The 85335-nt window shown below is 29.4% G+C and carries 102 protein-coding genes and 1 other annotated feature; of the genes, 85 read left to right on the top strand and 17 right to left on the bottom strand.

What is annotated here, in order from left to right; all coding sequences use genetic code 11:
- The 5 genes from metK to BUA92_RS20320 all read left to right on the top strand — a co-directional run.
- The coding region (gene metK / locus BUA92_RS20340; protein ID WP_073022490.1) for a methionine adenosyltransferase at nt 1-933 on the top strand (933 nt) is incomplete at its 5' end.
- A gap of 247 nt (nt 934-1180) precedes the next feature.
- On the top strand, nt 1181-1660 hold the full coding sequence (locus tag BUA92_RS20335) for an S-ribosylhomocysteine lyase (protein WP_073022489.1): 480 nt from the start codon (nt 1181-1183) through the stop codon (nt 1658-1660).
- A 244-nt stretch (nt 1661-1904) separates the two neighbouring features.
- Complete coding sequence (locus BUA92_RS20330; RefSeq protein ID WP_073022488.1) at nt 1905-2465, top strand: class I SAM-dependent methyltransferase; 561 nt, start codon at nt 1905-1907, stop codon at nt 2463-2465.
- A gap of 17 nt (nt 2466-2482) precedes the next feature.
- Nucleotides 2483-3169, top strand: a complete 687-nt coding sequence (locus tag BUA92_RS20325; RefSeq protein WP_073022487.1) for a response regulator transcription factor — start codon at nt 2483-2485, stop codon at nt 3167-3169.
- Nucleotides 3166-4239, top strand: coding sequence for a HAMP domain-containing sensor histidine kinase (locus BUA92_RS20320; protein ID WP_073022486.1), 1074 nt, complete (start codon nt 3166-3168; stop codon nt 4237-4239). Before BUA92_RS20325 ends, BUA92_RS20320 begins: the two co-directional genes overlap by 4 nt.
- Nucleotides 4240-4323: 84 nt before the next feature.
- Here BUA92_RS20320 and BUA92_RS20315 read toward each other — a convergent pair whose 3' ends face one another.
- The 3 genes from BUA92_RS20315 to BUA92_RS20305 all read right to left on the bottom strand — a co-directional run bounded on the left by BUA92_RS20315 (nt 4324) and on the right by BUA92_RS20305 (nt 5950).
- Nucleotides 4324-5343 carry a sugar ABC transporter substrate-binding protein gene (locus tag BUA92_RS20315; protein ID WP_073022485.1) on the bottom strand — a complete coding sequence of 340 codons (1020 nt, stop codon included), beginning with the start codon at nt 5341-5343 and terminating at the stop codon, nt 4324-4326.
- Between the two features lie 119 nt (nt 5344-5462).
- A complete protein-coding gene (locus BUA92_RS20310) occupies nt 5463-5690 on the bottom strand; it encodes a DUF2922 domain-containing protein (RefSeq protein WP_073022484.1) in 228 nt (75 codons plus the stop codon).
- Between the two features lie 35 nt (nt 5691-5725).
- A complete protein-coding gene (locus BUA92_RS20305) occupies nt 5726-5950 on the bottom strand; it encodes a DUF1659 domain-containing protein (RefSeq protein ID WP_021801143.1) in 225 nt (74 codons plus the stop codon).
- A gap of 301 nt (nt 5951-6251) precedes the next feature.
- Between BUA92_RS20305 and BUA92_RS20300 the strand changes: the two genes are divergently transcribed.
- Nucleotides 6252-6662, top strand: coding sequence for a hypothetical protein (locus BUA92_RS20300; protein ID WP_073022483.1), 411 nt, complete (start codon nt 6252-6254; stop codon nt 6660-6662).
- Between the two features lie 102 nt (nt 6663-6764).
- The gene (locus tag BUA92_RS20295; RefSeq protein WP_073022482.1) at nt 6765-7418 is read left to right on the top strand and encodes an HAD family hydrolase; all 654 of its coding nucleotides are present in this window, start codon (nt 6765-6767) and stop codon (nt 7416-7418) included.
- On the opposite strand, the gene BUA92_RS20290 is transcribed toward BUA92_RS20295, so the two are convergent.
- Nucleotides 7413-7838: an Lrp/AsnC family transcriptional regulator gene (locus BUA92_RS20290; RefSeq protein WP_073022481.1), complete on the bottom strand. Its 426-nt coding sequence runs from the start codon at nt 7836-7838 to the stop codon at nt 7413-7415. The genes BUA92_RS20295 and BUA92_RS20290 overlap by 6 nt on opposite strands.
- A gap of 125 nt (nt 7839-7963) precedes the next feature.
- Here BUA92_RS20290 and BUA92_RS20285 point away from each other — a divergent pair, with 125 nt between their 5' ends.
- Together BUA92_RS20285 and BUA92_RS20280 are read left to right on the top strand one after the other, a co-directional pair.
- Nucleotides 7964-8512 (top strand): cysteine hydrolase family protein, encoded by a 549-nt coding sequence (locus tag BUA92_RS20285; protein ID WP_073022480.1) that lies wholly within the window; start codon nt 7964-7966, stop codon nt 8510-8512.
- Nucleotides 8513-8607: 95 nt separating this feature from the next.
- Nucleotides 8608-9018: a nuclear transport factor 2 family protein gene (locus BUA92_RS20280; RefSeq protein ID WP_073022479.1), complete on the top strand. Its 411-nt coding sequence runs from the start codon at nt 8608-8610 to the stop codon at nt 9016-9018.
- A gap of 41 nt (nt 9019-9059) precedes the next feature.
- Here the strand turns inward: BUA92_RS20280 and BUA92_RS20275 are convergent, their stop codons facing one another.
- Nucleotides 9060-9299, bottom strand: coding sequence for a hypothetical protein (locus BUA92_RS20275; RefSeq protein ID WP_073022478.1), 240 nt, complete (start codon nt 9297-9299; stop codon nt 9060-9062).
- A gap of 115 nt (nt 9300-9414) precedes the next feature.
- Between BUA92_RS20275 and BUA92_RS20270 the strand changes: the two genes are divergently transcribed.
- The 5 genes from BUA92_RS20270 (at nt 9415) to BUA92_RS20250 (ending at nt 11913) form a co-directional block, all read left to right on the top strand.
- On the top strand, nt 9415-9963 hold the full coding sequence (locus tag BUA92_RS20270; RefSeq protein ID WP_073022477.1) for a GNAT family N-acetyltransferase: 549 nt from the start codon (nt 9415-9417) through the stop codon (nt 9961-9963).
- A gap of 49 nt (nt 9964-10012) precedes the next feature.
- Nucleotides 10013-10525 carry a P-loop NTPase family protein gene (locus BUA92_RS20265; protein WP_073022476.1) on the top strand — a complete coding sequence of 171 codons (513 nt, stop codon included), beginning with the start codon at nt 10013-10015 and terminating at the stop codon, nt 10523-10525.
- A gap of 29 nt (nt 10526-10554) precedes the next feature.
- On the top strand, nt 10555-11088 hold the full coding sequence (locus BUA92_RS20260) for a MaoC family dehydratase (protein WP_021801153.1): 534 nt from the start codon (nt 10555-10557) through the stop codon (nt 11086-11088).
- Nucleotides 11089-11254: 166 nt separating this feature from the next.
- The gene (locus BUA92_RS20255) at nt 11255-11452 is read left to right on the top strand and encodes a helix-turn-helix transcriptional regulator (RefSeq protein WP_073022475.1); all 198 of its coding nucleotides are present in this window, start codon (nt 11255-11257) and stop codon (nt 11450-11452) included.
- Nucleotides 11452-11913, top strand: a complete 462-nt coding sequence (locus BUA92_RS20250; protein WP_073022474.1) for a DUF6773 family protein — start codon at nt 11452-11454, stop codon at nt 11911-11913. Before BUA92_RS20255 ends, BUA92_RS20250 begins: the two co-directional genes overlap by 1 nt.
- A gap of 72 nt (nt 11914-11985) precedes the next feature.
- Here BUA92_RS20250 and BUA92_RS20245 read toward each other — a convergent pair whose 3' ends face one another.
- Nucleotides 11986-12333 (bottom strand): winged helix-turn-helix transcriptional regulator, encoded by a 348-nt coding sequence (locus tag BUA92_RS20245; protein WP_242950217.1) that lies wholly within the window; start codon nt 12331-12333, stop codon nt 11986-11988.
- A 117-nt stretch (nt 12334-12450) separates the two neighbouring features.
- Here BUA92_RS20245 and BUA92_RS20240 point away from each other — a divergent pair, with 117 nt between their 5' ends.
- The 26 genes from BUA92_RS20240 (at nt 12451) to BUA92_RS20110 (ending at nt 30785) form a co-directional block, all read left to right on the top strand.
- Nucleotides 12451-13164: a nitroreductase family protein gene (locus tag BUA92_RS20240; RefSeq protein ID WP_073022473.1), complete on the top strand. Its 714-nt coding sequence runs from the start codon at nt 12451-12453 to the stop codon at nt 13162-13164.
- A gap of 111 nt (nt 13165-13275) precedes the next feature.
- Nucleotides 13276-13476 (top strand): hypothetical protein, encoded by a 201-nt coding sequence (locus BUA92_RS20235; RefSeq protein ID WP_073022472.1) that lies wholly within the window; start codon nt 13276-13278, stop codon nt 13474-13476.
- Between the two features lie 179 nt (nt 13477-13655).
- Nucleotides 13656-13895: a hypothetical protein gene (locus BUA92_RS20230; protein ID WP_073022471.1), complete on the top strand. Its 240-nt coding sequence runs from the start codon at nt 13656-13658 to the stop codon at nt 13893-13895.
- A complete protein-coding gene (locus tag BUA92_RS20225; RefSeq protein WP_073022470.1) occupies nt 13892-14230 on the top strand; it encodes a hypothetical protein in 339 nt (112 codons plus the stop codon). Before BUA92_RS20230 ends, BUA92_RS20225 begins: the two co-directional genes overlap by 4 nt.
- Before the next feature lie 37 nt (nt 14231-14267).
- Nucleotides 14268-15032, top strand: a complete 765-nt coding sequence (locus BUA92_RS20220; RefSeq protein ID WP_073022469.1) for a GNAT family N-acetyltransferase — start codon at nt 14268-14270, stop codon at nt 15030-15032.
- A gap of 23 nt (nt 15033-15055) precedes the next feature.
- Nucleotides 15056-15352, top strand: a complete 297-nt coding sequence (locus BUA92_RS20215; RefSeq protein WP_073022468.1) for a hypothetical protein — start codon at nt 15056-15058, stop codon at nt 15350-15352.
- A 375-nt stretch (nt 15353-15727) separates the two neighbouring features.
- Nucleotides 15728-16564 carry a class I SAM-dependent methyltransferase gene (locus BUA92_RS20210; protein ID WP_073022467.1) on the top strand — a complete coding sequence of 279 codons (837 nt, stop codon included), beginning with the start codon at nt 15728-15730 and terminating at the stop codon, nt 16562-16564.
- A gap of 128 nt (nt 16565-16692) precedes the next feature.
- Nucleotides 16693-17757, top strand: a complete 1065-nt coding sequence (locus BUA92_RS23645) for a GNAT family N-acetyltransferase (RefSeq protein ID WP_242950215.1) — start codon at nt 16693-16695, stop codon at nt 17755-17757.
- 3 nt (nt 17758-17760) lie between these two features.
- Nucleotides 17761-18165 carry a DUF4362 domain-containing protein gene (locus BUA92_RS20195; protein WP_073022466.1) on the top strand — a complete coding sequence of 135 codons (405 nt, stop codon included), beginning with the start codon at nt 17761-17763 and terminating at the stop codon, nt 18163-18165.
- 103 nt (nt 18166-18268) lie between these two features.
- Nucleotides 18269-18697, top strand: coding sequence for a GNAT family N-acetyltransferase (locus BUA92_RS20190; RefSeq protein ID WP_175550938.1), 429 nt, complete (start codon nt 18269-18271; stop codon nt 18695-18697).
- A 17-nt stretch (nt 18698-18714) separates the two neighbouring features.
- Nucleotides 18715-19206: a GNAT family N-acetyltransferase gene (locus BUA92_RS20185; RefSeq protein ID WP_073022495.1), complete on the top strand. Its 492-nt coding sequence runs from the start codon at nt 18715-18717 to the stop codon at nt 19204-19206.
- Nucleotides 19207-19374: 168 nt separating this feature from the next.
- On the top strand, nt 19375-19905 hold the full coding sequence (locus BUA92_RS20180) for a GNAT family N-acetyltransferase (protein WP_073022465.1): 531 nt from the start codon (nt 19375-19377) through the stop codon (nt 19903-19905).
- 24 nt (nt 19906-19929) lie between these two features.
- The gene (locus BUA92_RS20175; protein WP_073022464.1) at nt 19930-20448 is read left to right on the top strand and encodes a 2'-5' RNA ligase family protein; all 519 of its coding nucleotides are present in this window, start codon (nt 19930-19932) and stop codon (nt 20446-20448) included.
- Between the two features lie 112 nt (nt 20449-20560).
- Nucleotides 20561-21286: an AraC family transcriptional regulator gene (locus BUA92_RS20170; protein WP_073022494.1), complete on the top strand. Its 726-nt coding sequence runs from the start codon at nt 20561-20563 to the stop codon at nt 21284-21286.
- A 138-nt stretch (nt 21287-21424) separates the two neighbouring features.
- Nucleotides 21425-21754, top strand: a complete 330-nt coding sequence (locus tag BUA92_RS20165; RefSeq protein WP_073022463.1) for a tRNA-binding protein — start codon at nt 21425-21427, stop codon at nt 21752-21754.
- Nucleotides 21755-22087: 333 nt separating this feature from the next.
- Complete coding sequence (locus tag BUA92_RS20160; protein ID WP_021801173.1) at nt 22088-22453, top strand: ArsR/SmtB family transcription factor; 366 nt, start codon at nt 22088-22090, stop codon at nt 22451-22453.
- 24 nt (nt 22454-22477) lie between these two features.
- Nucleotides 22478-24739 (top strand): heavy metal translocating P-type ATPase, encoded by a 2262-nt coding sequence (locus tag BUA92_RS20155; protein ID WP_073022462.1) that lies wholly within the window; start codon nt 22478-22480, stop codon nt 24737-24739.
- A 51-nt stretch (nt 24740-24790) separates the two neighbouring features.
- A complete protein-coding gene (locus BUA92_RS20150) occupies nt 24791-25405 on the top strand; it encodes a class I SAM-dependent methyltransferase (protein WP_073022461.1) in 615 nt (204 codons plus the stop codon).
- A 276-nt stretch (nt 25406-25681) separates the two neighbouring features.
- Nucleotides 25682-26884: a C40 family peptidase gene (locus BUA92_RS20145; protein WP_073022493.1), complete on the top strand. Its 1203-nt coding sequence runs from the start codon at nt 25682-25684 to the stop codon at nt 26882-26884.
- Nucleotides 26885-27029: 145 nt separating this feature from the next.
- Nucleotides 27030-27542, top strand: a complete 513-nt coding sequence (locus BUA92_RS20140) for a GNAT family N-acetyltransferase (protein WP_073022460.1) — start codon at nt 27030-27032, stop codon at nt 27540-27542.
- Between the two features lie 90 nt (nt 27543-27632).
- Nucleotides 27633-27854, top strand: a complete 222-nt coding sequence (locus tag BUA92_RS20135; protein ID WP_073022459.1) for a DUF1659 domain-containing protein — start codon at nt 27633-27635, stop codon at nt 27852-27854.
- Between the two features lie 206 nt (nt 27855-28060).
- Nucleotides 28061-28660 carry a sigma-70 family RNA polymerase sigma factor gene (locus BUA92_RS20130; RefSeq protein WP_073022458.1) on the top strand — a complete coding sequence of 200 codons (600 nt, stop codon included), beginning with the start codon at nt 28061-28063 and terminating at the stop codon, nt 28658-28660.
- A gap of 99 nt (nt 28661-28759) precedes the next feature.
- The gene (locus BUA92_RS20125) at nt 28760-29089 is read left to right on the top strand and encodes a hypothetical protein (protein WP_073022457.1); all 330 of its coding nucleotides are present in this window, start codon (nt 28760-28762) and stop codon (nt 29087-29089) included.
- Nucleotides 29090-29101: 12 nt separating this feature from the next.
- Nucleotides 29102-29443: a hypothetical protein gene (locus tag BUA92_RS20120; protein WP_073022456.1), complete on the top strand. Its 342-nt coding sequence runs from the start codon at nt 29102-29104 to the stop codon at nt 29441-29443.
- Nucleotides 29444-29567: 124 nt separating this feature from the next.
- Nucleotides 29568-30248 carry a hypothetical protein gene (locus tag BUA92_RS20115; RefSeq protein ID WP_073022455.1) on the top strand — a complete coding sequence of 227 codons (681 nt, stop codon included), beginning with the start codon at nt 29568-29570 and terminating at the stop codon, nt 30246-30248.
- A gap of 12 nt (nt 30249-30260) precedes the next feature.
- A complete protein-coding gene (locus BUA92_RS20110) occupies nt 30261-30785 on the top strand; it encodes a nitroreductase family protein (protein ID WP_073022454.1) in 525 nt (174 codons plus the stop codon).
- Nucleotides 30786-30948: 163 nt separating this feature from the next.
- Here BUA92_RS20110 and BUA92_RS20105 read toward each other — a convergent pair whose 3' ends face one another.
- The gene (locus BUA92_RS20105) at nt 30949-33402 is read right to left on the bottom strand and encodes a GxGYxYP domain-containing protein (RefSeq protein WP_073022453.1); all 2454 of its coding nucleotides are present in this window, start codon (nt 33400-33402) and stop codon (nt 30949-30951) included.
- 134 nt (nt 33403-33536) lie between these two features.
- Between BUA92_RS20105 and BUA92_RS20100 the strand changes: the two genes are divergently transcribed.
- The 8 genes from BUA92_RS20100 to BUA92_RS20070 all read left to right on the top strand — a co-directional run bounded on the left by BUA92_RS20100 (nt 33537) and on the right by BUA92_RS20070 (nt 44430).
- Entirely contained in the window at nt 33537-34205 is a 669-nt protein-coding gene (locus BUA92_RS20100) for a cadmium resistance transporter (protein WP_073022452.1), read from the top strand.
- A gap of 184 nt (nt 34206-34389) precedes the next feature.
- The gene (locus BUA92_RS20095; protein WP_073022451.1) at nt 34390-35211 is read left to right on the top strand and encodes a VanW family protein; all 822 of its coding nucleotides are present in this window, start codon (nt 34390-34392) and stop codon (nt 35209-35211) included.
- A 711-nt stretch (nt 35212-35922) separates the two neighbouring features.
- A complete protein-coding gene (locus BUA92_RS20090) occupies nt 35923-39351 on the top strand; it encodes a pyruvate carboxylase (RefSeq protein ID WP_073022450.1) in 3429 nt (1142 codons plus the stop codon).
- 471 nt (nt 39352-39822) lie between these two features.
- The gene (locus BUA92_RS20085) at nt 39823-41064 is read left to right on the top strand and encodes an MFS transporter (RefSeq protein ID WP_073022449.1); all 1242 of its coding nucleotides are present in this window, start codon (nt 39823-39825) and stop codon (nt 41062-41064) included.
- Between the two features lie 169 nt (nt 41065-41233).
- Entirely contained in the window at nt 41234-41992 is a 759-nt protein-coding gene (locus BUA92_RS20080; RefSeq protein ID WP_139259392.1) for a hypothetical protein, read from the top strand.
- A 5-nt stretch (nt 41993-41997) separates the two neighbouring features.
- On the top strand, nt 41998-42186 hold the full coding sequence (locus BUA92_RS20075) for a hypothetical protein (RefSeq protein ID WP_021801192.1): 189 nt from the start codon (nt 41998-42000) through the stop codon (nt 42184-42186).
- A 367-nt stretch (nt 42187-42553) separates the two neighbouring features.
- Nucleotides 42554-42715: a hypothetical protein gene (locus BUA92_RS23415; RefSeq protein WP_156337821.1), complete on the top strand. Its 162-nt coding sequence runs from the start codon at nt 42554-42556 to the stop codon at nt 42713-42715.
- Between the two features lie 20 nt (nt 42716-42735).
- Nucleotides 42736-44430 carry a sensor domain-containing protein gene (locus tag BUA92_RS20070; protein ID WP_073022447.1) on the top strand — a complete coding sequence of 565 codons (1695 nt, stop codon included), beginning with the start codon at nt 42736-42738 and terminating at the stop codon, nt 44428-44430.
- Between the two features lie 75 nt (nt 44431-44505).
- On the opposite strand, the gene cls is transcribed toward BUA92_RS20070, so the two are convergent.
- Nucleotides 44506-46041, bottom strand: a complete 1536-nt coding sequence (cls, locus tag BUA92_RS20065; protein ID WP_073022446.1) for a cardiolipin synthase — start codon at nt 46039-46041, stop codon at nt 44506-44508.
- Between the two features lie 157 nt (nt 46042-46198).
- Here cls and BUA92_RS20060 point away from each other — a divergent pair, with 157 nt between their 5' ends.
- The 7 genes from BUA92_RS20060 to BUA92_RS20030 all read left to right on the top strand — a co-directional run bounded on the left by BUA92_RS20060 (nt 46199) and on the right by BUA92_RS20030 (nt 52475).
- A complete protein-coding gene (locus BUA92_RS20060; RefSeq protein ID WP_073022445.1) occupies nt 46199-47014 on the top strand; it encodes an alpha/beta fold hydrolase in 816 nt (271 codons plus the stop codon).
- Nucleotides 47015-47168: 154 nt separating this feature from the next.
- Nucleotides 47169-47642, top strand: coding sequence for a helix-turn-helix domain-containing protein (locus BUA92_RS20055; RefSeq protein ID WP_073022444.1), 474 nt, complete (start codon nt 47169-47171; stop codon nt 47640-47642).
- 19 nt (nt 47643-47661) lie between these two features.
- Complete coding sequence (locus BUA92_RS20050; protein ID WP_073022443.1) at nt 47662-48030, top strand: DUF4180 domain-containing protein; 369 nt, start codon at nt 47662-47664, stop codon at nt 48028-48030.
- 194 nt (nt 48031-48224) lie between these two features.
- A complete protein-coding gene (locus BUA92_RS20045; protein ID WP_139259391.1) occupies nt 48225-49349 on the top strand; it encodes a GGDEF domain-containing protein in 1125 nt (374 codons plus the stop codon).
- Between the two features lie 135 nt (nt 49350-49484).
- Nucleotides 49485-50036, top strand: a complete 552-nt coding sequence (locus BUA92_RS20040) for a hypothetical protein (protein WP_073022441.1) — start codon at nt 49485-49487, stop codon at nt 50034-50036.
- Between the two features lie 39 nt (nt 50037-50075).
- Nucleotides 50076-50337 (top strand) — a binding site (T-box leader).
- A gap of 57 nt (nt 50338-50394) precedes the next feature.
- The gene (metG, locus tag BUA92_RS20035; protein ID WP_073022440.1) at nt 50395-52023 is read left to right on the top strand and encodes a methionine--tRNA ligase; all 1629 of its coding nucleotides are present in this window, start codon (nt 50395-50397) and stop codon (nt 52021-52023) included.
- A 155-nt stretch (nt 52024-52178) separates the two neighbouring features.
- Nucleotides 52179-52475, top strand: coding sequence for a hypothetical protein (locus tag BUA92_RS20030; RefSeq protein ID WP_073022439.1), 297 nt, complete (start codon nt 52179-52181; stop codon nt 52473-52475).
- A 43-nt stretch (nt 52476-52518) separates the two neighbouring features.
- Here BUA92_RS20030 and BUA92_RS20025 read toward each other — a convergent pair whose 3' ends face one another.
- The 5 genes from BUA92_RS20025 to BUA92_RS20005 form a co-directional block, all read right to left on the bottom strand.
- Nucleotides 52519-53613, bottom strand: coding sequence for a GerAB/ArcD/ProY family transporter (locus BUA92_RS20025; RefSeq protein WP_073022438.1), 1095 nt, complete (start codon nt 53611-53613; stop codon nt 52519-52521).
- Nucleotides 53614-53615: 2 nt separating this feature from the next.
- Entirely contained in the window at nt 53616-53828 is a 213-nt protein-coding gene (locus tag BUA92_RS20020; RefSeq protein ID WP_073022437.1) for a hypothetical protein, read from the bottom strand.
- Nucleotides 53829-54983, bottom strand: coding sequence for a Ger(x)C family spore germination protein (locus BUA92_RS20015; protein WP_083553610.1), 1155 nt, complete (start codon nt 54981-54983; stop codon nt 53829-53831).
- Entirely contained in the window at nt 54964-56460 is a 1497-nt protein-coding gene (locus BUA92_RS20010) for a spore germination protein (RefSeq protein WP_073022436.1), read from the bottom strand. Before BUA92_RS20010 ends, BUA92_RS20015 begins: the two co-directional genes overlap by 20 nt.
- 564 nt (nt 56461-57024) lie before the next feature.
- Nucleotides 57025-57393, bottom strand: coding sequence for an HsmA family protein (locus tag BUA92_RS20005; protein WP_073022435.1), 369 nt, complete (start codon nt 57391-57393; stop codon nt 57025-57027).
- Between the two features lie 230 nt (nt 57394-57623).
- On the opposite strand from BUA92_RS20005, the gene BUA92_RS20000 reads away from it, so the two are divergent.
- The 13 genes from BUA92_RS20000 to BUA92_RS19940 all read left to right on the top strand — a co-directional run bounded on the left by BUA92_RS20000 (nt 57624) and on the right by BUA92_RS19940 (nt 69655).
- Nucleotides 57624-58241 carry an NUDIX hydrolase N-terminal domain-containing protein gene (locus BUA92_RS20000; RefSeq protein ID WP_073022434.1) on the top strand — a complete coding sequence of 206 codons (618 nt, stop codon included), beginning with the start codon at nt 57624-57626 and terminating at the stop codon, nt 58239-58241.
- 17 nt (nt 58242-58258) lie between these two features.
- Nucleotides 58259-58777 (top strand): GNAT family N-acetyltransferase, encoded by a 519-nt coding sequence (locus BUA92_RS19995; RefSeq protein ID WP_073022433.1) that lies wholly within the window; start codon nt 58259-58261, stop codon nt 58775-58777.
- 11 nt (nt 58778-58788) lie between these two features.
- Nucleotides 58789-59241: a GNAT family N-acetyltransferase gene (locus BUA92_RS19990; RefSeq protein WP_073022432.1), complete on the top strand. Its 453-nt coding sequence runs from the start codon at nt 58789-58791 to the stop codon at nt 59239-59241.
- A 17-nt stretch (nt 59242-59258) separates the two neighbouring features.
- Nucleotides 59259-60179: an aminoglycoside phosphotransferase family protein gene (locus BUA92_RS19985; RefSeq protein ID WP_073022431.1), complete on the top strand. Its 921-nt coding sequence runs from the start codon at nt 59259-59261 to the stop codon at nt 60177-60179.
- Nucleotides 60180-60287: 108 nt separating this feature from the next.
- Entirely contained in the window at nt 60288-60698 is a 411-nt protein-coding gene (locus tag BUA92_RS19980) for a hypothetical protein (RefSeq protein WP_073022430.1), read from the top strand.
- A 20-nt stretch (nt 60699-60718) separates the two neighbouring features.
- Nucleotides 60719-61156 (top strand): NUDIX hydrolase, encoded by a 438-nt coding sequence (locus BUA92_RS19975; RefSeq protein ID WP_139259390.1) that lies wholly within the window; start codon nt 60719-60721, stop codon nt 61154-61156.
- A complete protein-coding gene (locus tag BUA92_RS19970) occupies nt 61153-61698 on the top strand; it encodes a GNAT family N-acetyltransferase (RefSeq protein ID WP_073022429.1) in 546 nt (181 codons plus the stop codon). The genes BUA92_RS19975 and BUA92_RS19970 overlap by 4 nt, the downstream gene beginning before the upstream one ends.
- 7 nt (nt 61699-61705) lie before the next feature.
- Complete coding sequence (locus tag BUA92_RS19965) at nt 61706-62020, top strand: DUF3795 domain-containing protein (protein ID WP_073022428.1); 315 nt, start codon at nt 61706-61708, stop codon at nt 62018-62020.
- A 12-nt stretch (nt 62021-62032) separates the two neighbouring features.
- Nucleotides 62033-63982, top strand: coding sequence for a GTP-binding protein (locus BUA92_RS19960; protein ID WP_073022427.1), 1950 nt, complete (start codon nt 62033-62035; stop codon nt 63980-63982).
- A 19-nt stretch (nt 63983-64001) separates the two neighbouring features.
- Complete coding sequence (locus BUA92_RS19955) at nt 64002-64406, top strand: NUDIX hydrolase (protein WP_073022426.1); 405 nt, start codon at nt 64002-64004, stop codon at nt 64404-64406.
- Nucleotides 64407-64594: 188 nt separating this feature from the next.
- Entirely contained in the window at nt 64595-67768 is a 3174-nt protein-coding gene (locus BUA92_RS19950; RefSeq protein ID WP_073022425.1) for a response regulator, read from the top strand.
- On the top strand, nt 67765-68628 hold the full coding sequence (locus BUA92_RS19945) for a CheR family methyltransferase (protein WP_073022424.1): 864 nt from the start codon (nt 67765-67767) through the stop codon (nt 68626-68628). The genes BUA92_RS19950 and BUA92_RS19945 overlap by 4 nt, the downstream gene beginning before the upstream one ends.
- A gap of 31 nt (nt 68629-68659) precedes the next feature.
- Nucleotides 68660-69655: a diguanylate cyclase domain-containing protein gene (locus tag BUA92_RS19940; RefSeq protein WP_073022423.1), complete on the top strand. Its 996-nt coding sequence runs from the start codon at nt 68660-68662 to the stop codon at nt 69653-69655.
- 19 nt (nt 69656-69674) lie between these two features.
- On the opposite strand, the gene nudC is transcribed toward BUA92_RS19940, so the two are convergent.
- On the bottom strand, nt 69675-70508 hold the full coding sequence (nudC, locus tag BUA92_RS19935) for an NAD(+) diphosphatase (protein ID WP_073022422.1): 834 nt from the start codon (nt 70506-70508) through the stop codon (nt 69675-69677).
- Nucleotides 70509-70664: 156 nt separating this feature from the next.
- On the opposite strand from nudC, the gene BUA92_RS19930 reads away from it, so the two are divergent.
- From BUA92_RS19930 to BUA92_RS19900, 7 genes are all read left to right on the top strand, one after another.
- On the top strand, nt 70665-71126 hold the full coding sequence (locus tag BUA92_RS19930; protein WP_073022421.1) for a GNAT family N-acetyltransferase: 462 nt from the start codon (nt 70665-70667) through the stop codon (nt 71124-71126).
- An 18-nt stretch (nt 71127-71144) separates the two neighbouring features.
- Nucleotides 71145-71600: a GNAT family N-acetyltransferase gene (locus tag BUA92_RS19925; RefSeq protein WP_073022420.1), complete on the top strand. Its 456-nt coding sequence runs from the start codon at nt 71145-71147 to the stop codon at nt 71598-71600.
- Between the two features lie 13 nt (nt 71601-71613).
- Entirely contained in the window at nt 71614-71901 is a 288-nt protein-coding gene (locus tag BUA92_RS19920) for a putative quinol monooxygenase (RefSeq protein ID WP_073022419.1), read from the top strand.
- A 122-nt stretch (nt 71902-72023) separates the two neighbouring features.
- The gene (locus BUA92_RS19915) at nt 72024-72620 is read left to right on the top strand and encodes a TetR/AcrR family transcriptional regulator (RefSeq protein ID WP_073022418.1); all 597 of its coding nucleotides are present in this window, start codon (nt 72024-72026) and stop codon (nt 72618-72620) included.
- A gap of 2 nt (nt 72621-72622) precedes the next feature.
- Nucleotides 72623-73246 carry a DNA alkylation repair protein gene (locus BUA92_RS19910; RefSeq protein WP_073022417.1) on the top strand — a complete coding sequence of 208 codons (624 nt, stop codon included), beginning with the start codon at nt 72623-72625 and terminating at the stop codon, nt 73244-73246.
- A 1-nt stretch (nt 73247) separates the two neighbouring features.
- Nucleotides 73248-73607, top strand: coding sequence for a VOC family protein (locus tag BUA92_RS19905; protein WP_073022416.1), 360 nt, complete (start codon nt 73248-73250; stop codon nt 73605-73607).
- A 12-nt stretch (nt 73608-73619) separates the two neighbouring features.
- Entirely contained in the window at nt 73620-73859 is a 240-nt protein-coding gene (locus BUA92_RS19900) for a zinc ribbon domain-containing protein (protein ID WP_073022415.1), read from the top strand.
- A gap of 43 nt (nt 73860-73902) precedes the next feature.
- Here BUA92_RS19900 and BUA92_RS19895 read toward each other — a convergent pair whose 3' ends face one another.
- Complete coding sequence (locus tag BUA92_RS19895; protein WP_073022414.1) at nt 73903-74322, bottom strand: pyridoxamine 5'-phosphate oxidase family protein; 420 nt, start codon at nt 74320-74322, stop codon at nt 73903-73905.
- A 90-nt stretch (nt 74323-74412) separates the two neighbouring features.
- Between BUA92_RS19895 and BUA92_RS19890 the strand changes: the two genes are divergently transcribed.
- Nucleotides 74413-75363 carry a helix-turn-helix transcriptional regulator gene (locus BUA92_RS19890; RefSeq protein WP_073022413.1) on the top strand — a complete coding sequence of 317 codons (951 nt, stop codon included), beginning with the start codon at nt 74413-74415 and terminating at the stop codon, nt 75361-75363.
- Between the two features lie 18 nt (nt 75364-75381).
- On the opposite strand, the gene BUA92_RS19885 is transcribed toward BUA92_RS19890, so the two are convergent.
- A complete protein-coding gene (locus tag BUA92_RS19885; RefSeq protein WP_073022412.1) occupies nt 75382-75903 on the bottom strand; it encodes a nitroreductase family protein in 522 nt (173 codons plus the stop codon).
- Between the two features lie 43 nt (nt 75904-75946).
- Nucleotides 75947-76768, bottom strand: a complete 822-nt coding sequence (locus BUA92_RS19880; RefSeq protein WP_073022411.1) for a nitroreductase family protein — start codon at nt 76766-76768, stop codon at nt 75947-75949.
- Between the two features lie 158 nt (nt 76769-76926).
- Between BUA92_RS19880 and BUA92_RS19875 the strand changes: the two genes are divergently transcribed.
- From BUA92_RS19875 to BUA92_RS19835, 9 genes are all read left to right on the top strand, one after another.
- A complete protein-coding gene (locus BUA92_RS19875; protein ID WP_073022410.1) occupies nt 76927-77775 on the top strand; it encodes a helix-turn-helix domain-containing protein in 849 nt (282 codons plus the stop codon).
- Nucleotides 77762-78679, top strand: a complete 918-nt coding sequence (locus BUA92_RS19870) for a DMT family transporter (RefSeq protein ID WP_073022409.1) — start codon at nt 77762-77764, stop codon at nt 78677-78679. The genes BUA92_RS19875 and BUA92_RS19870 overlap by 14 nt, the downstream gene beginning before the upstream one ends.
- A gap of 94 nt (nt 78680-78773) precedes the next feature.
- Entirely contained in the window at nt 78774-79499 is a 726-nt protein-coding gene (locus tag BUA92_RS19865; protein ID WP_073022408.1) for a MurR/RpiR family transcriptional regulator, read from the top strand.
- Nucleotides 79500-79695: 196 nt separating this feature from the next.
- Complete coding sequence (locus BUA92_RS19860; RefSeq protein ID WP_073022407.1) at nt 79696-81285, top strand: PTS transporter subunit EIIC; 1590 nt, start codon at nt 79696-79698, stop codon at nt 81283-81285.
- Between the two features lie 20 nt (nt 81286-81305).
- Nucleotides 81306-82634: a 6-phospho-alpha-glucosidase gene (locus tag BUA92_RS19855; RefSeq protein WP_073022406.1), complete on the top strand. Its 1329-nt coding sequence runs from the start codon at nt 81306-81308 to the stop codon at nt 82632-82634.
- A gap of 13 nt (nt 82635-82647) precedes the next feature.
- Nucleotides 82648-83133, top strand: a complete 486-nt coding sequence (locus tag BUA92_RS19850) for a PTS sugar transporter subunit IIA (protein ID WP_073022405.1) — start codon at nt 82648-82650, stop codon at nt 83131-83133.
- A gap of 182 nt (nt 83134-83315) precedes the next feature.
- Nucleotides 83316-83930: a bifunctional 4-hydroxy-2-oxoglutarate aldolase/2-dehydro-3-deoxy-phosphogluconate aldolase gene (locus tag BUA92_RS19845; RefSeq protein WP_073022404.1), complete on the top strand. Its 615-nt coding sequence runs from the start codon at nt 83316-83318 to the stop codon at nt 83928-83930.
- Nucleotide 83931: 1 nt separating this feature from the next.
- On the top strand, nt 83932-84936 hold the full coding sequence (locus BUA92_RS19840; protein ID WP_073022403.1) for a sugar kinase: 1005 nt from the start codon (nt 83932-83934) through the stop codon (nt 84934-84936).
- A gap of 10 nt (nt 84937-84946) precedes the next feature.
- On the top strand, nt 84947-85335 hold a 389-nt coding region (locus tag BUA92_RS19835), incomplete at its 3' end, for a dihydroxy-acid dehydratase domain-containing protein (protein WP_175550891.1).

Raw genomic sequence — 85335 nt, 5'->3', positions numbered from 1 at the left:
TATGGATTTGACTGTGATACTTGTGCGGTATTAACTACTATAGATGAGCAATCATCAGACATAGCTCAAGGAGTAGATGAAGCTTTAGAATCTAGAGAAGGCGAAATGGATAAAATCGATGCAGTTGGAGCTGGAGATCAAGGAATGATGTTTGGTTTTGCAACTAATGAAACTCCAGAATTAATGCCAGCACCTATAGCTATGGCGCATAGACTTTCAAGAAGATTATCTGAAGTAAGAAAAAATGGAACTTTAGAGTATTTAAGACCAGATGGAAAAACTCAAGTTACAGTAGAATATGATGATAACAAAGTAAAAAGAATTGATGCTATAGTAGTGTCAACTCAACATGGCCCAGAGGTATCACAAGAACAAATAAAAAGTGATATTTTAGAACATGTAATAAAGGCTGTTATACCAGCTGAATTATTAGATGAAAATACTAAATATTATATAAATCCAACTGGAAGATTTGTTATAGGGGGACCACAAGGAGATGCTGGTTTAACTGGTAGAAAAATAATTGTTGATACCTATGGCGGATATGGTAGACATGGTGGCGGAGCTTTCTCAGGAAAAGATCCAACTAAGGTAGATAGAAGTGCAGCTTATGCAGCTAGATGGGTTGCAAAAAACCTTGTAGCAGCTGGTGTTGCTGATAAATTAGAGATAGAAGTTGCTTATGCTATAGGAGTTGCTAAACCAGTGTCAATAGAAGTAGATACATTTGGAACTGCTAAAATAGCTGATGATAAAATAATCGATATAATAAATAAGGTATTTGATTTAAGACCAGGAGCTATTATAAGAGACTTAGATTTAAGAAGACCTATATATAAGAAGACAGCAGCTTATGGACATTTTGGAAGAACAGATGTAGAACTTCCTTGGGAACAACTAACAAGAGTTGAAGAAATAAAGAAATACTTATAAGAATATAAAAATAAGACATATAGAATCAATAAGAGTACTATATGTCTATTTTGGTTAGCAATAATATTTGTATTTTTAAGTATCAATTATACAATAAATCGTCTGTATACGTGCTTAGGAATTAGTAGTAAGCATTCCATATCTGTATTTATAGGGACTGCTGTTGTTGTAGTTATAATTAGCTACTTTAATTATAGAGATTGGAAGAACAAAATTAAGTCATAAGAAGAAAAGGAGAAAATATTAAGTGAAAAAAATAGAGAGTTTTACAATTAATCATTTAGAATTATATCCTGGTATATATATTTCGAGAAAAGACAGTGTAGGTAAGAGTACTGTTACAACATTTGACATAAGGATGACAAGACCTAATTTTGAACCGGTTATGAATACTGCAGAAATGCATGCTATTGAGCATTTAGCAGCAACATATTTAAGAAATCATAATAATTTTGGATCAAAAATAATTTACTTTGGGCCTATGGGATGTAGAACTGGTTTTTATTTATTATTAAATGGAAATTATATTTCAAAAGATATAGTCGAGCTATTAACTGGTTTATATAAATTTATTGCAGACTTCGAAGGTGAAATTCCAGGAGCATCTGCAAAAGATTGTGGAAACTATCTTGATATGAATCTTCCTATGGCTAAATATTTAGCAGAAAGGTTTCTTAATGATGTTCTACTAAATATTAATGAAACCAATTTAAATTATCCAGAATAATAGAGTTTTAAGAAGCTGAATTTAATCAATAAGCTAATAATATAATTATTAAAAATAAAGGATCTTATATGTCGAGATTCTTTATTTTTGTTAAAAGTTAATCTGTGTTTATGAATCCTTAAGGAACCTTAAGATATTTCAAAATAAAAAGTTAATGTTTCATATTTATACTAAGTTCATAAAGTAACTACTAAAAATCGAGCAGATATAAATTCGATTTTAAAAATTAGGGAGTGAATTATTTATGAATATTATGAAATTCTTAGTAGAATATGTTAGATCACCGAGAACTGTAGGAGCAGTAGCCCCAAGTTCAAAAAAACTTGCTAAAAAAATGATTCAGGATATAGATTTTACAAATGCTAAGTGTATAGTCGAATACGGGCCTGGTACAGGTGTTTTCACGGATGAACTTATTGAAAGAAAAAATAAAGATACTTTATTAATTCTATTAGAATATAATAAAGATTTTTGTGAAAAGTTAAAAGAGAGATATAATGAAGATGAGAGTATTATAGTAATAAATGATTCAGCGGAACTTGTGGATATGTATTTAAGGAAATATGATATTGAGAATGTGGACTATATTGTTTCAGGATTACCTTTCGCTAGTTTACCTAAAGAAATGTCGAACAAAATTTTGAAAAAGACTAAAAATATATTAAAAAAAGACGGATTGTTTATAACTTTTCAATATACTCTTTTAAAGAAAGATTTTATTGCTGGCTATTTTAAAAAAATAGATTTAGAAAGAGTTTTATTTAATGTACCACCAGCTTATGTCTTGAAATGTAAAAATCCTTAAAACGAAGGAGCAGATTTATGCAAAATAAAATTTTAATTGTTGATGACGATGAAGAGATAAGAAAAGTAGTAGGCATATATTTAAAAAATGAAGGCTATGAAATTCTTAAAGCTGAAAATGGAGAAGAAGCGTTAAAACTGATAAATAAAAATGAAGTTGCACTTGTACTTTTAGATATTATGATGCCAGGCATGAATGGTACAGAAGTATGTATGAAAATTAGAGAAGATAGGGTTATGCCTATAATTTTTCTATCTGCAAAATCAGAGGACTTAGATAAGATTCAAGGACTAGCTTCTGGAGCTGATGACTATATAACAAAACCCTTTAATGCTATGGAGCTAATTGCAAGAGTTAAATCTCAGATAAGAAGATATACCCGTTACGCAGCTGAATCCCAAATATCTAAAAGTATAATTGAAATTGGTAATTTAACCATAAATACTGATACAAGAGAGGTTTTTGTAGGAAATAAAGATGTGAGGCTTACTCCAAAAGAATTTGATATACTAGAACTTCTTGCAAGAAATAAAGGAATGGTATTTAGCATAGAAAAGATATATGAACGAGTATGGGGAGAAGATTTCTATAAAGCTGATAGTACTATAATGGTTCACATAACTAGAATAAGAGAAAAGATAGAAGAGGACCCTAAGAAACCTATATATATTAAAACAATATGGGGAGTTGGATATAAGATATGAAACTTAGAATGAGTTTGAAATTAAAACTCTTAATTGAAACGGTATTAAGTTTTATATTAACGTTGACGTATTTATATGTTTTGACAATTTATGTTTTTGCTCCATATATTACTAAGAATCAATATATATTAGAGACATATAGGGTATATTACATTTTAGGTATATATGTAATAACATCAATAGGGGCTTTCATTCTATTTTTCTTATTATTATCAAATAGACATATAAAATACATAAAGTATATGGCTAAAGAAATAAAAACCATAGCTAGTGGAAATTTAGGACAGCAGCTAGAAGTTAAAGGTAAAGATGAACTTGCAGAGTTATGTGTAAATATAAACTTCATGTCTAAAGAATTAAAAGATAAATTTGAATATGAAAGAGAGTTAGAAAAAAATAAAGCAGAACTTATAACAAATATTTCTCATGATTTAAGAACTCCTCTTACACCAATCATTGCATATTTAGATATTTTAAAAAACGAAAAATTTACTACTAAAGAGGAAGTAAAGGATTATATAAATTCATCCTACAATCTTTCTATAAAATTAAAAACATTAATAGATGAGCTTTTTGAATATACAAAACTTTCAAGTAGAGAAATTAATTTAGAATTAGTAGAGGTAGATATATGCCCCATTATTAATCAAATAATAGGTGAGTATTCTCCTATGCTTGAAAATAAGGGCTTAAAAATTATACCACGAAGTTTTGATGAAGAGATGTTTGTAAAGATAGATATAGAAAAAATAGTTAGAGTTTTTGAGAATCTTTTAAGTAATGCTGAAAAATACAGTTTTAAACCATCAGATATACTGATTAATTTGGGCAGAGATAAAGACAACATTTTATTATCTATATCAAATAAAGGTGAGCATCTAAATCAAGATGAATTAGATAAAATGTTTGAAAAGTTTTACAGAATTGATGTTTCAAGATCAAGTAAAATTAATGGCTCAGGATTAGGGTTAGCAATTTCTAAAAAAATTGTTGAACTTCATGGTGGGGAAATATGGGCAGAATGTAAAGAAGATATAATAACAGTATTTATTAAGTTACCTACTATTTAACTTAAAATAAATTCAAAGTAATTGATACATCTTCACTTTATATATTTTTCATAATAGTAAAAGGCTAAGTTGAATTAAACCTATTCAATTTAGCCTTTTAAAGATTTCATCTTTTTTATAAATACCAGTAGCAACAAGAGTTTTATCTATATTACTTTTATCAACAGCTATTGGATTAACTAGGATTGAGGGAACATCCTTTAAACCATTATTAATATCATTATTTACATCAATTACACTTCCATTAACTAATTTTATAGCAGTATCCACAGCTGTTTTAGCAAGTTCTCTACTGTCCTTAAATACAGTCATCAATTGAGTACCCTCAACTATTCTTTTAACTGCAGCTAAGTCAGCATCTTGACCAGTTACAGCCGTTTTACCAGCTAAACCATGTTCACTTAAAGCAGATATTACTGCTCCAGCAGTTGCATCATTTGGAGCTAAAACACCATCTATTTTATCGGTAACATTGTTTAGAATATCAGATACAATTGTGTATGCATTTATAGGAATCCATCCTTCAATTACCTTATCTGCTATTATTTTTACTGATCTATTTATAACTAAAGGGGTTATATATTCCATTGCTCCTTCTTTAAACTGTTCTCCTTTAGGGGAACCTGATAAAAGAATGTAGTTTCCTTTTGGAACATATGAGGTAAGGTATCTTCCTTGAAGTTCTCCCACTCTTATATTGTTAAAACCTATAAAAAAGTCTATATCTGAATTTTTTGCAATTACTTCATAGGAAATCATTTTTATACCTACAACATGAGCATCTTCCACTAGTTTTTTAGTGCTTTCTTCATCTATTGATGCAATGATTATTATATTGACCTTTTCTTTTATCATTTCAGCTACTTGTTCAGCTTGTTTTACTGGATCGAATTCGAAATATTCTATTTTTAAAGTAGCTCCCTGAGCATCAGCTTCTTTTTTCATGGCATCAGCATCTCTAATCCATCTATCTTCTCTTTGATTAGGAAGGGAAACTCCTATTAATATTTGCCTAGGGCTGTTTTGATTAGGGTTAAATAGATTTTTATTATTTAGTGAATGTCTAACAGGAACATAAAAAACATCTGGAATTGATACATACATGCGGTTCACCTATTATGTTTAATATACTAATAGTTTATTGCTGTTATTTTATTATAGTTCAATAAAATAGAAATATTATAAAAAAGGTGGTTGAATAAAATCCAACCACCTTAAATATATTACTTGTTTTTCTTAAAATCGATCTTCTGAGTCTCTTTAGTAGTTATTTTTGCACTATAACTATCTATAAATAACCCATTTTTACTCAAGAAAACTTTTCTCTCTACGATTGTATCCATTAATGAAAGTATCTCTTCATCACTTAGGTTATCCTTAATACCTGCAATTGTTAAAGTTGATTTATCGCCATTTTCGTTAAGGAAAGTTAGCGTTAGGGCTCTATCCATAATATTGCCTCCTCTTGTTAATAAATTTTACTTTTTTAAACTTCAATTAATTCTGATAGATCACTTTCAAGAAATCTACCTGTATTATCAGCTAAAACAGCCTTTATAGCTTTTGCTACAACAAGAAGATCCTCAGGTGTAGCATTAGGATTTAATCCAGAAAAGGTCTTTTTTCTATAGAGTATTTCTCCAGAACTTTTTGTTCCATTTTCAATTTCTAATATTAGTGATTTAGAAACTAAACTTGTTTCTGCAGGCATTTACATCACCTCCTCAGAAATTACTATCAATATAAAATACGCACAATTAAGACATTTTAACAAAGTACAAGTATAAAATTTGAACGAAAAATGTTTAAAGATATATTAAATTGTCTAATAGGAATTAGAAATACAGTTGTACAAACGTACAGCTGTACAACTGTACAATTGTACAGAAATACAAAAAATAAACTGTACAATATTACAAGAATCAAACTGTACAGATGTACAAGTGTACAAATGTACAAAAATTCTTTTAAAAGCATATAGTATTATATAAATATTTTATAGGAGGCTTAAAATGAGTAGAGAAAATGATTTAGAACCAAAAGTTGAAGATGAAAATTTATTAGAAGAAGATATAATAGAAGATTGGGCGGAAATGCAACCATATGATAACATTGAAAGAGAAATTTTTCATAGCAGCATAAATAAAACTGCTAATATAATAAGTAGTGAAACAAAGTTAGAAAAAGAAAATATAGATAAAACTGAGATAGTAAATAATATTGAAAAAATGAGAAAGGTGTCTTTCAAAAATGATGTTGAGGTAAGGAGAGCCTTTTCTATTAGAAGTTCATCCTATAGAAAGATGAATGAGCTTAAGAATATACATCCAGATATAAACATTTCATTAAATAGAATAGTGGATGCTGCTTTTAATCATTATTATGAATATATAAAAGGCGGAGGAGAATTTGAGGATTATTAAAGGGATACGTTATTTTTAGTATCCTTTTTAAAATTGATTTTCTAAAATTTGTATTCATTTTAAGGTAATGTTAAAATTAATTTATGAAAGGGGAGATTGTAAATGGATTATAAATACATACTATTTGACTTAGACGGAACAATAACAGACTCAGGAGTTGGAATAATAAATTCAATTGTATATGCCCTTAAGAAATACGGTATTGAAGTCGAGGACAAGAGCCAATTAAATAAATTCGTAGGGCCTCCTTTAAGTGATTCTTTTGAAAAATACTACGGATTCTCAAAAGAGAAAGCTATAGAAGCAGTAGACTATTATCGTGAATATTATAGAGATAAGGGATTATTTGAGAACTTAATTTATGATAGATTTGAGGATTTGGTGAAAGCACTAAAAGGTAATAATAAAGAGTTAGTTGTAGCAACTTCTAAACCAGAAATATTTGCAAAACAGATATTAGAACATTTTAACTTATCTAAGTATTTTACATATATAGCAGGCAGCACCCTAGATGGGACAAGGTCAAAAAAGGGGGATGTTATTAGACATGCCTTAGAGAGCTGTGAGATAAAGGATCTATCACAAGTAATTATGATAGGGGACAGGGAACATGATGTTATAGGTGCAAAACAAGTAGGTATAAAATCCATAGGGGTTTTATATGGATATGGAGATAGGGAAGAACTTGAGGGCGCAGGAGCTGATTTTATAGCTGAAAATGTTATGGATATATTAGATGTCCTTAAGGTATCATAAATTACTCTCCTTTATTGAAGAGGTGGACAAATTTAACCTATAGGTACCATATTCCATAAGTTTATCGAGTAGTAGGTTGATTTCATCCATATTAGAGCAGACAACCTTAAGTAAATAACAGCCATCACCACTTATTCTATGGGCTTCAGTTATAAGAGGATTTGTTTTTAAAGACTTTATAAGCTCAGTATGTTTTGTAGTTTTCATAAAAATAGTGATAAAGGCAGTGATATTGTTGCCTAAAAGAGCATTATTAGTACATATGGTGTACTGAGTTATAACGCCTAAATCCTGAAGTCTTATAATTCTGTTAGATACCCCTTGAGGAGTTAAGTGAACTTTTTCACCAATCTCTTTAAGTGGGGTTTTGGAGTTGATTTTTAAGATGTCTATGATTTTCAAATCTATTTCATCAAACATAAAGCTTAAAATCCTTTCATTTTTAAAGTGAAACTAAGGAATTCCTTTCACATTTCAACCTTGATTTAAGATAACATTAGTATAACAAATCTAATAGGATAATTAAATGTAAAGGTGGAGTGAATATGAAAAAAGCATTATTAGTGATCGATGTGCAAAATGAATATTTTACAGGTAAATTAAAGGTTACTTATCCTCATAACAGTCTTAAAAATATATTAAAGGTTATGGATTATGCTAAAGCTAATAATATTCTTGTTATAGGTGTTCAGCATACCTCTCTTTATGGAGATACCTTTATTAAAAATACAAATGAGTGGGAGATACACCCTAAGGTTCTTGAGAAGTCTTTTGATTATATTATTGAAAAAAACAAACCAAGTAGTTTTCATGAAACCAATTTAGAAGAGATTCTTAAAAAAGAAAATGTAACTGAGGTTATTATTTCAGGATATATGACTCAGATGTGCTGTGATACAACGGCAAGGGAAGCCTTTCACAAAGGATACAAGGTTGATTTTTTATCAGATGCTACTGGAACTATAGATGTAAAAAACAAGGTTGGAAGTATAAGTAGTAAAGACCTTCATAAGGCAACTCTAATTACTCAAAGCTTAAGATTTAGTAATGTAATAAGCAGTGAAGAGTGGGTGAGGGAGAATTTTATTAATTAAATACTTTTTTAGGAAAATAAATATATATGCATGTAAATTAGCAGGAAATAAATTTACAATAATAGGTAAATAATTTTTATTGTGGGGTGAAACTTATGCAGATCAAAAATAATGAGCAAAAAGTATTTATCGATTTTCTGAATTCTTATAATGAGTGTTTTTATAGTAAAGATATTGAAAAATTAAAAAGGTTTTATGATTATGAAAATAACATATTAATTTATTTTGATAATCATAATAATAATGATACCTATGATTTAGAACAACATTTAAAATTACTTGTAGACTTTTTTGAAAATGGAAAAACAACAGAATCAGGAAGTGTTGAGCCATTATTAATGGAAAACTTAGATATTTTCCATAAAGAAAAAACTGCCTGCCTATGTTTCATATCAAAATATAAGAGTTTTCCAGAACCTGTAGTAAGATGTACATTATATTTAGAACTGCTAGCAGATGAATGGAAAATAATACATGCACATTATTCTTTTCAACCAGACAAATAGGAATAGTGCATGGAATGATTGAATTTTGATATATTTCTTATTTAAATTAAAGGATTTAAGGTAAAGGAATACCCCTCAAGTATAAATGAAAAATAATAAGGAGATTGTCTTGTACAACCTCCTTTAAATTTCTCTTTTCTACTATAAGAGCCTTTGCCTTTTTTAGCTTTTTGAACTCCAGTGCCTCTTGATACTTCTTTATTGTGAGCATGGATATCTTCAATTGGGGTTTTTACATAACCACCTTTTATTACTATTTTTTCTGGTTTTTTATTTTTCATAACTTATCACCTCAATATAATTATTACACTAATAGTTTATATTATGCAATACAAGTGTGATAATATAATTAGCATATAAAGACAATTTTACATAAAGCATAAGGAGAGAGAAGTAATGAATATTAAGGAAATAGATATTTTAACAGAGAGATTAGAACTAAGAGGTATTAAGCCATTGGATGCTAAAGCAATTTTTAAATATCGTTCAGATCCAAAGGTAAGTAAATTTCAAACATGGCAACCCAAAGAACTTAGAGAAGTGGAGGAATTTATTTTAGAAAAAACAGCTAAAATTCCTAACATACCAGATACTTGGTATCAACTTGGGATCATAATTAGAGAAAGTAATGAATTTATAGGAGATATTGGGATTCATTTTTGTGATGAAGAAAATTTACAAGTTGAAATTGGATATACATTATCTGAAAAACATCAAGGTAAAGGATATGCTACAGAAGCCGTAAAAGGAGTTATAGATTATTTATTTAATACTTTAAATAAACACAGAATAACTGCATCTGTTGACCCGAGAAATACTAAATCAGTTGCTTTGCTTGAAAGACTTAAAATGAGAAAAGAAGCCCACTTTAAGAAAAGCTTTTGGTTTAATAATGAATGGACAGATGATGTAGTATATGCCATTTTAAAAGAGGAGTGGGAATGATATAATTAATTCTCAATTGTAATTTATTATTTATATGGAGGAAAATAAAATGCAGAGAATATGGATAACTGGTTCTTCAGGGTCTGGTAAAACTACTTTGGCGAATATTATCGGAAGTAAACTTAATATACCAGTTTATCATAACGATAAAATTTTCTGGTTAGATAATTGGCAGCAACGTCCAGTAAGTGAACAGATAAATATAGCTAAAGGTATATCAGAAAAAGATATGTGGATATATGAAGGTAATAGGTTTAATTATTACAAAAAAGATGGTAGGTATAATAGATGTGATACAATTATTTTCCTAGAAATAAATAGATTCACGTGTTTGTATAGATTTGTGAGAAGATATTTAAAGTATCGAGGTACTCAACGTCCTGATATTACGGAAGGTTGTATAGAAAAAATTGATGTTGATATTGTGAAGTATATCTTATTTGATTATCCAAAGAGGAAAAACGAAAGGCAAAAGTTATTCAATGAGGCTAAAAAAGATAAAAAAAATGTGGTTATTTTAAGTGGGAAAAAAAGTATAAATAAGTGGCTAAAAACATTATAAATAAATGGTTATTTAAAAGGAGAAATATAATGATTGATTTGTTTAGAGCATTCACTACAAAGGAAGACTTTTTTTATGAGGGGGCATTTATTGCTAAAATAAAATATCAACAGTTTCAACCAAAATCAGATAGAGAAACCTATGAAAATGAAATTGTAAAAGGTAATAGTAGGCTTTGTGTAATTAATTGTAATGGATACATTGATAGTGAAATTGCAGAAACATTGACAGTTTATTTGATGATGAATGTAACAGTTAAAGACTCTGCTCAAGCTGAAATTGTAGAAGATACGGGAACTTTATGGCGTAATTTTTCAAAAGAAGAAATTGCAGATTTTAGCCATCTAGTAGGGGATACAAATTCTATTCATCTTACAGAAAATCCAGTTGTACAAGGAATGTTTATTCTAAAAGAACTTTGTGACACAACTAAAGCTAATGAAATAGAAGTTAAATATATTCATCCTGTATATGGAGATACCCCTGTTTATATAAAGCATGAAGGGAATCTTATTAAGGGCTATAGTAATGGTAGACTATGTTTCCAAGCAACTCTGCTTTAAAATATAAATGAGGTGAAGTATAAAATCGATTCTATTGAAAACTAATAAACTTACTATAATATAAGAAGAGTGGGAGAAATCTTGCTTTTTTTATATTGAATAATGCAATATATATTTGACATTAAGAAATATATAATGTATTATATGGAATATAAGGAGTGTTTGTATGAAGAATAAAAAGATGAAAATAGCTCGTATAGAATGTGATATGAAACAAGATGATTTAGCTAAAGCTGTTGGAGTTACAAGGCAAACAATAGGATTAATAGAAGCAGGTAATTATAATCCATCATTAAATCTTTGTATTGCTATCTGTAAAGTATTAGGGAAAACATTAAATGATTTATTTTGGGAGGAGCTGTAATGAAAAGTTTAAAAAATCAAGATGAGAGAATTTTAATCTCAAAGAGAAAAATCCAAAGCGATGCTTTTCAACTATTAATAGGATATTTATTAATAGCAATTATGATTAAGAAATTTCTTTTTAATGGTTCATTTTATCAAATTGGAGTTGAATTAGCAGGGGTTATAGGTGCTGTCTTTTTTGTGAGAACTAGTAATATATTTTTAGGAAATGATATTTATCCTAAAGGGAATAATACTTGGAAAAATATAATTATAAGTGATATTACATCAGGTTTATTTAGTTGCATTATACTTTTTGTATTAGCAGGTATAACTGATATAGCAAAGGTTGCATATATCTTTATAGGTACCACTATTTGTTTTTTAGTTATTTCATTTCTGTCTTATTATTTAAATAAAAGGAAGCAAGAAGAAATTGAAAAGGAATTAGATAGAGAAGATGAGGATATTTTTAAATAATTAAAATCAATTAGTAGAATTGACTAACAATATAGTTAGAAAAAGGAGTAGCATACAGAATCAATCTGTATGCTACTCATTCTCTTCTCCCCACTCGTACAAGGTCTTTAAAACTGAGCGTAAAGACCAACCTTTTTCAGAAAGGCTGTATTCAACTTTTGGGGGAATTTGATTGTATTGTGTTCTTATAATCACCTTATGATACTCCAATTCTTTAAGTCTCATAGACAACATCTTATGTGTAATTCCATTTATACTTTTTTTTAGTTCCCCATACCTCATGACCTTATTAACAGACAGCCAATATATAATCAGAAGCTTCCACTGTCCACCTATTACGGATAGTGTATATTCAATAGGATGGGAACCCTCAATATTCTTGCAAGTCTTTATTTTATCCATTTCTTCTTTTTCAACCATTTTCTTTTACTCTCCTTTTTGATAGTATCACACAAATAAGTGCATACTTGATGACATATATCATTTGAATTATACTCTCTATATAATGAACTTGCAAAGTAATTGGAGGAATCAAAAATGGATTATTTAAAAGCAATTGAACAAAGAGTATCTACGCGCAGTTATTTAGAAACTGTCATTGAGAAAGAAAAAATATCCTTACTTATAAACGAGATAGAGGAGGGGAACCAAAAATATGGCCTTTCAAATTCTTTTCTTGAGGATGGCAGCAGTGCTTTCAATAGTTTTGGCAAAAGCTATGGGATGTTCAAGGGAGTACGTTCACTTATAGTTATGAAGGGACCCGAAAATGATATTCACTTAAAAGAGAAGTTAGGTTATGTAGGAGAAAAAGTTATTTTGAGGGCTACATCATTAGGATTAGCCACATGTTGGGTAGGTGGTTCATTTGAACGTGAAAACCCGATTTTTAATGTTTCAGAAGGTGAAGAATTCGTTTGTGTAATTACTGTAGGTATTGCGGCTGATAAAAAATCTTTAATTGGAAGTTTAGTAAATAAAATTAAACGTACAAAGGATATAGAAGCATTCTATACGGCTGATAGTGTTGTTCCTGATTGGTTTGTTACTGGAATTACCGCTGTGCAGAAAGCCCCTTCAGCCAAAAATAGTCAAAAAGTACACTTTACGTATAATGATGGCATTGTGAGAGCTAAAATTCCTGATAGTTATAGATTTGACTTAATAGATTTGGGAATCGCTAAACTGCACTTTGAGCTTGCCACTGGAGGTAGCTTTGGTTTAGGCAATAATAGTGAGTTTCAAAAATAGGTATGTATAGTAAATTAAGAAATGTTTTTCTGATAATTAAGTAATTCCATAAAAACATGTTATAATTTATCTACAGTAAAGATTAAATTATAGTTTTGAAGGAGAATAATTATGGGAATTAAAGTTTGTTCAAAGTGTCAGATGTATCCTGTACTTGAGAACGATGAACTTGGAATGAAATATTGGTATGAGTGTCCTGAATGTGGTGAAAAAACAATTAAGGTAACTAGTAGAACCTCAACTGTTAGAAGGCCTAGAATTGATGAAGAAGCAAAAGATAAATTAAGTGATGAGTGGAATTCTAAAAATTAATACTTATAGTATAAATTGACGAATTAAAAGTTTTTCAAATAGAAGAAATAAATAAAAATGAGCTCCGTTATAGAAATTAAGTCTATTACGGGGCTTGTTTTTTTAATTATTGTGATATAATTATCCTATAATTGTAAAATATAGTTATAAAACCGTATTTTACTATAAGGCTTAGTTTTATGATAGATTTTAGAAGGATTATAGATAAAAGAAAAGAGGGATTATTTATGAAGGTTAGTCAAAAAGTATTGTTTATAGTATCAATTATATCTGCCATCATAACAATTAGTTTAGCAATATTACATTTCTTTGATTTTTTTAATGGAAATATTGATATTATGATGTTATCCTTAGTAATTACATTGCTACTTAATGCATTAAATCAAGTTAATAATTATATGGAGAAAAAGAAAATATGATAGAAAGAGAGCTACTTGAGAATATTTTTACCTGTTATAAAGAACTACTGAAGATATTTTACACAGATGGTGATTCAAGAAGTATGTATGCAGAGAGGATATTTAGAATAGATACTAAACTTATAGAAGAAGTCCTTATTAGAAGTGATGATAAAGATATTCAAGAGCTGCTTGGTGTTGTAAAAAAACACTATAATGGTCATCTTAGTGTGCCCAGAGATGGATTTAGTGAATTCCATATTTATAGAGAGAATTTTGAGGAAATGCGTGAAGCTAATTTAAAACTTGAAAAAATAAAGAATGAACTTGAAAAATATTTTGATAGTGTTAAGTAAGCTTTTATGAAATTATAGTCTAGATAGGGGGAAATCTATGAAATTTAATAGGTCTGAAATATTTGAGATTGTGAAAAAACAATTAGCAATTGATATGAACTGCAATATTGAGGATCTTGATAAAGATGGGTTAGTGTTTTGTGAAGCAAAATTAAATGAAGGAAGAAGAAGGTTTAATAGACAATCTCCTTTTCTTGAAATCGCAACTATGGGAAAAGGTATAGTTGTTTCAGGGGACATTGATGTTTTAGAAAAGGTAAAACCATTGTTAGAAAATAGAACAAGAGAAGATATATTTGCAGCACCATTTATCTATGGACACAGCATTTATTATACACCTGATTTTGATAAAATAAAGAAACAACCTTTCATAGATGGTTTTGATTTTTACATAAAAGAGGGAAAAGAAATTCATGAATTATATAAGATTTCAGGATTTGAGAATGCTCTTCAATATGATATAAATGATCCTCGTTCAGATGCAATTGCAATATACGCAATGAAGGGTAATGAAATTGTGGGAATGGCTGGGGCATCTTCTGACAGTAATTTAATGTGGCAAATAGGAGTAGATGTATTACCTAAGTTTAGAAACAAGGGACTTGCTACATGTTTAGTAACAAACCTTGCTATGAGTATTATGGAAAAAGGGATTGTACCGTATTATGGAAGTGCTTCATCTAATATAGCTTCACAATCTGTTGCATATAAAAGTGGATTTATTCCAACTTGGATGTGCTCCTATAAAAATGTTTTTGATGGAGAAGCTCCTTATGAGAAGGAGATAAAAATCATTTTCTAAGTTTATAAAGTGGGTGAGAGTATATGGAAAGAAGATCATATAAGAATATTGGTAGATTCATTTTAGCTTTTTCGATTATATATTCAATTTTTATGGCTTTTATAAGTTTTCGTAATGGCGACTTTAAAGAAAACTTAAGTAATGGAAGCTTATTTAGTACGTTGATTTTTAGCTTAACATGCATTGTACTTATATTAAGTGGCTTGAGGATGAAAATTAAATATCCAGATTATTATTTATACCAAGTTATAGGAGCAATAATTTTATTATTAATGGTTTTGATAGTAGATGTTATTCCTAGAGTAATTTATTTAATCTAAATTAATTTTCGTAAATTTAAACTAAAGATATTTTAATTAATAAAAAAATTTCACATTATAGCACAAAATTGGTATAATATTAGGTGTAATAGTATAAATATGAAAGGTGGTAATTTATTCGGCTAACTTAGTGTTGTGTAATCAAAAAACATAAGTGGTACGGAGACGTGAAATAAAATCTATATTTAAATATTTTGGTATAGACTATTTTTATCAATAGTTTAGTTGGTTTGCCAATTTATTATTATAGAATTTTATTTTACTCTCACTACAATAAATCCATCATTTTGATGAAGCTGTAGAGTAAAATCTACAGCTTTTATTATTTTTGAATATTCTACTATTACAAATATATAATTGAGGAGTTAAGAGAAGATGATAAATGAAAATATTATTAATGAGGTATTTGAAGCTAATAAAAGACCAAACTTATTTGAAAAAGGTACAGGTTCTATCTGGACAGAGGCGCACATATCAAAACAAATGCTTAAAGCACATTTAGATTATAAAAGTGATGGAGCATCAAGAAATATTGAAAGTATTAATAAAACAATAGATTTTTTAGAAAGAATTATTAAAGATAGGAAAGAGATATTAGATTTAGGATGTGGTCCAGGATTATATGCTGAAAAATTATGCATGATTGGAAAAAAAGTAACTGGAATAGATTTTTCAGAAGGCTCCATTAAGTATGCTAAAAATATAGCAAACCAGAAAAAACTTTCTATAGAATATATATGTCAAGACATGTTTATCCTTAATTATAACGGACAATATGATGTTGTTTTGCAAATTTATGGTGAAGTAAATACTTTTTCAGATGAAGAAAGAAATAGATTATTTGATGTAGTAAAAAAATCTTTAAAGCATGGAGGTTTGTTTATTTTCGATGTTTCTACACCACTCTGGAGAATGAAAAATAGAGTAAATAAAAATTGGTATGTTAGTGAAGGAGGCTTTTGGAGGGAAGAAAAACACCTGGTTTTGGAAAATGGATTTGAATACAACAATGATATTTGGCTTGATCAATATGTGGTTATAGACAAGAATAATTTAAAAGTTTATAGGAATTGGTTTCATGACTATACTGAAGATGTTATTAAACAAGTTGTATTAAATAGTGGGTTTAGTAAAGTTGAAGTCATAAAAGGCTTATATGAGCAAGATGTCTTGGAAGAAATCGACTGGCTTACAGTTATAGCAGAAAAATAGTGTAAGATGTATTTAAGAATTATATTTAGATTTACGTGTAATATTTTACTTATAATGTACAATATTCCTATGATATAATCATAATAATTTAAATTTAGTTAGGGCTATTATAAAATTGGGGGTACAAAATGTTAAGACACACTGGAACTGTTCAAATAGAATCAGAAAGACTAACACTTCGTAGATTTATATACGATGATATACCACATATGATAAAAAATTGGATTGCAAATCCTAAAGTGCAAAATGAATATGGTGAACCTGTCTATAAAACTGTTGAGGAGGTTCGCGAATTATTAAATAAATGGATTCAAAGTTATGATAGGGATGATTTCTACAGATGGGCTATAATCCTTAAGGAAAATAATGAAAACATAGGACAAATTGCTTTTTGTAGGGTGTACAGTGACATTGGAACCTCAGAAATTGAGTATTGTATAGGTGAAGGTTATACTGGACAAGGTTATGCTACAGAGGCATTAAATGCTGTTATTGATTTCTCATTTAAACAGCCCAAGTTTTATAAGCTGGAGGCATATCATAGAGCAGCTAATCCTAGATCAGGGAGGGTTTTGGAAAAGACCTTAATGAAAAGAGTAGAAAATGTAAGACGGTTTGAAATGGAAAATATAAAGCCTGAGGGGGAAGTTTGTTACGGACTAACTATTGACGAGCATAATAAATATATTAAAGTGGAATCTAACTCCATAATAATAAAAAATACAAAAGAGTGCGACCTAGACTTTGTAGTTAAATGCGAAAGAGAACCTAATAATGCTCAGTATGTTGGACAATGGACAAAGGAACAACATAGAAATGCATTAGTTCAAGAGGATATTCTTCATCTAATAGTAGAAGATAAGACTGCAAAGAAAAATGTTGGATATATAATTATAGCAGGATTAACAAATTCAAATAGAAATATTGAATTTAGAAGATTTGTGATATCAAGTAAAGGGAAAGGCTTTGGAAGAGAATCATTAAAGTTGATTAAAATGATTGCTTTTGAAGAGTTAAAAGCGCATAGATTATGGCTTGATGTGAGAGAAAAAAACGAAAGAGCGCAAAATCTATATAAATCCGAGGGCTTTATAGAAGAAGGGATTTTGAGAGAGTGTATTTTACATGAAGGAGTTTATGAGTCTTTAATTATGATGTCAATTTTAGAGAGTGAATATATCAAGGGGAGATAAGAGATGAAAAGGCTAAAATTTATATTTATTATGTTTTTAATACTTTCTTTGACCTCGTGTAAGTCAGCTTCGTATAATATGGAATCAGATATTAATAAAGGCTATGCAGTTTCTGGGATTTCTAATAAGCATAATGTTGAAAAACTTGATGAGTTTTTATTTAAGGTAGATCAAGGCGAAAGTAGTGATTTAACTATTGTACAGCTCACTAAGGAAGGTGATCCTATTTACTTTAGTTTATCGTATAGTGGTGATTTCATAATGTATAAATATGATAACTCAAAAGACAAATATGGAAAGTCTGATATGACAGAAGAGAAGGTTAATAAAAGTGATTTTTATAAAAATGAAAATAGGTATTACATTAAGACTTCTGAAGGAGAAGTAGTACTTTTTGATTTAGAGTAGAAAATATTTTAACCTATGAAAATTATATATTGAAAATTTAGAGAAATAAGCAATATAATATTTATAAACTAATAGATAAATAGAAAGCTATGGAGGGCAATAGATGAATATACAAGTTGTATATGGAGCCCCATCGGCTGAGGATTATGTGAGTCTTAGACTACGTTCTGGCATGGGGAATAAAGATTTGAAAAGAAGTGAAATTGCTTTAAACAACTCTTTGTTCATAGTAGCTCTATATGATGAAGAAAAATTAATTGGCTTTGGTAGAGTAGTTGGTGATGGTGGAATAACCTATGTTGTGAGTGATATTATGGTGGACAAGGATTATCAAAGAAGAGGTTTAGCAGAACAAATTATGAAGGCTATTGATGGTTATTTTGAAGAAAATACATATGAAGATAGTTATATCTGCTTGATAGCAAATCACCCAGCAGACTTACTGTATAATAAACACAAGTTTGAGTATTTACCTGAAAACAAGTATGGAATGCTTAGAAATCAAAACAATGATAATAAAAAAATTAAATAGCGAAGGAATTAATGGATATGATAATAAGAAAAGCTGAAATAACAGATTTAAAAGAACTACTAGAAATTTATAATTATGAAGTAAAAAACGGAGTTGCTACTTTAGATTTAGAACCAAGAACCTTGGAGCAAAGAGAAGAATGGTTTTATAAGCACAACATACACAACCATCCATTATTTGTTGCGGAGATAGATAATTGTGTTGCAGGTTATGCTAGTTTATCTTCCTATAGAGAAAAAGAAGCTTATAAAAGTACAGTAGAGTTATCAATATATATAGGAGCTGATTACAGAAAAAAAGGAGTTGCATCCAAGCTTATGGAATTCACTTTAGATGAAGCTAAAAAAGACGAAAGAACTCATACTGTAGTTTCTGTTATAACAGCAGGAAATGAAGCTAGTAGAAAACTTCATGAGAAATTTGGGTTTGAGTTTTGTGGAACAATAAAAGAAGTTGGAATGAAGTTCGGAGAATATAGAGATATTGAAAATTATAGATTAGGTGTATAGAAATATTAAGAAGTCGCAATATTCATAGATTGAATTTGCGGCTTTTTTACACTTAAATGCCTATATGATGTAAATCTTGTCCAATTATATACCATGATATGATATAATTGGAATAAATTAATGGGGGATTGTATTTAACTGGAGAAAATAAGATGGAAGGTAGAAAAAATGGAGTTAGTATATAGAAAGCTATCATTAGAAGAATGTGAATGTATAAAGGAAATAGATCCATCTAAATATATAGGAAAGGCATGGAGAGAAATAGAAGGAAACCGTCAACTAGTAGAAATAAACTACCAAGACGAGGATTGGCCTAATGGGTATGAATATCACATAAGTCATTTAAGAGAAACTATCTTAAATGGGGGAAGTGCAATAGGTGCTTTTAATCTAGATAATAAGTTGTTAGGGTTTGCTACAGTTAATCCACAGGTTTTTGGAGAAAAGTATAAGTATGTTTTATTAGATCAATTATTTATAACTTTAGATTATAGAAATAAAGGAATAGGTAAAAAGTTATTTATATTATCTACATATGAGGCCAGAAAATGGGATGTGGATAAGATCTATATCTGTGCTGGTTCAGCTGAAGAAACTATTGCCTTTTATTTTAAATTAGGCTGTAAAGCAGTTGAGGAAATAGATAAAGACCTATATGAAATTGATAGGAGAGATTATCAACTAGAGTTCTCCTTATAAATAAGTTAGTAAAGGAGTGATATTATGAATACAAGAGTTATAATGATTTTTCCTAAGTTTGAAAACATGCACATTATAAATAATATAAGAAAGAAATATGATCCATTATCAAATTTTGTAGAGCCTCATATTACATTGGTTTTTCCTTTTGAGGATGAGTTAAGTAATGAGGAGCTTAGCCTATATTTAAAAGAGGCTTTAAAAGATATAAAGCCATTTGAGATTGAATTACAAGGTTTTAGAAAACAGGTAGACAAGTATGGAAACTACTTATTTTTAAATGTAGTACAAGGTATAGAGGTAATTAAAGAGATTCATGATATTTTATATAAAGACAAATTAAAGAAATTTGATTTAGGGTATGAATATATTCCACATATGACAGTTGGAAAGCTGCCCTCTATTGAATTACTTGATAAAGCTTTTGAGGATGTACAGAAGCATAATGATAAATTTAACACTGAAGTAAGAAAAATATCTGTTGAAATGATTGGTGAAGTTGAGGAATCAATTATATTAATAGAGCAGGAATTAGGTTCATAGAAAAAATTACCGGTTTGATTTAATAAGGTATATATGAAAGAAATAATATGCTAGACTTATCTACAGAGTATTTTGATAAAGTAAAGGAATTAAGGAAATAGTAATGACTAAAATGAATGGAATTTTAAGCGAAGTAAGAGTATATAAAGATATAGTAACCACGCATTTTCATAAGTATGGACAACTTATACTACCAATCATGGGTAGGTTAGATATTAAAACTAAACATAAAGAGCTTGAACTTGATGAAAAGCATTTGTTTTATTTACCTCCAAGTAGTATCCATACATTTAAATCAGAAAGGCAAAATGAGTTTTTGGTTTTAGATATACCTGAATATATTATTAATGAAAATAGTATGGCTAAATTGCAGGAGGAAGTTGAATTATCCTTAGATGATAAATGGAAAGCAATTAGATTTCTAATCTTAAATGAGCTTAAAGATGGTTATTATAGCAGTGAAAAAATATCAAAGTTATATCATTACTTTAGTTCTTTTATATTTGAAAAGAGGACTGAGGATTCCATTAAATATGTTCATGAAAACTATAATGAGGATATTAATTTAAAGACTTTGGCGGATATTGAACATTATAATTCAACTTATTATAGTGAATGGTTTAAAAAGAAAACAGGGTTTTATCTTACTGAATATATACAGAAATTAAGAATACAAAGGGCAAAAGAACTTTTAAGAGATACTGACTTAAACCTAATGCAAATTGCAAATGAAGTTGGATATAATTATAACTCATCACTTACAAAAGTATTTAAGATACATGAGAAAATTACTCCCGTAGAGTATAGAAAAAGAATCAGAAGAATGAATAAGAAATAACTTGATTTAGGATAAGAAAATTGTTTTATTTAACATATAATAAGTTAATAGTATAGAAAAAGAGAGCTATTTAAGACAATAGTTCTTTATTTTTATATATTATTTTAAAACTAAAGAGTTATATAGGAGAGTGTTATAATGGCAACTTTTGAAGATCTTATGAAGTTAGATATTAGAGTGGGAGAAATAATTAAAGTAGAATTTTTTGAAAAAGCAAAAAAGCCTGCTTATAAATTATGGATCGATTTTGGTGATGAAATTGGAATAAAGAAATCAAGTGCTCAGATTACTAAATGCTATAACAAAGAGGAGCTTATAAACAAACAGATTCTGGGTGTAGTAAATTTCCCAGAAAGACAGATAGCTGATTTTATGTCAGAAGTATTAGTGCTTGGAATTTATGCTGAGCAGGGAGTCGTATTAATTCAACCAGAGCAGGGCGTTAAGAAAGGTGATAAGTTAGGATGATAAAATGATCTATGATATAAGAAAAGCCCCTGCAAAGGGCTTTTACTTATATAAAAAATAGGTTAGGAGAATCGGTTATGAACAAAAAACTATTAACTATAATACATCATATGAATATATACAAGTGTTGTTACACATTTTGTTAAAGGCTAGAGGATAACACATTTTTCAGAAATGAAAGATGTGTTTTTTTATATGTTGATAAGGATATCTTAAAACGAACTCAAAAAATATCAAATTATTTTCTGAGTTTTGTTGACATTAATTTCATAGTTGCATATAATGAACATATGAACAAGTATTCATATGATTGTAGATGAGGGAGAAGATTTTATGGAAGAAAAAGAAGTTATTCAAAGCTGTAATTGTACAGTAATTCATGAAGATATAGTTACTAGAGTTAAGGATTGTATACCTAAAGAAGAGGTTCTATACGATTTAGCTGATTTATTTAAGATATTTGGTGATACAACAAGAATAAAAATATTATGTGCTTTATTTCAAGCAGAGATGTGTGTGTGTGATATAGCAGCATTACTTGGTATGACTCAATCTGCTATTTCTCATCAATTAAGAGTTTTAAAACAATCTAGACTTGTAAGATACAGAAAAGAAGGAAAGGTAGTCTATTATTCCTTAGATGACGAACATGTTAAAGGAATATTTAATCTTGGATTAACTCACATAGAAGAGAAGTAATTATTTATATTAGGAGGAGATTCCATGGATAAAGTAGTTGAGAAAAACATTAAAAGTGATTTTAAAGTAGTTAACAAAGGTGTAGAAAAACAAGATGATAAACTAATAAAAAAAGAATTTATCCTTAATGGTCTAGATTGTGCAAATTGTGCAGCTAAGATAGAAGATAAGGTATCAAAAATAGCTGGAATTGATTCAGCTTACGTAAATTTTTTGACTAAGACTCTAACAGTAGAAATAAATGAAGGAGATAGAGCTAAGGAATTAGTTTCAGAAATTAAAGAATTAGTTCCTAAAGTAGAATCTCATGTAAAAGTTGTCGAAGTTGGAAGTAAGAAGAAGGCAACAACAAGTCATTCTCATCATCATGAACATGGAGAGGAGCATGACCATGAACACGACCATGATCATGATGGACATGACCACGAACATGGAGAGGGAAGTAAAAAAGAAATAATTAAGTTTATTGTAGGAGCTGCGATATTTGGTGTTGCAAGTATAGCAAAGTTTCCTCCTATTACTGAATTAATATTATATGTTATAAGTTATATTATTGTAGGTGGAGAGATTGTTTTAAGAGCTCTAAAGAATATACGTAGAGGGCAAGTATTTGATGAAAACTTTCTTATGAGTATTGCAACTATTGGAGCTTTTGCAATAGGTCAATATCCAGAGGGTGTAGCAGTTATGTTATTCTATCAAATAGGAGAGATATTCCAAGGTATAGCTGTTAATCGCTCAAGAAAGTCTATTACTTCACTTATGGATATAAGACCTGATTTTGCTAATATTATTGTAGGAGATGAACTAAAGAAGGTGTCTCCAGAAGAAGTTCGTATAGGTGATATCATAGTTGTAAAACCAGGTGAAAAAGTACCTTTAGATGGAAAGGTGATTAAAGGTACTTCTATGGTTGATACTTCAGCATTAACTGGGGAATCAGTTCCTAGAGAAGTAGAAGCAGGAGATAGTGTTTTAGGTGGGATAATTAATAAAAATGGTCTTTTAACTATTGAAGTTGAAAAAGAGTTTGGAGATTCTACTGTAGCTAAAATATTGGATTTAGTTCAAAATGCAAGTAGTAAGAAAGCACCAACAGAGAAGTTTATAACAAAGTTCTCTAGATATTACACTCCAGCTGTAGTTTTTGCAGCAGTGGCATTAGCTATAATTCCACCACTTGTAATTGAAGGTGCAACTTTTTCAGATTGGCTTTATAGAGCATTAGCATTTTTAGTTGTATCTTGTCCTTGTGCCTTAGTAGTATCTATTCCACTTGGTTTCTTTGGAGGAATAGGCGGGGCTTCAAAGAACGGTATACTTGTTAAAGGTGGAAACTATCTTGAAGCTCTTAACGATGTAGAAATTGTTGTATTTGATAAAACAGGAACACTTACTAAAGGCGTATTTAAAGTAACTGAAGTTAAACCTCAAGAAAATACCACAAATGATGAATTGATGTATTATGCGGCTCATGCTGAAAGTTATTCAAATCATCCAATAGCTACTTCAATATTAAATGCTTATGGAAAAGATATAGAAAAAGAAGTTGTTGAAAATTATGAAGAGGTATCTGGACATGGTGTTAAGGTAAGCATTAAAGGAAAAGAAGTTTTAGCTGGTAATTATAAGCTTATGTATAAAGAAGGTATAAACTACAATGAAGTAGAGACAATAGGGACTGTAGTTCATGTAGCTATAGATAAAGAATATTATGGATATATAGTAATATCTGATGAAGTTAAAGATGATTCAGCCAAAGCGATAAGTGATTTAAAAGCTTTAGGCGTAAAGAAAACAGTAATGCTTACAGGAGATAATAAAGCAGTAGGAAATAAGGTTTCTAAGGACTTAGGACTTGATGAAGTTCATGCTGAACTTTTACCTGATCAAAAGGTTGAAAAGTTAGAATTATTAGATAAACAAAAATCCTCTAAAGGAAAGCTAGTATTTGTAGGAGACGGAATAAACGATGCTCCAGTTTTAGCTAGAGCAGATATAGGTATAGCAATGGGTGGTGTTGGATCAGATGCTGCTATAGAAGCTGCTGATGTTGTTATAATGACAGACGAACCATCAAAAATTGCAGAAGCAATAAAAATAGCAAAGAAAACAAGAACTATAGTAATGCAAAACATTATATTTGCTCTGGCAGTTAAAGCAATTTTATTAGTACTTGTAGCTATAGGATTAGGAACTATGTGGGAAGCTGTATTTGGAGATGTAGGAGTAACTCTTCTTGCAGTATTAAACTCTATGAGAGCCATGAAAATTGAAAAGAAATAGTTATATAAATGCAGTCATTTAAATAGTGGCTGCATTTTTTAGGAGGTATACATGAATAACATAGATAACATTAAGATATATAAGAGATGGGTGGGGCTGTATGATTTATTATTTGGAAGTAAATATATCAGTAAACAAAGAAAAGCTGAGATATCAATGCTTAATTTGAAGGAGGAGGATAATATATTATTTGTAGGAATTGGAACAGGTGAGGATTTAAGATTTATACCAAAAGGAATTAATGTGACTGGTGTAGACATTACTAATGAAATGCTCGATATAGCTAGGAAAAAAGTAGATGAATTAGGATTAGAAAAAGCTAACATAATTAATATGGATGGTCAAAACCTAGAGTTTGAGCAAAATCACTTTGATTATGTGGTATTAAATCTAATTTTATCAGTAATACCTGATGGGAATAAGGCCTTAAAGGAAGCTTATAGAGTTTTAAAACCAGGAGGGAAAATTGCTATATTTGATAAATTTATTGAAGATGAAAAAAGTCCTAATATTATGAGATTATTATTAAATAGAATAACTAAATCATTAGGTACAGATATAAATAGAAAGTTTTCTAAGATAATAGAGAATGTGAACTTAAAAGTACAAGAAGAAAAGAAAAGCATTTTAGGTGGTATGTACAGAATTATTATTCTAGAAAAATAGAAAGGGTACCCCGTTATTCAGATAAATTTATTAATAAACAAATAAGCTTGTTCACAAAAAATTAATATTTATAAAATATTAAGAAAAATGTAAGAATTACATCCGCCAACTTTCGCAGTATATAAGGAGTGGTGGCATTTTTAAGAAATTGTAAAGGATTATTAATGGAACGATTTGACATTGGCTATTATAGGGACAAGTGTTATTATGATATTAGTTTACTGATAATCGAAAGGGGAAAGTGTTACTTATTAAGATAGTAATGCTGGTATGAAAATGAAAAAGAGAGTAATATCTGGTTTAATTACGACATCATTAATATTAGGAATAGGAACACAAGCGTGGGCAGAGCCTATAACGCAAGAACAGCAACAAGAGATTAATGCAAAAAGTGAAAAGGCTGATATAGCTAAAAGCAAATATGCTGAATTAAAAAACAAAGTTGATGAATTGGATGCACAAATACAACCAATAGCAATCGCATTAAACGACAATAATACTAAAATTAGTAATACAAATAGAGAAATCGATAATACTAAAAAAGACATTGAAAAAAGTAAAAAAGAATTGGCAGAAAAAGAAGAGGCTTTTGGAACTAGAATGAGAGCTCTATACAAGTCAGGTGGACAAGAAAGCTATATAGGAGTTCTATTAAGCGCTAACAGCTTAGGAGACTTCATATCTAAAGCTCAAGCAGTTGGTAAGATAATGAGTTTAGATAAACAAATTATAGACGAGCTTGAAGCTAAGCAAAAAGAATATGATGATCATATTGCAACACTTAAAACTAAGATTCAAGAACTTGAAGACTTAAATAAAGATAATAAAGTAAAACTAGACGAGCTAAATGTTAAAAAAGCAGAACAACAAGTGTATGTTGATCAAGCTAAAGTAGAATATGATAAAATAGCTGGTGATTTAGCTACTACTGAAAGAAACTTATATAGACCATTTGCTAACATAGTAAATAATTCAAGTAGTACAGTTGATGATTTAAACAATGCTATAACTACTCTAAGAGCATTAAGAAAGAGTGTTAAAAGCTCTACTGTTGATAATGAACTAGTTGACTTAATAGAAAAAGCTAAAAGCCTAGTTTCACAAAAAACAGCACCTACTATGAGTAGAGGTGGAAATGGTAATGTATCAGGATCATCATTACTTTCAGTTGCATATAGTAAATTAGGAGCTACATATGTTTATGGAGCTACAGGTCCTAACGTGTTTGACTGCTCTGGATTTACACAATATGTATTTAGACAAGTTGGTGTATCTCTATCAAGAACAACATTTACTCAAGTTAATGATGGTGTACCAGTAAGCTACTCTAACCTTCAAGTAGGAGACTTAGTATTTACAAGTCCTGGACATGTAGGTATATATGTAGGTAACGGACAAATGATTCATTCCCCTCAAACTGGAGATGTAGTTAAGGTATCTAATATTTGGTCCTTCTACGCTGCAAGAAGAGTAATGTAATAAAAATGAATAATGTGGTTTTGGAATGAGATTCAAAACTGTTAAAGCTGATAAGGTTGAGGTTTATAACTTCAACCTTATTTTTGTATATGCTAGAATATTAATAAAAGTGATTTGAAATATATTAGAAAGAGAAGTGAATATTATGAATAACAATTTTGAAATAATAGAAATAAAAGAACTTACAAGTGAAACTCTAGAAGAACTTTCATTATTATTAATGGATGTAGTTAATTCAGGAGCTTCAGTTGGATTTTTAGCGCCATTAAGTTTAGAGGATGCAAAAGAGTTTTGGAGCAAGGTTTTACATGATGGAGTTATACTTTTTGTTGTAAAAGTTGATGGAAGGATAATTGGAACTATACAGCTACATTTATGCATGAAGCAGAATGGAAAACATAGAGCAGAAATAGCTAAACTTTTAGTACAGCCTAATTCTAGAAGAAGGGGAGTTGGAAAAGCTCTTATGGAAGCGGCAGAAAAAAGAGCAGTTGAAGAAAAAAGAAGCCTTATAATATTAGATACAAGAGCAGGTGAAGTTTCTAATTTATTATATAAATCTAAGGGTTATATTGAAGCAGGAAGAATACCTAAATATGCAGAATCTACTGAAGGTGGGTTACATGACACAGTTATTTATTATAAGATTATAGAATAATTGCATTATATATAGAAAAGATATGGTAAAAAGATTATAAACTCCGTACTTGATTATATAGAAAGTATTATAATTAAGGGGGGAATAATCATGGTTGAAGCTATAGAGACGTCTTTATATTTAATAGTTAAATATAAAGCTGGACTAGATAAGGAAGGAAAGGATATTTTTAGAAACTTAGTTTTTAGAAATATTAATCCAGATTCTTCATATGAGGACTTATATGCTGTAGGAGATAAAATAGGAAGAGCTTTAGGAACTCAGATATATAGCATTTCTAAAGAAACCACTCATGAATTAATAAATATTTAAAAATTTATAAAAAGCAAAAAGCTTGAAATGTAGTGATGGCCTAGTTTAGGAATCACTACATTTTTTATTTACCTATATTTACCACGCAACATTGTAGGTTTTTGCATATATATAGAATTATACAGAGAAAAATGTATTAATTCTTATATTTAAGGAGAAAAATATGATTCTAATTATAAAAAAAACAAACAAAGAGATATTAAGTTATGGATCGTTATATTTATATTGATGATCTTGTATGCCGTTGTAAATCTGGAGACAAAGAAGCTAAAAATATATTAGCTGAGGAATACTATGATATGGCAAAAAACTTGACTAACCAATATGTAAGAAAAAATACAATCAAGGAATATGAAGTAGATGAAATAATAAATCAATGCCTATTTAAAGTAATTAGATCTGTTGATAAGTATAGATTAGGAGAAAAAACTTTCACTGCTTATGCAGAAAAAGTCATAAGGAATTGTCTCGAAGATATAGGTAGAAATGTTGGAACCTTGGCGAAAACTAATGGTCATCAAAGCTTAATCATGGATGATATATTTGTAAGAACCTTATCAAATAAAATTGATTCTATTGAAGATAAAATTTATAAAAAAGATATTTATAAAGCTTTAGAAATAGTTTTAAAAAGATTAACTGAAGAAGAATCAGAGTTAATAGATTTTATATTCTTCAAAGATAAAACAGTAAAAGCCTATTCAGATTATAAAAATGTTCCTTATATGCACGCAATAAGATATAGAGATAAGACTCTTTATAAATTAAAAGTTCTATTACAAGAAGAAGGTTATACAGAAATTTGAGTAAGGTAAAAGAGAGATAGCTATGGATTTTATAGCTATCTCTTTTTATGAATATTATTATATTTAATACGTAAAATAAAAACGAAAGGTGTGTGAAAAATGAGAAGATTTATTAAGGTATTTCTAATTATTTTATGTTTATCTTTTAATATAGTTACAAGCAAATCTGCTTTTGCAGTTAGTAATGTATTTAAACAAGGGATTTATACTTTATCAGATCTTAATATATCAAAGTCTGGTGTATTCACTATTCAAAACGTTTCAACAGCAGATAAAATGTACTTATATATATTGGATGAAAATTTAGTTATAGTAGAATCTATACGTCTTTTGCCAACTATACAAAAGCTTGATACAGTACCATTAAAATCTAGTTATACTATTTTGGTTGTTGGCAAAGGGCAGGTATATCTAAGTCCTAAAGAATAAAGGAGTAATACAATGAAGAAGTGTATCGTTTTATTTTTAATTTTTTTATGTCTATTTTTTAAGACAAATCCTTCAAAGACTGTATTTGCAGTTGAAGCAAGTTATAAAGAAGGAATATATAATTTAGCTGATTTTAATATTTCAGAAGGCAACATATACTCAGTAAATAACATTTCAAAAACTGACCCAGTTCTTGTACTAATTTTTGATAAGGAATATATTCCGATTCAACATATAGAACTTGACCCTAATTCAACTAAAATAGATACAATCCCTATGAAACCAGAATATTTACTTGTGGTAACAGGTAAAGGAGAAGTAACAATTACACCAAAACAAACCCAAACAAATTAGTCACTAAATAGAAATATCCTAAAACTCAGAACTGAATTTTAGGATATTTTTTCTTTATTTAATATGAATAAATTGGAATGTGGTATAATTAGGATAATTAAATAAGTAAAAGAGGGGGTTTAGTATGGATTTTAAAACTTGGAATAAACATTTAAAAGAATTGAGGGAAATAATTCTAAAAAAAGATAAAGTTGAGGAAAGTAAGGCTTTAGCTAGGATGGTACATTCTATGGTACACTCATCTTATGTATCAGAAACTGATGAGAAAACTTTTGAAGATGAACTTTTAGAAGACTTAGAGGATGAAATATTTAGAACTTCAATTAATGAAAAAGGACGTACTATAGCATATGGAATATGGCACTCTAGCAGAATTGAAGACATAACAATGAATTTATTAGTTGCAGGAGATGAGCAAGTATTTAATTCTGGAAATTGGAAAGAAAAAATAAATACTGAAATTATTGACACTGGAAATGCTTTAAGTTCTGAAGAGATATTAGAATTTAGCAAAAATATAAATATACAAGAGCTAAAAAACTATAGAATAGCTGTAGGTAAAAAAACAAGGACAATCATAGGAAACTTAAGCAATGAAGATATGAAAAGAAAGTTCGATAAAGAAAAATTACAAAGGATTATAGATGAAGGAGCGGTTCTAGATGTGGAAGCTTCAAATTGGCTCATAGATTTCTGGGGAAGAAAAAATGTGGCGGGTATCATATTAATGCCAGCAACAAGACATAATATGGTACATATAAACGAATCTTTAAGTGCCAAAAGAAAAAGCATTTCTAAAAGATAAAGGAGGATTAACATGAATCAAACAATTAAAGATTTACTAGAAAGAAGAAGTATAAGAAAATACAAATCTGAACAGATTTCAAGTGAAGAGTTAGATATAATTCTTAAAGCAGGTAGCTATGCTCCAAGTTCTATGGGAAAGCAAAGTGCCATACTAATTGCAGTTCAAGATAAAGAGACTATTGAAGAGTTAGAAAAGTTAAATGCAAGCTTTAGCCCAAATCCTAAGAGCAAGCCTTTTTATGGAGCTCCTACTGTTGTTCTTGTACTAGGGGATAAAAACAATAAAAATAATATAAAAGATGGAAGTTTGTGCATGGGTAATATGATGAATGCTGCACATTCACTAAATATAGGTTCTTGTTGGATTAACCGTGTTTATGAGACATTTGAATCAGAAGAAGGAAAAGCTTTGTTAAAAAAATGGGGAGTTGATGGGGAGTATAGTGGAGTTGGAGCTTGTATTCTTGGTTATCCAGACTGTGAACTGCCTAATCCTGCGGTTAGAAAAGAAAACTATATATACTATATTAAATAAAAAGCATTAAAGAAGACAGAAAACTAAAAGAACCTCTATACAATAGTATAGGGGTTCTAAGCATTAGAGGAGATGGTATTTTTATTATAAACTTTAGTTTTAATATATTATATGTGAATAAATGGATGACGTTACCATTAAAATAAAATATAAATGCTGAAGATTAATGGAGGACGTTATGCTTAATTAATTCCATAAAGCTTTTGGGAGTGACTACCCTTATTTTAGGATTTTCATTCAATTTATTAATTACTTTTTCAACATCTTCTAAGTTTTTACTCCATGCATGGACATAAACAAAGGTATAACTTTCGGGAGTGGAGATGTTTGTTTGACCTAAAGTATTAACCATATAATTAATTTTTTCAATTAAGTCATCCTCTTCCTCTAGGTTTTTCCAAAGTATATCTCTACAAGATACTATAGGTTTATTATTAGACCACAAAATCTTTCCTTGATAGTTATCATGTTTATGATAATCTAAATAAAATAACCCTTGAATATTATCTTTATAAGTAAACTTGTTCCAAAGTTCAGTATCGTAAAATGAGGAATCATCGATTATTGATACATATTTCTGATTCACATTATCCATGTAATTATTTAATTCATCTATATAAGGAATTAAACTTTTTGTATCAAATTTACTAGGATACATATATCCATTTCCAGAAGGAGAAACGATAAAATAATCATTATAATTGCTTGAGTTTGCACTTTTATAATACATATTAAGAACAGTTGGGGCTAAATAATATATAGAAGGAGTAATGGACCAACCCATATTGAAAGAACCTCTCAAACTTGATCCATACCAGTCTTTAGAGCTATAGTTGTTTCCAAGAATCCACTGCTGATTATCACCATCAGACATTACAAAGGTAACGTAATGGACATTTTTTTCTTCTAAAAACTCTGGGGAAGATTTTTGGTTTATAGGAGTTGATTTAAAAGCACTAAGTACGCTTAAGTTATATGACCAGTCCGAAGCTACAATACTCACTCCATATTTTGAAGCAGTACTTACATTAATAAATTCATCTGGTCCCCAACCTAAACAGGTGGAATTTTTATTAGCATTAGATAATATTTTATCCATTAGAGTAGTATTAGTAACATCTTCTTCATAGAAAACTAAAGCTTTGGAAAGTATAGCATAATCTCTTAAGGCAGAATCTTTGTCAGGTGATAATTGAATTAAAAGAGAATGGTTTAAGCCTTTATCCCACAAGTTATCATATGCCCAGGTGTTATCAGTGTTTCTACAATCACCAATTAGATTAGTAATTCCGTGTAGATTTACTTCATTTTCAATATCTTCATTAATGACTATAGAATTTTTTAATGCTGCAAGAGAGCAGGCGTTATTTATTGAGGGGTCTTTAGGGTTTTTATAACTAAACAATATATAACCATCTACATACTTTTTAAATTTATCTACTAATATCCAAGGGTCAGAAATAATTTCGTAGTTAACATTATAATTACTTTTCAAGTCATCTAGCCAGATTTGATAATCTGGCTCATTAGAATTTAAAGTGTATATTTGAGAAGAAGATTTATTGTTGACTAACCCTTGAAGAGAGGCAATCATAGTTTTTTCGCTAGGGGACAATTTATCTAAAGAAATAACATATAAAAGCTTAGGAATCTCAGAGTTCTTTATGTAGTTTGAGTTTAGTGTATTTTTAGAGTAAGTTTTAATAGAGTGACTAAAAGAAATAGTTTTTATAAAGTCACTCCATTTTGAATTAAAGCTATCATTATTGGTTTTACAGTACTCATAAAAATTCAGCATAAACCTATCTCTTTCAGGATTATGAAAACTATTGATAACATTAGTATTGAACTTGGCTAAAGACAATTGACGGTTTATTATATCAGAGCTGGAAACATTTTTTGCATTTTTAAACATGTCATACATAATCATAAAGGTGGTTGTTCTTCCTTCACCAGCTTTACAATGAAAGTGAAGCCAAGAGTTTTTATTAATATTTTTAAAAAAATCTACTGTGTAGTCAACCATATAATCTGAAGGGATTTTGCCATCTGTAACGGGTATTCTCATGTAAGATACGTTCTTCGAACTAACTAGTGCATCTTCATTTTCAACTTTAGTTACATTAAGTGATTTTGTAGTAGGTTTTTGAAAAGCAATAGTTGAATTTAACTCTATATTTTCTAGTTGATTACTTTCCTTTAATATAACTTCTTCTTTATTTAAGTCTTTGTTTGCATCATTTTTTAAATTAGCCCAGCTAACAGGATATCCATTTATAAAACCATGAGATTCTTGTCTTAAATCTACTATAGTTATAGGAAGGGATGTGTCTAAATAATCTAGCATTAATGGTAGGTTTTGCTCAGAAAATTGTTGGCTTCCTGAGATATTTAACGAAGCTAATCCAGTAAGGTTTAATGATTTATTACTGGACAGATAAGAGATATCAGAAGTTTTACGTAAATTTCTTGGCACAGTTGTTGTATTTAAAGAATCAAGAACCAGTTGTACATCGTTACTATCAATGTTAGGTTGAGCTTGAGTACATATAGTAAGTAAGAAGGAGCAAAGAAAAATTAATAGTAAAACTATGTGATGTTTAATAAATCTTTTCATTTTGTATCACCTCTTTTTATAATTAATTATTTTATCTTAAGATAATTTGCATCAATAAAGGCGATTATATACTGGGATTAATATAGTATAATTTAAATAGATTAGCTGATATTTAATTGTGTGGAGGATTATAAGTGATTAGTACAATAATAACTGCTCTAGTTTCATTTTTTAGCACTAATATTGATGATATTTTTATTTTAATGCTGTTTTTCTCTCAAGTTAATAAAGATATAAAAGTTAAGCATATTGTCATTGGTCAATATTTAGGAATTGGTGCTTTAACAGCAATAAGTATTGCAGGGGCCTTAGGAATATCGATAATTCCACAGGAATATGTTGGGTTACTCGGTATAGTACCTATATATCTAGGGATAAAGGAATATATTGAGTATAAAAAAGAAATCAAGAATAACGTTGAAGAAGAGGTTCAAGATACTGAAGAGAATATACAAGAACAAGTAGTTTTGAATCAAGAAAATAAAACCTTAGTATTTATTAGGAAGTTTATTAGTCCAAGTATACTAAAGGTAGCAGGAGTAACCATTGCGAATGGTGGAGACAACATTGGTATTTATATACCAGTGTTCTCAAGTATGAAATTATATTCTATATTAATACCAGTTATAGTTTTTTTATTACTTACAGGTATATGGTGTTTTATTGGTTTTAAATTAGCTGAACATCCTTTTGTTAATAAAAATATTGAGAGGTATAAGCATATTTTTGTTCCAATAATATTTATAGTATTGGGAGTTTTAATTATATTGGAAGGTGGAACTTTAAGTTTATTTATTAAATAAACCTCATTTACTATGTAAAAATGAAATTTTATTTAGGGAAGATTTAAGATGGTATCATGAGCTTGTATGGGAAAAGTAAATAAATTATTGTATAGAGTTTGTAATCAATATATTTGAATTAAATGGTATAATTACCAGTAATAAATCTTGAGTATCTTACTTAACAAAAAAGGTGGAGGGTTTTATGAGCTATATTGAGAGGAAGCCTATTAAGAGATCAAAACTTAGATTGTTTTTAGGGAAATTATACTATTCGATGAAAAGGTACAAGCAGTGGTATTTAAGTGGGAAAAAGTATTCAAAAAATATTGTTAGTGAGAAATCACCTTATGTTATTTTTGAACATAAGACACCGTTATTAAGAAAACTTAAAAATGTAGATATGAAACTTCAACATAATAAGATAACAAATCTTAGGCTTGCGATTGAGAAACTTAATGGAATAGTAATAAAACCTGGAGAGACATTTTCTTATTGGAAGCTTATAGGAAAGGCATCTTATAAAAAGGGATATTTAGATGGACTCATGCTATGTGCAGATGGTAGCTTTAAAGCTGGAGTTGGTGGGGGGCTTTGTCAGCTTTCAAATCTAATATATTGGATGACATTACATACGTCACTAACAGTAACTGAAAGATATAGACATAGTCATGATGTATTTCCAGATAGTAATAGAACTCAGCCTTTTGGTACCGGGGCAACCTGCGCTTATAATTTTTTAGATTTACAAATATACAATAATACAGAACAGGAGTATCAATTAGTAGTTTATTTGACTGATGAATATCTAGTTGGTGAATGGAGGAGCACTGTACAATCAATTAATAAATATGAAGTGTATGAAAAGGAACATTCAATAACAGCAGGATTATTTGGAGGATATATTAGAAACAACATAATATATAGAAAAATGTATGATAATATTGGATTGGTAAAAGATGAGTATATAACTGAAAATCACGCATATATGGTGTACAATCCTTATTTGAGTGAAGGAATAAAATAATAACAATGAAAAACGCTTTAAGATTCCTAGGTGAATGGTAAGGCGGTTTTTTTATTGCTTACTATTCACCTAGGAAGTAAAATTCTTAAGAACCAAAGAACCAAAGAACCAAAGAACCAAAGAACCAAAGAACCAAAGAACCAAAGAACTTTAAAACTTTGGTGGTTATGAACTTTGAAATATTAGAAGTAAAATTCTAAAGTTCCTCTTAATATTTTAGGGGGAAGGATAATTGCGTTTGTTAGATAAGTTTCGGGTTTTGGCTGTATAAATGAAGAATTTTACTTTTGTTTAATAAGATGGTGTTAAAGTGAAATACGAAATAATTATGAAGTGAAACTTGCATTTTTCGAATTTTTATAGTGAAAAGCCTTCAATAAAAATATATTTATTTTATTTGTAGAATAGCAGTATTAAAAGAATTGTGATATAATAATTAAAATAAAGATGTACTTAAGTTGAAAACAATGAGAGAATATATATTATAATAATGAATTTTATTAAGTGTGTATATTGCATTGTAGATTGAATTTATAATAAAAAGAGCAAAGGTGGCTTTTATAGAGTAATATAGAAAATAAGAAAGAAGCCTTAATATATATTGTTAAATGTTCGTTAAGGTTTGTTTTTTTGTGGTTACAAGTTTATTATTAGCCATTAAACCAATTCTAGCTATAGGCAAAAATTTTAGGAGAGAAAAGGGGCATTTTTATGAAGAAATTTAAAAGAGTTTTGGTAGCAAATAGGGGCGAAATTGCTATAAGAGTCTTTAGAGCTTGTAGTGAGCTTGGAATTAGAACAGTTGCTATTTATTCTAATGAGGATAAGTATTCCTTGTTTAAAACTAAAGCAGATGAAGCTTATCTAATTGGTGAGAATAAAAGTCCTGTTGAAGCGTATTTAAATATTGAAGAAATTATAAGTCTTGCACTTAAAAAGGGTGTTGATGCTATTCATCCTGGTTATGGATTTTTATCAGAAAATCCTGAGTTTGCAAAAAGATGTGAAGAATCAGGTATTGAGTTTATAGGACCAACAGCTGATATGATGGATTCTCTTGGGGATAAGATTAAATCCAAAATAGTTGCAAAGGCAGTTGGAGTTCCAACTATTCCAGGGCATGAGGATGGAGTTAACACTGTCCAAGATGCAAGTGTATTTGCAAAAGAGTGTGGATATCCTATCATGATAAAAGCTGCTGCAGGTGGCGGTGGTAGAGGTATGAGAATAGTTCATAGTGAAGATGAACTTGAGTATGCTTTTAGCAGTGCTAAAAATGAAGCTAAAAAAGCTTTTGGTAATGATCTTATGTTTATTGAAAAATATCTTGAAAAACCTAAACACATTGAGGTTCAAGTATTAGGAGATAAGTTTGGTAATATAGTTCACTTATATGAAAGAGATTGTTCTATACAAAGAAGACATCAAAAGGTTGTAGAATTTACTCCAGCATTTTCTCTTTCAGAAGAAAAAAGAAATGAAATTTGTGAAGATGCTATAAAGATAGCTAAACATGTTAATTATAGAGGTGCAGGTACTTTAGAATTTTTAGTAGATATGCACGGAGATCACTATTTTATAGAAATGAATCCAAGAATTCAAGTTGAACACACTGTATCAGAGATGGTAACTGGTATAGATTTAGTTCAAAGTCAGATTTTAATTGCAGAAGGTTTTCCTTTAAACTCTGAAGAAATAGGTTTATATTCTCAAGATGATGTAAAACCAAGAGGATATTCTATTCAATGCAGAATTACTACAGAAGATCCATCTAACAGTTTTGCACCTGATACAGGAAAAATAGATGTTTATAGAACAAGTTCTGGGTTTGGTATAAGACTAGATGGTGGTAATGGATTTACAGGTGCTGTTATTAGTCCTTATTATGATAGTTTACTTGTAAAAAATATATCTTGGTCTAGAACTTTCCAAGATGCGATAAAAAAGAGTATTCGTGCTATAGAAGAAACAACAATTTCAGGAGTTAAAACTAATATTGGTTTCTTAATAAATGTGTTAAATCATCCTACCTTCTTAAAAGGAGAATGTCATACTGGCTTTATTGAAGAAAATCCTGAACTTATTTCTATAGAAGCTAAGACAGATGAAGAAAGTAAGCTATTAAGATACATTGGGGAAAAGGTAGTTAATGAAACTAATGGAGTTAAAAAAGACTTTGATGTACCTGTAGTTCCTAAGGTTGAAATTCCTGAAAATTTAAGTGGGACTAAACAAATCTTAGATAATGAAGGTACTGATGGACTTATTAAATGGATTAAAAATCAAAATAAGTTACTTTTAACTGATACAACTATGAGAGATGCTCATCAATCTTTAATGGCTACAAGAGTAAGAACTAGAGATATGTTAAAGATAGCAGATGCAACTTCTGTATATGGTAATGACTTGTTTTCTCTTGAAATGTGGGGAGGAGCAACTTATGATGTTGCCTATAGATTTTTACATGAGTCACCATGGGAAAGATTAACTGAACTTAGAAAGAAGATTCCTAATGTATTATTCCAAATGCTTATAAGAGGAGCGAATGCAGTAGGATATAAGAACTATCCTGATAATGTAATTCGTGAATTTATAAGAGAAGCTGCAAAAAATGGTATGGACGTATTTAGAATATTCGATTCTCTTAACTGGCTTAAGGGCATGGAAGTATCTATAGAAGAAGTTCTAAAAACAGGAAAAGTAGCAGAAGCTGCTATATGTTACACAGGTGATATCTTAAATGATGAGAAGAGTAAATATAACTTAGATTATTATATAAAACTTGCTAAAGAAATTGAGAAAACTGGTGCTCATATACTAGGAATTAAGGATATGGCAGCACTTTTAAAACCTCATGCTGCTTTTAAATTAGTAAGTGCATTAAAGCAAGAAATTAGTATTCCAATACATCTTCATACTCATGACACTACAGGTAATGGAGTGGCTACAGTAATTATGGCAGCAGAGGCTGGTGTTGATATTGTTGATACAGCGTTTAATAGTATGTCAGGACTTACAAGTCAGCCTGCACTAAATTCAGTAGTTGCTGCACTTAAAAATACTAGAAGAGATACTGGAATTAACCTTAAAGGAATTCAACTTGTTTCAGATTACTGGGATGCAGTAAGACCAGTTTATCAAGCATTTGAGTCTGATTTAAAATCTGGATCCGCTGAAATATATAAGTATGAAATACCAGGTGGACAATATTCAAATTTAAAACCACAGGTTGAAAGCTTTGGGCTTGGTCACAAATTCCATGAGGTTAAAGAAAACTATAAGGTTGTAAATGATATGGTTGGAGATATTGTAAAAGTAACTCCATCTTCAAAAATGGTTGGAGACTTTGCTATATTTATGGTTCAAAACAATCTTACTCCAGAAAATATTCAAGAAAAAGCAGCACATTTAGCTTTCCCAGATTCAGTAGTTTCTTACTTTAAAGGAATGATGGGTCAACCAAGTGGAGGATTCCCAGAAGAACTTCAAAAGATAGTACTAAAGGGAGAAGAACCTATAACTTGTAGACCAGGAGAACTATTTCCTCCAGAAGACTTTGATAAGATAGAGAAATATTTAAAAGAAGAACTAGAAATTGAACCAGATAAGAGAGATATCTTAAGTTACGCTCTTTACCCAGATGTATTTGAGGAATATGTAAAATACAGAAAAGAGGTTGGAGACTTTACGAGAATGGGAAGTGATGTATTCTTCCACGGACTTTATGAAGGTGAAACTTGTGAAGTTGAAGTAGCTGAAGGAAAAGCTTATATGATAAGACTTTTAAGCGTAAGTAATCCTGATAATGAAGGAAATAAAATTCTTGTTTTTGAAGTTGATGGTAACCGCAGAGAGGTTAAGATTAAAGATAAAAACAACAAGTTTATTCAAGACTTTAACACTATTGAAATGGCAGATCCTTCTGATAGAAAGCAGATAGGAGCACCTATTCCAGGAACTATTTTATCAATTCTTGTTGAAGAAGGGGAAACAGTTGCTAAAAATCAAGCAGTTATTATTGTAGAGGCTATGAAGATGGAAGCTAAGGTTACAGCTGCTGTTGAAGGTGTTGTTGGATCAATTATTGCAAAAGAAGGTCAACAAGTTAAAGCAGGTCAATTATTAATAAGCTTAAAATAAAACTAAACTCCTCAGAAGATGAAATTTTTCTGAGGAGTTTCTATTGCATATATTTGAAAATATTGTATAATTAATTTGTATAAGAAAATAAACATGAATGAGTATTACATAAAAATATAAACGAAAAGGTGTGTAAATATGCTAAAAGAGGTAGTTTGTAACTAAACTAACTGAATAAAGATTGTTAGTGATATATTTAAAAAAATCTTGATTTTATTCAAGGTTTGTTTGTGTATCATAAAATAATCAATATTAAATGAGCATGTTATACCTTATTAGTAAAAGTGGGAGAAGGCCGTGTTCTAAACAGGGTGCTTTTTTATACCTATTTTTACTTCGTTTATATGTGATATTGGATCTTAGTCTATATAAATTTAGACTATTTTAGATTTTCATGTTTATAAATAATGCAATTATAAGGTCGTAAATGAATAGTTCATTTACGACCTTTTTTAAGGATGGTGATTAATTATGACTAATAAAATTTCTTCATATAAAATATATTTATTATTTTCAGCAATAACAGCAATGTGCTTTTCTTCTGTTTTTACAGTTTCTATGGTTTATCATATAGAGAAAGTGCATTTAAATCCCCTTCAACTTATACTTGTTGGTACAACTTTAGAAGCTGCTTGTTTCATATTTGAAATTCCAACAGGAATAGTTTCAGATGTTTATAGCCGTAAGTTATCCATAATAATAGGTACCACTTTAATAGGACTTGGATTTATGATAGAAGCCTCAATACCTAAATTTATAATTATTATAATATCTCAAATAGTATGGGGAATAGGGCATACCTTTATTAGTGGATCAATTGATGCATGGATAGCAGAAGAAAGCAAAGGAGAAGATTTAAATAGGGTTTATATAAAAGGTGCGCAAGCAGGACAGCTTGGCTCAGTTGTAGGAATAGTTTTTAGTACAATTTTAGGCAATTTTTCTGTGAGAATTCCTATTGCTTTAGGAGGCGCTATATTTATAATATTTTCTATATTTTTATGGATTTACATGAGAGAGGGAAATTTTACTCCATCTGCGCCAGATGAGTTAAATACATTTAGAAAGATGGGTTATACTTTTAGATCTAGCGTAAAGTTTATAAAAAGTAAACCAATAATAATGCTTCTTTTATCAGCAACTTTATTCTATGGACTAGCTAGTGAAGGATACGATAGGCTTTACACAGCTCATTTTTTACAAGATACCATATTGCCTAGTATTTGGAATCTAAGTTCAGTAACTTGGTTTGGAATTTTTGGTATAAGTGGAATGTTATTAAATGCTGGGGTTATGCAGCTCATAGTAAAGAGACTGGAGAGAGAAGAAAAAATTAATAGTGCTGTAGTATTAATAGGTACTAATATATTTTACATTATATTTATGCTTATATTTGCTCTTACTAAAGATTTTAAAATAATGCTTATGGGATATTTGCTTACAAACATGTTTAGGACTATAAATGAACCTATATTTAGTGCATGGCTAAATAACCACATAGATGAAAAGGCAAGAGCTACGGTGATTTCTACTAATAGTCAGGTTAATGCTTTAGGTCAAATAATAGGAGGTCCAATCATTGGAATTATAGCAACTAATATATCCGTGAGTATTGGAATAGCATGTACTGCCCTATTAGTTTCCCCGGTAATAATAATATATTTATTAACTATTTTTAGAGATAAAAGAGATAGTTTGAATAACAAATCTTAAGTTTATTAGGTTTAGTACTAAATTCATTTATAAAGGAATAGAAATTAATATAAAAATTTATGTTGAGGTCATTATGGATATAAAACTTTTATTATTTATTTTTATTCCCATAGTTTTTTTCATTATGTATATGTTTTTGGCTCATTTTAAACAAGGATTTGAGGAGGACATGAAACTAACTAGAAGAGGATACTATGTAGTAGTTCTTATATGGATTTCCTTATTTTCAATTTCTTTTTATGAAAAGATTAAAGAGTTTACTATTATAGAAGTTAGCTGGTCGCCACAGTATAGATTCAATTTTATATTTTTCTTAGCAGGTATATGTTTATTAGCTGTGATATGGGACTTTGTTTTTATATCCTGTAGAACTTTAATAAATATAAAATTAAAAAACACAGAATTTACTTTGGATGAGATAAAAAGTGTTAAATATGTTGAAATGCTTCAAGAAAATGAAATAGATACTCTATATGCTGTACTTAATAGCAAGATTAAAGTACTAAAGTACATTGATACTCGTTTAGAGAATGGATTAGATGTTGATATAAATGAATTATATGAAAGTGTTATAAAAGAATATGCAAAAATTAGAAAACAAATCAAAGTATATACATATTATGATAGTGAAGAGGACATTAGCAGAATGCAGAAAGACATTAAGCTTACATTAGAATCACTAAGTTCTATAATGTATTCTATTAATTTATTTGGTTTTTGCAAACCACAAGAGTTTAGGAAAAGTAAATATATATTTGCAAAGCTTAATACCAAATATCTTAATGAGAATATAATTTTTGTTTTAAAAGGAAATTTATTGATAGATAAGGAGCATATAATTATTATTGAAGTAATAAGTTACTTAGAACAAAAATTAGAAATAGAGGTTCTAAAAATGGAGCTTTTTACTAGTCAACATGAGGAGTGATTAATATGGAAAAAGACCGCATAGATATTCTAAAGAAGATTAAAGAAATAGCTGAAAAAAAATCTTCTTATGGAATAAAACAAGTGGAAGCAGAATTTTCAGCTAAGAATAATATAAAAACAGATGAAAAGGCTAGAATAGGCAAAAGAATACTGAAGAACAAAATATATTCTCGTGTTGAATTAATGGAGTAATATATAAAAGGAGTGAACGCAAGTTTACTCCTTTTTATTTGGTCAAAATTAAATTTTTGTTAAAAATAATTACAATAAATATAATAATAGTATATAAATACTAAATATCTACAAAATACATATTTTGTGTATTTTTTTTTTACCATATTCTTCTTATTTCTCTATATATTTATAAAGTTTTGTATTTTTTTTTAGTTTTATTATATGTTTTTCGGTTATTTTTTTCATTAATTTCCAAATTTATATATTTTTTTATTGCTTTTTGGCTTTTTATTTATTTTTTGTTCTTATGTTTATGTACAAAATATGTATTTTGTTTAAAAGAAAAAATACATGCAATAGTAAGGGATGTTCTTGGGGGTGAATCATGGGGAAAAAGGAAGAAATTGAGGTTATGAGGGAGATTTTAAATAAGTTAATTATAAATATTAATTTCTTAAATAAATCAGATAGAGATATTCTTCAAGAGATAAGCGAAAAGATGGATAAACTTATAGTAGACTATCTCCAGGAAAGTAAAATAGAGTAATTTCATGTGGAGTGAAGATTATGAAACTTTGTTATAAAAAAGTCGAAGAAAGATATTTAAAAGGGTTAAATAAAGGACGGATAGCAGTATGGGAATGGGATATAGAGAAAGACAAATTTTACTTTTCAAAAAACCTTGAGAATATAGTACAAAAAAAGTTAGAAAACACTAGGAGTTTATTTGATTTCATTAATAAAATAAAAGTGGAAGAAAATAAAATGGACCCTATAAATGAACTAGAATCATTGATAGATGGAGCTAGTGATTTATATAAAAAAGAATTTAAAATTCAAAATGAAAATGGTGAAGAGATATGGATTTTAATAGAAGGTGATTTAATTAAAAACCATGAAAACAAGATAAAGTTACTAGCAGGGTATATAGAAGATATAACTGATAAGAAAAAATTAAAAGATGATATTGAATATCTATATTATTATGACTCTTTGACAAAACTTCCGAATAGAGCATTATTTAAAGAGAATTTTAAATTATATTTAAATAGATGGAAGCTTAAAAATGAAAAGGGATCTATTATCTATATGGATATAGATGATTTTAAATTAATAAATGATATATATGGACCTAGCTATGGAGATTTGGTTCTAAAAGAAGTTTCTAAAATATTGTCAGATTCTATTTATGGTAGTGGAAAAGTTCACCGTTTGAGTGCAGATGAATTTGTAATTTTGATAGAAAACTTCCATGAAGTTGAAGATATAAATAGGTTGTGTAAGAGAATAGTAGAAAAATTAAAGTTACCCTTAAAGATTAAGGAAAAAGATTTATACATAAGTGTAAGTTTTGGAGTATCCTTATTTCCAAAGGACGGAACAAGTATGCTAGAGTTATACAGGTATTCAGATTTAGCTTTGGCTCAATCCAAAATAAAAGGAAAAAATTTTATAACATTTTTTGAAAAATCAATGTCAAATAAATATGATAGAAAATTTCTAATAGAGCAAGAACTAAAAAGTGCTATAAATAATGATGAACTATATATAATGTATCAACCTCAAGTTAACAGCTTAAACAATAAGACTACAGGTTTTGAGGCTTTATTACGATGGAAGAGTAAGGAGCTTGGGTTAGTTGCACCAAATGAGTTTATACCTATAGCAGAGTCATCAGGGAGTATTGTAGAAATAGGTGAGTGGGTAATTGATAATGTATGTAAACAGATAAATTTATTAAATAAGTTAGGTTATAACTTCGAGAATATATCTATAAATATATCTCCTATGCAGCTCAATAAAGATTTTATAGATAAACTTATAGATATATGTCAGAAAAATAATACGTCTCCTTCTTCAATCGAGATAGAAATTACAGAAGGAATGCTTATAGATCTTCATAATAATAAAATTGAAATTTTAAATGAGATTATTAAAAGAGGCATTAAAATAGCTGTAGATGATTTTGGGAAAGGATATTCCTCATTAACTTATCTTACGGCACTTCCTATAAACACACTTAAAATAGACAAGTCTTTTATTGATAACATACATATTAACAAGTATAAGGCTGTAGTAAAATGTATTATTGATTTATGCAAATCCCTTGAATACAGAATAGTAGCAGAGGGAGTAGAAGAGAAAAAGCAATTGGATATACTTAATGAACTTGGATGCAATGTTATTCAAGGTTATTATTACAGTAAGCCTTTATTTGAACATGAAATGGAAGGCTTTAATTTAGATGGGATAGCTAAATAGTTATGATATATATTGTAAAAAAGCTTAAAATAGGCGGTGCAAGAATGATTAAAAAATATTCTTGTACCGCCTTTATTACATAATTGGGGAGAATATACGAAGTATCAAACGAAGAACTGTTCTATACCATTTTATATTGTTTGTTTCTTCAAGAGATATTTGTTTACATCTTTCCAATGTCTCCATAAAGTCTGAATATATATCTTTAATACTTAAACAGTTATACATCCAAACACCACATTCAAAGTGCAAATACAGACTTCTATAATCCATATTAATAGTACCAACTACTGCATATTCATCATCAACAATATAAGACTTTGAGTGAATAAATCCAGGAAGATATTCATATATTTTTACTCCGCTATTAATTAAGGTTTTATAATATGATCTACTTACTTCATGAACTGTTCTTTTATCTGGAATATGGGGTGTTATTATTCTAACATCAATTCCTCCTTTTGCAGCAGAAGTTAAAGCTGTGACCATTTCATTACCAATAATTAAATAAGGGGTAGTTATGTACACATATTTTTTTGCTTTGTTAATTAAATTAAGATAAACAATTTCTCCCACAGGCTCTTCATCTAAAGGGCTATCAGTAAAGGGTTGAACATATTCATTTTTATTGAATAGTAGCTCTGAAATTAAAGGGTTCTTAAATTTACTGAAATCTTCATCAATTCCTTTTTGAAAATCCCATATAGTTAAAAACATTACAGTAAGACTCCAGACTCCATCACCTTTAAGCATTATAGCAGTATCTTTCCAATGTCCGTATTTTTCATATTCATTTATGTACTCATCAGCTAAATTAAAGCCCCCTGTAAAACCTGTAATTCCATCAATAACAGCAATTTTTCTATGATTTCTATTATTTAATCTAAAAGATATAAAAGGTTTTAAAGGGTTAAAAACTGAGCATTTTATCCCAAGCTTCTCTAATTTTTTGTCATACCCTTCTGGAAGAGTTAAAAGACAGCCAACATCATCATACATTACTCTAACATCTATTCCCTCTTTAGCTTTTTCTATAAGTATATCTAAAATGCTGTTCCACATAAATCCTTCAGTTATAATGAAATATTCTAGGAAAATATAATGTTTTGCCTTTTTTAGTTCTTCAATGAGGACTTTATAGGCATCTTCACCAAGAGGAAAATATTCAACATAAGTATTATCATAAGGTGGACAAAAAGCGTAATCTTTTATGTATGTAGATTGTATTCCTGCAATAGGATTTTTGTCTTTAATATCAGCTAAGATATTATCCTTTGAGGATAGTGCCTCAGAGGATTTAAGAGCTATGTATTTCATTTTTTTTCTTGTTCGTCTGTTTAGTTTGCTTCCGCCAAAAAACACATAAAATAGACCGCCCAAAACAGGAAGAGATAATATAGGAATTATCCATGCAATTTTATAAGCTGGATTACTATTACTGTTGGTTATGGCTAATACGGATAACATACTTATGAATACACTTATTCCATAAAAATAAACAAAGTATTCATCTAACTTAAATACAGCCCATACCAAGACAACAATTTGAACTAAAATAGAGACAAATACAAAAGTAATCCTATGAAGTAATAGTTTCTTTAAAAAATTCACTTTGTTACCTCCTCAAGTGTTCATATCAAAACATATTTCAACCATTTTCTACATTATAATAGATAATTAGCAAGTTGTCCAAAATCTAAAAAATAACTCACTTATTTATATGATAATGAATAAAATATAGTGAAAAAATATATATGGAGGTATTTTAGTGGGATACTACGTTAGAGTTGAAAAAAATGTGAAAATATATGTAGAGGACCTTAATCCAGAAGGAAAAAGAACTATATTGTTTTTACATGGTTGGCCAGGAAGCACTAAGTTATTTGAGTATCAGTTTGATGAACTACCAAAGATGGGATATAGATGTATAGGAATAGATACTAGAGGATTTGGTAATTCAGATAGACCGTGGAGTGGGTATGATTATGATCGTTTAGCTGATGATGTTCGCTGTGTAATTGATGCTCTTGAATTAAAGGATATAACACTTTTAGGACATTCAACTGGGGGAGCTATTGCAGTTAGATATATGGCTAGACATGATGGATATGGAGTATCAAAGTTGGCTTTAGTTGCAGCAGCTGCACCAAGTCTTATACAAAGAGACAACTTTCCATATGGACAAAAAAAGGAAGTAGTAGATAATATTATCGACGGAACATATACTGATAGACCAAAGATGCTAAAGGGATTTGGAGACTTATTTTTCTTTCAATATATTAGTCAAGGAATGTCAGAATGGTTTTTTAACATAGGATTAGAAGCATCAGGATGGGGAACAGCAATGGTTGCAAAAACTTGGTTAGGAGAGGAAGAATTATTTTCTGACCTTAAGAAAATTAAAGTTCCAACTGTAATTCTTCATGGAATTCATGATAAGGTTTGTTTCTTTGAGTTAGGAGAAGCACAAAAGAAAGCTATTAAAAACTCTAAATTGATACCATTTGAATATAGTGGACATGCGGTCTTCTATGATGAGAAGGACAGATTTAATAAAGAACTTACTAAATTTATAGAAAAGTAAAATAGTTAAAGAGGTACCATAGTATTTGAAAAAATACTATGGTATTTTAGGTATAAAGGATAAAAAATAGCAACAAAATACAACAAAAACTTGACAAATAGCAATAAAATCATTAATATCTAAATATAGAGTAAGTTTGAAAGAAGGTATTAAGTTGGAAGAAAAGTTTTATACTATTGACCAAATAGCAGATTTATTAGGTATGCACCATAAAACTATAAGAAAGTTTATAAATGAGGGAAAACTCGGAGCTCGTAAAGTAGGAAAGCAATGGAGAATATCAGGACATGATTTAAGTACATTCATGGAGAAAAATGATTTTTCTGTTAGTAAAGAAGATAAAAAGGAAGAGAAGGAATTTGAATTCACTTCAAGTGGTGAAGTTTCTGAACATAATATAAATGTATCTACAGTAGTTGATATTAATAACATATCTCCAGATGAATATATGAGAATATCAAATACATTAGTTGCTATTACAAATAGTAGAGACTCTAAGATTGGAAAAGCTGCAATTAATGCGAAATATTATACTGAAGACAGAAAACTTAAAGTGGTTCTATGGGGTAGTATAGATTTTACTCAGGAAATGTTAAGTACAATAGCACTTCTTACTGAAAATACATAAAAGGATGGAGAGAATTTAAATGAAATACAATGTAGTTGAGAAATTAAATAAAAAATACTTAGAATTTGATGGAGCTTCTAACGAGCAAATTAAATCTGAACAAGACAGCTTAGATATTATATCTAGTTGCTGGGAAGCGGATGTATATAACGTATTACTACATGAGGAAATATTATCAGATGATTTTTTTAATTTAAGAACAAAATTAGCTGGAATGATACTTCAGAAATTTATAAATTATCGTATAAAAATGGTTATTGTTTTAAACAATGAGGATAGAGTAAATGATAGATTTAGAGAAATGATGTTAGAAAGTAATAAAGGTAAGGCATTAGGAGTATTTATGGATAAATCTGAAGCAGAAAATTGGCTTTTAGATATTAAATAGATATTTAAAAAACCCCGTATACTAGTTGACTAGTTCGCGGGGTTTAAATTTTATAAAAAAAGATTCAAAAAAATTACCAAAAAGTAGTAGTTGTGATACAATTAACTTATGTAATTGATTTTAATGTAAAAACAAGGTATATTTAATATTAAAATATTATTTAATATGGGGCGGTTAAGGTGACTTTAAAAACATTGGATGCTAATACAGTATCTCTTATAATTTTAGTGTTTATATTTTTAAATATAAGAAGCAGTTCAGAGAATATTTCAATGCAATATAAATTGTTTAAAGCTATGATTTTAGCCAATATAGGGATGATAATTATAGATGCTTTTGCTTGGAAATTTAATGGACTTAAAGGATCTATGAATTTAACTTTGAATACTGGGTTTAACTTTTTACTTTATGTGCTAGAACCCATTCCACCATCTTTAAGTGTTCTTTATACTAGTTATCATGTTTTTTCTAGTGATGTTAAGGTTAAAGAAAAACAAAAGGTTTTGATGGTATTTTTCCTATTAAATTTAATGATATGCATTATAAGCTTATTTACTGGAAGCTTTTTTTATGTTGACCCAAATAATATATATCATAGAGGTCCTTATTTTGCTTTACATGTAGCATATTGTTATGGGCTTCTTATATATTCCTTAATGTATTTAATTAAACATAAACAGTATATTGAAAAACGTAAGTATATTTCTATGATTGCCTATTTTATTCCAATGGCAATTGGAACAACTATCCAAGTACTTTTTTATGGATACTCCTTAAATTGGGTAGGAATGATGTTATCTTTATTAATTATATATTTTAACATACAAAATAGGGGAATAAATACTGATTACCTAACTGGAATATATAATAGAAGACAACTTGATGAGTATATAAGAGAAAGAATTAGGAATTCAACTGAAAACAAATCATTTTCAGCAATACTATTGGATTTGAATGAATTTAAATCTATAAATGATAGGTTTGGACATAAAATTGGAGATGAGGCATTAAAAGATTCAGTTGAGATTATAAGAAGAAGTTTAAATACAGATGATTTTATAGCAAGATTTGGAGGAGATGAGTTTGTGATTATAACTGACATATATAATGGACAAACTCTTGATAAGGTAGTAAATAGAATAAGAAAAAATGTTGAGAATTTTAATGTAAGTAATATAAAACCATACAACCTTAACTTTTCAATAGGGTACGATATCTATAGTTGTAATTCCAAAATGGAAGCAGATGAATTCTTTAAACATATAGACATGCTTATGTATGAAAATAAGAAAATTTCATATATAGAAAATCATGACTGAGAAAGAATCTCTTAATAAAGGGTAGGTGGGATATGAGGAATAAAAAAAAAGCTTAGTTTATTAACAGTTGTTTTTATAATTATTAGTGTGTTTGCTGGGTGTAGAAATAACGAAGCAGCAAAAATTAATAAGAATATGGATGAAATTATAGAGGAGATTAAAAAAGGTGAGTACGGAGGTTCATTTACAGATTTAATTTATTTTTCTAAAGAAAAAGCAATTCTTCGTGGTGCTGTTGGAATTATGGTTTATGATTTAGAAAAACAAGAAATCTCGAGGGCTTTAGACCTAAAAGATATAGATATGAATCATATCCAAGGGTTAGAGACCACTTTTTATGGAGTAGATAATACTGGTTCAAAAATTATAATGTTTAACACTGCTGATAGTGGGGGTGAAATAAAAAACAAGAATACATATTTATATAATATTGAAAAAGATAAGTTGGATATAGTTGATAATAGGGAATTTGAAGATAGATATGTAGGTATTAAAGAAGGGGACTATGATGTTTATAGAAAATATAGCGAAAAGTATAGTCCTATGGAGTTTGGAAGTTATTATGGCGAAATTGATGATAACACATTATGTTTTTTAGGCCATGACAGGAGTGATAAAAAATCTCCTCTTAAGTTACTTATAGTTAATAAAGTCAATAATAAAGAGAAACTTTATGATATATTTTAATAGACTATTGACTATGATATGTTTAAGTGTATAATTTATTTAAATGCAAAGAAAAGGAAAGTACTTTTAAAAATACTTTTACAGAGAGTTTCTATTTGGTGAGAAGAAGCGAAGGATATTAAAAGGAAAATGGCCTTGGAGTAGTGCACCGAGATTTCTTTAAGAATTTAAGGCTGCAACGGGTTCACCCGTTATAGTGATATAGTATAATCAAGCTTAATTGACGTACTTGAGGAGATTTATAAGGTGACTTATAAATGAAATAGGATGGTAACACGAAGTTTTTACTCTCGTTCCTAAGAATTAATTTCTTAGGAACGGGAGTTTTTTATTTTGTAATTTAAAGGAGGAGTTAAAGATGAAAAATATTTTTATTGGAGGAGCATGGCCATACGCTAATGGATCTTTGCATATAGGCCATATTGCGGCACTATTACCAGGAGATGTTTTAGCAAGGTACTATAGAGCGAAGGGAGATAAGGTTTTATATGTTTCAGGTAGCGATTGCCATGGAACACCTATAGCAATTAGAGCCAAAGAAGAAGGTGTAGAGGGACGTGATATAGCAGACAGATATCATGAGGAATTTAAAAATTGTTTTGATAAGCTGAAATTCTCTTATGACTATTATTCAAGAACTGATAATAAATTTCATAAAAATGAGGTTCAGAATATTATAAAGGTACTCTATAATAAGGGGTATATATATGAAAAAAACGTGGAGCAAATATATTGTGAAAAGTGTGATCAATTTTTGCCAGATAGATATGTGGAAGGAATATGCCCTAAATGTGGAAATAAGGCAAGAGGAGATCAGTGTGATAGTTGTGGAAGTTTATTAGAGCCTATTGAATTATTAAATAGAAAATGTAAGTTATGCTCTAATGAACCTATAATTAAAAATACAAAACAGCTATATTTTGCTTTGTCAAAGTTTCAAGATGATATTAAAACTAATCTAGAAAATACAAAAGAAAACTGGAGATTAAACGCAATAAATAACACATTGAGATATTTAAAGGAAGGATTAAAAGATAGAGCAATTTCAAGAGATTTATCATTGGGAATAGATATTCCTATAGAAGGATATGAAGATAAAATAGTTTATGTATGGATTGATGCAGTGCTGGGGTATTTTACGTCAAGTAAAAAATGGGGAGAAGAAGGCGGGGAAGACTGGGAAAAATATTGGAATGATGAAGCACTTGCCTACTATATCCATGGGAAAGACAATATTCCTTTTCATTCTATTATATTACCTGCATTAATAAAAGGTATAGGTTATGAGAAACTTCCAGATAGGATAATTTCTAGTGAATACATGACATTAGAAGGTAAAAAGATTTCTACAAGCAATAATTGGGCGGTATGGGTACCTGATATAATTGATAGATATAAGTCAGATACTTTAAGATATTTTTTTATTATAAATTCACCTGAAAAAAGAGATTCTGATTTTTCTTGGAGAGAATTTGTAAACAGTAATAATAGTGAGCTTTTAGGAGCTTATGGAAATCTAGTAAATAGAACCTTAGTATTTGTTAAAAAGTATTTAGAGAATAAAATACCTAATGGAAAATTAAATGACTCCATAGAAACTCAAATAAAAAATCTATACAAAAATATAGGTGATAGTATAGAAAAAGGAGAAATAAAAGTTGCCATAGGGAGAATTTTTGACTTTATAAGAAGTATTAATAAGTACTTTGATGAGGAAACCCCTTGGATAACTATAGATGAAGATAAAGAAAAGTGTGAAGAAAGTATATATAATTGTTTATTTTCAATAATAAATATAGCTAACTTACTTCATCCATTTTTACCAGAGTCTTCAGAGCTTATTAAGAGTTGGTTTTCAACAGAAGATATTCAACCATCTTGGAATATATTAAATATTGAAGATGGAAAAGAAATTGGTGAGTTTGAAATTTTATTTCCTAGAATAGATAAAAGAGTAATTGAAGAAGAGAAGCGCTGTTTATTATGACAGTTGAATAATTATTAATAATACTTGGATTTTGATAGGAAGTATTTTATTCTTTAATTATAGAGCAAGAAAACATATTAAAATAATAAAATAGGAATATAGAAATATATTATGTAATATGTATATAAAGAAAAAAGTAAAAGGAGCTGGTTTTAGTGAAAAGGGCAATAAGATATTTAGTTATGACGTTTATGATTTTTTGCTTATCCTTTTTAATATTAAAACCAACTAATGAGGAATCTAAAATAAAATCAAGAATAACTTATAAGTCTTACGAAACTCAAGATGAAGGAAAAGATAATAACATTTTAGAAGTTATAGATAATACAGACGGAAGAGTAAAAGACATGCCAGTACCAAGTCCAAACCAATCATTAGGGGCTCAGACCTTGCCTATACCAAATCCAAATGAAGAAATATTAATAAGTGAGCTGAAATTTACAGATAATTAAAAGTAATCTCTATAACCTAATTTGTTATAGAGATTATTTGTTACTAAGTTGTTTTTAATATGCCTTTTTTACGTTTTATTTCAATAAAGATGATTGTAATAATAGGTATAATTATTTGAAAAGGAATTACGTAAAATTTATATACTACAGTAGCAAAATTAAGCATTTCCATTGTACTATCAAAAATAAAATATGCAAAATAGCTCATTAATAAACTGGTTGGAATAACTATGGATTTATAGCTTTTAGTATTAAAAATTTTACTTATCCCTTTACAGGTAGCTATTAAGCATACGCTTATTTTAACAAATATTGAAGCAACTAAAACAATAGATACTGTTACTTCCATTCGCTCAAAAAAGTCCCCTATATGAATTCTTCCTACAGCAATATAAGAAGGGAAATATAGTGAGGATAATACATTATTACCTATGAGAACTATATTTCTTATCTGGACTATAGAAATTATAACACCACCTATTAATAAAGCTGAGAATAGTATTTTGTAAGGGGAATTTTTTTTCTTTAAAGAACTAAAAACTCCTAAAAAAACTATAGATTCTGCAAATGGAAAGGTGAAAGCTGAAAAAGCACCTTTAAGCACAGGAAGTAATCCATTACCTAAGATTGGTTTAATATAATTAAAATGTGATTGTGGGATGGATAAAACTTGAATGATTAACAATACAATTACACATATGATTAAAAGAACTTTAGAACTTCTGCCAAGGACTTCAATACCATATTTGGCACTTAATATACATAATACATTTATGAACAAGATAGAAACTATAGATGGAGTCTCTGGAAAGGCAAGAGTATTCATAAAGTCTCCAAAGTTACGTAAAACTAAAGTTCCCAAATGAAAGAAGTACCAAGTGTATATTATACAAAAAAAGTTTCCTATCCATTTACCAAACACTATAGTTAATATATCAAAAAAATCTTTTCCTGGGAAAAGAGATAAAATTCTAGCATAAATAAATATTACAGGAATAGAGAGTACAATAGCAATTAATATAGAAATCCAACTGTCATTTTTTGCCTCGCTAGCAGTTCCTAATATTGCAATACTCCCCAAGAAAAATAATGTTACTATACTAAACCCTTGGCTATCAGAAATTGTTTCTTTATTCATTATTAAATCCTTTCAACAATTAATTTAACTAGTTGTTCTAATGGTCTAGATGGACTAGGAATTTTTATTCTTAGGGTTATTAAAACCGATATAATTAAGGATAAGGTTAATATAACTGTGCTAAGATAAAAGTCTTTTTTAAGTCCTTGCTTATAAAGAGGAATTTGATCATTTAAAAATATCAGTATATAAGCTGAAAAAATTACTATTAACACTTAATCACCTACTTTTATTGGTTTAGATGTAACTGCACTATTTTTTATATTAACTTTTGAATTAACTGATATAGTCAACGTTTTAAATGTTTTATCCCAATCATCTTTTACATCATTCCAAGTAGCTGGATTATTTTCATATAGTTTTGCACCAAAACCTAAAATATCAGCACCATATTCAGATTGAATTCTTTTTATTGAAGAATAGATAGACTTTTGAAGCATATCAGATAATTCATTCTCCAATTCACTTTTACCCTCTTCAGTATAAAATTCATAATCGGATTGTATTTCATCCAAACTTACAATTGTATCGGTATATATATTAAACTGTAAATTTCCATTCTCAATACTTGGCTTTATTGTAGTTTTATTTTTGAATATCTCAAAAGTAATAGGGGATTCACTTTCTTTATCTAAAACCAGCAGTCCTCCCTTAACCTTATCTTTAGCAAACAATATGCTTTTTGTAGAATTCTCATCAATGCAACCTATAAGTTTATCTTTAGAAAAAATTGCAGAACCATCTACTTGAAGAATATTATCATCATTGTTTTTATTTATTTTTACTGTTGGAAGCCATGTGCTTAAGCCATCTTGTGCAAATGTATCAAGTATACCCCATAAGTCTACTACAGGAACATTGGATAAGGTTTTTTCGTTTTTTAGAAGTTTTGATAATTCAAAAGATGTATAATTTTCTGTTATTGGCTTTGATTTTAAAATTTCCTTAGCTGTATTTTCTTTTGAGACTAATATATAAGCATCTGTTCTAGTTTCAGCATCTCTACTATACCAATCAAGTATCCCAGAAATTCCATCTCGTGCGATATCCTCGCTAATAATTATGCTTTTTGAGTGACTCCAATATAATTTTTTTCCAATAAGAGCTATCATGTTTCTACTAATTTCAAACATGGTATTACCAGAAAGGGTTATATATTTGGAGTGCATATTTATGTCCTTTCCTTGTTGTATGTCAATTAGTTCAACTGTAACTTCATATTTTCCATCAGCACCACCTTTATCAATAGCAACGCCAGAAACTATGGACATATCGTTTATTTCTCTATAATTCCAGCAGCTGCTTAAGTTAGTAGAAATAAAAATAAAGAGCAACAAAATATAGATTTTTTTATTTATTTTCATCGCCATAACCTGTTTTCCTTTTATTTTTCATACTTAATTTTGAACCAATAATATATTGTTTTACGCCCATATACCACCAAGGAGCTCTAACAACTGAATCTCTTATGTTTTGAAATTTTATTGAACCAACCCTAGTCATATAAGGAACTCCAAAAGAATATATACTCATTAAGTATATAAGCGTAGATATAAGTCCGATTATATATCCATACATTCCAAATAATGATGATAATATTAAATAAAAAAATCTTAAAAATATAGCAGCCCCTTTTACTCTAATATTTAGAAGTCCACATATACCGGTTAATCCTACAACTATAACCATAGGAGCGCTAACTATTCTAGCTTCTACAGCTGCTTGACCAAGAACAAGACCACCAACTATGCTTACTGCCTGACCCATGTTATTAGGTATTCTTTCACCAGCTTCTCTAAGAATTTCAAAAACTATCAGCATAATAAAAGACTCAACAACAGTTGGAAAAGGCACTCCTAATCTTGCAGCAGAAATACTTATTAATAAAGGTGTAGGTATCATTTCTTGATTATAAGTTACAAAAGATAAATAGATTGCTGGAATACTTATGGATAGAATAAAACCTAAAATCCTTAATAATCTATTGAAAGACATAAATACAAAGTTGTTATAATAATCCTCATCAACTTGAAAATATTCAATAAATAAAAAAGGTAATGTTAAAACAAAAGGACTACCATCTACAAAAACAGCAATTCTTCCCTCAAGTAACTTTCCTGCAACTGAATCAGGTCTTTCAGTGCTGTTTATAGTTTCAAAGGGCGATAATGGTAGGTCATCTATAATTTCTTGAATATATTGAGAATCTAACACACTGTTAATTGATATAGAATCAAGTCGTTTTATAAGTTCATTTAAAATTTTATTTGAGGCTATTCCTTCTATGTGACATATGCAAACCCTAGTATTGGTTTCTTCACCAATTTCCCTAAATTGAAACTTTAAATTTGGATTCTTAATCTTTCTTCTTATTAATGATATATTAGTAAGAAGGCACTCAGTGAATCCCTCTCTTGGACCTCTTAAAACTTTTTCAGAAGTTGGCTCCGTTACTGATCTTGTTTGAAAATTTTTAGAACCTATGATTAAAGCATATTTAGAATTATTTAATAGAAATACAGTATCGCCTTCTAAAATGGAATCTACTATAGAATCAAGACTGTTACATTCTTCTAATTCATTTGAAGTAACAATTTGATTTTTAAATATTTTAAATATATCAGAACCACTGTAATTTGAGAAATCTGATTTTAAAAAAGGACTTATTACATTTTCACTTACAAATTTGTTGTCCACCATTCCATCTATATGAATGATACATCCCTCTATATATCCTATAGATTCATTTTGAAATATTCTTATTTTTAGCGTACTATCATTTTTAAATAGGTCTTTAATAACTTGTAAATTAGTATGAAGATTTTTAGATAAAGTGTTATTTTGCATTTATTTATCATATCCTTACATCGATTATTATTTGAATTATGGACAAATATAGGAAAAATATTCTTATGTCTTATATATTTAGTAAAATTAAGAAGTTAGTAATTATTATTAATTCAAATATATGGTATAGTTTTATAAAAGAGTAAGAAGGATGGCTGGAGTTGATTTGAAATGTTAGATTTTATATTTGAGTTTCTCCTTGAAATTGTATTTGAAGGGGTGGGGTACTTTATATCAAAACTATTTAAATATAGAATAGTGAAAATTGTAGTACTTTCCACAGTAATAGTTCTTTTAAGTGTAGCAATTATTTATCTAATAAATAAATTCGTTCTATAAAATGGAATAGGTTAATTGCAACCTAGAGTTGACAAGATGTAAAGTGAAATGTATAGAGATAAAAATTGTAATGGGGTAGTCTTTAGTTGAGGTGATAATATGAGTTTTGCAGAAAAATTACAAAGTTTAAGAAAAAGTAGTAGTTGAGAAATTTGAGAAGTGGTAGAGAAATAGTAGAGTATTTTGAGAAGTAGTGAAGAACTTTTAAGCTTCTTCACTACTTCTCTATTTTGACATTCCAATAATCATTCCTGATATAAAAGGTATTAACCAAATTATCCAAACAATTATACTGAATTTATGAAAATTAACTTTAGCTTTAACATCATTTTTTACTAATACAAATGTAGCCCAAAGAGCATGGAATAACATTAAAACAATTGCAATTAATCCTGTAATTCCATGAAAATTAAGTTGAAATCCATCTCCAGCTATCTTACTCATGAGAGTTGTACCAAGAGTATCAAAACATAGGCCTATCCAAAAAACAACTAAGTGCCATTTCTTTAACTCACCTTGGATTTTTTCGCTCCAAACTCCAATAGTATAAAAAATAAGAGCTGAAGTAATAGAAATTATAGCGTAAAGTAACATGATAATCCTCCTTACATAATAAATATTTATGCAATTATTAGAAGTGCACAAGTGAATTGTATACTGTTAAATTTACAAAAGCAATATAGAAAATAGAAAGTTAATATAATATAAACAAATCTATAACCTAACTGTAAATATATAGTATAATTTAGTTGATGGTTAGATTGACTAATACTTGCAAACATTAAATTTAAAGAGTTACTTATAACTAAAGGGAGAGGATACCTATGGAACCAAGATGGCTTGATTGGGCTAAAAGACTTCAGTCTATAGCTCAAGCTGGATTAGAATATTCGAAGGATAAGTATGATGTAGAGAGATTTTATCAAATAAGGGATATATCAGTTGAGATCTTAGAGGAATACACAGAAACAAGCAGTGAGAAGATTAAGGAATTGTTTTGTAATGAAACTGGATATCAAACGCCTAAAGTTGATATAAGAGCAGCTATTTTTGTAGGGAATGAGATTTTGTTAGTTAAGGAGAGTATTGATGGACGTTGGTCTATGCCTGGAGGATGGGCTGAATCAAATTTATCAGTTAAAGAAAATGCTGTTAAAGAAGTGAAAGAAGAGGCAGGTTTAAACGTAATTGCAGAAAGATTAATTGCGGTGTTAGATAGAAGAAAACATATAGATGAGGTTAGTCCTTATGGAATCTATAAGATATTTGTACTTTGTAAGTTAGTAGGGGGAGAATTTGTCCCTAACATAGAAACAGAGGAAAGTGGGATTTTCTCAATAGATGACTTACCAGAGTTGTCCACTGGAAGAAATACAAAAGAGCAGATTGAGATGTGTTATAAGGCATATATTGATCCTAACTCTTTTACAATATTTGATTAGTAATTAGAGGTGTTAACATGAATATTAAATTAAGGTTACTTGAAGAATCTCATACAGATAAACTTTATAAATTTGAAGTTGAGAACAGAGACTTTTTTGAAAGGATTCTTCCATCAAGAGGAAATGAGTATTATGATATAAACAATTTTAGAAAGATACAAAAGGAGCTAGTTGAGGAGCAAAAAGATGAATCAGTGTACATGTATTTGATATTTGATGAGTTTGAGAAACTTATTGGCAGAATAAATCTTGTATCTGTAGTAAGAGGAGATATCAATAAAGCTGAACTCGGGTATAGAATAGCTGAAAAATATCAAGGTAAAGGATATGGTAAAAAAGCTGTAGAACTTATTTTGGAATATGCGTATAAAATACACAATCTGAATATGATAGAAGCTGGAACAGCTGTAGACAATGTAGGTTCTCAAATAGTATTAATAAAAAATGGGTTTGAGTTTTTAGATAGAGTGAAAAATGTAGTAGAGATAAATGGACAGTTGAAAGATGGTATAAATTTTGTAAAGAAACTTAGATAGGTGCGTAAGATATGATTAACTATAGATTAGCAGAGAAAAGCGATATAGATAGTTTAGTAAGGCTTAGAGCTGAGTTTATAGGTCTTGACAAATCACATGAAGCTTTTGAAGAGGTATATGAAAATATTAAAGGGTACTTTGAAAGTAAGATATTAACTAAAGAATGTTTTACTATTTTAGCAGAAGATGAAAATAGTATTATTGGAACAGGAATAGCGTTCTTTTATGAATCTGTACCATCTCTTTCAAATATATCAGGGGAAAATGCATATATAACAAGTATGTATGTAAAAGAAGAATATAGGAGAATGAAGATAGGTAGCACAATACTTGAGAAGTTAATTGAGATATCAAAAGATAATCATGCACAATTTATAATGTTAAATGCAACTGAAATTGGAAGGAAATTATACAATCAGTATGGATTCAAAGATATAGAAAATGGAATGATATTGAAAGTATAGTTTAACTAGGAGAAGTGATGGAAGATTTAAGAGCTATAGAAGATATTCCTATGTACAAGGATTGGATAAAAATTGAACCTGTATTAAAAGGTTTTTCAGAAGATAAAAAGTTTTTTATAGAAAACAAAAATGAAGATAAGTTTTTACTTAAGCTGTTCGAGTATTCAAGTTATGAGAATAAGCTTAAAGAGTTTAATTTCATGAAGTTGGTTGAAGCTACTGGAATAAATATGCAAAGGCCAATAGAGTTTGGAGTTTGTAATGAAAGTAAAAATTCATATATGCTTCTTAGCTGGGTTTCAGGAAGTGATTGTGTAGATGTAATTAATGACTTCAGTGAGAAATTTCAGTATGAACTTGGAGTAAAAGCAGGGGAAATCTTAAGAAAGATTCATTCTATTCCTTTTAATAAAGATGTAGAAGATTGGGATTTAAGGTATGGGCTTAAAATAAGAAAAAAGATAGAAGGGTATAAGAATTGCTCAATAAAGATACCTGAGGATTTTAAATACATAAAGATTCTAGAAGAAAGTATAGGATATTTAGAAAATAGACCACAAACCTTTCATCATGGAGACTTTCATTTAGGTAATCTAGTGATATCAGAAGCAGGAGAACTTGGAGTTATTGATTTTAACAGAAGTGACTACGGTGATCCCTGGGAGGAATTTAATAGGAGCATATTTACTTGGCAAGTTAGTATTCCTTTTATGATAGGCCAGATACATGGCTATTTTAATAATGAGGTTCCAGATGAATTTTTTAGATTACTTCTTGTTTATATGGTTACAAATGCAATAGGATCAATATATTGGGCTATTCCTTTGGGAGAAGATGAAGTTAATTACATGATAAAAAATGCAGAAGAACTTTATGATGTTTATGATGGATTTAAAAGCTTTAAGCCTAATTGGTATCAAGAAAAAGTAGAATATTAATATATGTAGAAGCTGTTGTTAAGCAAACAATGGCTTTTTTATTTGACAAATTGTTATAAAATGGTATATATGATATACTTTTTATATTAATATATGGGAGATATGTGAATGAATAGTGATTATTATGAAAAGAAAACCTATAAGTCGTTTATTATAATTTTTATAATAATGATTGGCTCTATTTTATTACCAATTTTCACAAATAATTATTTTAAATTAAGCTCATCGGTATCTATAAAGCTAATGTTTCTCATCATGAATTTTAGCTTAATTATTATTAGTTATATAATATACAAAAAGGAAAGAGTGTATTGGATAACGAGTTATGATTATGAGACTGCTTGTAATATGACTTCAGAAGAACGAAAAAGTATTGGGAAAAAGTTATTTAGAAGTTTTAGAATATGTTTCGGAATAAGCACTATATATTTTTTTATAAGCTTGATTATAGGAACTTCAGTTTTAGTTGACGCTATAGTGTTTATTGTATCAGTAGTGGCTGCATGTATTAAAGCATAACATATAAGGGAGAGCGTAATATGATGGAAGTAAATTTTCATGAACTTAATTCTATAAAAGATGAAAAGATTATGTTTGCTGTAATTATGGCAAGGTATAAAGATAAATGGATATTTGTAAAACATAAAGATAGAGAAACATGGGAAATCCCTGGCGGGAATAGAGAAGAAAATGAAGATATTATGTTTACAGCAAGAAGAGAACTATTTGAAGAAACTGGTGCTGAAACATACTCTATAGTTCCAGTATGTATATACTCTGTAAAAAAAGATGATGGTGAATCTTTTGGACAACTATTTTATGCAGAAGTTGAAACAATAGGTAAGTTACCTGACTATGAGATTTCACAAGTTGAATTTTTTGAAGCAATGCCTAATGAATTAACTTATCCATTGATTCAGCCTAAGATATTTAATTATATTAAGAATTTAAAACTTAACATGGAGGGAGTAAATTGAAATCTTTAGAAACCGATAGATTGATATTGAGACAGTGGAAAGAAAGTGATAGTAAAGATTTATATGAGTATGCTAAAAGTCCATTAGTTGGACCTAATGCTGGATGGGCACCACATAAAAGTGAAGAAGAAAGTAAAGAGATAATTAAAATCTTTATTGAAAGTGGAGAAAACTATGCTATTGTTTTAAAAGAAGAAAATAAGGTTATAGGTGGAATTGGACTTCATGATAGAAAGCCAGATGAAAGTTTGATGTACTTAAATCAAAGAGAAGTAGGATATGTTCTTAATCCTAAGTACTGGGGAAAAGGAATTGTTCCAGAAGCTGTTAAGTGTCTTATTGAGTATGGATTTAATGAACTAGAGTTAGATTTAATATGGTGTGGACACTTTGACTATAATACTAACTCAAGACGAGTTAACGAAAAGTGTGGATTTAAATATAGATTTAAGGTTGATGAAACTATGGAGGCACTTAATAAAGAAGTTACTATTTGGTATTATTGCATATTTAAATTAGATTACGAGTTAGGGAAAAGGTGATTGTAATATGGATAAAAACTTAGTAGGAAGATGTGGTACATACTGTGGAGTATGTGATTGGAAAGAGAAAACTAATTGTCCAGGTTGTCAAAGATGTAATGGAAAACCATTTTGGGGTAATTGTTTAGTTGCAGAATGTTCAATCGATAAGAATTACAATCATTGTGGAGAATGTTCTAATTTGCCATGCGATAAACTAGTTGGAGCTTATAATAGTAAAGATCACGGTGATAATGGAGAGAGATTAATAAATCTAAAAAATTGGACAAAAGGGAATACTACTTATTTAAAAGTAAGGACATTAAATACAGAAGAAAGTTAGGAAGAAGAATACATGAAGAAAACAATAGGAATATTAGCCCATGTCGATGCTGGAAAGACTACTTTTTCTGAGCAGATACTTTTTCACGCAAAGAGCATAAAAAATAGAGGAAGAGTTGATCATAAAAGCTCCTTTTTAGATAGCCACAATATAGAAAAAGATAGAGGAATAACAATTTTTTCAGATCAAGCTGTTTTTAATTACAATGAATCTACCTATTATCTTATAGATACTCCAGGTCATATCGATATTTCCCAGGAAATGGAGAGAGCAATAAAGGTAATGGATTATGCCATATTAATTATCAGTGGGGTTGATGGAATACAAGCTCATACTGAAACTGTTTGGGAGCTGCTTAGAAAAAATAAAGTGCCAGTTTTCTTTTTTATAAATAAAATGGATAGAGAAACTGCAGATGTTGACAGAGTATTAAATGAAATCAAAACTAATCTAACAGAAGATGTTCTTTTAATATCAAAAGAGTTTGAAGATAACAGTATAAGTGAAGAGTTAGCAGAGTTTGTAGCAGAAAGAGATGAGAAGCTATTAGAAAAGTATCTAGATGGCGAGTATGATGAGAAGTTGTGGTTAAGTTCTTTAAAGAAACTTATAAAAGAGAACAAAGTTTACCCATGTTTAACTGGGTCTGCACTACAAGCTGTAGGAGTTGAAGAGTTCTTAGCTAAGTTTGACTTACTAACTTATACAGAGTTTGACAAAGATGAAGAGTTAAGTGCACTAGTTTACAAGATTAAGTATGATGAACAAGGTAGTAGAGTAACTTTCTTAAAAGTTTTAAGTGGAACTTTAAAGGTAAGAGACGAGTTTAAAACTAAAGATGGAGAAACTTATGAAAAAGTAAGTCAGATAAGAGTTTATAATGGAAGTAAGTTTAAAACTGTTGATGAAGTTCATGCTGGAGATATCTTTGGGGTAACTGGTCTTAGTAGTTTTAAAACAGGTGAGGGAATTGGGAATTTAGTAGATAATGCTTATTATGAGATGGTACCTACATTAAAGTCTAAAGTTATATTTGATAAAAAACTAAACATTAAGGAAGTTTTAAATAAGTTTAAAATCTTAGAAGCAGAAGATCCATCACTTAATGTAGTTTGGGATGAAAAACTACAAGAAATTCAACTTCATATAATGGGTGTAATTCAACTAGAAATATTGAAACAAGTTTTGGGAGAGAGATTTGATTTAAAGGTTGAGTTTGGACCAGGTGAAATTCTTTATAAAGAAACAATAGTAGAAGAAACTATAGGATATGGGCACTTTGAACCATTAAAACATTATGCAGAAGTCCACTTAAAATTAGAACCTTTAAAAAGAAATGAGGGAATAAGGTTTGAGAATAAATGTCATGCAGATGATATGACAGTAGGAAATCAAAACTTAGTAAAGGTACATATATTTGAAAAAGAGCATAGGGGGATACTGACAGGTTCACCTATAACTGATATAAAAGTAACATTACTTACTGGAAGGGCACACAATAAACATACAGAAGGTGGAGATTTTAGAGAAGCTACCTTAAGAGCTTTAAGACAAGGATTAGAAAGTACAAAAAATATTATACTTGAGCCTTATTATAGATTTAAGATAGAAGCACATTTAGATTATATGGGAAAGATATTATCAGATATACAAAGATTAAATGGTACTTTTGAAGCTCCTGATATAAACCTTGATAAAGTGATAGTACTAGGAAGAGGACCAGTAGCAACTTTTATGAACTATAACATTGAATTTGTTGCAATTACAAAAGGGAAAGGTAAACTTAACTTAATATTTGATGGATATGATGTATGTCATAATGAAGAAGAGGTAATTGAAAAAATAGGGTATAACAAAAATGCTGATATCGAGTATACATCAACCTCAGTATTTTGTTCAAAAGGTCAAAGCTTTTTAGTTGAAGGTAAAGATGCTAAAGAGTATATGCACATATTAAAATAGGGTAAAAGGGAGACTTAAAATGAGAACTAAAACTATATATTTTGCTACAAAAGCGTTAATTGTTAATGCGGGTAAGTTTTTAGCAGTACATAAATCGAATGTAAATTATGACTTATATGAATTGCCCGGTGGAAGATTAGAATTTGGAGAAACTCCAGAAGAAACTTTGAAAAGAGAAATAAGAGAAGAACTTAACATTAAAGTAAATCCTATCAAACTTTTTGATACATGGACTTTTATATCTGATGACTATCAGATAGTTGGAGTGATTTATCTATGTACCATTAAAGAAGGTAAAATAACTTTGTCAGAGGAACATGATAAATACCAATGGTTACCTTTAGAAAAAGAATCAAGTCAATATATGCATAAAGTTTTTAATGAAAAAATGTGTAACTGGGATTTTGATAATATCATAAAATAATGGACATAAAACCACTAAAAGTCAAATGAATTTTTAGTGGTTTTTATTGTTAAATTAAACTTTATATTCAATTTTTTTAATGGATTTAGATAAAAATTTTAATTAATATTATTTGATTGTGTAATAATTTGTCGTATGCTAAAATATCTTTGATACAGGATAAAAATAATTTGATTTAGGAGAATTATATGTTCTTAAAGAATTTTAAAATTGCTCAAAAATTATCATTTGCGCTTGGCTTAGTAGTCATATTTGTACTTGGATTACTAAGTTATATTTACATTAATTTTAATGGACAAAGTAATGCAATTGATTCAAATGTTGAGAGTTACAATATAATAAGAAAATCGGATCAGATTTTAATTAGTTTATTAAATATGGAAACTGGAGCAAGAGGTTTTGCTTTTACTGGTAGGGAGGAATTTTTAGAACCTTTTAATACAGGAAAGAGTAGTGTCTATAATGAGATTGAAGAGTTAAGTAGTTATACAAGTGATAATACATTACAGCAAACAAGAATAAACAAATTAAGAAGAGACTTAGACTTATGGATTACATATGAAAGTGCGAGTATAATTGAAGCAAGAAAACAAGTTAATAATGGAAACTTAAAACTAGAAGATCTGGTTGAAGAAGCTCAAAAAGGTATTGCTAAGAATTATATGGAAGATATTAGGGTTTCTTTAAAGGACATCGCTGATAAAGAAGTCAGTATATTAGAAGATAGAAAAAGTAATCTAGAATATACTCAAAAGTTAACCGTATATGTAATTCTAGTTGGAGCTGTTGCAGTAATTTTTGTTTCAGTTTTTATAGGTTTCTTCTTGGCAAGAATGGTTGTAGAACCTGTAACTACAGTAACAGAAACTTTTAAAAGAATATCTGAAGGAGATGCAGATTTAAATGTTAGATTAAATGCAGATTCAAAAGATGAACTTGGGGCTATGGCTAAGTATTTTAATACTTTTATGTTTAAACTAACGGAAATAATGACAGAAAATAGAAATCAAAATTGGATTAAGTCAGGACATGCAGAGCTTACCGAAAATATAAATGGAGAGGTTAACATACCAGTATTAGCCAACAAAGTTATTAATTATATAAGTAAATATGTTGATGCAAAAATAGGAGCTATATATGTTAAAACAGAAGATGGCAACTTTAAGTTAGTTGGAAGTTATGCATATAAGAAACGTAAAAATCTTTCTAACATAGTTAAACTTGGAGAAGGTATAATAGGTCAAGCTGCTTTAGAAAAGCAAAGTATGACAATTAGCAATATACCAGAGGACTATGTATACATAAATACTGGACTAGGTGAAGCAGTCCCTAAAAATATTTTAGTTGTTCCTTGTTTAGACAATAATGAGGTAGTTTGTATAATTGAACTGGGAACTTTTAATGAGTTTAGTAATAAACAGTTAGAGTTTATAGAACAAGTAAGTAATGGAGTTGCAATAGCTGTAAACTCTGCAGAAGCTCAAAATAAACTCAAAGAGCTTTTAAGAAAAACGTTAGAACAGTCAGAAGAACTACAAACTCAGCAAGAAGAGTTAAGACAAAATAATGAAGAGTTAGAACAACAAACTAAGGCTTTAAAAGAGTCCGAAGCTTACATGCAAAGGCAGCAAGAAGAACTTAGAGTTTTAAATGAAGAACTTGAGGAGAGAACTAAGGGTTTAGAACTTCAGAAAAAAGATATAACAGCCAAAAATGAAAATTTAACAAAAGCTCAAAAAGAAATAGAGGAAAAAGCTAATGCTTTAGAACTTGCAAGTAAATATAAGTCAGAGTTTTTAGCTAACATGTCCCATGAACTTAGAACTCCATTAAATAGTATAATAGTACTTTCACAAATGATAGCAGAAAATAAAGAAAATGGTACACTATCTGAAAAACAACTTGAGTTTGTAAACACTATAAACTCATCTGGTGAAGACTTGTTGAAACTTATAAATGATATATTAGATATTTCTAAAGTTGAAGCAGGTAAGTTAGAGTTGAACTTAGAAGTCATCAGTTTAGCAGACTTAGTGAAATATGTAAAACAATCTTTTGCTCCATTTGCAGAGAAAAAAGGATTATTTTTTGATGTTGAAGTTCAAGATGGATTAGAGTTAGAAATAATGGCAGACTATCAAAGACTTCAGCAGATATCTAACAATCTTTTATCTAATGCATTTAAGTTTACTCATAAAGGTGGAGTTACTTACTCTATAACTTCAAGTAAAACTAAAAAGTCTGATGAGTATAATTACTATATAGATATAGCAGTAAAAGATACAGGAATAGGAGTTGCATCTGATAAAACAGAACTTATATTTGAGGCATTTAAACAATCAGATGGAAGTACAAGCAGGAAATATGGTGGAACTGGACTAGGATTATCTATATCAAGAGAGTTTGCAAAACTTATGAATGGAGAAATAACTGTAAAGAGTTATGAAGGCATTGGAAGCACCTTTACTTTGACTTTTGAGGCAAAGAGAGTTAAAACTCATAGTGAAACTAGTACACAAGTAGGTAAAACTACAGAAGAAAAAGAAGTGAAAATCTTAAAAGATGAGTTTAAAAAACTTTTGATTGTAGAATCAGAAAAAAACTCGAATATAGAACAAATATTAGAAGGTAAAGATATACTTATAACAACTGTAAAAAGTGGAGTAAAGTCATTAGAACTATTGGAAAATGAAAACTTTGACTGCATGATATTAGATTATGAAGTAAAGGATATGAACCCTTTGAATTTGCTAATGGAACTAAAGCAAAGAGAGCTTATAAACTTCCCTATAATAATCTATACAGGAGAACAATTAACAAGAGATGAAGAAGAGAAATTACAAAGGTATACTGAAAGTATTATTATAAAGGGTGCCCGTTCTAGCGAAAGATTAGTTTCTGAAGTTAGTTTATTCCTTCAAGATGATGATATAGAAATGAAAAATATAGAAATAGACGAAGTACAATCAGCTGTAGAAGAAGAGGGCTTTAAGAATAAAAAAATTCTAATAGTAGATGATGATATGAGAAATGTATTTGCACTTACCAGTGTATTAGAAGAAAAGGGTCTTAAGGTAGTAGTTGGAAGAAGCGGAAATGAAGGAATAAAAAAACTTAATGAAGAAGGTAATATTGATTTAATTTTAATGGATATAATGATGCCTGATATGGATGGATATCTAGCAATTAAAGAGATTAGAAAAGATTCAAAATTTGCAAAAACACCTATAATAGCAGTTACAGCAAAATCAATGAAAGAAGATAGGCAAAAGTGTATTGAAGTTGGAGCAGATGACTATTTAACTAAACCTATAGACGTTCCTAGACTTATTTCTCTATTAAGGGTGTGGTTGTATAAATGAGTAATGAGGAATTAAAAGAAAAAATTGATAATGAAGACTTGGAGATAGCTTTATTACTTGAAACAATATATAAGAAATATGGTTATGATTTTAGAGGTTATTCTCCAGCCCATATAAAACGAAGAATTGTTCATAGAATGACTATGGAAGATTTAAAAAACATAAGTGAACTTCAACACAAAGTTATATATGATAAAAAGTTTATAAACACAATATTAAGTGATTTCTCTATAAATGTAACTGAGATGTATCGTGATCCAAGCCTTTTTAAAAGCTTTAGAGAAAAGGTTATACCAGTACTTAAGACTTATCCTTTCATTAGAATTTGGCATGCTGGATGTTCAACTGGAGAAGAGGTTTATTCTATGGCTATCCTTCTAAAAGAAGAGGGTTTATATGATAGAACTCAAATATATGCAACAGATTTTAATAAGGTTGTTTTAAAAAAGGCAAAAGAAGGTATCTATCCACTTGAGAGAATAAAGGAGTATAGCTATAATTATCAAAAAGCTGGAGGTTCATCAACTCTTTCAAACTATTATTTAGCAAGCAATGATTTTGTTGTGTTTGATAAAAGTTTAAGAGAGAAGGTTACTTTTGCAGACCATAATCTTGTTACAGACGGAGTTTTTGGAGAAATGCACGTTATAGTGTGCAGAAATGTATTAATATATTTTAGTAAGGATTTGCAGGACAAGGTTACTAAACTTTTTGCAGACAGCTTAATAAGTGGTGGTTTTTTATGTTTAGGTTCTAAGGAAAATATAAAGTTTTCTAAAAATGCAGAAATGTTTAATGATTTTGTAATGAAAGAAAAGATATTTCAAAAAAGATATAGAAGAACAATTTTAGGTTTATAATTTTATAAAATTACTATTAGAGGAGTTTAATGTGAGCAGAAAAAATTACATAGATATATTAATTGTGGATGATAGACCAGAAAACTTATTGGTATTAGAGAGCATACTTTATAATATGGAATGCAATATTATAAAAGCTACTTCAGGAAATGAAGCACTAAGCTTGATGTTTGATTATAATTTTGCTTTAGTTTTATTAGATGTTCAGATGCCTGAAATGGATGGATTTGAAATAGCTGAACTAATGAGAAGTAATTCAAGAACTCGATTTACTCCTATAATTTTTGTAACTGCAATCAGTAAAGAAAAGAAGTGTATATTTAAGGGGTATGAGGTTGGAGCTGTTGATTATCTCTTTAAGCCGATTGAACCAGTGGTATTACAAAGTAAGGTGAAGTTTTTTATAGAACTTTATAATCAAAACAAAATAATTGAACAACAAAAGACCTTGCTAGAGATTAAGATAAAAGAATTATCTGAACTTAAAGCTGCAAATTTTAATTTAGAAAATTTATCTTACACAGATGGGTTAACAGGAATATCAAACAGAAGAAATTTTGATTCATATATAGAGATGAGCTGGAATAATTGTTTAAACTCCAATAAACCATTGTCATTAATAATGATGGACATTGATTACTTTAAACTATATAACGATAACTATGGACATATCAAAGGTGATGACTGTTTAAAGGCAGTTGCAAAAGAACTATCCAAAAGTGCAAAAAGGACTTTGGATCTTTCAGCTAGGTATGGTGGAGAAGAGTTTGTTATAATATTGCCTGAAACCCATAAGGATGGGGCAGAAATCATAGCTGAAGAGATAAGAAAAAATATAATAAATCTTGACATTCCCCATGAGTCTTCCCCTATATCTAAAAATGTAACCTTAAGCCTAGGCGTAACAACGATGGTTCCTAATAATCAACATACCATATCAGAATTTATAAATGACGCAGATAAGGCTTTGTATGAAGCTAAAAGCTTAGGAAGAAATAGGACATGTTTTGTGGATAATTTAAATTAAAAAATAAAGTCTAGAAATTCTAGGCTTTATTTTTTTCTATATAACAATCTATTATTTTTCTTGCGATGCTTACTCTAGTTGGAAGCTCAGGTAGGTTATCAATATCAAACCAGTCTGCTGAAAGAATTTCAGTTCCATCCTCAACTATTTCTCCACTTTCATAATCAGCAGTAAAACCTACCATTAATGAATTAGGAAATGGCCAAGGCTGACTTCCCCAATATTTAACGTTTTTAACTTGTATCCCAACTTCTTCTTGTATCTCTCTTTTGGCTGCTTCTTCAAGGGTTTCTCCAGGTTCTACAAAACCCGCTATAAGACTATGCATATTTCCTTTAAAAGATTTATTGTGAGCTAAAAGAAGTTTACCTTCTTTAAATACAGCTGTTATTACTGCAGGAGATATTCTTGGATAGTTTACAAAGCCGCAGTTTGTACACTTTTTTGCATATTCTTCTTTGATTGTTATAGTAGTACTTCCACAACAACCACAATATTGATGAGTTTTATCCCAAGTAACAATTTGATAAGCTTTCCCAGCTAAAAGAAAGATATCTTCATCTAAGTCATTATATAAAGATCTGAGTTCCTTAAAGTGCATGTTTTCTTTAGAGGATTCTTCTGAATCAACTTCTACTGAATAAGAAGGTTGTCCGAAAAGAGTTCCAAGATATTGTTTTCTAACAATAGAAAGGTTTAATTCCTCTAGTGTTTTAGTAGACGGGATGGTTACCTTATCATTAATGACTTCTACTAAAAGCTTGTTATTGAAAAATATAAACCAATATTTATTAATTTCATCTTCATTTTCAAGTTTAGCTAGTGGTGAATAATTTTTATAAATACTTTCCATATTTGCTACTCCTTAAGTCAAATTTGTATATTATTTTTAAGAATACCACATCGAATTTTAATAATCAAATGTAATAAGATTATGTTATGCTATAGTAGTAAGATTAAAAGGAATCTAATGAAGTTCTATGAACTTTTATTAGAGTAAGGGGGACAAATGGAGAAAATTGAAATTAGAAAGATTGAAAACAAAAAGGAAATTCCTTATGATTTACTTTTATTAGCAGATCCTTCTATGGAAGTAATAGAGGAGTATGCAAGCAGAGGGGAAGTTTATGGTGGTTTTATTGGCAACAGTATTATAGGTGCGTATGTACTTATTAAAACTAGACCAGCTACCTTGGAGCTTGTAAATATTTCGATTTGCGATGAATATCAAGGAAAAGGAATCGGTAAATTGTTAATATATGATGCAATTGATAAAGCTAAAATGCAAGGAGTAAAGACCTTGGAAGTTGGTACAGGAAATTCAAGTATAACTCAACTAGCTTTTTATCAAAAATGTGGTTTTAGAATAACTGGAGTAGATAGAGATTTTTTCAAAAAACATTATGAAGAAAAAATTATTGAAAATGGTATAGAGTGTGTTGATATGATTAGAATGAGCATGGAACTATAAAGGGAAATAGGGTGAATTATGAATATAATAGAAGAGAAGAATATGAGTGAAATTAATCTTATAAAGCCTTTATGGGAAAAATTGAATGAGGTTCACTTGAAGCAATCTGTTTATTTTAAGAAGAAGTATGAAAGTTTTACTTTTGAAGAGCGGATTGAATCTATATTAAAAAAAGCTCAACATGGAAAGATAAAACTATATATGATTTATGATGAAAAAGAAAATAGGTATGTGGGATATTGTTTAAGTTCAATACAAGAAGAAGTAGGTGAAATTGAATCTATATTTATAGAGGAAAATTATCGTAAATCAGGCTTAGGGGATAAGCTTATGAGTAAATCATTGAAGTGGTTTGAAGAAAATTCAATTACTAATATTGAAATAAATGTAGTTTATGCAAATGATAGCGCATTACCATTTTATCAAAAACATGGATTTTTCATTGGAAACTATATTTTAAGAAGACAGAAGTAAAGGAGAACTAAACGTGATAATAAAAAGTGTAACGCTATACGTTAAGAAGGAAAATAGAGAAGACTTTATTAAGGCCACTTTAGAGAATCAGAGAAATTCTTTAAAGGAAGAAGAAGTAATAAGTTTTGACTTTTTTCAAAGTGATGAAGATGAAACTAAGTTTTTGCTTTATGAAGTATATAAATCAGAAAAAGGTATGTCATCTCATTTAGAAACAGAACATTTTAAAAAGTGGATAAAAACAGTAGAGGATTTTTTCTCAAAACCAAGAGAAAAAGCTACATATATTCCAATAGAATAAATTTTAAAAAGTATCTAGAGAAATATTCTGGATACTTTTTTGTTGACAAAAAATAATTATAAGAATATTATTAAGTTATAACTCAATGAGTAAACACTCAATTAAATTAAAGGAAGAAACATATGAAAGAAAATAAAAGAAATGTGCAGAAGGAATTAACTAGAAAGAAATTAATAGAGGTAGCCATAAAACTATTTGGTGATAATGGAATATTAAATACTAAAACCATAGATATATCAAAAGAAGCAGGGGTATCCCACGGAACAGTTTTTTCTCACTTTAGAACTCAAGAGGAATTATTAGATACTGTAATTGAAGAGGTTGGTGATAGGATCGTTTCAAAACTTCAAGAGCTCATTGACGTTAAGGGTAGCTTAGAAGAGATTCTAAAAGCCCACATAAATGGACTTATAGAGTTTGAAAAGTTTTATACGAGGCTCATAATAGAGAGAAGATTGCTACCTGAAAGTGCTAGTAATATATATGTAATAATTCAATCTAGTATATCCTTTCATATTGGGGAAGTATTAAAGGAAGAAATAGCTAAAGGGAAAATAATAGATACACCTATACATTTGTTATTTAATTCATGGGTAGGATTAATCCATTATTATTTAACTAATGGGGATTTATTTACTAATGATGGATCTATTTTAAATAATTATGGTCAGGATTTAATTAATCATTATATAAAACTAATAAAGGTAAAGAAGGGATAAGCATGTATGAGGAGATACTAGATAGAGTAAAAGTAGTTGAAAACGGGTTTAAGGAAATTGAAAAAGAAGCTCTAGTTTTAGTTAAAAACAATACTATTGAAGAGAGTTTTAACCTTGGAAAAGAGTTTTATTTATCAGAAATTTATCAAGTTAGAGAACTTGGGGTTTTTATTTTTGGAGAAATTGCTTGGAAGAAAAATGAGGCATTGGTATTACTAAAAGAGGAAGTAAGCTTAGATGAAAACTGGAGAGTACAAGAGATATTAGCAAAGGCTTTTGATAAGTATTGCTACTGTGTAGGATATGAGAAAACATTACCTATAATTAAAGATTGGCTTAAAAGTGATAGAGCAAATGTCAGAAGGGCCGTTACTGAAGGATTAAGGATATGGACAGGAAGAGATTATTTTAGGAACCATCCAAAGGTAGCAGTAGATTTACTTTCAGAACTTAAAGAAGATGAAAGTGAATATGTTAGAAAATCTGTAGGAAATGCCTTAAGAGATATAAGTAAAAAACATACTTCTCTCATAATAGAAGAACTTAAAACTTGGGATATTTCTAATAATCATATAAATCAAGTTTATAAACTTGCAAATAAATATATAAAAGATAGGAGAATTTAATATGAAAAATTATGATAATTTTTTTCTAGGTGTAAAAGATCTTAAGGAAGCAAAAAAGTATTATGGAGAAACTTTGGGATTAAAACTTAAGTTTGATTTCTCTAATAAAGGAATGATGGCTTTTAATGTAGGTGATGAGGAACCAGCAATTATACTAAAAGATGAAAACATATTTAAAAACATTAAACCTACTATATGGTTTGAAGTTGATAATGTTCAAAGTATTTATAAAGAACTTAAGGAAAAAGGGGTTGAATTTTTATCAGAACCCTTTGAAATAGGTACTGGAGTAGCAGTAGAGTTTGAAGATCCTTTTGGAAACAGATTAGGAATAACCGATTATGTAAAAATGAATAAATAAGAGGTGAAAAATATGAAAAAATGTATAGCTTGCGGAATGCCATTAAAACATAAAGAGGACTTTCCAAATGAAGATGAAACTAAAGATTATTGTAAATACTGCTCAAAAGAAGATGGCTCAATGCAGTCTTATGATGAAAAGTTAGAGTCTTTAACCAAATTTATAGTTAATACTCAAGGGTTAATGGAAGAAGTCGCAACTACAGCAGCAAAATCCATGATGGAGAAACTTCCAGCTTGGGCAAATAAATGAGAATAAAAAATATCTGAAGACAGTAATTGCCTCCAGATATTTTTTATTTTAGTGATATTGTAACGCTGTTTTCCATATCTAAAGTTACTGTAGCACCAGGAAAATGAATTTCAAAAAGAATTAAACTTTCTCCAACTTGATTTATTAAATCCTCGTAAAATGGGAACTTATTTACAAAAGCCTCTCTTAAATCATATATGGTACGAGGACTTTCTATAACTTGTCCCTTTGCTCTTATATGTTCATTTTCTACATGGGGGATTGTTGTAAAGGCTATGTTTGGGTTTAATTTAAATTCTTTTACCTTATCGTTTTTATTGAAGCTTGTGAAAAATAGCAGGTTAGAAGCCTCTTCGTAATAAAAGTTAACTAATCTTACGTTAGATTGGTTATCAAAATTTGTTGCTAAGGCAATTTCAGTGTGCTCTTTCATAATTCTTAAAAATTCTTTTTTTATATCCATTTAAATCTCTCCTTTAATAATTAGTATAGTTATAGTATACTTTCAAAAGGTGTCATTATTTGATACCATTAATATGATAAGGAGAAAATTATGAGTAAATCTGAAAGAATAAATGATATGATGATATATCTTAATGATAAAAATTTCTTTAATCTTAAGGACCTAATGGATAGATATGATATTTCTAAAAGTACAGCATTAAGGGATGTAGCATCTTTAGAGGAAATGGGAATGCCTATTTTTTCAGAACCAGGAAGAAATGGTCGTTATGGTGTCTTAAAAAACAAATTACTATCTCCAATTGTATTTACAGTAGATGAAATGAGTGCGTTATATTTTTCGATGTTAACTCTAAAGGCTTATGAATCAACTCCATTTCATTTAAAACTTGAAACATTAAAAAGAAAATTTGAGATGTGTCTTTCAGAAGGATATATTGATGAACTTCATAAAATGGAAGAAATATTAAGGCTTGAAGTATCCAAACATAATAATAGCAGCCCTTTATTGAAAGACATTTTGAAAGCAGCAATTGAGGAACAGGTTTGTAATCTAATCTATACTAAAAAGGGAATTAGAAAAGAGTATAAAGTTCAGTTTTTTGATATAACAGCTAATTATGGTCAATGGTATGTAACTGCATTTAATTTTGAAACCGAAACTATTAGAGTTTTTAGATGTGACAAGATAGATTATATTTCTATAATAGATGATTATAAACCCAAATCTATCAAAGAATTAAAGCAAGCATTTTTAAAAGTATTTAAAAGAAAAGAAGCTATAGATTTTGAAATAGAGGTAACTAATAAAGGTGTAGACTTATTTTACAAGGAGCACTATCCATCAATGCACTTAAATATTGAGGGTAAAAGAAATTATATCAAGGGTTTTTATAATAAAGGAGAGGAGAAATTTATATCAAATTATTTTATTAATTACTCTGATTCTATAATATCAATAAAACCTAATTCCTTAAAAGAACTTATGATTGAAAGAGTTTCTTCATTAAGTGAGTATTATAAAAAAATGATGCTAGAATAAGTAGCATCATTTTTCATATTAGAATTTATTATAAAAAACTATTTCAGAAAGTTCTTTCCTAGTTGTATGCATAGGGCTAGGTTTTGAATCTTGACTTGGATATCCTACTGGAAGTATACTTATTGCTTCTAAATTATCAGGAATATTATAGGCTTCTTTTATTGCAACAGGATCAAAGAAACCAACCCAAGTACTTCCAAGACCAAGTTCATGAAGTTGAAGCATCATGTGGGTTGTTATAATACTTGCATCAATATCACTTGAGGATTTACCATCAAACTTAACACGCTTCCAAGAAGTTTCTGTATCAACACATACAACTAATGCAAGTGGTGCATTGAAATGATAAGTAGTGCAGGATTTTAATTTCTCCAAAGCCTCATCACTTTCAAGTACTAGAATTCTCTGTGGCTGGCGATTTGCAGCAGTTGGAGCTAATCTAGCTGATTCAAGTATTAAATCTAGCTTTTCTTTTTCAACCTTTTTTGAATCAAAACTTCTAACAGAATATCTTTCTTTTACTAACTCTACAAAATCCATAGAAATACCTCCCTTTTTTATTTTATTATAAATTATAGAAAGCTTATTTCCAAGTTATGCTTGCAGATTTTCTTGGTACAGTTCTCTTATAAGTGACACTTGGATATCCTACAATCATACATGTAACAACTTGTTTACCTGGTTCTATATTAAGAAAATCTAAAATTTCTTTGCTGTTTTGAGAAGCTCTTACAAAAAATCCACTAAAGAAGGTTCCAAGACCTAAAGCATTTGTCATAAGCTCCATATTTGAAGATGCTAAAGCACCACTAACATCTGAATTAGCTGTAACAACTATTACTGATGGTGCATTAAAGAATATTTTGTCATTTTTAGAATCTTGTTTGTAATTAGCATACATGTCTAACCACATCTTGGCATATCTCTTATATCTTGACATCTCAGGTGATGGATCATTTAGCATGTTTTCACCTATTACTTTTAAGCTTTCAAAAGTCATAGCTTTAAGTGTTTTTAGGTTTTCACCTCTTATAACAGTATAAGAAACATCTTGAAGATTGCTTCCAGTTTGAGTAAATCTTCCAGCTTCAATTATCTTTACAAGCTTGTCTTCCTCAACTTCTTTATCTTTAAATTGTCTTATAGTTCTTCTATATTTAATAAAATTCAATAAGTTATCAGAACTTAAAGAAAAATCCTCAGAAGAAAATTCTTTTACTTCATCCATATCATAGTCATCGGTAGATACAGCTGCCTTTGGGCATACAGCTATACAATGTCCACATTTCATACAAGTTACATTATTAATTCTGGCTTTTCCATCCACCATTTCTATATCTCTTGGAAAACAGTCTTTTACACATAGACCACAGCCTATACATTTTTCAGCATTTACACTAAACATATAATTCACTCCTCTTAATGGTTTTTAACAAAATGATTATAGCACTAAAATATAAGTTGTGTCCAATTTAATGTGAAGAAACAAAGCAATATCATACAAGAAACCATATGATTTTTATGATAAACTTAGACCATGAAATTGAGAAAGGAAGTTTTAAAGTGAAAAATGAAATAAGAACCATAAAATACGATACAGAACTTAATATAGAGGCCTACAACTTTAAAGGTATAATGCAGAAGTTTCCGAATCACTTTCATGATTGTTATGTTATAGGTTTTATAGATAGCGGTAGGAGAAGTTTAGAGTGCAAAAATAAAGAATATATAGTTGAGCCAGGAGATATAGTAGTATTTAACCCAAAAGACAATCATGCCTGTGAGCAGATTGACAATAAAACCCTTGATTATAGGTGTATTAACATCAAAATTGAAGTTATGAGAAAAGTTGCTTTTGAGATTACTGGGAAAGAGTATGCTCCTTATTTTAATAAAACAGTTCTATTTCATAGTGAACTATCGTCATCCTTAAAGGAGCTTCATTCAATGATTTTTAGTGAAGAGAAGGATTTTAAAAAGGAAGAACTTTTCTATTTTTTAATAGAGCAATTAATTGAGGAATTTACAGAACCAGCACCTGTATTCAAGCTTGACAATATAAGTAGTGAAATTGAAATGGTTTGTGAGTTCTTAGAAAATAATTATACGAGGAATATAACTTTAAACGAATTAAGTGATTTAGTTAAATTAAGTAAATACTATCTGCTACGTTCTTTTACTAAACAAAAAGGAATTTCTCCTTATAGTTATTTAGAAACCATAAGAATAAACAAAGCTAAACTATTGTTAGAGGGTGGAACATCAATAATCGAAACTGCTATGGAGACAGGCTTTGTGGATCAAAGTCATTTTTCAAAATTTTTTAAGAATTTTATAGGACTTACTCCAAGGCAATATATGAAGATATTTATTGAAAAAGATAATGAAGGAGAAAGTTATGATAAAAAATGAAAATACAAGAGGGCATTTACTTGCTCTTATTACAATAATAATTTGGGGGACTACATTCATATCTACTAAGGTACTTTTAAAAGAATTTTCCCCTGTAGAAATACTATTTTTTAGATTTATTATAGGATATTTTGTTCTCTTAGTAGCATATCCTAAAAAGTTTAAGCTTCTTGATAGAAAACAAGAGTGGTATTTTATATTTGCAGGAATAACTGGAGTTACCTTGTACTTCTTATTAGAGAACATAGCATTAACCTATACCCTTGCTTCTAACGTTGGGGTTATAGTTTCTATAAATCCATTCTTTACAGCTTTACTTGCACACTTTTTCGTGAAAAAAGAAAAATTAGAACCTAGATTTTTTAAAGGATTTCTAGTTGCTATGGTAGGAATATTATTAATAAACTTTAATAGTAGTAAAGTGCTTATGCTAAATCCTATAGGTGACATATTAGCTGTTTTTGCAGCAATTGTTTGGGCTGTATATTCTACCTTAATAAAGAAGATAAGTGAATTTAAATATAATATTATATTAGTTACGAGAAAGGTTTTCTTTTATGGAATAATATTTATGATACCTGCTTTGTTTATTTATGACTTCAAAATTAATTTAAATAGATTCTCTGAGATTAATAATTTGATTAATATTCTATTTTTAGGAATAGGGGCATCAGCTTTATGCTTTGGAACATGGAACTATTGTGTAAAAGTGTTAGGGGTAGTTAAGACAAGTGTCTACATCTATCTAGTTCCTATAGTAACTCTCTTGACTTCAGCCATAATTTTAAGGGAAAAGATAACTTTTTTATCTCTTTTAGGGACAATTGTGACTTTAGGAGGACTAGTTATTTTAGAAAAAAAGGATAAGAATATAGATGTAGTTGGGAAAGTAAATGAAGTGTAAAAATCTAATTCACCTAATTCTAATAAAACCTATGAGATTATCAATGTAGTTGTGATATTATAAAAAGAGTATCATAAATTACAGGAGGTAGTACATGGAGTTTGATATTTATAAGCTTGCTGATAATTATAAGTTAACTGAAGTTGAGAGACAACTGCTTGAATATATATTGAAAAATATAGATAAGGTATTAAACATGGGAGTAAGGGAAGTTGCAAATATTAATTATACTTCTACTGCAACCATAATTAAGCTCTCGAAGAAATTAGGCTATACAGGATACACTGATATGGTGTATAGACTTAATTTCATTATTAAAAATCAAAAAAAGAATCAAGATAGAACTTCAGATATTACCAGTTTCATAGATGAGATTGAGAAGGAAAATATAGATAGTTTTATAAATATGCTTGTGAAAAATAGAGATAATATAATTCTTATAACAGCTACTGGTTTTTCAGATCCTATTGCAGAATTTTTTTGGAGAAAGCTTTTGGTTTTAGGATTTAAATGTATTAAAACTAACTCATATGGAGTATACGACAGTAATCAGATAGGTGCTTCATTAGTTATAGGCATATCTAAAAGTGGTGAAACAGAAAGTGTAACAAAGGTTATAGATTATGCAGTTAATAATAGTCTAGAGGTAATTACTTTTACAGGAAGCCCTATGGATTATATGGCAAAAAAATCAACTCTCCATTTTTCAATCTTAGATGATAAACAATTAGATGATAGAAATATTACTGCAAATTATTTTTATGCTAGGGTAATGATAATAATAGAATATCTATTAGATAAAGTAATGAAAAATATATAAAGTTTGTAAAATAGCCGTTTAAGAAGGATTTTCTTAGATGGCTATTTTGATTTGAAAAGGTAAACATGTTTACTTTTTGGTCAACATGTTACTGAAAGGGTGAAAACTATTAACAAGCAGATTTAATAATGTTATTCTAGGTTCAAGGTAATTACCAGAGATAAAACTTAATAAGTAGATAGAGGAGAAGATTTAAATGAAGGATAAGATTCTTAACAGTATGCAAAAGTTTGCCAAAGCTATGATTGGCCCGGTCTTATTTTTACCAATAGTAGGAATGTCTATCGCATTAACTGCTGTTTTTACTAATACAACCTTTGTTACTGAAAAGGGAGTAATTTGGACAATAGGAAAATTCTTTAATGGAATGCTAAATCCTATTATGGGGAACTTAAGTATTCTATTCTGTGTAGGAATAGCTATGGGAATGGCTAAAAAGAAGAAAGCAGAAGCTGCTTTTGTAGCTCTTATGTCTTATATATTATTTTTAGGTGCAAATAGTAGATGGTTAGAGTTATCAGGAAAGATAATCAAAGGAGATACAGCAGGTGCTTTATATGGAACAGGTCAAACTATTCAGCTTGGTTTCCATGTAACCGATATGGGTGTTTTTTTAGGAATGATTTTAGGTGTACTTGTTGCAGTAGTTCACAACAAGTATGGAAGTAAAGAATTTAAAGGGGCTATGGCTCCTTATGGTAACAGCAAACTTGTATTCGTTGTAATGATTCCAGTAATTGCGGTGTTTAGTATTTTGGCTACTTATGTTTGGCCAACTATTGCAAATGGAATAACTGCTTTAACAGGATTTATGAGTTCAGCAGGAGCTTTAGGTGTATTTGTATACGGATTCTTAAATAGATTTTTAGTTCCAACAGGACTACATCATCTAATTTGGTCACCATTCCTTTATTCAGCAGTGGGAGATCAGATGATAATAAATGGTGAAAATGTAATAGGCGCAAAACCAGTATTCTTAGCATTACTTAATGATCCAACAATAACTATGATGCCTGATTCAGCAAGATTTTTAACTTATGGTTTAGTTAAAACTTTTGGAGTTATTGGAGTAGCTTTAGCATTCTACTTTACAGCTAAGAAAGTTAAACGTAGCAACTTAAAAGCTCAATTAATTCCATCAACTTTAACAGCTGTAATAGCTGGTATTACAGAACCACTTGAATTTACATTTATATTTGCAGCACCATTATTATGGTTTGTATACTCAGTTATTGATGGATTATTTCAAATGTTTGTCTATATATTTAATGTAAGGGTTTGTGCAACAAATGGTATTTTGGATTTCTTAGTTATAAACTTGCCTGCAGGAGTAGGTAAAACACATTGGCCTATGTATGTATTAATAGGACTTGTTGAGATAGCTGTAATATTCTTTGTGTTCAAGTTCATGATTGAAAAAATGAATCTAAAAACCCCAGGTAGAGAAGATGATTCTGACGATATTATAGATTTAAATGAAAATGCAGCAGCAGTAAAAAATCAAATGAAATCAGCAGTAGTTCAAGATGAGGTTAAGGCAGATAGAGAAAAAGCTCTTACAATAATAAAAGCTTTAGGTGGAAAAGAAAACATATTGACTGTTGAGAATTGTTTTTCAAGATTAAGAGTTGAAGTTGTTGATAACAGTTTAATAGATGAAAAAACTTTAAAAACTACAGGAGCATCTGGAGTTGTAAGAAAAGGAAATAACATTCAAGTAGTCTACGGTCTTACAATAAATAAAATTAGAACAATTGTTGATGAGGCATTAGAAATAAAAGAATAAGAATTTAGGAGGAAGTTGAAATGAAAACATTCAAACTAGTAATTGTAGGCGGCGGAAGCACATATACACCAGGTATCGTAAAAAGTTTACTTTCAAGAAAAGACGAATTTAAAATATCTGAACTTAGATTATACGATATAAATGAGGAACGTCAAAACAAGGTAGGTGTAATAGTAAAAAAAGTTGTTGAGATGTTTGATCCAGAAGTAAAACTTATATTTACTACTAATCCAGAAGAAGGGTTTAAGGATGCAGACTTTGTATTTGCTCAAATGCGTGTAGGTTTATATAAATTAAGAGAAGCAGATGAAAAGATTCCACTAAAATATGATGTAGTTGGACAGGAAACCTGTGGACCAGGAGGATTAGCATATGGTTTAAGAACTATATATCCAATGGTTGAAATGATAGATTTCTGTGAAAAATATGCAAGTCCTAACTACTGGATTGTAAACTACTCAAATCCAGCAGCAATAGTTGCAAAAGCTATGCACAAATTAAGACCAAATGCAAGAATTCTTAATATATGTGATATGCCAGTAGCTATCATGAGAAATATGGCTAATATTTTAGATTGCGACAGACATGATATAGAAGCAGATTACTTTGGATTAAATCACTTCGGTTGGTTTACTAAAATAAGAGTAAAAGGTGAAGATAAAACAGAAGAATTAAAAGCTTATGTAAGAGAACATGGATATATTCCACCAGACTCTAGAAGTGAAGTTAGACACAATGATGCATCATGGCTTCATACATTCGATAATGCTAAATATATAGCAAGAATGTTCCCTAAATATCTTCCTAATACTTATATGCAATATTATCTATTAAGCGACAGTATAGTTAAAGATGCAGATAAGAATCACACAAGAGCTAACGAGGTTATGGAAGGAAGAGAAAAGAAAATATTTGATGCAGTAGATGAATACAATGCTACTGGAGAGATAGATCTTTCACAATTCTTCACAGGAGTTCATGGTGAGTTTATTGTTGAAGTAGCTATGAGTTTAGCTTTCGATTTAAGAAAGAGACATTTAGTTATGGTAGAAAACAATGGTGCAGTTAAAAATGTACCAGATGATGCAATGGTAGAAGTACCAGCATATATAACTAAGGATGGTCCAGAACCAATAAGAGTAGGAGAAATCCCAACTTTCTATAAAGGACTCATTGAGCAGCAAGAAGCCTGTGAAAGGTTAGTTGTAGAGGCTGCTGTAGAAAATTCTTATGAAAAAGCTCTTATGGCATTCACTATGAATAAACCAGTTCCATCTGCTTTTGTAGCTAAACAGATCTTAGACGATATGATAGAAGCAAACAAAGGCTACTGGCCAGAACTTAAATAGAAGGTGCAAAGATATGTTTAAGAATTTATTCAAAAAGAAGAATGAAAATATAATGTATGCTTTTTGTGATGGGGAAAGCCTAGACTTAAGTAAGGTTAATGATGAAGTCTTTTCTCAAAAGATGATGGGAGATGGAATCGCAATAAAACCAAGTGACACTAAAGTATATGCTCCTTGTGACTCAGAAGTAGTTACAATCATGATGGAAAGTAAACATGCAATAGGACTTAGAACAAAAGAGTCAATTGAGTTACTTATACATGTAGGAATAGACACAGTAAACCTAAAGGGTGAAGGTTTTAGTATTCACTGCAAAGAAAGCCAACAAGTTAAAAAAGGCGACTTACTTTTAAGCTTTGATAGAGAAGTTCTTAAAAGAGAAAACTTAGATGACACAATAATGCTAATACTTGCAGAACCTAACGGTCATGAAATAAAAAAATACCATGTTGGGGAAACTATGAAAGCAAGTGAAAGTATTTTATTGGAAATAAAATGATATAAAGTGAAACTTGATTCAGATAAGGGTTTGAGCCCTATCTGAATCTTAGTTGAACTTATCTAGGGTCGTGTCACTGTTAACTACCTACGGGCGTGTTACAGTGGCTAGACATCAGATAATAAAAGAAAAAGAATAAGCTTCACTTAAGGTGGGGCTTGTTCCTTTAGGAGGAGTTTTAAATGAGCATAGTTGAAAACATAATGGAGAACAAAATAGTTGCAGTAATAAGAGGAAACGACAAGGAAGAAGCATTAAACATAATAGAGGGAGCAATAGAAGGTGGCATAAAACTTATAGAAGTAACTTACACAAACAAAGATGCATCAGAAATCATAAAAAGTTTAGTTGGAAAATACAAAGATGTAGTTATAGGTGCAGGAAGCGTTTTAAATGTAGACACAGCTAGAGAAGCTATAAAGGCAGGTTCAGAATTTATAGTAGGACCAAATTTTGACGAACTTATAAGCGAATACTGTACAGAAAAAAATGTAGAATATATCCCCGGTTGTTTCACACCAACAGAAATAGTAAATGCCCTAAACTCAGGGGTTAAGGTTATTAAATTATTTCCTGGGGAAGCTTTAGGCCCAAGTTACATAAAGGCAATAAAAGCACCAATTAAAAATGTTAAGATAATGGTAACAGGTGGAGTTAACCTTGAGAACCTAAATGAATGGCTAAATAGCGGAGCAGATTCAGTAGGAATAGGAAGTATATTAACTTCTGGGACTAATAGTGACAGAACTAAAATAGCCGAAAATGCAAGAAGATTTATGGAGAAGGTAGGGAAATAACATGGGAAAAATTCTTTCAATAGGTGAAATACTTATAAGATTTACTCCAAAAAACTTTGATGTATATGGAAACTCTAACGAATTTGAATGTTTTTATGGTGGGTCAGAAGCCAATATATCCTCAATACTTTCAGCTTGGGATGTTGAAACTTCTATCCTATCAGCTCTTCCAGATAATGATATAGCTAAGAATATAAAAAGACATTTTAGAGGAGTTGGAGTAGACATAAAGAACATTCTAACTAAGGGAGAAAAGATAGGCTACTACTTCTTAGAAAGAAGCTCTGGAGTTAGAAACAGTAGTGTTATATACGATAGAAAACACAGCAGTTTTTCAGAGTTATCTATAGAAGATATAGATATAAACAAAGTACTAGAAGGAGTAACCTGGCTTCACTTTAGTGGAATAACCCTAGCAGTTGGAGAAAACTCTAGAGAAATAGTAAAAGAAGTAGTAAAGGAAGCTAAAAGAAGAAACATATTTATAAGCATGGACTTAAACTTTAGAAGCAAGATGGCAACCTTTATGGAAGCTAAAAACTATGCAACTGAATTAGCTCCTTTTGCAGATATATGTTTTGGAATAGAACCAATAATGGTAGATGATAAAGATGTAACCATGTTTGATAGAGAAAATTCTACAAAGGAAGATATATTTAAAAGGATGAGAGAACTTAAAGAAGAGTTTGGTTTTAAGTATATCTTCCACACAGAAAGAGAAAACGATAAAGAAGATAATAACACCTACTACGCTTACGCCTTAGGCGAGGAAGGAAAAGCAGAATCAGTTAAACTTACAACTAAAATGGTTGAAAGAGTAGGAAGTGGAGATGCATTTGTATCAGGAGTAATCTACTCAATTATGAAAGAAAAAAGCTTAAAAGAAGCCATAGACTTTGGAGTAGCAGCTGCAACTTTAAAATGCACTATTAAAGGGGATAGTATGCTAGTAAATCCAAAGGATGTAGAAAAGATAATAGGAGAAAAAAATTCTATAGAGAGGTAAGGTGAGAACTATGTTATATTCTCAAAAGGTAAGAAAAATAGCTCCAGAAATGGATTCTCTAAAAAGGGGGATGGGCTGGACTACAGAAGATTTAGAAAAGATGCAGGTAATAGTAGAAAGTACCTATGGTAAAAGTCATCCAGGAAGTGTTCATTTAGATGTAGTAGTAAATGAGGCTATGGAGGAGCTTACAAGTTTAAACATAAAGGCAGCAGACTATTATGCAACAGATATATGTGATGGTCAAGCCCAAGGACATGACGGTATGAACTATTCACTAGTATCTAGAGAAATAATAGCAGATATGATAGAAATCCATGCAAATGCTACAGGCTTTGATGGAGGACTATTTGTAGCAAGCTGTGATAAAGGAATGCCAGGAAACCTAGTAGCTATGTG

This window comes from Clostridium intestinale DSM 6191 (genome assembly GCF_900130055.1).
GTDB classification, from domain to species: Bacteria; Bacillota; Clostridia; order Clostridiales; family Clostridiaceae; genus Clostridium_T; species Clostridium_T intestinale.
Note: the sequence above shows the minus strand (reverse complement) of the source record. Positions and strands in the feature narration are given on the sequence as shown.

Excerpts from the sequence above, each read along its gene's own strand:
- BUA92_RS20330 (WP_073022488.1), top strand. The coding sequence starts at position 1,905 with ATGAATATTATGAAATTCTTAGTAGAATATGTTAGATCACCGAGAACT.
- BUA92_RS20325 (WP_073022487.1), top strand. The coding sequence starts at position 2,483 with ATGCAAAATAAAATTTTAATTGTTGATGACGATGAAGAGATAAGAAAA.
- BUA92_RS20320 (WP_073022486.1), top strand. The coding sequence starts at position 3,166 with ATGAAACTTAGAATGAGTTTGAAATTAAAACTCTTAATTGAAACGGTA.
- BUA92_RS20315 (WP_073022485.1), bottom strand. The coding sequence starts at position 5,343 with ATGTATGTATCAATTCCAGATGTTTTTTATGTTCCTGTTAGACATTCA.
- BUA92_RS20310 (WP_073022484.1), bottom strand. The coding sequence starts at position 5,690 with ATGGATAGAGCCCTAACGCTAACTTTCCTTAACGAAAATGGCGATAAA.
- BUA92_RS20305 (WP_021801143.1), bottom strand. The coding sequence starts at position 5,950 with ATGCCTGCAGAAACAAGTTTAGTTTCTAAATCACTAATATTAGAAATT.
- BUA92_RS20300 (WP_073022483.1), top strand. The coding sequence starts at position 6,252 with ATGAGTAGAGAAAATGATTTAGAACCAAAAGTTGAAGATGAAAATTTA.
- BUA92_RS20295 (WP_073022482.1), top strand. The coding sequence starts at position 6,765 with ATGGATTATAAATACATACTATTTGACTTAGACGGAACAATAACAGAC.
- BUA92_RS20290 (WP_073022481.1), bottom strand. The coding sequence starts at position 7,838 with ATGTTTGATGAAATAGATTTGAAAATCATAGACATCTTAAAAATCAAC.
- BUA92_RS20285 (WP_073022480.1), top strand. The coding sequence starts at position 7,964 with ATGAAAAAAGCATTATTAGTGATCGATGTGCAAAATGAATATTTTACA.
- BUA92_RS20280 (WP_073022479.1), top strand. The coding sequence starts at position 8,608 with ATGCAGATCAAAAATAATGAGCAAAAAGTATTTATCGATTTTCTGAAT.
- BUA92_RS20275 (WP_073022478.1), bottom strand. The coding sequence starts at position 9,299 with ATGAAAAATAAAAAACCAGAAAAAATAGTAATAAAAGGTGGTTATGTA.
- BUA92_RS20270 (WP_073022477.1), top strand. The coding sequence starts at position 9,415 with ATGAATATTAAGGAAATAGATATTTTAACAGAGAGATTAGAACTAAGA.
- BUA92_RS20265 (WP_073022476.1), top strand. The coding sequence starts at position 10,013 with ATGCAGAGAATATGGATAACTGGTTCTTCAGGGTCTGGTAAAACTACT.
- BUA92_RS20260 (WP_021801153.1), top strand. The coding sequence starts at position 10,555 with ATGATTGATTTGTTTAGAGCATTCACTACAAAGGAAGACTTTTTTTAT.
- BUA92_RS20255 (WP_073022475.1), top strand. The coding sequence starts at position 11,255 with ATGAAGAATAAAAAGATGAAAATAGCTCGTATAGAATGTGATATGAAA.
- BUA92_RS20250 (WP_073022474.1), top strand. The coding sequence starts at position 11,452 with ATGAAAAGTTTAAAAAATCAAGATGAGAGAATTTTAATCTCAAAGAGA.
- BUA92_RS20245 (WP_242950217.1), bottom strand. The coding sequence starts at position 12,333 with ATGGTTGAAAAAGAAGAAATGGATAAAATAAAGACTTGCAAGAATATT.
- BUA92_RS20240 (WP_073022473.1), top strand. The coding sequence starts at position 12,451 with ATGGATTATTTAAAAGCAATTGAACAAAGAGTATCTACGCGCAGTTAT.
- BUA92_RS20235 (WP_073022472.1), top strand. The coding sequence starts at position 13,276 with ATGGGAATTAAAGTTTGTTCAAAGTGTCAGATGTATCCTGTACTTGAG.
- BUA92_RS20230 (WP_073022471.1), top strand. The coding sequence starts at position 13,656 with ATGATAGATTTTAGAAGGATTATAGATAAAAGAAAAGAGGGATTATTT.
- BUA92_RS20225 (WP_073022470.1), top strand. The coding sequence starts at position 13,892 with ATGATAGAAAGAGAGCTACTTGAGAATATTTTTACCTGTTATAAAGAA.
- BUA92_RS20220 (WP_073022469.1), top strand. The coding sequence starts at position 14,268 with ATGAAATTTAATAGGTCTGAAATATTTGAGATTGTGAAAAAACAATTA.
- BUA92_RS20215 (WP_073022468.1), top strand. The coding sequence starts at position 15,056 with ATGGAAAGAAGATCATATAAGAATATTGGTAGATTCATTTTAGCTTTT.
- BUA92_RS20210 (WP_073022467.1), top strand. The coding sequence starts at position 15,728 with ATGATAAATGAAAATATTATTAATGAGGTATTTGAAGCTAATAAAAGA.
- BUA92_RS23645 (WP_242950215.1), top strand. The coding sequence starts at position 16,693 with ATGTTAAGACACACTGGAACTGTTCAAATAGAATCAGAAAGACTAACA.
- BUA92_RS20195 (WP_073022466.1), top strand. The coding sequence starts at position 17,761 with ATGAAAAGGCTAAAATTTATATTTATTATGTTTTTAATACTTTCTTTG.
- BUA92_RS20190 (WP_175550938.1), top strand. The coding sequence starts at position 18,269 with ATGAATATACAAGTTGTATATGGAGCCCCATCGGCTGAGGATTATGTG.
- BUA92_RS20185 (WP_073022495.1), top strand. The coding sequence starts at position 18,715 with ATGATAATAAGAAAAGCTGAAATAACAGATTTAAAAGAACTACTAGAA.
- BUA92_RS20180 (WP_073022465.1), top strand. The coding sequence starts at position 19,375 with ATGGAGTTAGTATATAGAAAGCTATCATTAGAAGAATGTGAATGTATA.
- BUA92_RS20175 (WP_073022464.1), top strand. The coding sequence starts at position 19,930 with ATGAATACAAGAGTTATAATGATTTTTCCTAAGTTTGAAAACATGCAC.
- BUA92_RS20170 (WP_073022494.1), top strand. The coding sequence starts at position 20,561 with ATGAATGGAATTTTAAGCGAAGTAAGAGTATATAAAGATATAGTAACC.
- BUA92_RS20165 (WP_073022463.1), top strand. The coding sequence starts at position 21,425 with ATGGCAACTTTTGAAGATCTTATGAAGTTAGATATTAGAGTGGGAGAA.
- BUA92_RS20160 (WP_021801173.1), top strand. The coding sequence starts at position 22,088 with ATGGAAGAAAAAGAAGTTATTCAAAGCTGTAATTGTACAGTAATTCAT.
- BUA92_RS20155 (WP_073022462.1), top strand. The coding sequence starts at position 22,478 with ATGGATAAAGTAGTTGAGAAAAACATTAAAAGTGATTTTAAAGTAGTT.
- BUA92_RS20150 (WP_073022461.1), top strand. The coding sequence starts at position 24,791 with ATGAATAACATAGATAACATTAAGATATATAAGAGATGGGTGGGGCTG.
- BUA92_RS20145 (WP_073022493.1), top strand. The coding sequence starts at position 25,682 with ATGAAAAAGAGAGTAATATCTGGTTTAATTACGACATCATTAATATTA.
- BUA92_RS20140 (WP_073022460.1), top strand. The coding sequence starts at position 27,030 with ATGAATAACAATTTTGAAATAATAGAAATAAAAGAACTTACAAGTGAA.
- BUA92_RS20135 (WP_073022459.1), top strand. The coding sequence starts at position 27,633 with ATGGTTGAAGCTATAGAGACGTCTTTATATTTAATAGTTAAATATAAA.
- BUA92_RS20130 (WP_073022458.1), top strand. The coding sequence starts at position 28,061 with ATGGATCGTTATATTTATATTGATGATCTTGTATGCCGTTGTAAATCT.
- BUA92_RS20125 (WP_073022457.1), top strand. The coding sequence starts at position 28,760 with ATGAGAAGATTTATTAAGGTATTTCTAATTATTTTATGTTTATCTTTT.
- BUA92_RS20120 (WP_073022456.1), top strand. The coding sequence starts at position 29,102 with ATGAAGAAGTGTATCGTTTTATTTTTAATTTTTTTATGTCTATTTTTT.
- BUA92_RS20115 (WP_073022455.1), top strand. The coding sequence starts at position 29,568 with ATGGATTTTAAAACTTGGAATAAACATTTAAAAGAATTGAGGGAAATA.
- BUA92_RS20110 (WP_073022454.1), top strand. The coding sequence starts at position 30,261 with ATGAATCAAACAATTAAAGATTTACTAGAAAGAAGAAGTATAAGAAAA.
- BUA92_RS20105 (WP_073022453.1), bottom strand. The coding sequence starts at position 33,402 with ATGAAAAGATTTATTAAACATCACATAGTTTTACTATTAATTTTTCTT.
- BUA92_RS20095 (WP_073022451.1), top strand. The coding sequence starts at position 34,390 with ATGAGCTATATTGAGAGGAAGCCTATTAAGAGATCAAAACTTAGATTG.
- BUA92_RS20090 (WP_073022450.1), top strand. The coding sequence starts at position 35,923 with ATGAAGAAATTTAAAAGAGTTTTGGTAGCAAATAGGGGCGAAATTGCT.
- BUA92_RS20085 (WP_073022449.1), top strand. The coding sequence starts at position 39,823 with ATGACTAATAAAATTTCTTCATATAAAATATATTTATTATTTTCAGCA.
- BUA92_RS20080 (WP_139259392.1), top strand. The coding sequence starts at position 41,234 with ATGAAACTAACTAGAAGAGGATACTATGTAGTAGTTCTTATATGGATT.
- BUA92_RS20075 (WP_021801192.1), top strand. The coding sequence starts at position 41,998 with ATGGAAAAAGACCGCATAGATATTCTAAAGAAGATTAAAGAAATAGCT.
- BUA92_RS23415 (WP_156337821.1), top strand. The coding sequence starts at position 42,554 with ATGGGGAAAAAGGAAGAAATTGAGGTTATGAGGGAGATTTTAAATAAG.
- BUA92_RS20070 (WP_073022447.1), top strand. The coding sequence starts at position 42,736 with ATGAAACTTTGTTATAAAAAAGTCGAAGAAAGATATTTAAAAGGGTTA.
- BUA92_RS20050 (WP_073022443.1), top strand. The coding sequence starts at position 47,662 with ATGAAATACAATGTAGTTGAGAAATTAAATAAAAAATACTTAGAATTT.
- BUA92_RS20040 (WP_073022441.1), top strand. The coding sequence starts at position 49,485 with ATGGATGAAATTATAGAGGAGATTAAAAAAGGTGAGTACGGAGGTTCA.
- metG (WP_073022440.1), top strand. The coding sequence starts at position 50,395 with ATGAAAAATATTTTTATTGGAGGAGCATGGCCATACGCTAATGGATCT.
- BUA92_RS20025 (WP_073022438.1), bottom strand. The coding sequence starts at position 53,613 with ATGAATAAAGAAACAATTTCTGATAGCCAAGGGTTTAGTATAGTAACA.
- BUA92_RS20015 (WP_083553610.1), bottom strand. The coding sequence starts at position 54,983 with ATGGCGATGAAAATAAATAAAAAAATCTATATTTTGTTGCTCTTTATT.
- BUA92_RS20010 (WP_073022436.1), bottom strand. The coding sequence starts at position 56,460 with ATGCAAAATAACACTTTATCTAAAAATCTTCATACTAATTTACAAGTT.
- BUA92_RS20005 (WP_073022435.1), bottom strand. The coding sequence starts at position 57,393 with ATGTTACTTTACGCTATAATTTCTATTACTTCAGCTCTTATTTTTTAT.
- BUA92_RS20000 (WP_073022434.1), top strand. The coding sequence starts at position 57,624 with ATGGAACCAAGATGGCTTGATTGGGCTAAAAGACTTCAGTCTATAGCT.
- BUA92_RS19995 (WP_073022433.1), top strand. The coding sequence starts at position 58,259 with ATGAATATTAAATTAAGGTTACTTGAAGAATCTCATACAGATAAACTT.
- BUA92_RS19990 (WP_073022432.1), top strand. The coding sequence starts at position 58,789 with ATGATTAACTATAGATTAGCAGAGAAAAGCGATATAGATAGTTTAGTA.
- BUA92_RS19985 (WP_073022431.1), top strand. The coding sequence starts at position 59,259 with ATGGAAGATTTAAGAGCTATAGAAGATATTCCTATGTACAAGGATTGG.
- BUA92_RS19980 (WP_073022430.1), top strand. The coding sequence starts at position 60,288 with ATGAATAGTGATTATTATGAAAAGAAAACCTATAAGTCGTTTATTATA.
- BUA92_RS19975 (WP_139259390.1), top strand. The coding sequence starts at position 60,719 with ATGATGGAAGTAAATTTTCATGAACTTAATTCTATAAAAGATGAAAAG.
- BUA92_RS19965 (WP_073022428.1), top strand. The coding sequence starts at position 61,706 with ATGGATAAAAACTTAGTAGGAAGATGTGGTACATACTGTGGAGTATGT.
- BUA92_RS19960 (WP_073022427.1), top strand. The coding sequence starts at position 62,033 with ATGAAGAAAACAATAGGAATATTAGCCCATGTCGATGCTGGAAAGACT.
- BUA92_RS19955 (WP_073022426.1), top strand. The coding sequence starts at position 64,002 with ATGAGAACTAAAACTATATATTTTGCTACAAAAGCGTTAATTGTTAAT.
- BUA92_RS19950 (WP_073022425.1), top strand. The coding sequence starts at position 64,595 with ATGTTCTTAAAGAATTTTAAAATTGCTCAAAAATTATCATTTGCGCTT.
- BUA92_RS19945 (WP_073022424.1), top strand. The coding sequence starts at position 67,765 with ATGAGTAATGAGGAATTAAAAGAAAAAATTGATAATGAAGACTTGGAG.
- nudC (WP_073022422.1), bottom strand. The coding sequence starts at position 70,508 with ATGGAAAGTATTTATAAAAATTATTCACCACTAGCTAAACTTGAAAAT.
- BUA92_RS19930 (WP_073022421.1), top strand. The coding sequence starts at position 70,665 with ATGGAGAAAATTGAAATTAGAAAGATTGAAAACAAAAAGGAAATTCCT.
- BUA92_RS19925 (WP_073022420.1), top strand. The coding sequence starts at position 71,145 with ATGAATATAATAGAAGAGAAGAATATGAGTGAAATTAATCTTATAAAG.
- BUA92_RS19915 (WP_073022418.1), top strand. The coding sequence starts at position 72,024 with ATGAAAGAAAATAAAAGAAATGTGCAGAAGGAATTAACTAGAAAGAAA.
- BUA92_RS19910 (WP_073022417.1), top strand. The coding sequence starts at position 72,623 with ATGTATGAGGAGATACTAGATAGAGTAAAAGTAGTTGAAAACGGGTTT.
- BUA92_RS19905 (WP_073022416.1), top strand. The coding sequence starts at position 73,248 with ATGAAAAATTATGATAATTTTTTTCTAGGTGTAAAAGATCTTAAGGAA.
- BUA92_RS19900 (WP_073022415.1), top strand. The coding sequence starts at position 73,620 with ATGAAAAAATGTATAGCTTGCGGAATGCCATTAAAACATAAAGAGGAC.
- BUA92_RS19895 (WP_073022414.1), bottom strand. The coding sequence starts at position 74,322 with ATGGATATAAAAAAAGAATTTTTAAGAATTATGAAAGAGCACACTGAA.
- BUA92_RS19890 (WP_073022413.1), top strand. The coding sequence starts at position 74,413 with ATGAGTAAATCTGAAAGAATAAATGATATGATGATATATCTTAATGAT.
- BUA92_RS19885 (WP_073022412.1), bottom strand. The coding sequence starts at position 75,903 with ATGGATTTTGTAGAGTTAGTAAAAGAAAGATATTCTGTTAGAAGTTTT.
- BUA92_RS19880 (WP_073022411.1), bottom strand. The coding sequence starts at position 76,768 with ATGTTTAGTGTAAATGCTGAAAAATGTATAGGCTGTGGTCTATGTGTA.
- BUA92_RS19870 (WP_073022409.1), top strand. The coding sequence starts at position 77,762 with ATGATAAAAAATGAAAATACAAGAGGGCATTTACTTGCTCTTATTACA.
- BUA92_RS19865 (WP_073022408.1), top strand. The coding sequence starts at position 78,774 with ATGGAGTTTGATATTTATAAGCTTGCTGATAATTATAAGTTAACTGAA.
- BUA92_RS19860 (WP_073022407.1), top strand. The coding sequence starts at position 79,696 with ATGAAGGATAAGATTCTTAACAGTATGCAAAAGTTTGCCAAAGCTATG.
- BUA92_RS19855 (WP_073022406.1), top strand. The coding sequence starts at position 81,306 with ATGAAAACATTCAAACTAGTAATTGTAGGCGGCGGAAGCACATATACA.
- BUA92_RS19850 (WP_073022405.1), top strand. The coding sequence starts at position 82,648 with ATGTTTAAGAATTTATTCAAAAAGAAGAATGAAAATATAATGTATGCT.
- BUA92_RS19845 (WP_073022404.1), top strand. The coding sequence starts at position 83,316 with ATGAGCATAGTTGAAAACATAATGGAGAACAAAATAGTTGCAGTAATA.
- BUA92_RS19840 (WP_073022403.1), top strand. The coding sequence starts at position 83,932 with ATGGGAAAAATTCTTTCAATAGGTGAAATACTTATAAGATTTACTCCA.